This is a genomic window from Pseudoalteromonas sp. NS-SX12 (genome assembly GCF_057367955.1).
Map to the genome: position 1 here is coordinate 1747742 of NZ_CM170634.1, position 115343 is coordinate 1863084.

A 115343-nucleotide genomic window follows, 5' to 3' on the forward strand; every position below is an offset into this window, starting at 1 on the left:
CCTTGACTTATTGCTGCTTCAACATCGTTACTCATGCCCATTGAAAGCGTATCTATACTATCATATTGGGATTTCAATTGATTAAAACAAGTTTGCAGTTTGGCAAAGCTGTGTTGTTGCTCGTTTAGTGAATCGCTTTTTTTAGGAATGGCCATAACACCACGCAATACCAAGTTGTCAGATGTTGCAATGTACTGAGCTAAGGCATCCACTTCTGACAGCGAACAGCCAGACTTGCTCTGCTCATCATCAATATTAATTTGTATAAGCACATTTAATTTAGCGCGTTCAGCGGGGCGTTGTTCATTTAGGCGTCTGGCTATTTTAATGCGGTCGACACTTTGCACCCAGTCAAAATGAGCCGCTACTTGCGCGCTTTTATTTGATTGAATAGGGCCGATAAAGTGCCATTCAATGTCGTTCAAATCGGATAGTTCAGCGATTTTATCGACCGCTTCTTGCGCGTAAGATTCGCCAAATTGACGTTGGCCAGCTTGGTAGGCCTCTCGTATTAAAGTGCTAGGCTTTGTCTTGCTGACCGCCAATAAAGCCACTTTTTGCCCTAAAATGTGAGAATTTTTTATCGCTTTTGCGATTCTGTCATAGGCTATTTTAAGTCGTTCTGCTATTGTAATCATATAATTATTCAAATAAGTAACTTAGTGGAGCAATCCAATGGACATTACTGAATTACTGGCATTCAGTGTGCAACATAATGCATCAGATTTACACTTATCATCAGGTGTTTCACCTATGATCCGCGTTGATGGCGACGTTCGAAGAATCAATATCCCCGCACTTGGACCAAAAGACGTAAACGGCTTAGTGTATGATATTATGAATGATAAGCAGCGAAAAGAATACGAAGAAAACTTAGAATGTGACTTTTCTTTCGAAGTGCCAAACCTAGCGCGTTTCCGTGTTAATGCCTTTAATTCTAACCGTGGTCCAGCCGCGGTATTTCGTACCATCCCAAGCACCGTTTTAACCCTTGATGACTTAGGCTGTCCTGAAATATTCAAAGATATTTCCAATAACCCGCGTGGCTTAGTGTTGGTAACGGGACCGACAGGTTCGGGTAAATCAACAACGCTTGCAGCGATGATTGATTATATTAATTCGCATAAGCATCACCATGTTCTGACTATTGAAGACCCTATCGAATTCGTACACGACAATAAGCAAAGCTTAATTAACCAACGTGAAGTACACCGTGATACGCACAGCTTTAATAACGCACTTCGCTCGGCGCTTCGTGAAGATCCAGATGTTATTCTGGTCGGTGAATTACGTGACCTCGAAACCATTCGACTTGCAATGACCGCGGCAGAAACCGGTCACTTAGTATTTGGCACCTTGCACACCACCTCAGCACCAAAAACCATTGACCGTATTATCGACGTATTCCCGGGTGAAGAAAAAGACATGGTACGTTCAATGCTATCTGAATCATTACGTGCTGTAATTTCACAAACACTCGTGAAAAAAGTAGGTGGCGGACGAATCGCAGCACACGAAATCATGATAGGTACACCAGCAATTCGTAACCTTATTCGTGAAGATAAAATTGCGCAAATGTATTCATCGCTACAAACCGGTGCATCGCACGGCATGCAGACGATGGATCAGTGTTTAGGTAACTTGCTAAATCGCGGCTTAATTACACAGCAAGATGCATATGCAAAAGCCCACGATAAGAGCAACTTTGGCGCAGCAGGCGCACGATCTTACTAGGGGTAAATTATGCACGGCTTAGATCATTTTTTAAAACAAATGGTAGAGAGTGAAGCATCGGATTTATTCGTGTCTACATTCTTGCCTGTAAGTGTAAAAGTTAATGGCGAACTTCGTCCGATTGGTCATTCAGATTTAACTGAAGAAGAAGCGTTAGAGCTCGTTGAATCGGCAATGACCGACAAGCAGAAAACCGAATTTCATGAAACCAAAGAATGCAACTTTGCGATCGCACGTGATTCGGGTCGTTTCCGTGTTTCGGCTTTTTGGCAGCGCGACAAAGCGGGCATGGTTGTTCGTCGTATCGTAACCACCATTCCGGAAGTACACGACCTTGGCTTACCACCGGTTTTAACCGATGTGATAATGTCAAAACGTGGCTTAGTCCTGTTTGTGGGTGGTACGGGTACCGGTAAATCAACTTCACTTGCGGCACTGTTAGGGTATCGTAACCGCAACCAGCGTGGTCATATCTTAACTATTGAGGACCCGATTGAATTTGTTCACGAACATCAAAAGAGTATTGTAACGCAACGTGAAGTGGGACTGGATACTGAAAGTTTCGAATCGGCGCTAAAGAGCTCTTTACGTCAGGCGCCTGATGTAATTTTGATTGGTGAGATCCGCTCGCAAGAAACCATGGAATATGCGCTTTCATTTGCTGAAACAGGTCACTTGTGTGTGGCTACACTGCACGCAAACAACGCGAACCAAGCAATCGACCGTATTATGCACTTAGTGCCAAAAGAAAAGCACGATAAGTTAAAGTACGATTTAGCACTTAACTTACGTGCTATTGTTGCACAGCAACTTGTGCCGACCAGTGATGGTCATGGTCGTGCAGCAGCTATTGAAATATTGCTTAACTCGCCAATGGTGGCAGAACTAATTAAACGCGGTGAAGTAGGGGCTATTAAAGAAACCATGTCTAAATCGCGCGAAATGGGTATGCAAACCTTTGACCAAGCGCTCTTTGACCTTTACCAGCAGCATCGCATTAATTATGCCGACGCACTACACCATGCTGATTCACCGAACGATCTGCGCTTAATGATTAAATTACGCAACAATGAGCAACAAGGTGCAGGTTTTTTACAAGGTGTTACGGTTGATGGCCTTGATGGAGATAAAAACCAGTAGTAAGTGATACGCTTATGTTGAAGTTAAGTCGTTTTAAAATTTGTTTTTGTGTATTAGCGAGTATGTTATTTGGTTTTGCGGCGAACGCTGCGAATTCAAGTAACACCGTTGATATGTATATTCGCGATGATGTGTATGTTGATTTTCAGGCTTTTCTAGCTGGACGTGATGTACATCAGATTACCTCGTTTAGCGGTTATCGCATGCGTCGCGACGTAGTGGATATGGTGCTTGCATTGCAAGCATTAAAACTCGGTGGTTTTGATAAAACGTTTAACTATCAAGTGGGTAAAGTAACGCTGCGCAACACCAATATTTTAGAGCGTGGTAAGCAATTACTTAGCTTCGACACTTACTGGTACGCAGATGCAGAAAAAATAGCAGAGCACGCTTATATTTCTGCAGCTGTGTTTAACAAAGGTGAGTACCTAGCAGGCGTATTCGCTCATCCTGAAAACCGAAAAGTCTTTGCAATTGACAGCCTAGATGATTTTTCTCAATTCACATCGATTTCCACTCCCCGTTGGCACGCTGATTGGCAAACTCTTAAAAGCTTAAAGTTAAAAAAGCTGTACAAAGATGATGAATGGTTACAACAAATTCGTGCAGTTGATAAAAAGTGGGCGGATTTTGTTTTGTTGCCGTTTATGCCTGCTGTTAACAACCACTACAAGTTGCATTCGTTAGAGTTACTAGCTGTGCCGGGCATTGCACTTACATTTGATGATAGTCGTCATTATGTGGTGAGCAAAACCCACCCTGACGGTAAGGCGGCGTTTGACGCGTTACAAAAAGGGTTAGCAATACTCGCAGCGCAAAAACGCATTAAATCGGCATATATTGAAGCGGGTTTTATTCCTGAAAAGGGCAGTGTGAAAGTGCTAAATAGTGAGTTAATTAGTAAAGACTAAGCGAGGCGCTTAGTCTCCATACAAGCTTTCAAAATAGCTTTCTAAGATAATTTGTGCCGACATGCTATCTACTTTATCTTTCGCTAAATTTCGGTAGCCACCGTGATCAAACAAGCGTGCTTTTGCATCCGTTGTGGTAAGGCGCTCATCTTGCACTTCTACTTGATAACCGAACATGCCATGCAATCGTTTTGCAAATTTTTTGGCTTTAAAGGTTACTTCTTGGTTGGTGCCATCCATATTGAGTGGTAAGCCGACTATTAGTAAATCAGGTTGCCATTCATCGAGAATTTTTTTTACGTTGTCCCAGTTTGGAATACCGTCTTTTGCAGCGACAGCGCTAAGTGCGGTTGCCGTACCTGATATTTCCTGACCTACGGCAATGCCAATGCTTTTGGTACCAAAATCAAAACCAATTAGTGTACGTTGCCCGATAGGGTTTTTACTCATTTACGCATTTCCTGAATAGAGAGAAAGTTTATCGATATCAATACCTAAACTCTCTATTGCTTTTTGCCAACGCAAGTGCGCTGGCGTATTAAAAATAATCTCAGGGTCGGCAGGTACGGTAAGCCAAGTATTTTCAATCAGCTCTTTTTCAAGTTGACCGGGATCCCAGCCTGCGTAGCCTAAGGTAATCAGAAATTGATCTGGTGCTTCATGGCTTGTCAGCTCGTGAAGCACATCTTTTGAGGTGGTGATCATAATATCAGAACTGATATTCGAGCTTGAACTATAACCCGGCTTAGTACTGTGCAATACAAACCCGCGGTCAGTGTGAACTGGACCACCTGACATTACCGCAACACTGCTGTTACTAGCCATTTTGTTATTCTCGATATCGATTTGGTCGAGTAATTCGCCTACCGTAAGATTAGTAGGTTGATTAATAACAAGCCCCATTGCGCCTGATTCATTGTGCTCACAAATGTAAGTCACGCTGTGTTTAAAGCGTGGGTCGGGCATGTTTGGCATTGCAACTAAAAAGGTATTTTGTAATGACTGGGTTTGATTACTCATTGATTGCACCTTTTGTATTATCTTCAGCTTTAAGTATGCGCCACTTTTTGCTCAATTGCGTCGAATAACTTACCGGTAATAGAAATATCAAATGCCGCCTCAATTTCTTTTACGCACGTAGGCGCTGTGACATTAATTTCGGTGAGCTTGTCGCCAATAATATCAAGACCGACAAAAATTAAGCCTTTTTCAATTAATGTTGGCGCCACTGCTTCGGCAATTTTGCGTTCTACATCGGTAATAGGGCGCGCTTCGCCTCGACCGCCGGCGGCTAAATTACCGCGGGTTTCGCCACCTTGTGGAATACGCGCTAAGCAATAGGGAATAACTTCACCGTTAACCACTAATACGCGCTTATCGCCATCTTTGATCGCTGGAATGTAATTTTGTGCCATTGCATATTGGCTGCCGTGTGCTGTTAGTGTTTCGCAAATAACGCCAATATTTGGGTCATCTTGTTTAACGCGGAAAATTGACGCGCCGCCCATTCCATCAAGGGGTTTTAGAATAATGTCTTTGTGTTCTTCTAAAAACGCGCGGATATGTGACTGCTCACGTGTTACCAGTGTATCTGGGGTATGTTCACTAAACCACGCAGTAAATAGTTTTTCGTTAGCGTCACGTAAACTTTGCGGTTTGTTAATTACGAGTGTACCCGCTTGCTCGGCGCGCTCTAACAGATAAGTTGCGTAAATATATTCAGTATCGAATGGTGGATCTTTACGCATTAAAATCACGTCTAAATCAGCTAGAGCAATGGTTTGCTTGTCTTCAAGTTCATACCATTTTTCTGTGTTATCGAACACGGTAGCAACTGATGACGTTGCGAAACTTTGCCCACCACGTAAAAACAAGTCATTCATTTCCATGTAATGAATTTCATAGCCGCGTTTTTGCGCTTCGAGCATCATGGCGAAGCCGGTGTCTTTTTTGATATTAAATCCAGCAATAGGATCAGAAATGATGCCAAGCTTAATCGTCATGTTAGTTTCCTTTATTTTCAACTCTCTATGTTATGGGGATGCTTGTAGCTTAAATCAAGCTAAATCACCGTAGACAAGCTGCAGCGCAGAGAGAACAGTAAGTGCTGCAGTCTCAGTACGCAGTACACGTGGTCCCAACTTAATATCAACAAAGTCTGCGGCTTTTGTTGCAGCAATTTCGGCATCGGTAAATCCGCCTTCTGGGCCAACCACAAAGCGCATTGCTGTTGCATTAAAGTTCGCAAGTTTATCGATGGTTTTAATGCTGTGCTCAGCTCGCGGGTGCAGGGTTAACTTAGTTTCGTCGCTTGGCTGGGTTAGCCATTGCTCTAATTTTATTGGTGGGTGAACAACGGGTACAAAGTTACGACCTGATTGCTCTGCTGCCGCAATTGCGATTTTTTGCCATTGCTGGTGTTTCTTTTCAAGCCGTTCACCTTGTAATTTAACACCGCAGCGCTCGCTAAATAATGGGGTGATTTCAGTAATGCCAAGCTCCACTGACTTTTGAATGGTGAATTCCATTTTTTCACCGCGCGAAATACCTTGCCCTAAGTGGATTTTTAGCGGTGACTCACTGGTGACATCGTGAAATTCATCAATGCTAACGTATACATTTTTTTTATTGGCTTGTGAAATGGTGCATAAGTATTCGCCACCTTCACCGTTAAATAAGCTAACCTGTTGTCCTGGTTGCATTCTTAGAACGCGGCCTATGTGTCCTGCGGCATCATCGCCGAGTTGTAATTCTGTGCCGACTTCAATTGTGCCAGCTTGGTAGATATGGGGAATGCGCATAATGACTCTCAGCGATTAATATGCTTATATGGTATGAAAAGCGCAATGACAAAGGCAAGTAATAAAGGCAGTTATGACAACAATTCTTGAGGTTAAGCAGCTTAGTAAGCATTTCTCAGACTTTTGTGCAGTCGATAAAATTGATTTCAAAGTGACTAAAGGTTCGTGTTTTGGTTTGTTAGGACCAAATGGTGCGGGCAAAACCACTACCATTGAAATGCTTGAGGGGATTTTAACGCCCACTTCCGGTGAAATTTTATTTAATGGTCAGGGTATTACACGAGAAGATTTTCAAAAGCTAGGTATTCAGTTTCAGCATACCGCGTTGCAAGATTATTTAACGGTACGAGAAACGCTAAATTTGTTCTCGTCGTTTTATAAAAAGACGGTGCCAATCGACGACCTCATTACGCAATGTCAGTTAACTGACTTTATTAATGTTGATCACCGAAAATTGTCGGGCGGGCAAAAGCAGCGTTTGCTATTGGCGCTGGCATTAATTAATGACCCAGAGCTAATTTTTTTAGATGAGCCAACCACCGGACTCGACCCTCATAGCCGGCGCTTATTTTGGGACTTAGTGAATGATATTAAAGCGGCGGGCAAAACCATTTTATTGACGACCCACTACATGGATGAAGCCGAGTACTTATGCGACCAAATTGCAATTATGGATAAGGGTCAGATTATCGCGATGAATAGCCCTGAAAACCTATTGAGGGAGCATTTTAAAGGTTCATTAATATCGTTACCAAAACAGAATGTAGCGCCACAAATTGCGTTCGCGAATGCCCATTACAGCCAAGACAGTGTGCTTATTCATAGTGATAATACCGAGGCCACATTAGCTCAGTTGTTAACGGAGCAAATTTCATTGCAGGGGCTGCAAGTTAAGTCGGCTAATTTAGATGATTTATTCCTTAAATTAACAGGTCACGCATTACACACTAACGAGGAAAAAACAGATGTTTAAACGATTTTTTGCTGTTTTGGTGGCGCGTAACTTAGAGTTTTTCCGCGACCGTTCGGCGCTTGGTTGGAACTTAGCATTTCCTATTTTGTTAGTGGTTGGCTTCGCCTTTATCTTTAAAAATGATAATCCGACACTGTTTAAAATTGGCTACGTAGGTGATTTACAGCAACACAGTATTAGTCAGTATAAGCATTTAGAGTTTATTGAGTATCAAGATGAAAGTGTGGCAATCGAAAAACTACGCCAACACAAATTGGATTTACTGGTGAGCTTTGATGCAAAACAGTATTGGGTAAATTCAAGTTCTGCCAACGGTTATATTGCAGAAAAATTGCTACTTTCTGAAACAGCACAAGCAACCGCGCCGTTCGTAAAAGAGGCAATAGAAGGCCAAGAAATTCGCTACCTTGACTGGGTTGTGCCCGGCATTTTAGCGATGAATATGATGTTTTCTTGTTTGTATGGCGTGGGTTATGTGATTGTACGTTATCGTAAAAACGCGGTGCTAAAGCGCTTAAGTGCCACGCCATTAAAGCCGGTAGAATTCCTGGCAGCGCAAATCGTTTCGCGTTTATTGATTGTTGTGGCATTAACGTCCGCCATATTCGTAGCCTGTCATCTTATTTTTGATTTTTATTTAATCGGCAGTATGTTGTGGTTATTAGTGCTGTGCGTACTCGGTGCGTTTTCACTAATTTCGCTATCGTTACTGATCGCGTGTCGTTCTGAGTCGGAAGAATTTACCGGTGGCATTCTCAATTTAGTGTCATGGCCGATGATGATGTTGTCGGGTGTGTGGTTTTCACTTGAAGGCAGCCCTGCATTTGTACAGGCAATTTCTCAGGTATTTCCACTTACACAAATGCTGATTGGTGCGCGTGCCGTGATGTTAGAGGGGGCAGGTTTTGTTGAAATTGCACCACAGCTGTTTATTCTCATTGGGCAAAGTGTGGTGTTTCTATTGCTTGGCGCTCTATTCTTTAGCTGGAAAGGGCAAACGCGATAAACCGCGCTTGCTCAAATTCCAATTAAAGCAGATGTTACAGCGAGAACAAACGCAGTAGTAAAATTCCTATCGCAATATGAACAGCAAGCTCAATACTGGCGATGCCGATGTTGTCTTGTTGTTCCACTTCAATGTTGTTTTGTACTTTTGGTAGCGCCAGTTTTAATACCAATAGTGCGGTAATTTGGTGCAGTGCAACAAACACAACTACGTTTAATAAAATCATAATGATATTGTCGATAAAGTTACCGGCAATAAACTGAATGCTGGCAAGTGCCGCAAAAATTGCTAGCGATAATGCAATCATGCGTGACGCAAAGCGCAAGCCTATTGACGTGTTGTCGTAGGCAAAATAAGTTTGCATTGAAGCGCCTTGGTTAGTCGCGGCAAAGCGTTTTTCTTGCCAGCGAGTATGCAGCAAAATAATAAATTGAATGGCAATAAACGCGATAATATCAATCAGTAAAGTATTAAAGTTTGTCGCTTTAGACCATTTGTAAAGACCAAGCACAATGATTGAATTTGCCAGCAATACACCGGTATCGATGAGTGCTGCGCATACATTGCGCTTCTCTATTGCCCTTGCTTCATTAAAATCTCTTAGAATGAGGCGGTTATGGATCCACTTACCAAACCAAATAAACACTAATGCAAGCGCGAGTGCGAGTGCCATGTGCGGTAAACTTTCTTGCCATTGCGACAAGTCAAATTCCCTTGCAATAAAACTAACAACTAAAATAATGCTGAAAATAGAAGACGCATAACTAATGCCCATAGCAAAGTTATCTTTTTTCGCTAATTCATCCATTAAATCATGTTCGCTGCTGTCGGCTTGTAATTGCTTTTTAACCACCATTAAGACAACCAAAACCAATAGTCCAGTGATGGCGAATGCGACTAAAAGATCGTTAGATAGACTGATATAAGACATAAAAATAGCTTTCTTTTTTGCTAAGATACTGGATAGCTTTAGAATTTAGTTTAAGAGTGTAAGTAAGTTATGGGGTTAGCACAAGGTTTACAACAACTGGGGCAGCAGCGATTTAATGAGATTTTTGCTGATAAGCAAGCTGAACCAAATGTAGTGGCACTATTAGCGTTGAGCGACTTTGCTTTTCGTATATTGGCGCAGCATCCACACTTTATCGACTATTTACACAATGAGCAATGGCTTGCATCACGTGATACCAGCGCTGTTTTTGATACGCAATCACTTGCTCAGATTGCAGAAAGTGATGCATTTCAAACGCTCAGAGAATATCGCAATTTGCATTGGCTAAAGCTCGCATACCTTGATCTTGTGCTTAAAAATGATATTCGCGACAGCATTAGTTACACCTCTCAATTAAGTGAACAGTTAATAGATTCAGCGTATCGCTGGGCTTATGCGCAGGTTGCTAGCGTTTGGGGTAAGCCTACTGATGAAAAAGGGGATGCCATGCCGATGCTGATTTTAGGCATGGGCAAGCTGGGCGGTTATGAGCTTAATTACTCGTCAGATATCGACCTGATTTTTACCTATCCATACCAAGTTGAAACCCAAGGTGGACGTAAATCGTGTGAAGCACAAGTTTTCTTCACGAAAGTAGCGCAAAAAACCATTGCCGCATTGAATCAGGTCACGCCTGAAGGACAAGTTTTCCGCGTTGATATGCGTCTTCGACCGTTTGGTGACAGTGGCCCATTAGTTATGAGCTTTAATGCAATGGAGGAGTATTACCAAGAGCAAGGTCGTGATTGGGAGCGCTATGCCATGTTAAAGGCGCGGTTACTTGGTACTGAATCAAGCTACTGGCAAGAGTTTTACGATTTACTAAGGCCTTTTGTTTATCGTAAATACATAGATTTTTCGGTGATTGAATCGCTTCGAAAAATGAAAGCACTTATCGCACAAGATGTACGTCGTAAAGGGCTTACTGAAAACATTAAACTTGGTGCTGGTGGTATTCGTGAAGCCGAGTTTGTGGTGCAAGCTCTGCAAATGATCCGAGGAGGGCGCGAGCCAAGTTTACAGGTGCAATCATTTTGTAAAGCGCTTGAAGCATTAGCAACGCTTAGCGAAGTACCACAAGACGTTGCCAATACATTAACTGACGGATATTTGTTTTTACGCCGTATTGAGCAATATTTACAGCAGTTTGATGACAAACAAACACAAACATTGCCACAAGATGACCTTGGTCAAATGCGTTTAAGTGCGTTGTTAGAAACGTCAAATTATGGTGATGCAACAGCATTGATTAATCAACAAATGCGACTTATTCACGATGAGTTTAATGCCATGATAGGCGCGGAAGATGACGATGAACAAGATGTCGACTCGCGTTATGAACTGCTGTGGGAAAAGCCAAGTATCGAGGTGATTAGTTCGCATTTGTTGTTTGGGCAAAATACCGAGTTTTTTAATATCGTTTATGATTTTAAAGTGTCGGGAACCAAGCGCAAACTGGGCGGGCGCGGGCGCGATGTGCTTGATAAATTGATGCCGCTATTACTGCAGCAAGCAGATAAATGCGGTTGTGAACCGAGTATTCTTAAGCGCGTACTCGCTGTGGTAGAGAAAGTGATTTCACGTACAGCCTATTTGGAGTTATTGCTAGAAAATCCAGGGGCACTCAATCAGCTATTTAAACTCTGTGCGCATAGCAAATGGATAGGCGATCATTTAGCTTGTTATCCTATTTTGCTGGATGAGTTAATTGACCCTGCTCAACTTTATAAAACCTTGCCGTTAAGTGGCTATGAGCAGGAAATCCGTCAGTACTTTTTACGTATCGATGAAAATGACTTAGAGCTGCAAATGGAAGCATTGCGTCAGTTTAAACAAACGCATCAATTACGTATTGCCGCGGCAGATGCCACCGGTGTGCTTGATGTTATGAAAGTAAGTGACCACCTTACGGCATTATCAGAAGCGATAGTAGCTCAGTGTGTAAATCTGGCTTGGCAGCAAATGGTAACGCGTTTTGGCTATCCACCCGAGGCCAGCGATGATGAAAAAGGCTTTGCAGTTATCGCGTATGGCAAAGCGGGTGGGGTAGAACTAGGCTACGATTCTGATCTTGATTTGGTATTTGTGCATAACTGTGATGGTGTTGGACAAACTAATGGCGATAAACAAATTGATGCGCGCCAGTTTTATTTGAAGTTAGCACAGCGTTTATTGCATTTATTTAATACTCGTACCGCTTCTGGCATTCTTTATGAGCTTGATACACGCTTACGCCCGGAAGGGGCGTCTGGCTTATTGGCTATTAATATTGAGACCTTTCGTGAATATCAGTTAAAACAAGCGTGGACATGGGAGCATCAGGCACTAGTGAGAGCGCGCATGACCTATGGTCAAGCATCGTTACTCGCGCGTTTTAATGAAATTAGAAATGAAGTGCTGTCGCGTCAGCGTGATGAACAAAAATTACGTGAGGATGTCGTAAACATGCGACAAAAAATGCGCGACCATTTAATTAAAGGCAGTGGTTCTGAGTTTGATATTAAACAAGGCGTAGGGGGCATGGCGGATATTGAGTTTTTGGCGCAATATTTTGTCTTAAAAAATGCCTATGCTCAGCCAAAAATAACTCAGTATTCCGATAACATACGTATATTTGCCAGTGCAGCAGAGCATGGTTTTATTGAGCCTATTGAAATGCAGCAGCTAACATCAGCATATTGCGATTATCGTGAACTGTACCACCAAGTGAGTTTACGCCAAGAAGCGAAGCTAGTGAGCCTTGAAAGCGTGCAAAACGATGTAAACGCCGTTACGACAATTTGGCAAAAGTATTTAGCTTAGAGAGTCGCTTTAACGCAGTTATCACGCACATAGCGGGTTGGATTTTCAGTGATAACTGCGGTGCTATGTTTATAACAGAAAAAGCCGTATACCGTATTCTCGAAGTCACTGTCGATGGCTTTTGAAACTTGGTACAAGGTTGTTATAAAGGTTTCGTCTACGCGAAAATTATCTTTAATGACGTAATCTTTGTCGAGATACCACAAAAACTCAATGCCTTCTTGCTTGGCAAAATCCGACATCACTTCTTTTAATGTATCGCCTTTCGCGAAGCGGCGCGCTTTAATTTCACCACGCCAATGCGCTGGAATTTTGTTTGAGGTACGACGCTGTCTTAGTTGCTCTGCCAAAGTGGTGTCGGGTTCGCCTAACTGAATGACGTATTTCTCGCGTTCAGTCATCGAGCTTAAGGTACTGCGAAAGCTATTATAGAAGTTAGATAAGCCTTCTGCTGCTGCATTTGATTTGTTAGCTTCTAATACAGGCCCTTTGCCAAGTAGAAGGTACAGTGCGGCCGCAATTAAGATAAAACCTAACGATAAATGTTTAATCCAAAACCACACAACGATACTCACAATGATTAAATATAAAGCAAGTCAATAATAGCTGTAACCTAATACTAATTTGCATAATACTTAATTCGTATTTTTAGGTAATAAGCTAACAGTGATAACACTTTATCTGTTTTTTGACAGCGTTAAATGAAAAGCCGCTTTACAATTTGAAGTGTAAAGCGGCTATGTATTATTTTTTATAGTGCGACGTAGCGTTTGGATCTTTTTGTGTTTTAAAGCGACGGTGAAGCCATAAATATTGTTCAGGTGCTTTGGCAATAGCCTCTTCCATAGCTTTGTTGACACGTGTCACATCGTCAGCATCGTTCCCGGTTGGGAAGTTTTCAAACACTGGGCTTACGTCAAGATAGTACTTATTATCCTTACGGTAGGTAGATAGTGCGACGGTTTCACTTTTCTTGCTGCTGGCAAAAATAAGCGTGCCAGTTGTAGTACACGTTTCTTTAACCGCGAAAAACGGTACAAATTCAGAACGTTTGCGGCCATAGTCTTGATCAGGCAAGTAATAGCATAACTTTTGTTGGCTTAATGCTTTTAATAAGCTTTTTACATCGCGCTTTGTCACCAGTGCTTCACTAAAGCGTAGGCGACCATTGACAATAATGTACTCCATTAATGGGTTATTGTGAGGGCGATAAAACCCAACACCGTTGTTTTGTATTCCCATCATGCGGCCCGCAACTTCTAAGTGCATCATATGAGGAACCAGCAACAATACGCCTTTGCCATTATTAATCGCTTTTTCAATATGGTGATAACCAGTAATGCCACCAAAGTGCTTTTTTGCACGCCACTGAGGCCACCACCACGCCATACCCGATTCAAAAATCGCAATGCCGGTATTTTCTAAGTTCTCTTTTACTAATTTTGCCTGCGCTTCTTTGTCTAGTTCGGGAAAGGCTAACGCAATATTGACTTCGGCGATTTTACGGCGTTTTTTTACAAACCGATAAACGAGGCGACCTAATAACTTACCCTGCCAAATTTGTAGTCGATACGGTAACCAAGACAGAAGATACAAAATCAGCACACTTAACCAAGTAAGCCAATATTTTGGAGCAAGAAAAGAATATGAAAATGGCGCTTTAGTGATCACAATATTCGAAGGAAAAAGTAAAAATTAGCGCGAGTATAACAAAAAGAGAGGAAAACGTGGGAATTGATTTATTCCCACGTGGAATTACATCACCGAGATTAGTTTAAACCGCGGTTAATTGCTTCGATATCACTGCGCGACAGTGTACCTTCAGCAAGTTTTAAGCCTAGTGTAGAAACAACGTAACGGTAGCGTACCGCAGATAAATTACGGCTTGCGTCATATAAGTTACGTGTACTTAGCAATACGTCAACGATGGTACGTGTACCTACTTCAAAACCCGCTTCAGTTGCTTGTAATGCACTTTCTGCTGAAACAACCGCTTGCTCAAGGGCGCGGTAAGTTGCGATATCTGACACTACTTGGTTGTAAGAAGTACGTACTTGCTTATTTACATTGCGGTATGCGCTTTCGAACTCTTGGCTTGCAGCAACAAAGTACTCAGATGCTTGGTTTACAGCAGCTTGCGTACCGCCACCTTGATAAATCGGCACAGTGAAGTCTAAACCAACACTTGTTTGGTCAGCACGTGGACCTGTTTCGCCTAATTTATCACCATAAGATGCTGATAACGTAAGCTTTGGATAATGACCTGCTTTTGCTTGTTCAATTTGCTCTTTCGCAATATCTACAGAAACGCGTGATACCTGCAGTGAAATATTGTTTTCTTTTGCAGATTCAACAAACTCAGTGCTCTTACGCGCTGGTTTTACCGTTGAGAATTTGTCTGTATTAAGTGCGTTAAGCTTTTCGTGATATTTACCTGTGATTTCACCTAGTTCTTCACGTGCGGTTTCAACATCGTTAAGTGCTACAATTTCACGGGCTACTGCGTTATCGTACTGTGCTTGCGCTTCGTGTACGTCAGTAATTGCAGTTAAGCCTACTGCGTGACGCTGTTTCGTTTGCTCTAACTGACGCTCAATCGCACGCTTTTCTGCGCGCACAAACTCTAAATCATCTTGGCGTGCTAGTACGTTAAAGTAAGCATTTGACACGCGTACAATCAGGTTTTGTTGTGCTAATCGGTAGCTAGCATCAGCTTGTAGCGCTTGCTTTTCTGCAATGTTTAGTGACTTCCATGAGCCTAAGTTGAATAGGTCTTGGTCTAGTCTAACGCCGCGGCTGAACGTGTCAGAATCGCCAGCATCGCCATCAACTTTGCTATAACCCATTGATGCGCCAATTTGTGGTAATAAACGCGACATTGCAATGTCTGTGTTGTAGTCTTGCGCATCACGTGTTGCTTTTGCTTTTAGTACAACAGGATCGTTTGCAAGTGCAATTTCGTATACTTGCATAAGGTCTTCTGCATTAGCGTGTGTAACTGAAAAGCCACAGCTTAATGCAACAAGCGCAGATAGTAATTTCTTTTTCATAGTGGTTGTCATCCCCAGACAATTTTTGAAAGCATCTTAGCGTGTTTTTTTATTGATTAGAAAAACAATACAGTAAAACAAAGTATTCAAGTGTAACAGAATATGAAAAATTCGTTTTATTCACTTTATCAGCTAAAATACCGAAAATTCGATAGATTATCGAATAGATTTTAAACTAATTAATCACCTTTTATATGGCCAAAATTACAAAATTCAAGCAATCAGACGTAGAAATCGTCGCGAAAAAGCGCACTTTTAACGGTTTTTTTAAAATTGATGAATATCACTTTCGTCACGCATTATTTGCCGGTGGGCAATCCGATGTGATTGTGCGAGAAATATTTGAACGCGGCGATGCAGTAGCAGTCTTACCTTATGATCCAAAATTGGATGCGGTGCTGCTTATCGAACAAATACGCATTGGTGCATTTAACGATGATAAATCGCCATGGTTGCTTGAAGTGATTGCAGGTATGACTGATGGCAGTAAAGATTACGAAGCCGTGGTAAAAAAAGAAGCGAAAGAAGAGTCTGGCATAGCACTTAATAATATTGAGTTTATGCTGTCGTATCTTTCAAGCCCCGGCGGAACATCAGAGCGTTTATACTTATATTATGGTGAAGCGGATTTATCGCAAGCTGGTGGCATTTATGGCGTACCTGAAGAGGGGGAAGATATTAGGGTACATGTAATCCCAGTAGAACAGGCGTTTCAATTACTTGATGAAGGTGAAATGGATAATGCAGCCACCGTAATTTGCTTGCAGTGGCTTAAATTAAATATTGATGCAATAAGAGAGAAGTACCGTACGTGTTAGCACAGGCTTATCGACAAAATTTACCTAAGTACATTCGTTTATGTGAGCAAAACTATGCACGCATAAACCGCCTGATGCCAAAAGAAAATGATAGAGGGGCGGTGAATAAGGTATTGGTTGGTGGTTTTGAGTTTACACTTACCGTATTAGAAGCATCTCCTTACACAAATTTAGTCTCGCTTAAACAAACAGACCACCAAGTGATAGGATTTACGCGACCTGATTTAAACGTACGTGTCTATCACGATGCCAAAGTCGCAGAAGTAGTATGTAAATATTATCCCAAACGAGTTAAACCGGCTTATGGTTACCCAAACCCTGATATGCATCAAAAAGATGAAAAATATCAATTGAATGCATTTTTAAAAGATTGGTTAGAATACTGTATTAACCAAGGGCGTAGTACTTTCCACTGGGATACCGATCATGACATGGTTTAGCCAACGCGAACACTTTGATAAAGCGCAATTAACACTGGTTCATATCACCGATAGTCATGTTTTTGCAGAACCAAATGGTGAATATTTTTGTGTAAATACCGCCGATAATTTAGTAAAAACATTAGCGTGTATTAAATCAATTGAATGCGATGCCATTATTTTTGGCGGAGATTTAACACAAGACCACAGTGAAGCGTCATATCACTTGTTCGCTCAATTGGTACAACAAGCAGGTCTTAGTGATAAGCTGTTTTGGCTACCGGGCAATCACGACGAAATAGAAGCTTATCGCGAGATTTTTAGTCAGTATGGCATTCGCGACAGCAAAGTGTTGGAAAATGAGCACTGGCAAGTGCTATTGGCTAATTCTAAAGGGCCAATGCCTGCAGGGTGTGTAAGTGAGATGCACCTCAACGAGATAAAACATGAGTTAACGGGTAGTACCAAGCATGCTTTGCTGTTTACTCATCATCACCCAATCCCCATTCAGGGTTATCTTGATAAACATATGTTGGAAAATGGCGAAGCACTGCTTTCACAATTAACCCAATTTAAAAAGGTGAAAGGGTTAATCCATGGACATGTTCACAACGAATATAGCTGGTTGTTTAACGAGTTTGCAGTATTTGCTACGCCCGCCACCTCGATACAATTTGAAAAAAATACCAGTGATTGGCAACAAGTCGACTTAGGTCCTGCCTTTCGTATGATACGATTACAGCAAAATGGCAGTTTAAACACTCAGGTAGTATGGCTAAGCAACGCGTAATATACATTCATGGTTTTAATAGCTCACCAGAATCATTTAAAGCACAACAACTTGGTCAGTATTTAGCGAAACATCATGATGTTGAGTATTTAGTACCAAAACTAAACCATGAACCGCGTGAAATTTTGCTGACGCTCGAAGCGTTAATGACACCTAATACAAAATTGATTGGCAGTTCATTGGGCGGATACTTTGCGACTATTTTATCCGAGCGCTATCAACTGCCAGCGGTGGTTGTTAATCCGGCGGTTGCACCATTTAACCTAATGCATGATTACCTAGGTAGGCAGTACAACCCGTATCAAGATTACTATTACGATGTGGCTGAACGTCATGTTGACCAGTTAAAGCAGTTTTACATTGCCAACTTGTCACAGCCTGAGTTGATTTTACTTTTACAACAGATGGGTGATGAAGTATTAGATTTTTCACAGGCGGTCGATTATTATAAAAACTGCCGTCAGCACGTTGAATTTGCTGGCGATCACAGCTTTATAGGGTTCGAACGTTATTTTCCTGTTATTGTAGATTTCCTGAAAATATCGTAAAACAATAGTGATAAGGGAATAACCTATAAAAACGCGCTAAAACCTAGTAAAAAAATACCCAGAAAAGGGCAGCTAGGTATCAAAGATAATTAATATAAAAAGAACCGCATTTCATGACGACACAAGATTATAATGCAGAAGCCATTGAGGTTTTAAATGGACTCGAACCGGTAAAGCGCCGTCCCGGCATGTATACCGATACCACACGTCCAAACCACCTTGGCCAAGAAGTTATCGATAACAGTGTGGATGAAGCCTTAGCTGGGCATGCATCGAAAATTGATGTGATCCTGCACGAAGACAACTCGCTGGAAGTAGTCGATGATGGCCGTGGTATGCCAATCGATATTCACCCCGAAGAAGGTATTCCGGGCGTTGAGCTTATTCTTACCAAACTACACGCCGGTGGTAAGTTTTCAAACAAAAACTATCAATTCTCAGGTGGTTTACACGGGGTAGGTATTTCCGTTGTAAATGCCTTATCAACGCGTGTATTAGTTACCGTAAGACGCGATGCAAAAGTATATGAAATTGCGTTTGAAAACGGCGATAAGGTACAAGATTTAACCGAGGTCGGTACCGTGGGCAAGCGCAACACCGGTACGTCAGTACACTTTTGGCCTGATCCAAGCTACTTCGACTCGGCAAATTTCTCGCTATCAAAGCTCAAGCATTTATTAAAAGCCAAAGCGGTTCTGTGTCCTGGCTTAAAAATTCGTTTTATCAATAAGCAAACTAAAGAAACCATTGAATGGTTTTTTGAAGATGGCTTAAAAGATTACCTTGCTGATGCGTTAAAAGAATACGAAGTCTTACCGAAACAACCATTTACCGGTGAGTTTGCCGGCTCTACTGAAGGTGTTGATTGGGCGGTATTATGGTTGCCTGAAGGCGGCGAAGGGGTTTATGAAAGTTATGTAAACCTTATTCCAACAGCGCAAGGTGGTACCCATGTAAATGGTCTGCGCCAAGGTTTGCTAGAAGCAATGCGCGAATTTTGTGAATTCCGCAATTTATTACCGCGTGGGGTAAAACTAACACCTGACGATATTTGGGACCGCTGTAGCTACGTGCTTTCGGTCAAAATGCAGGACCCACAATTTGCAGGTCAAACTAAAGAAAAGTTATCGTCACGTGCAACCTCTGCATTTGTTTCGGGTGTGGTAAAAGATTCGTTTAGCTTATGGCTTAATGAGCACACAGATATTGCCGAATTGCTTGCCGAAATTTGTATTAGCAACGCGCAAAAACGTATGCGTGCGGCGAAAAAAGTAGTTCGTAAAAAAATCACCTCAGGCCCAGCGTTACCGGGTAAATTAACCGACTGTAGCACGCAAGAAAGCGAGCGCAGTGAACTCTTTTTAGTAGAGGGTGACTCGGCGGGTGGTTCAGCTAAACAAGCACGCGACCGTGAGTTCCAAGCGGTAATGCCACTGCGCGGTAAAATTCTTAATACGTGGGAAGTCGAGTCAGGGCAAATTCTTGCGTCGCAAGAAGTGCATGATATCTCTGTGGCGATTGGTATGGATCCAGATTCAAAAGATTTAACTAATCTACGCTATCACAAAATTTGTATTTTAGCGGATGCGGATTCTGATGGATTGCACATTGCAACCTTGTTGTGTGCACTGTTTGTAAAACACTTCCCTGTATTGGTAGAGCAAGGGCACGTTTATGTAGCAATGCCACCGCTTTACCGAATCGATGTGGGTAAAGAAGTATTTTATGCCCTTGATGAAGATGAAAAGACCGGCATTTTAGACCGTATTGAAGCAGAGAAAAAGCGTGGCAAAGTGAATGTGCAACGCTTTAAAGGCTTGGGTGAAATGAACCCAATGCAGCTGCGCGAGACGACAATGGATCCAAATACTCGCCGCTTAGTGCAACTGAGCTTAGAGGGCGACGAAGAAACGTTGGAAGTAATGGATATGTTACTTGCCAAGAAGCGCTCAAGCGATCGTCGCGAGTGGTTAGAAACCAGTGGCGACCAAGCGGATTCATGGAACTCATAACTAGCATTAAAAAATTTAGGTAAACGAGCATGTCAGATCTCGATACCCTCGCGATGCAAGGGATAGAAAAACAAACAATGGCGCAGTTTACGCAAAGCGCCTATTTAAATTACTCAATGTACGTAATTAAAGACCGTGCCTTGCCACACATTGGCGACGGTTTGAAACCCGTACAACGTCGTATCGTTTACGCGATGAGTGAACTAGGCCTATCGGCAGCGGCAAAATACAAAAAATCAGCCCGTACCGTGGGTGATGTACTCGGTAAATATCACCCACACGGTGATAGCGCCTGTTATGAAGCCATGGTACTGATGGCGCAGCCGTTTTCTTACCGTTATCCGCTGGTGGATGGTCAAGGTAACTGGGGTGCGGCAGATGATCCTAAGTCTTTCGCGGCAATGCGTTACACCGAAGCGCGTTTATCTAAGTTCTCTGAGGTTTTATTAAAAGAACTAGGCCAAGGCACAGTCGATTGGATCCCTAACTTCGATGGCACCATGAAGGAGCCGGAAGTACTGCCAGCACGTTTACCGCATATTTTATTGAATGGTATTACCGGTATTGCGGTAGGTATGGCAACCGATATTCCGCCGCACAACGTACGCGAAGTGGCAGATGCGTGTTGTACATTACTGGATAAACCAAAAACCGAACTTGAAGAGCTACTTGATTTAGTACAAGCACCGGATTACCCAACTGATGCGGAAATTATTACGCCTAAGGCCGAAATTCGCAAAATCTACTCAAGTGGTAAAGGCTCTATCAAAATGCGCGCGGTGTATACTGAAGAGCAAGGTGATATTGTCATTACGGCGTTACCTCATCAGTGCTCTGGCGCCAAAGTGCTTGAGCAAATTGCTACGCAAATGCGCGCTAAAAAATTACCTATGGTGGCCGATTTACGTGATGAATCTGATCATGAAAATCCAACGCGTATTGTAATTGTACCGCGCTCTAACCGCGTAAAAGCTGAGCCACTTATGGCACACTTATTTGCGACCACCGACCTTGAGAAAAACTACCGTGTTAACTTAAACATGCTGGGCCTAAACGGCCGTCCTCAAGTAAAAGACTTAAAAACAATTCTGTCTGAGTGGTTAGTGTTTAGACGCGAAACGGTTCGTCGCCGTTTACAATACCGCTTAGACAAAGTATTGGCACGTTTACATATTTTAGAAGGCTTATTGATTGCCTTTTTAAATATCGACGAAGTAATTGAAATTATCCGCAGCGAAGATGAGCCAAAGCCAGTTTTAATGGCGCGTTTTGGTATCACTGAAACGCAAGCGGAAGCAATTTTAGAACTTAAACTTCGCCATCTTGCTAAATTAGAAGAAATGAAAATTCGCGGTGAGCAAGACGAGCTTGCCAAAGAGCGCGATAAGCTTGAATTAACCCTTGGTTCAGAGCGTCGTATGTCGACGCTACTGAAAAAAGAAATTCAAGAAGCCGCTGAGCTTTATGGTGACGACCGTCGTTCGCCTGTAGTTGAGCGCGGTGAAGCTAAAGCCTTAAGTGAAAAAGACTTAATGCCATCAGAAAGCGTTACTGTTGTGCTTTCTGAAAAAGGCTGGGCACGTTTTGCTAAAGGCCATGATATTGACGCGGAAGGCCTGAGTTATAAATCAGGTGACAGCTTTAAGTCTCTTGCTAAAGGGCGCAGCAATCAGCCGAGTGTATTCTTAGATAGCTCTGGCCGAGCATTTGCAACCGATACCCATAGTTTGCCTTCTGCCCGCAGCCAAGGTGAACCAATGACAGGGCGCTTTAATGTGGCACCTGGAGCGAACCTTGAACACGTGGTTATGGGTGAAGAAAAAGCCAACTTCCTGATGGCATCAGATGCAGGTTATGGCTTTATTACCGAGTTTAACGACTTGGTGAGTAAAAATAAGAACGGTAAAGCACTGGTAACGATTCCAGAAGCTGCATTATTAATGACACCACAGCCAATTCACGACATTACGACAGATCGCTGTTTAGCAATCTCCAACGAAGGTCGCATGCTGATCTTCCCAATTCGTGATTTGCCAAAACTAGGTAAAGGTAAAGGAAATAAGATCATTTCCATTCCGAGTGCCCGTGTTAAATCGCGAGAAGAGTTTGTTAAAGTGCTGGGCATCGTGCCAGATGGCGCGTCTGTTACGTTACATGCAGGTAAGCGTAAACTAACGTTAAAACCAAGTGATTTAGAACATTACTACGGCGAGCGTGGCAGACGTGGTAATAAGTTACCGCGTGGTTTACAGCGTGTAGACTTAATGGAAGTTGAGTTTACTGCCGCACAAGAATTGATCGACGATGCTATTGATACGGAAAATAGCGAAGATTAGTGCTTCTTTGCGTCGAAAAGCGTTAAAATAACGAAAACCAGTCTCAATATGGGGCTGGTTTTTTTATAAACCGTGTTTTTTAGCTTACACATGTTAGCTAAAATTCGTATAATGGCGCGCTTAGTTATTGGAGACGTTATTTTGATATTTGCTGTTCGCTTAGTACTACTTGCGATTTTTATCTTTTTTAGTGCGATCTTTGGCTTGCTATTATGTTTAGTGATGCCGTTTAACCGCAACCATGTTCATCGTTTTGCTTCTTGGTATGGCAGCATGCAGGTGCTATTGGGCGCAAAAGTTGAAGTGAAGGGGTTAGACAAACTGGATAAAAATAAATCCTACGTCTATGTATCTAACCATCAAAATAACTATGATTTGTTTACGGTTACCAATGCGGTACCAGAAAATACCGTAAGTATTGGTAAAAAAAGCATACGCTTTATTCCATTTTTTGGCCAGCTGTACTGGTTGTCAGGCAATATTTTAATTGACCGCAATAATAAATCGAAAGCAAAAGGCACAATTGATAAGGCCGCATCAAAAATTAAAAACGATAAGATTTCTGTGTGGTTATTCCCTGAAGGTACGCGCAGTTATGGCCGCGGTTTATTACCATTTAAAACAGGCGCGTTTCACACGGCTATGCAAGCCGGTGTGGAGGTTGTGCCTGTCTGTATGAGTACAACAACAGGGCGTATTAAATTAAATCGTTGGGCTAACCCAACCATTTATGTTGAATTACTTGATCCGATTTCGTTGGAAAAGGATGTATCGGCAAGAGAGCACGCGAAGCGAATTCATGCTATGATGCAGAGTAAAATTGAACAGCTAGATGCTAAAGTAGAGAGCGATTGTGGAAAACTGGCGCGAAATAAGTGAAGACATTGTTGAGTCGTTATTAGAAGACGGTTCAAACCCAGATAAACTGTACGAAGTAGAACACCACTTTGTATGTGAAGATTTTGATAAGCTAGAAGAAGCGGCGCTTGCTGCATTCAAACTTGGTTTTGACGTGGAAGACCCAGCTGAACTTGAATTAGAAGATGGCAGCAAAATTTGGGGCTTTGACGTTGTAGTTGAATGTGAACTTGACGCAGAACTTATTCTTGAAGATGTAGATAAACTTATCGATCTTGCTGCAAAAGCTGGTGTGGAATACGATGGTTGGGGCACTTACTTTCAAGAGTAAGCTCCTGTGTTGTATTGACAAATCGAGTACAAAAAAATAGCGCTAAATGGCGCTATTTTTTTATTGTGGCTTATCTTGTGAGAGTTTGAACGGGGAGAACAATAAGACGGGCACTAAAATCAATGTGTGAATTGATAACCAAGCAAGGGTTCCTTCATATACGCCCAACGCTGTAACTGCTGTAAATAAGGCTAGTGCAGACGATACGACCGCCAGCAACCAATAAAGACCAATCGGGCTATTGCTATCAAAGCGAATACTTTCAGCGCATTGGTTACTTTTGAAATAGCACGACATTGCAATAATTACCGTAATAAATGAAAAAGCAATCAAAATAACTTCCATGGTTTTTCCCTGCTAGGTTTACATGTTGGTAAGATTATACTGCGCAGAATTGCAAGTCAATAAAAATGATAATGATTATCAATTAATTTAATCGTAAATGTATAAGCGCCAATAATCATAAAGTCTTTTGTCTTTTAAGGCGTATAGTTTAGTGAGTGTAGTGGCAACGCTGCCAAACTCTCAACACGCCACATTTTTAATGAAAATAATGATTCAATATTTGCAGGGTTAACGCGTGTATAAGGCTGCGTTTTTTAACAGGTAACAATGGCGATAGAAGTTGTACTGGCTGCGAAAGGTGTTAAATCTATACAGTCGCAATAAAAATAAAAGTTGTATTGGCTATATTTGATGACGAGAAGATACACAAAGGGGAAACTAGCAATGCTAAAAATGACTTGCGCGAATGAGCTTCAAGATCACAATAAATAGAAAACGCGCTTTAGCGCGCGCTGGTGACCTCAAACCGAGGTGATTTTAAACACATTACTTGCAGCTAACTTATGCTGCGATATTGAAACCGTCTAATCGTTTAACACCGATAAATGCTCAAGCTCACGATAAAGCTCTTCTTCATCTCCCATATTGAGTTCGATAAGGCGTTTTAAATGCGTCACACTGTCAATTTCAATTTGCTCACAGCGTAGCCCCAATTGGTCACTTTCAACATGTGCCAGCGACACCAACATCTCAATCGCAATATCACTGTTAGAAAGTTGAAACACTAGTTTGGCGTGATGCGAAAGATCGCACGCAGTAGGCCAGTTATCAGGCTTATTTAAAAGTGCACCTTTAAGCGATAAATCAAGGATTTCAGCGTTATACTCTACGCCCATAAAAGTTAATTTTGCAGGCGTGCGGTAAATAATACGAGTGAAATGTCGTCTTTCTTGCATTAGGAGCGCTCCTTATCGTCATCTTTAAAGCATAGCCGATTAACAAAAAATATTAAATATTTTCATGCTGATATGTTTAAATAGCGGGCGCCACTTATGGAATTTATTTTTAAAGGGAAAAACAATGCCAGAACACGCTGAAAAACAAAAGATTGATCACGGTGAATTGAAAAAAACCGGATTTTGGTTAAATCAGGCGTTTATGATTGTATCGACAATTGTTGGTGTATATTTAGCTGCACAAAGCGGTCTTGAACAAGCGCTAAAATTCGATACGTTAAGCAAAATGGAAGATAACTATTATCTGCGCATGTCGTTATACGATGAATTAGATGACGCGGTTAAAGAAATTGAAACGTACGCAAAAGTCCTCGCCAAAAGCCCGCCAAAAGTAGTGATTACAGAGCAGCGCCCAATGCTCGACAAATACGTTTGGCAAACCATGAAGTACAATCCCACTACCTTGGAAACGCCGAGTGAAATTCTTTCTGAAGTGCGTCGCTTTTATGGTAAGGCTGACCGCACTATTGATCAGGTAGGTCGCTGGGCCATTGGTTCACGCCATGCATCAAAATTATTGTTAGAACAAACGGAATATTTTAAAAATGGCCCGCTGTTAAAACTTAAAGACAGTGCTGATGAGCTAAAACGCTTGTTAGCGAAAGAAGATATTCAAATTGGCGTATTAAAAGGAGAATAATGAGCCATGACCAAACGTTGTCCAAAGTGCGTTAATGTAGCACTAGAAGTTACCCATTATTGCGGTGAAGAAATTGATGTTTGCCGTCAGTGCGGCGGTTTGTGGTTTGAGAAAAACCAAGTTAATCGCATGATTGAAGAGATTAATGACGGCCCGATTGGCGAATGTTATAGCCATCACTTTGGTGAGCCTCAAGGTAGCACAGAATTAAACTGCCCTGATTGCGGCAGCCATTTAGAAGCGGTGCACTTATTAAAAGATTATCAAACTGAACTGGATATTTGTCGTAAGTGTGATGGTAGCTGGATTGATAAAGACGAACTTACGTCAGTGGAGAACAGTCCTGAGTTACGCGGTGCACTTGATGAACTAAATAAAAAAGTATCTTGGAAAACTTACTTATTCCAATTTTTAACGCAAATGCCAGTGGAATATAACTTAAAAACCAAGTCAAAACCTTGGGTAAACTGGTCTTTAATTGCGATTAACATTCTGATTTTCTGTGCGTATTTCTTTAATATCGAGAGCTTTGGTTTTGTATTAGAAAACTTTGCACTAAGACCTGCAGATGTTAACAACGGCCAAGAGATTTGGACTTTATTAACGTGCGTCTTTTTACATGGCTCTGTGATGCATTTAGTGGGTAACATGTATTTCTTATACATTATTGGCGATAACTTAGAAGATGCGCTCGGCCATAAAAAATACCTTATGTATTATTTAATATGCGGCATAGGTGCATCGCTGTTTAGCTTAGTTATGTCACAAGACCCGAATATTCCATCAGTTGGCGCCAGTGGTGCAATTGCAGGATTATTTGGCATGTACTTAATGTGGTTTAGACACGCCAGCTTAACCTTTATGTTTGTTATTTATCAAAAGAAACTGAGTGCGGTTTGGTTCTTTGCGATTTGGATAGCAATTAATATTTTCGGTTTAATTGTATTACAAGATGGCGTTGATTATGGCGCGCACATCGGTGGTTTTGTTGTTGGTTTAGTGATTGGTTACTTCTTAAAAGAGAAAGTGCTTGCTGAAAACCCATTAATCAAACTGCTCAATCAGCCAGAAGCTGTGCTAAAACGTTAATAACGTTTATGCATTAAAAAGCCCGCAAAGTGCGGGCTTTTTTGTATTGTGTGAAAATCAATTAACCGATTTTCTTGTACTTAATACGCTTAGGTTGCGCAGCTTCTGCACCAAGCGTTTTCTTAAGCCATGCTTCGTATTCTGTGTAGTTACCTTCGAAGAAGTTAACTTGACCTTCATCACGGTAATCAAGAATATGCGTGGCAATACGGTCAAGGAACCAACGGTCGTGCGAGATACACATTACACAGCCTGGGAATTCTAAAATTGCATTCTCAAGGGCACGTAGTGTTTCAACGTCTAGGTCATTGGTAGGCTCATCGAGTAAGATCATGTTGCCGCCAGCTTTTAACAGCTTAGCTAGGTGAAGACGGTTACGCTCACCACCTGATAAGTCTTTCACGTATTTTTGCTGGTCGTTACCTTTGAAGTTGAAGCGCGATACATAAGCACGGCTAGCAATTTCAAAGTTACCAATTTTCAATACATCTTGGCCTTCAGATAACTCTTGGAATACGGTGTTTGAACCATCTAAATCGTCACGGAACTGATCAACTGTTGCAAGTTCAACGGTTTCACCAAGTTCAAATGAACCTGCATCTGGTGTTTCTTGACCGCCTAACATACGGAATAAGGTTGATTTACCAGCACCGTTAGCACCGATAATACCGACGATTGCACCTTTTGGTACTGAGAAGCTTAAATCATCAATTAGTACACGGTCGCCGTAGCCTTTTTTGATGTTGTTTACTTCTAGTACTTTATCACCTAGGCGAGGACCTGGTGGAATAAATAGCTCGTTGGTTTCGTTACGCTTTTGGTAATCAGAATGTTGTAGTTCTGAGAATTGGGCCATACGTGCTTTCGATTTAGCCTGGCGGCCTTTCGGGTTTGAACGTACCCACTCAAGTTCTTGCGCAATTGATTTCTGACGTGCTTTTTCCGCTTTTTCTTCTTGCTTCAAACGCGCATCTTTTTGCTCAAGCCATGACGAATAGTTACCTTCCCATGGAATACCTTCACCACGGTCAAGCTCTAAAATCCAACCTGCAACGTTATCTAGGAAATAACGGTCGTGGGTAATCGCCACAACAGTACCTTCGTAATCGTGTAAGAAACGCTCTAACCAAGCTACTGATTCAGCATCTAAGTGGTTGGTTGGTTCGTCGAGTAATAGCATGTCTGGCTTTTCAAGTAATAAACGACAAATCGCTACACGACGACGCTCACCACCTGAAAGTACTTTAATTGGCGTGTCCCACTCTGGTAAACGAAGCGCATCGGCAGCACGCTCTAGAGCATTATCTAGGTTGTGACCATCGTGCGCCTGAATAATTGCTTCAAGTTCACCTTGCTCTTTTGCCAATGCGTCAAAGTCCGCGCCGTCCATTGCGTATTCAGCGTAAACTTCGTCTAAACGTGCAAGGGCATTTGTTACTTCAGAAAGGGCTTCTTCAACTGTTTCACGTACTGTTTTGTTTTCGTCTAGTACAGGTTCCTGTGGTAGGTAACCAATTTTTGTATCAGGGAACGCGCGCGCTTCACCTTCAAACTCGGTATCAACACCCGCCATAATACGAAGCAAGGTAGATTTACCTGCACCGTTTAAACCAAGCACACCAATTTTTGCGCCAGGGAAAAATGAAAGCGAGATATCTTTTAAAATAGTACGCTTTGGCGGCACTACTTTACTTACACGATGCATCGTGTAGATAAACTTATCCGGTAAAGGCATGAATAATCCTATAGTGATTTTAATAATGTAATTGCTGCATATTGTAGTGTGATAAATGGGGGCATTCAATGTCGTAGTAGATTTAAAATGTCATTCTGTTAAGTTAAGGTAAAGTCACATAAAAATAATAGTAATTGCTTACCTATGCCTGCGCTTAATAAAACCTCTCTTTACCTTTTATTTTGTTCAATATTGATGAGTTTTGAACTGACTGCATCGAATCAGCCAAAAATAGGTTTAGTACTCGGTGGTGGCGGCGCCAAAGGCGGCGCGCACATTGGTGTGTTAAAGGTACTTGAAGCCAATAATGTAAAAATCGATTATATCGCCGGTACTAGCATTGGTGCTTATGTTGCAGGTATGTATGCCTTGGGATATTCAGCAAGTGAAATTGAAAAATTTATGCTTAATGAAGATTGGAACCAAGGTTATTCAGATGATATTCCAAGAGAAGTATTACGCTATCGCGATAAAGAGTTACGCGATAAATATAATCTACAGCTGAATTTTGGTATTCGTGACGGTGCATTGCGCTCATCTAAAGGTTTGCTTGTAGGGCAAAGTATGAGTCGTTTATTGCGAAACTCCACGCGTTCAGTGCATTTGTTTGATGATTTTGACCAGCTGGCAATCCCGTATCGCGCAATTGCTACCGATTTATCGACCAGTGAAGCCGTGGTAATTTCATCTGGTAGTATTGCTGAAGCAATGCAAGCTTCGGCTTCGGTACCGGGGGCTGTGCAGCCGACCGAAATTGATGGTCGCTTGCTGGTTGATGGTGGCATCGCCAATAATTTGCCGGTTGACGTAGTAAAAGAGATGGGCGCAGATATCGTTATAGCCGTAGATATAGGTGCATCACTTGCTCAGTCGAATGAGTTTACATCAACTATGGAAGTACTTGGCCAGCTTTCGACTATTTTGACCAATGCCTCAACACAATGGCAAAAACGTTTGCTAAGTGAAAAGGACATTTATATTCGCCCCGACATTGATGACTTAAGCACCACTGACTGGGCTGATCTAGAAGAGTCGTTAGTGCGCGGCCTTGCTGCTGCAAAAATCGCGGAACCAAAACTGCAAACCTTAGCTATTTCACCGAGTGAATTTGAGGCGTATCAAGTCGCTAAACGTGAGCGCAGCCAACTGTGGTTTCAGCCAATTTATAACCCAGTACTTGCGATTTCGTTGGATAATTTATCAGACGTTAATAATAAATTGATTCTCAAACACTTTTCGATTAACCCCGGAGACACTCCGTCAGAGCATGATGTGCAGCAGGCGGTAAATCGCGTTTATGCACTCAATGAATTTGAGCGTGTTGAAACTGAGTTTAAAGATACCGAGCAAGGGCGAGTGTTGGTATTAAAAACAATTGGTAAATCGTGGGGGCCAAATTATTTAGATTTTGGCGCTAATTATCAAAGTGACGTGACAGTAAACTCGGTGCTCTCAATTGATATGGCGTTTACGCGCGGCAATATTAATCGCTATGGAGGGCTTTGGCGCAATGAGATCTCGCTTGGTTTTGAAGAGTATATCGCGACCGAATTTTATCAACCACTAAACGCTGAAGATGACTATTATGCGAGTGCTCGCATTGCGTTTATCAAAGACAGATACAAGCTACAAACGGTAACGCAAGCGTACTTTGATTTAGAAAAGAATCACCTACGTGGTAATTTAGCGCTCGGTTACAACATTAATAATTTTTGGCGATTTGAGTTTGGCACAATACGTGATGTTGGCGAACTTGAACAAAAATCATTGATTAATGATAAATTTCCCTTTGATCAAACGGGTTTTTACAGCAGTTTGATGTATGACACCTTAGATAGCATTAGTTTTCCAACCCAAGGTAATCGACTACGTGTTTATTATGGGCGTTTTAAAGAGGCGTATGACGATCGCCTTGATCCAATCGACAGTCGCTATGCCAGTAAATACAAAATTGATTGGCGCGGCGCTTTTTCTATTCGCCACCACGGCTTAGTTGGCACAGCATCGTATACCAGTTATGAATCAGACGGTACATTTACCGTTAATACTGAGCGCTTGGGTGGCTTTTTAAATTTATCAGGTTATGGCAAAAACGTGTTAAACGGTCCTAAAAAAGCGTTTGGTGCAGTGATTTATCAATACGATTTAGGCCGCGATATGCTTAATATGACTAGCATGCCACTTTACCTTGGTGTGAGTGCTGAAGTAGGTAATGTGTGGGATATTCAACAAAGCGTCGATTTATCTGAGCTTATTTTTGCCAGCAGCTTGTTTGTTGGCACCGATACACGCTTTGGCCCAGCTGCATTTGGTTTTGGCGCAACCGACGATGGCGAATCCAGCTTTTTTGTATCATTAGGCAAACACTGGTAGTTGTATAATTAAATTTAATGAATGGTTTGTATTGTATTTTAAATATTTATATTTCGATTTAAAAATATCATTAAAAATACACTGTGAAAAATTTTCAATCCCTGTTTAAATAACTTCACATATACAAAGTAGGCAAGGGCGCTTTTTAAGCGTACAATACGCCCTTTATCCCACAACCATCTTCTATTTAGGAGTAACCATGTTAGAACGTAGCATGAATATCTCGGATTTTGATCCAGAACTATTTGGCGCAATGGAAAAAGAAAAGCAGCGTCAAGAAGAGCACATCGAACTTATCGCGTCTGAAAACTACTGTAGCCCGCGTGTACTTGAAGCACAAGGTTCTCAGTTAACTAACAAATACGCGGAAGGTTACCCTTACAAGCGTTACTACGGTGGTTGTGAGCACGTTGATGTTGTTGAGCAATTAGCAATTGATCGCGCTAACGAATTATTCGGTACAGATTACGCAAACGTGCAACCGCACGCAGGTTCACAAGCAAACGCGGCAGTATTCCAAGCGTTACTTCAGCCGGGCGACACTGTTTTAGGTATGAGCCTTGCACACGGCGGTCACCTAACTCACGGTTCACACGTAAACTTCTCAGGTAAAACGTACAACGCAGTTCAGTACGGCCTAAACGAAGAAACTGGCGAAATCGACTACGCACAAGTTGAAGCGCTAGCACTAGAGCATAAGCCTAAAATGATTATCGGTGGTTTCTCAGCATACTCAGGTATTGTTGATTGGGCTAAATTCCGTGAAATCGCAGACAAAGTAGGTGCTTACCTTCTAGTTGATATGGCACACGTTGCCGGCCTTGTTGCTGCAGGCGTTTACCCAAGCCCTGTACCATTTGCACACGTGGTTACGACAACAACACACAAAACATTAGCGGGTCCTCGTGGTGGTTTAATCGTGTCTAACTGTGGCGACGAAGAGATTTACAAAAAGTTAAACTCTGCGGTATTCCCAGGTGGTCAAGGTGGTCCTTTATGTCACGTAATCGCTGCTAAAGCGGTTGCATTTAAAGAAGCACTAGAGCCAGAGTTCAAAGCATACCAAACACAAGTTGTTAAGAATGCGCAAGCTATGGTTGAAGTATTCAAAGCACGTGGTTACGACGTTGTTTCTGGTAAAACAGACAACCACCTATTCTTACTTGATCTAATCAACAAAGATATCACAGGTAAAGATGCGGACGCAGCACTTGGTAATGCTTACATTACAGTTAACAAAAACTCAGTACCAAACGACCCACGTTCTCCGTTTGTAACGTCTGGTCTACGTATTGGTTCACCTGCTATCACGCGTCGTGGTTTTAAAGAAGCAGAAGCAAAAGAGTTAACTGGCTGGATCTGTGATGTGCTAGACAACATCGAAGACACAAAAGTACAAGATGAAGTACGTGAGAAAGTAAAAGCAATTTGTGCGAAACACCCTGTTTACGCATAATGTTTTCTCATTGTTAACATGATATGATAAGGCCGCTTTTTTGCGGCCTTTTTTCTTTCGAGAGTTGTTTATGCATTGTCCTTTTTGTACAGCCAATGACACCAAAGTTATCGATTCACGCTTAGTAGGTGGTGGTCATCAGGTTCGCCGTCGTCGCGAATGTAATGAATGTCACGAACGTTTTACTACCTTTGAAGGTGCTGAGCTTGTTATGCCACGTGTAATCAAGCAAGACGGCAGCCGAGAACCGTTTAATGAAGACAAACTTCGCAATGGTTTGCATCGTGCGCTAGAAAAGCGCCCTGTCAGTACAGAACAAGTAGAAGAAGTAGTACACCAAATTAAATCGCAATTGCGTGCAACAGGTGAGCGCGAAGTTGACAGTAAAACGGTCGGCGAATTTATTATGGAAGCGCTGAAAAAACTCGATAAAGTTGCTTACGTACGTTTTGCTTCTGTTTACCGTTCATTTGAAGACATTAAAGAATTTGGCGAAGAAATCGCACGCTTAGGTGAGTAATCAGATGCACAACAATCGCTTTTCTGAATGTGATCACAAATATATGGCGCGCGCCATCGAGCTTGCAAAACGCGGTCGATTTACCACCACGCCTAACCCCAACGTAGGTTGCGTTTTAGTTAAAGATAATCAAATCATCGGTGAAGGCTTTCATATTCAAGCGGGTGGCCCTCATGCCGAAGTGCATGCACTGAAAATGGCTGGCGATAACGCTAAAGGGGCAACCGCGTACGTCACGCTTGAGCCGTGTTCGCATTATGGCCGCACGCCGCCATGTGCTGAAGGCCTGATCAAAGCAGGCGTTAGCCGCGTTGTTGCTGCTATGGTTGATCCAAACCCAGAAGTCGCAGGTCGCGGTTTAAAAATGCTCGAAGATGCCGGAATCGAAACCGATTTTGGCTTATTAAACGATGAAGCCGAAGCACTCAATTTGGGCTTTTTAAAACGCATGCGCACCAACTTGCCTTATGTACGCTGTAAATTAGCGGCAAGCCTTGATGGCAAAACGGCACTTGAAAATGGTGAAAGTAAATGGATTACCAGTAGTGAATCGCGCCGCGCTGTGCAAGATTTACGGGCAGAAAGTTGTGCAGTACTGTCAGGGGCAGATACTGTTATTATCGATAATGCGAAATTAAATGTCCGTCCTGATGAATTGACAGATACTGATGCAAAACACAGTGCTCGCCAGCCAATCCGCGTGATTATTGATTCGCAAAACCGACTAACGCCGGATCTCGCGTTATTTCAGCAACCATCTAAAATAATTATTGCACGAACAACACTTGATAAATCGCATACTTGGCCGCATTTTGTTGAACAAGTAGTGGTTGAGCAAAACAATAGCAAAGTAGATTTACGCGCTTTATTGTCATTGTTAGCTGAGCGCGGCGTTAACTTAGTATTGTTGGAAGCGGGCGCAACCTTGGCAGGTAAAATGTTTGAACAACAGCTGGTCGATGAACTAGTGCTGTTTATGGCGCCTAAATTGATGGGGCACAGTAGTAAGAGCTTGATTAACTTGCCAACATTTACAACCATGTCTCAAGTCCCTGAACTTGAAATAAACACACTCAAGCAAGTTGGACAGGATATCTGTCTACATGCATTAGTAAAAAGAAATTAATATGTTTACAGGCATTATAGAAGCAACCGGAAACGTTGCGGCAATTGAAATGATTGCTGGCGACATGCGCGTTACCATTAACTCAGGCAAACTTGATTTGGCTGATGTTAAATTAGGCGACAGCATCGCAACCAATGGCGTATGTCTAACGGTTATTGCTTTAACAGGCCACGGCTATGTAGCCGATGTATCAAAAGAAACCCTATCGTTAACCAACTTTGAAAACTACCAAGTTGGGCAAACCGTTAACCTTGAAAAAGCGTTAATGCCACAATCGCGTTTAGGCGGTCATTTGGTTTCTGGGCATATAGACGGCATTGCAACCGTAACCCGTATTGAAGCCAATGCCCGTGCAACCGATTATTGGCTTTGTGCATCAGCGCAATTACTCAAGTATATTCCGTATAAAGGTTCGGTTTGCATTGATGGCATTAGCCTTACGGTAAACGAAATAAACGACAACGAATTTAAGCTAACTATTGTGCCGCACACCGCAGGCGAAACCACGATTAGTGGCTTTAAAGTAGGTAGCAAAGTGAATTTAGAAGTGGATCAGCTCGCACGCTATTTAGAGCGTTTAATGATGCCACAACAAGATGCAAAACCAACCAGTTCTCTCACTCATGAGCTTCTAGCGCAAGCTGGCTTTATGAATCGATAACCAGTCGCAAGCAAAGGTAACAAAATGGGCTTACACACTGCAGCAGAAATTATTGAAGATATCCGTCTAGGCAAAATGGTCATTCTGATGGATGACGAAGACCGTGAAAATGAAGGCGACTTAATTATGGCATCTGAGCACATCAGTGCCGATGCAATTAACTTTATGGCGACACATGGCCGTGGTTTGATTTGTTTAACGCTAACACAAGAGCGTTGCCAGCAACTTAACTTACCACTAATGGTAAGCAATAACGGCGCACAGTTTTCTACCAATTTTACGATGTCGATTGAAGCGGCAAAGGGTGTAACAACGGGTATTTCAGCAGCAGACCGTGCACGCACAGTACAAGCTGCTGTGGCAAAGGGTGCGGTACCTGAAGATATCGTACAGCCGGGTCACATTTTTCCAATTATGGCGCAACCGGGTGGTGTATTGACTCGAGCAGGACACACAGAAGCCGGTTGTGATTTAGCGCGTTTAGCAGGCTGCGAGCCATCTTCAGTGATCGTTGAAATACTCAATCCAGATGGCACCATGGCGCGCCGCCCAGACTTAGAAATTTTTGCTAAAGAGCACGGTTTAAAAATGGGTACCATTGCGGATTTAATTGAATACCGCAACTTAAATGAAGCGACTATTGAGCGTGTAGCAGAGTGTAAATTGCCAACTGAACACGGTGAGTTTGACCTAGTGACGTATAAAGACACAATTGACGGTCAACTTCATTACGCAATGAAAAAAGGTGACGTAAAAGAAGATGACGCAACCTTAGTACGTGTTCACTTACAAAGTACGTTTAACGATATTTTATTGTCAGATCGCGCATCCGATCGCAGTTGGACACTGTCAGGTGCGATGAAGTACATCGCTGAAAATAACGGTGTATTAGTTATTTTAGCGAAACACGAAAACCCAGAAGAACTTGAACACCTGTTTAAAGCGTTTGAAGCACAAGACAAAGGCGAAAGCCCGAGCGTGCGCAAGTTCCAAGGTACATCGCGCACCGTAGGTGTAGGTTCACAAATTTTGGCTGATTTAGGCATTCATAAAATGCGTTTAATGAGCATGCCGAAGAAGTACCATGCGATTTCAGGTTTTGGCTTAGAAGTAGTTGAATACGTTGAGCCGCAATAGGCTCAACCACAAGCCTAAAAATAAGCCTAAAAAAATTTAATTTAGTATGATAAAATCCGCGCCTTTGCGATTGCGCGATAAATGAATTAGCCAAAGAGAAGGGCATAAAATGAAAGTGATTGAAGGTAAATTAAACGCTCAAGGGAAAAAGTTTGCTATCGTTATTTCTCGCTTTAACGATTTCATTGGTAAAAGCTTACTTGATGGTGCAGTTGATACCTTAAAGCGTATTGGTGATGTAAATGACGACGATATTACCGTTGTTTATGTGCCGGGTGCTGTAGAGCTTCCTCTAGCAGCTAAGCGCATCGCAGCAAAGAAAGAATTTGATGCAATCATTTCACTTGGTGTGATTATTCGTGGTGGTACGCCGCACTTTGACTTAGTTGCTAATGAGTCAAACAAAGGCCTAGCAAGTGTATCGCTAGACTACGATATTCCTGTAGCGTTTGGTGTTTTAACAACTGAAAACATCGAGCAAGCAATTGAGCGTGCGGGCACCAAAATGGGCAACAAAGGTGGCGAAGCTGCTTTAGGTGCGCTAGAAATGGTTAACCTGTTAGAACAAATTTAAGGGTACTTAATGAAACCAGCAGCTAGACGTAAAGCCCGTAAACTGGCGTTACAAGCAATTTATTCATGGCAAGTAAGCGGTAATCCGGTTGCAGATATCGAACAACAAATGCTTGTTGAAAATGATGTAAGCAAAATTGATGTGGATTATTTTAAAGACTTAGCACGTGGTGTTGCAGTCAATCATAAGGCACTAGATGAAGCTGTTACGCCGCATTTAGATCGTCCTTTTGAAGAAATCGATTTAATCGAGAAAGCGATTTTGCGTCTGTCTTGTTATGAACTTAAGTTCCGCGAAGACGTACCTTATAAAGTTGCTATCAATGAAGGTATTGAGCTGGCAAAACTATTTGCTGCTGAAGATAGTCATAAGTTTGTGAATGGGGTGCTAGATAAGACCCAGAATCAGCTTAGAAAGAAATAATTGGAGAGCCGGCTTTAGGCCGGCTTTTTTGTGCATGCAAGAATTTGAATTAATCTCTCACTTTTTCAAAGGCCGCGGTGTCGCACGTAAAGATGTCTCATTGAGCATTGGCGATGATGCAGCACTGATAAACGTTCCTGAAAACTGTCAATTAGCCGTGACTACAGACACCCTTGTTGAAGGTGTTCACTTTTTTAAAGATATTGACCCAAAAGCACTGGGTTACAGAGCACTTGCGGTAAACTTAAGTGATTTAGCTGCAATGGGCGCAGAGCCTGCGTGGATTTCTGTGGCGCTTACGCTGCCAAACGCCGAGACAAAATGGCTTGAGCAGTTTACCCAAGGAATGCATGAAATTGCTGAGTACTATAATGTGCAAATTGTCGGTGGTGACACGACACAAGGTCCATTAACCATTAGTATTTGTGCCAAAGGTTTTGTGCCAAATGGCAGTGCGTTAACACGCAGTGGTGCAAAAAATGGTGATTGGGTGTTTGTTACGGGGTCTTTAGGTGATGCTGGGCTCGCAATTGATAGCAAGTATGGCAAAGTATCGCTTACTGAGCAGCAGTTTGCCAATGCCAATAAAGCGTTTGATTACCCAACGCCACAAGTGGCGGCAGGGCAAATGTTACGTGGCAAAGCAACCAGTTGTATTGATATTTCGGATGGTTTAATTGCCGATCTCGGCCATATTTGTCAGATGTCGGGCGTTGGCGCAAAATTGTTTGCTGAAAATATCCCACTGGCGGCAACAATAAAAGACGTATTGCCATTAGAGTCAGCGCTTAATTATGCCTTAACCTATGGTGATGAATATCAGCTCCTATTCACGTTACCGGAAGAACGTCGTACCACAGTTGAAATGACGCTCAAACAGTACGGCGTTGCTCTGTCGTGTATCGGTCAAATCAATAATAATGTTGGTAAGGTTGAATTGACGCTTGAAGGTAAACCGTTAACATTAACGCAATGTGGCTTTGAGCACTTTAATGCAGAATAATCGGAGTGTGCGTGGCACAATTTAACTTAAAAAAATTTACACATTTCTGTGCGCTGGGTTTTGGCTTAGGGCTGGCGCCTAAAGCACCTGGCACCTTTGGTACCTTAGCGGCAATTCCGTTTATTTTCCTTACCATGATGGCGCCGCTGTGGCTACAGTTGGTTGTTGCGATTACAATTTGCGCTATTGGTATTTGGTTTTGTGACGTTGCAAGTCGCGATGCTGGCGTACATGATCACCCTGCCATTGTTTGGGATGAAGTGGCGGGTTTTTATATCACCATGATTGGCGCAGCGATTTCGTGGCAAACCTTACTGGTTGGCTTTATCTTATTCCGCTTTTTCGATATTGTTAAACCTTGGCCGATCACACTGCTCGATAAACACGTAAAAGGTGGCTTTGGCATTATGGTTGACGATATTCTGGCAGGGATATTTTCACTTATATGTTTACAGCTAGTTGTTTATTACGGGCTAATTTAATAATGAGATAAACCGTGCTGTTTCGCTTAATATTGTTATTTACAGTTGTACTGCTTAGTACACTCAAACCGACATACGCTTCGCTTGATGACTATGTGGTAAAACAGTGGCATATTCAGCACGGGCTTGCATCACAGTCACTTAAAAACATTGTACAAGACCAACAAGGTTATTTGTGGATTGGCTCCCAGTTTGGCTTGAGTCGTTTCGACGGTAATCGCTTTACTAATTTTAATGTTAATAACAGTGATTTTTTGCCAAGCAATGCAATTAACAGTTTGCTTATCGATAACGACGGTTTTTTATGGATTGGCACTGATAACGGGCTAGTAAAGTTTAGCCCAAGTGAGCTGACATCAGAGCGCTTTAGTTTAAACGGCCCAGTACGTGATATCGCACAAGATAACAACGGTCGTATCTGGATTGCATCGAACAGTCTTTACCTTTACTCCAACCAAAAACTCAATACCATTTCTCAGCTGCTTGGTGTAAGTGACACTAATAATAACTTTAGCAATAAACGAAATGCCTTAGTGAAACTGATTGGTGAAGTGCGCAAAATGGCACTGTCGCCTGACGGTATTTGGCTTATTAACGATCGCTTTTTACTGCATTTACAAAGTTTAGCGAATGAAACTACCGGTAAAATTCGCTTTGAAATTACCGAACGTATTTCATTGCCACAGCGCTTAGCACAATCGGTATTATACGACTTAGCGTGGCTGGAAGGGGACTTATTTATTGCCTCTGAAGTTGGCGCTTACTTTCTCGACATTGACCAAGAATTAAGACCTTTTTCATTACCCTATGCCAATAACGCCACAGTATATAAATTTATGTACGATTCGGATGGTTCATTGTGGGTTTCGACTAAAGGGCGATTATTGTATCGCGATAGTAGTGGTATTTGGCAGTGGATTGAACAATCAGACCTTGAACAAACGGTTTGGTTTTCCGATATTTTCAGAGGGCAAGACGACATTATTTGGCTTGCAAGTTTAACCGAAGGATTGTGGCAAGCGCGCCCTAGCCAAGTAAAACGTCATCGCGATAGTAAAGGCTTAAATCAATCGGTTACTACGCTAAAGTTTGGAGAGGACCAGCGTTTATGGCTAGCCACCAAAAATGGTATTGGTTATTTAGATGAAAGCGGTTTATTTAACGTAGAAATCGCGGCGGCAAAACTCGGTGGTTTGACCGTTCATGATTTACATTTTCAGGGCTCGCGTTTATTTATCGCAACCAACCGTGGGGCCTTTGTTTACGATGGTAATGAATTACTTAAACTTGATGCCGCAACGTTACGTGCAACAGCCGTGTTTGCTATCGAAAGTGCAGAGCAAGGCGGCGTTTGGCTAGCCACAGATCGTGGTTTATATCGTTTGGCGTTTAACGGTTTACGCTCGTTTGTTTATAACTCGTTTCTTGATAGTAAATACATTACTTTTATCGATGAGCAAAATGGCAAAGGTTACTTAGGCACCTCGCGCGGCGCTTATTTTTTCAGTGAGCGTGGTATCGAGCGTTTAGCCATGGGCAGCGCATTAGCTGAATCAAATATCAGTTTTATTCTTCCCGTTGAAAATAGGCTGTTTGTTGCAACGCAAAATAATGGCTTATTTTATCGCAGTGACAAAGGCGTTTGGCGTCAGTTAGATGTATCTAATGGCTTACCTTACGGACCTATTTTAAGTTTGCATTTTGAGCAAGCGCTAAATTATTTATGGGTGAGCACTAGCAAAGGTGTCTATCGCTTGCCGCTTAAACAGTTTGAAGAAGGCATTCACTCGCTTGAAGTTGAACAAGTTATCTCGCCTTACAACAAACAGCTTGATGGCAAAACCAGTCAGTGTTGTTCGGGGAATGCGCTTGGTGCAATTGCCCGTGTTGGTTCGAGCTTATGGTATCCAAGCAAGTCTGGTTTAGTTGAAATCCCAACCAATATTCGGTTATTTAGTGAAAGTGATATTCGCCCGATTATTGAAACGGTCACGGCCGATAACGGTGGCGAGAAAAATACCTATTCAGTACCTGAGGTCGATACTCTTACACTGCAAACCGAGGAACGAAATTTAACACTGGGTTATACCGCAATTAATTTCCAAACTGCTTCTGAAATTGATTTTCGCTACCGCCTTGTAGGTCTTGATGGGGTTTGGCGTGAAGCAAATAATAGCCGAGAAGCAAACTATGCTAACTTACCGGCTGGGAAATTTGTTTTTGAACTACAAGCAAAACGACGCGGGCAAGAGTGGAGTAGTGCCGATACGATTTCACAAACCTTGATTATTCCAAAAGCCTTCGATGAAACAGTGGTGTTTCGTTTAATCGTTGTGATGTCGTTTATTCTTGCCCTGTATATTGTGTTTCTGTTCTATCGTAATCAAGAGCGTCGTAAGCAAGAAGAACTAGAACGCTTAGTTGAAACGCGCACTCAAGCGCTTATTTCTGCGAATGAGCAACTTAATAAAGCTAACGACAGGCTAAAACTGGTAAGTCACTCAGATGAGCTAACAGGCCTTCGCAGCCGTCGCTTCTTATTTGATCAACTACCGAAAGACATCGAGCATTTCCAAAGTAACCGCGAAAGCCTTGAGATTCAGGGTAAATGTATGGCACTGCTGATTTTGAACTTAGACAAGTTTAGCCGTGTAAACGATGTGTTTGGTTCGTTTGCTGGCGATAACTGTTTACAGCAAATTGCGTCCTTGCTGACAGAGCAGGTACAAGGTGCCGACTATGTGGTACGTTGGAGTGGCGACGAGTTTTTGATTTTACTAAGGGATATGCAAAAGAGCGCTGTACATCAGTTTGCGCGCAGTATTAGTCATCAGCTAGCTGGGCAAAATTTTGTTATGCCTGATGGCCGTAAAACAAAACTAACAGGCTCGGTTGGTTGGGCATTTTATCCGCTACCGTTGCTAGGCGGGCAAATTATTAGCTGGGAAACATCCATTAAAATTGCCGATATTGCACTGCAAAAAGCAAAGGCGAAAAAACCGGGCAGTGTCGCTTACTTTAGCTTTTCAGATAATATCGATGCGTTTGAATTTGAAGATAGTGAACGTGTTGCTCAGCAGTTAGAATCGTTATTAGATTCCGAGCAAGCTAAGCTGCATATTTCTGAGATATAAAATAGGTAAGTGTGAGGATTGAGAATTCAGATTTCAGAAAGTTGCTGAAACCTGAATTCTTAAGGCATGCGCTATTTGGCTAGGTACGCTTCGATACTCTTTTGAATACCGTCAGCGTCAAGGCCAAGCTCTTGATGGATCTCTTGCTGTGTACCGTGTTTAATAAACACATCAGGTAAGCCTAAGTTAAGTACCGGAATGTTTAACTTTTCTGCCATTACAAACTCGTTCACAGCAGAGCCAGCACCGCCCATAAGCGCGTTATCTTCAAGGGTAACTAAGGTGCTGTGAGAAGCTGCAAGCTGTTTAATTGCCGTTTCGTCAAGTGGCTTAACAAAACGCATATCAAGTAGCGTCGCGTTAAGCGCTTCAGCCACTTGCTTTGCTTCGTCAAGCAAGGTGCCAAAGCTTAAAATTGCTGTGTCCTTACCTTCACGAATAACCTTAGCTTTACCAATCTCAAGTGCACTCATCGCATCATTTGGCATAATGTCGCCTGCGCTGCCGCGAGGGTAACGTACCGCACTTGGTCCTTGATGCAGATGGCCGGTGTAAAGCATTTGACGACATTCGTCTAAATCACTTGGTGCCATGATCACCATATTTGGAATACAGCGCATATAGCTTAAATCGTATGCACCTTGGTGAGTTTCACCGTCTGCACCCACCACGCCAGCGCGGTCGATGGCAAACATTACTGGTAAATTTTGCAAAGCTACATCGTGGATAAGTTGATCGTAACCACGTTGTAAAAAGCTAGAGTAAATCGCCACAACTGGGGTAAGTCCTTCACAGGCTAAGCCTGCACCTAAGGTTACCGCGTGTTGTTCGGCAATTGCCGCATCATAATATTGGCTTGGGAACTCTTTTGAAAAGCGCACCATGCCTGAACCTTCACGCATCGCAGGCGTAATTGCCATAAGTTTCGGGTCTTTTGCGGCCATATCGCATAACCAATCGCCAAATACTTTTGAGAAAGTAGGTGCGCTTGGTTTTGACTTTGGTAAGCTGGTTTCGCTTGGGTCAAACTTTGGTACGCCGTGATAGCCAATTGGATCAGCTTCTGCTGGTTTATAGCCTTTACCTTTTTGTGTGCGTACGTGAAGTAATTGCGGGCCCTTTAAGTTACGCATATTACGTAAGGTATCAGTTAGCATGCCAACATCATGGCCATCAATTGGCCCAATGTAGTTAAAACCTAATTCTTCGAAAAACGTACCTGGGATCACCATACCTTTAAGGTGTTCTTCCATACGACTTGCCAGCTCTTTTACCGGTGGCATGCCAGACAGTAGTTTTTTACCGCCTTCACGAATGTTGGTATAAAAGCTACCTGACAGAATACGTGCAAAGTGGTTGTTGAGCGCGCCTACGTTTTCTGAAATCGACATTTCGTTGTCGTTTAGAATAACCAGCATATCGGGATTTAAGTCGCCGGCGTGGTTCATTGCCTCAAATGCCATACCCGCAGTAATCGCACCATCACCAATAACGGCAACAACTTTACGGTCTTGGCCTTCTTTTTCAGACGCCAGCGCCATACCAAGTGCCGCCGAGATTGAGGTACTTGAATGGCCTACGCTAAAGGTATCGTATTCACTTTCTTCACGGAAAGGGAATGGGTGCAAACCATCTTTTTGGCGAATGGTATGCATTTGCTCACGGCGACCTGTTAAGATTTTATGTGGATATGCTTGATGGCCAACATCCCAAATCAAACGGTCAAATGGTGTGTTATATACGTAATGCAACGCCACAGTTAGCTCAACGGTGCCAAGACCTGAGGCGAGGTGCCCACTACTTTGTGATACCGAGTTAAGTAAGTACTCTCTCAGTTCATCGCTTAGCTCAGCCAAGTTTTGCTGCGGTATTTCGCGCAGTTGCTCTGGCGTATTCGCTAAGCTTAATAATGGATACTTGCTACTATCAAATGTCATGATGTTTTAAATTCTATCCTAAAAATGAGTCGCCAATTTATTGTTATCGCTTATTTGGCGTACTAGGGATCAGTGATCTCTAGCAATTATATATTCTGCAATCGCTTTGAGTCGACCTGTATCGGCATCTATTTCAGACAAAGCGTTAATTGCTTGGTTCACAAGATTTCGCGCTTTATCTTTTGCGCCTTCAATGCCTAGTAAAGCGGGGTAGGTTGCTTTGTTGGCTTCGATGTCTGACCCTTGTGGTTTACCTAAAGTGTGCGTATCACCTTCAACATCAAGAATGTCGTCTTGAACTTGGAATGCAAGGCCAATTGCTTCAGCATAGCGTGCTAGTGCCGCAATTTCTAATTCGTTGGCATTACCGGCAAGAGCGCCCATCTTAATTGCCGATTTTAGCAGTGCACCGGTTTTTAATTTATGTACTTGCTCAAGTTGAGTAAGGGTAATTAGCGAATCGGTTGCCGCAATATCAAGTGCTTGTCCGCCGCACATACCTAATAATCCAGACGCATTTGCTAACGTGTTTACGATTTTTAGCTGGTTGTTAACAGTAGTGCCATTAAATTGTGATTCAGTAATGGTTTCAAATGCTAAACACTGTAGTGCATCGCCCACTAAAATAGCAGTCGCTTCATCGTAGGCAATATGGCATGTTGGTCTGCCACGGCGCAGTTCATCATCATCCATCGCTGGCAGGTCATCGTGTACTAACGAATAGCTATGAATACACTCAATTGCGCATGCAATTCGGTCTAGGTCGGCGTTGTCGGCGTTAAATAATTCACCTGTTAGGTAAACCAAAATCGGTCGTAAACGTTTTCCACCATTTAATAAACTGTAGCGACATGCGGCTACTAGTTTTTCATCCGTGTGATGTGACGCTGGGGTCAGCGCACTCAAATTTTCTTCAATGCGCGGCAAATACGCAGAGATTATAGAGTCGACAGAATTCAATTGAACGCCTATTGGTTAAAATCCACAAGTTGGGCATTGTCATTTTGCCCCATCAAGATTTGCACTTTTTGTTGTGCTTGCTCAAGCTTTTGTGATGAAGCTGAGGCGAGGGCAATACCACGCTCAAATTGCTTTAACGCTGTTTCGAGAGGCAAATCACCGTGTTCCATTTCAGTTACAATTGTTGAAAGTTCTGAAATGGCTTCTTCGAAGCTTAAATTTTCAGGCTTTTTGCTCGCCATAAGTTACCTGCCACGCAAAGTAAAAAAGAATTGGCTAATTTTATGGTTATTGCCGCGCTAATTCAATTTAACTTGCTAAATATCCTAACGAATGTGCTTTAACGCTTTGTTTTACTCTTATTTGAGCTAAATTAATTTGTTAAAGGTTGGGTTAGAGCGCATAAATTTGTCATAAATGCAGCTAAACTTTATTGCTAGCAGTATTAAGGTGATTCTGTCTGGGGCTGATATCATGTCACTGTTTTTATTGAAAGCTAAGTTGATGTATGCAAAATAAATTACTAATACTTTGCTAGCGCTTGCCGATAAATAAAAGTAAATTATTATAATAGTTACGGTATCTTGTCTTCACGCAAGCATATTGAGCCTCAAATTTAAAACCCAAACTTGGTTTATAAGTATTACAACTGGGAGTCAAAGTGGATTTAGCAACGGTTATAGGCATTGTCGGTGCAGTCGGTTTCATTGTGATGGCAATGGTCATGGGTGGTGATATTGGCATGTTTGTCGATGTGCCCTCAGTACTCATTGTATTTTGTGGTTCATTATTTGTTGTACTCTCTAACTACACTATGGGGCAATTTTTTGGCATAGGTAAAGTCGCCGGTAAGGCCTTTATGTTTAAAATTGAAGCGCCAGAAGAACTTATCGAAAAATCAGTAGAGCTGGCAGATGCTGCCCGTAAAGGCGGCTTTTTAGCACTAGAAGAAGCTGATATCCCTAACCCTTTTATGCGTAAAGGCATTGATATGCTTGTAGATGGCCATGACGCTGATGTCGTGCGTGCCACGTTGCAAAAAGATATTAGTTTAACCACAACACGTCATGAGGCTGGTGCTGGATTATTTAAAGCTCTGGGTGATGTTGCGCCTGCGATGGGCATGATTGGTACCTTGATTGGTCTGGTAGCCATGTTATCGAACATGGATGACCCCAAAGCCATCGGTCCAGCAATGGCGGTTGCCTTACTTACAACACTTTATGGTGCATTCCTTGCGAACGTAATCGCCATTCCAATTCAAGCTAAATTAGAAAACCGCAAAGACGAAGAGCAACTCAATCAGCGCTTAATTTTAGACGCTATTTTAGGTATTCAAGATGGCCAAAATCCAAAAGTGATCGAAGGTATTTTGAAAAACTATTTAGCAGAGTCTAAACGCCAAGTGGATACTGAGGGGTAGACGATGTCGGACGAAGCAGAAGAGTGTAAATGCCCGCCCCCCGGATTACCGGCGTGGATGGGCACCTTTGCTGATTTAATGTCGCTATTAATGTGCTTCTTTGTATTGTTATTAGCTTTCTCAGAAATGGATGTACTGAAGTTTAAGCAGATTGCAGGCTCGATGAAGTTTGCATTTGGTGTACAAAATAAGATTGAAGTTAAAGACATTCCAAAAGGTACTAGCGTTATTGCTATGGAGTTTCGTCCAGGCAAGCCCGACCCAACGCCGATAGAAACAATTCAGCAGCAAACCGTCGAAATGACTCAGCAAATGCTTGAATTTCAAGCCGGTGAAGAAGACAGTGCAGGTGGTAGGCAAGAGCAACGCGGTAATCGCCGAGGTGGTGAATCGGCAAGTACCTCTAAACAAACCGCCAGTGAAGCGCAGCAAGAAAAAACCAACGAGCTACTTAAAAAAATCGCGCAACAGCTGGAGCAACAAATTATTGATGGCGCAATTGAATTAGAATCGCTCGGTCAGCAAATTGTAATCCGTATTCGGGAAAATGGCTCGTTTCCATCGGGTAGTGCATTTTTACAGCCACAGTTTAAGCCAATTATTCAAGAAATAGCGGCGTTACTAAATGATGTGCCCGGCGAAATTACGGTATCGGGTCATACCGATGATTTTCAAGTGAGCAACGAGCTTTACACTAATAATTGGGATCTTTCTGCTAAGCGCGCTGTTGCGGTAGCAACGGAAATGCAAAAAGTACCGTCGTTTGATAAAGGTCGCATGGTGGTAATTGGTCGAGCAGATACCAGGCCGTTAGAGCCGAATGTTGATGAAGAGTCGCGTCGCCGTAACCGTCGGGTTGAAATATCGATTATGCAAGGTAAAGCAAAAGAATCGACACCAATTGATTTATAGTCAAATTAGACCACAAAGGTCAACGCTTTAAATAAAAAACCCCGCAACTGCGGGGTTTTTTATGGTTATTTTTTTAGAAGCGATACGTGATCGAGCCACCAAATGTACGTGGGTCAACAACCGCAGCATAACCGTCAGGGTAACGACGACCTGCTGGTTCGTAAACCGTAACCGCTTCTTCGTCAGCTAAGTTATTGATAAACGCATTGATGATCCAGTTTTCAAGCTCGTAGTTAAGCGAGACACGCGCTACCGTGTAATCGCCTGCGATGCGCTCTTCTGTATTTGATATTTCACCGTAATAATCATCAACAAATGACACGGATGCTTTGGCAGATAAGGCATCGGTAAACCAATAACTTGCGCCTAAGTTAGCTGTAATGCCCGGTGCCGAACTGAGTTCGTTACCATTAATGCTTTCGTATTGTGGGCTATCATCTTTTATTTCTGAGTTCATTAAGCCAAGACCTGCGTTTAAGCGAAGATCTTGCGTTACCATCGCGCTGATTTCGGCTTCTAAGCCGTATGTAACGACCGAGTCGATATTTGAAATACGGCGCTGTAAATTAGTTGCTTGGTAATCTGAATAGTCATTGTAGAAAAGGTTAGCGCTTACGTTAATATTGCCATTATTTAGGCTAGAGCGAATACCTGTTTCAAAGGTATTAACCGATTCAGAATCATAATAATAGTATTCACCCGCAAACCAATCGAGTGCGCCGCCTGCTGAGTTATAGCCTTTACGCGCGCTCACTGTTGCTGTTGTCGCATCTGAAATGGCATATTGCAGTACCAGTTTTGGCAGAGTAATGGTGTTGTCTTGGTCAAGTACCGATAGCTCATTCTCAAAATAGTCGCGATACTGTGATTCTTTTTCCACACGACCACCCACAATTAGAGTAAAGGCATTGGCAAACTCAAAATTAACTTCACCGTACAATGCTTTTGAGTCACTTTCATCATGGCCATGATAAATTGACCCGCCAACACTCTCATAATCTTGCTCACGCTCAAAATAAGCTAAGCCAACAAAACCATAAAACGCATCATTGTCTAACCCAAAGCGCATCTTGCCGTCGATAGTAAGGTTTTGTTCTTCGGTTGTTAGTGTTTGCTGGCGCGTAATGTCTGGGTCATAACTATCAAAGCCCCATTGGTAATCCATACCTGCAACTAATAAGTCAAATGCAATATTATTTGATGCTTTATAGTCAAACTTAGCGCTTACCGTTGTGCTGTCTGTATCCATATAACGTTGACCTGTTGGAATATAATCCCAAGGGTTGTCTGCTGTGAAATATTTACGGCCGGTATCGCCTTTTTCACGGTTATCAGAAACAGTGAAAAGTGCCGAAAAATCTTCTAATGCTGATGGTTCCCACAGTAACTTTGCTTTTAGTCGTGTTGTTTTTAATTCATCTAAGTCAAATGTTGGATTGTGGCTTTCATAAATTACACTGTTATCGTACGATTCACCGCTCAGTAATTGGCCTGTAAAACGAAACGCAAGTTGGTCGTCGATTAATGGACCAGAAGCCATAACTGACGTATCAATATATTGATCTTGGTTGCGATAGCCAACACGTGCTGCACCTTCCCAATCGTAGCTAGGATCTTTGGTTTTAATGTAAATTAAGCCACCTAAGCTGTTGCGGCCATTACTGGTAGATTGCGGACCACGAAATACTTCAATTTGTTCAACGTCCCAAATACCACTATCACCTGTTAAATCAGCCATAAAGGGCTCGGCAACGCCGTCAATTAATGTTGAAACGCGCGCACGAGCCCCGCCGGTTACGCCATTAAAGCCACTTGCTGAGCCGTTACCAGATACACCTCGAATGTCAGGCACTGCACCAGTTAATGCAACCACATTTGGAATTTCAGATACCGCCTGACTTACCGTAATGTTTTGAATTGAACGCAGCGTTTCTTCGGTAATAACAGATACACTCGATGCAGTGTCTTTTAAGGTACGATCCGCTTTTTCACCAATCACGATAATTTTTTCGATTGATTCTAATTCTTGCTCATCTTCTGCAATGGTGAAGCCGGAATATAAACTTGCTGAAATAACTAACGTAAGGGTACTAAGTTTAAAACTAGCAATTGACTTTGCTGTAGGCATTTGTGGGATTTCCTTTGTAAGATATTAATAGTATTATGAATACGTAACGAATTCTAAATGCAAATAATTATCATATCAATTTAAATTTATTTAATTTTTAAACTAGTTTAACGGGGCGTTTAATGAGTTATTTTATTGTGTTGCCTGCAACAATCATGTTGTTTGCGGTTGGCTTGTTGTATTTATCGAATAAACATCAGCTGTTACGTACTAAACCGCTTGCAAAAAAATTGCGTCCAATCGCCTACCTTATGTTGCTGCTTGCTTTTGTGCTAATGGCAGCTAAATACGCTGTTAGTGCCTCGCTATTTATCGGCCTAATGGTGATTATGCTGTGTGTGATTGCTTTGCCATTGATGGCGCTATTTTTAAAGGGGAATAAAACGTGAGTGAACAACTTAGTCGGCAGCAAAATAAGATTCAGCCTGACTGGTGGTCAAAAACACTGGCGGGCGTGGTATTGGGGCTTTTCTTAAGTTATGGGCTGGTAGCACTTTTTGCATGGTTTGGCCCTGATAATCTGACAACAACCCTATCAAACGAGCGCGCATTGTGGCGTGTGCAATTTAATATGTGGTTAATTACGCCAATTTGGTTGTGTGTTATTGCCTTTGTGTACTTATTTAAAAGTGGCAAAGTCGCTTGGCTTAAACTAGGCCTAGCGAATGTGTTTGTTTATAGCGTTTGGGTATTACTAAGGAGCACGCTATGAAAGTAAGAAGTGATATTTTAAGGGTCTATCAAAACGTTCATACATGGACGGGCATTATTGCAGGGCTGTTTTTATTTATTGGCTTTTTTGCTGGCAGCATTACCATGTTTCGAATGGCCATTGATGATTGGGCCACACCACCAAGTGTAAAGCTTGAACAAGTTGAGTTTTTAAAAATTGAGTCGGCACTGCCAAAGCTTTTAGCGCAGAACGAGCAAGCACAAAAAGAACTCACCATACGTTTTGATGAGGCTCATTCGCCATTTCAATGGTATAGCCAAGGTCAAGGCCGCGGTTTACGGCTTGATGACAAAGTGGTTAATGCCAGTATTGACCAAAACGGTGAGATAATCACACAAGATGCCAATGTAAATGAGCTTTCAGCACTGGTTGATATGCTGCATAGAACTGGCGGTATTTTAGGCGATGTAGCGGGGCATCATATCCTTGGTGAGTTTATAATGGGGTTTGCGGCATTTTTATATTTTGTTGCATTAGTGTCTGGGGTGATTTTTTTATTGCCTACATTAACTAAAAGCTTTTTCGCACTGCGCACAAAAAAAGGGGCGAGCCGCTTTTGGCTAGACACCCATAATTTAGTAGGCATCGCGAGTTTACCTTTTCATATCATTATTGCATTCACTGTGGTGGTGTTTGCGTTTCACGATTTTTTGTATGCAGGGCTTTCAAAAGTATATGGCGATAAGCCAATGTTTCCATCTGATCCGCCAAGCAAGGTTGAATATTCCTTGGCTGAATTACCGACTTTATCAGATTACATAAATAAGGCTAAGGAATATGCCCCCGGTTATTCTGTGAGTGAAATTCGTTTGTCGGGTTTAAATGGCGCACGCGCCAATGCGGCTATTTCTTTGGTTAATGAAAATCAAGTTATGCGAGGACCAAATAACGATTTTATTTTTATGCACCCGTATACACTTGAAATACAAACCAGCAGTGTCGCAAACGGCGACCAAGGTGTGTGGGGCAGCGCAGTAAGTACATTCTTTGCTCTGCATTTTGGCAGCTACGGTGGCAATTTTGGACGCTGGCTTTACTTTATTATGGGGTTAGCGGGTGCGTTGTTGTTTTATACAGGCAACTTGCTGTGGCTTGAAAAACGTCGCCAAAAGCAAGGAGGGCAAACAAAGTCGGTTCGCTTTATGGCAAACCTAACTGTTGGTGTGTGTTTGGGGTCATTACTTGGTGTAATAAGCTGTTTTGCGGCGACCAAATGGTTGAGCATTAACATTAATGCGGCGTATATGTGGGTTTACTACAGCTGCTTTATTGGTGCGCTGTGTTTAAGTTTTTACAAAGGCGCAACGAGCGCCGCAATGGTATTGATTAAATTGAGCATTGTCGTTTGCTTATGGGTGCCGCTAACGTCGATTATTGCATTAGTGATCCCCACATTGGGTTTATGGCCGGCAACTGGATTGTCGCAAATAACGCTCGAAGTATGCGCATTAATAACGGCATTTGCTTACTTTAAAGCATATCAACGTCTTGAAAAACGCGCTTACTTTGGTGACCAAGAGAGTATTTGGTCACTCGATAAATCTAAGCAACTAAACGTTGAAGGTACTGCAAGCATCGCAAAGTAAACAGTTACTTGCATGGAGACTGAATAAATAGGTGTTTGTTTTATAGGCAAACACCTCTTTGTCATAACATGAAGTACTTTTTCATGAAAAAGTACTTGTGTTTTTTAGTAATTTCAGTAATTTGAAAGATGCCTTAAGGCAAAACAACTACAAGGAGATAATTATGAAAACAGTAGATAAATTTTCTTATATGCCAGGTACCGGTGGAGCTGGTGGTGGCAATGGTTCTGACGACAAAACTGATAACACACCAAAAATGTAGTTTTAAATAGCAGCAGTTTTAATAGAAGGATTTAGTTATGAAAACAGCAGATAAATTTTCTTATATGCCAGGCACCGGTGGTAATGGTGGTGGCTCTGGTGATAAAACTGATCACACACCAAAGATGTAGTTTTAAATAGCAGCAGTTTTATTAGAAGGATTTAGTTATGAAGACAGCAGATAAATTTTCTTATATGCCAGGTACCGGTGGTAATGGTGGTGGCGGTAATGGCGGTGGCAGTGACGACAAAACTGATCACACACCAAAGATGTAGTTTTAAATAGCAGTAGTTTTAATAGAAGGATTTAGTTATGAAGACAGCAGATAAATTTTCTTATATGCCAGGTACCGGTGGTAATGGTGGTGGCGGTAATGGCGGTGGCAGTGACGACAAAACTGATCACACACCAAAGATGTAGTTTTAAATAGCAGTAGTTTTAATAGAAGGATTTAGTTATGAAGACAGCAGATAAATTTTCTTATATGCCAGGTACCGGTGGCACTGGTGGTGGTACAGATAACGAAACTGATAACTCACCAAAAATGTAACCACTCCCTAACGCCAGCACTGCTGGCGTTACTTTTTTACATTGCCCTGTATGCTAAAAAATCTATATTCCCAGTTTAAATGGTCTTTGCTTATTAGCTCGATAGCCAGTGCTGCCTGCGCAGTATTTGGTGTATTGACAATTGCAGCACTTCATCAAGTACTTGCGTTAGCAGAATTAGATAAAACTGTGTTGTTGAATGCTTTGCTTTTCGCATTTTTATTGTTTTGTACAGGTGTTGCTTCTCAGCTTATTTTTAATCGTGTCGCGCAAAATATTATGTATCAACTGCGTGCAATGCTTGTTAAACGCATTCTTGATACGTCATCAGAGGTTATTGAACAAATAGGGCGGGCAAAAATAATGTCGGCTTTAACAGCAGATGTGCCTGCGTTAAGTAACTTTTTTACGATTTTGCCATTTTGTTTTTACCACGGTTTATTACTGCTTGGTGGTTTTGCTTATCTGGTTTATTTATCTCCTCAGTTGGCAGTCAGCTGCTTTTTATTTTTGGTGTGTGGTTATGGCGCGACTTTTGTTTTACTAAAGCGAATGAATGCAATTAAACACCTTGCCCGTTATCAACAAGACCAAGTTTATGAAGGGTTTTGCGCTGCGGTTGATGGTCATAAAGAAATGACTTTAAATAGTATTCGTCGGCAACGCTTTTATCAGATGGATTTTTTAAAAAGCGCGTTAGCAGTTAAGCAATTTAATATTCGCTCGTTTGATTATTGGGTGTTGAGTGGCAATTGGGGCGTCTTTTTAGTGCTAGCAACAATATGCGCTTTATTTTATTTATCCGAATGGTTTGCAGTTGATATGAGCGAGTTGATTGGTTTTGCATTAGTGCTGTTTTTTTTACGTACCTCATTACAAGAAGCGTTTTCGCTTATCCCAACAGTTATGGATGCAAAGGTAGCATACCGTAAAATACAAAGTTTATACCTCGCTGAGTATTCGACCGAGTTTTTTGCATCTGCTAAGCAATCACCCAATCCATTTCCGATTAAATTAGAAGGTGTCACATATCATTACAAAGGAAATAATGGGGTATTTTCACTTGGCCCAATAGATTTTACCTTAAAGCAAGGTGAAGTCGTGTTTATAGTGGGTGGAAACGGCAGTGGTAAAACGACCTTTGCCAAGCTATTAACGGGTAGTTATACACCAACACAAGGGCAGATAACATGCGGAAATGATTTAATCGGTAATGACACTGAGTTGGTAGAGTATTACAAAAGTAACTTTTCAATTGTTTATTCCCAATACTTTTTGTTTGAGCGTCTCGTTGGGCCAAATGGTGCGCCAGATGAAGCTTTAGTTATTGAGCTCTTGTTTAAAATGCGCATGGATAAGTTAAGTAAAATTGAAAAGCAGCGATTTACTGAAGTTTTTCTCTCAACTGGGCAGCAAAAACGCTTGGCCTTGATTAATGCAATTGCCGAAATGCGGCCCATATTAGTGTTAGATGAATGGGCTGCCGAGCAAGACCCTGAGTTCAAGCATTATTTTTACCGCTCACTGTTACCTTATTTAAAGCAATTAGGGTTTACTTTAGTACTTATCAGCCATGATGATCACTATTTTGACTGTGCAGATCGCGTTATTAAGTTTCAAGATGGCACTGCATATGAGTTAGCCAAGAGTGATCAAACGGCGCTGTATTCCTAAATTTGGAACTTAAATCGCCAGATGTCATAAAATGAAATAATTTTTCATGAAAAAGTACTTGTGTTTTTCAATAATTTCAGTAATTTGAAAGGTGCCTTAAGGCAAAACAACTACAAGGAGATAATTATGAAAACAGTAGATAAATTTTCTTATATGCCAGGTACCGGTGGAAATGGTGGTGATCCTGATAAAACGGATAAGTAAATGGATATTGTTGAGTTGCTTGTTTATGCAGGCAACTATTTTGTTTTACTAGTAATCTTTTCTTTTATAGTTTTGCTTTTTTTAAAAGATAAGCAGGGAGCATTATTTTCAGGTGTAACCGCTTTTTTCTTTTTGTTAGGAAACTTCTATTTCAGCTTCTTGATTGAATGGGATCGAGATCATAGTTACAGATATCTTATATGGATTCTACACGATACTTTATGGATGGCTTCCATAGCTTATTTGGGCTTGAATGACAAAATTTCTTGGAAACAATCGGTTTTAGGTCAACTATTTTGCTTACCCATTATTGTATTAAACATGTTTAGAGCAATGGATAAGAACTTTATAGAGTTAGGTATTTCGACTAATATTTATAGGTTCTTGTATCCTTTCTGTGAGGCTTTGATTGTCGTGCTTTGCTGGATTCCGATTTTTGTTTATTTAAAAAACAAATTCTTTGTAAAATCGCAACCTGCATAATTCTTTATTAGCATTTAATTCATAATACGATATAGTTAACTGTAATTATATACAGTTGTTTGTTTTGATTTGAAACTTTATATCGCAGAAAAACCATCTTTAGGACGTGCTATTGCCGATGCACTGCCAAAACCTCATAAAAAAATGGATGGCCATATCATTGTGGGCAATGGTGATGTGGTGTCTTGGTGTATAGGCCATTTGCTCGAACTTGCAGAGCCTGATGACTACCATGAACGCTATAAAAAATGGAGCTTAGGCGACTTACCCATAGCGCCCGAAACATGGCAATTAAAAGCCAAAGCCAAAACCCGTAAACAGCTCACCTTGCTTAAAAAACTCATAAAGCAAGCTAGTCAACTTGTGCATGCGGGCGACCCTGACCGTGAAGGGCAATTGCTGGTGGATGAAGTAATTAGTGAAGCGAAAGTATCAAAAACAAAACTTGATAGTACAGAGCGCTTGCTGATCAGCGATCTTAACTTAAACGCCGTTAAAAAAGCGCTTGCCAACTTAAAGTCGAATCGCGATTTTATACCGCTGTCAGTTTCTGCGTTGGCGCGTTCTCGTGCCGATTGGTTAATTGGTATGAATTTAACCCGTGCTTATACCATTAAAGGTAAGCAAGGTGGTTATACCGGAGTGCTATCAGTGGGACGGGTGCAAACACCTATTTTAGGGTTAGTGGTACGTCGCGATTTAGAAATCGAAAACTTTATCAGTCGCTCATTTTTTGAAGTAATAGCCGAGAATATCACAGAGCAAGGTGAGCCATTTCAAGCCAAATGGTTGCCAAGTGAGGCGTGCTTGCCATATCAAGATGAAGATGGCCGTGTGTTGCATAAGGGCCTTTGTGAAAATGTCATTAGCCGCATTACGGGGCAACAAGGGCAGGTGTTATCTGTTGAGGAAAAAACCAAAAAGCAAGCCCCGCCATTACCTTATAATTTATCGGCACTGCAGATCGATGCGGCAAAGCTATTTAAAATGCCCGCTAAAAAAGTGTTGGATATTTGCCAAAGCTTGTATGAAAAGCACAAGCTGATTACGTACCCACGTTCAGATAATCGCTATTTACCAAATGAGCACTTTTTTGAAGCACCACAAGTGCTTAGCGCGATAGAAAATAACAAAGGGCAAACTAGAGAATTAATTGCTAACGCCGATACGACACGCAAGCATAAATGCTGGAATGATAAAAAAGTGGAAGCGCACCACGCGATTATCCCCACCAGTAAAAAGCTTAAAAGCGCGAGCTTAGGCTTTGAAGAAGAAAAAATTTACGGCCTTATTTGCCGCCAATATTTAGCATTGTTTTACCAAGATTATATTTATCATGACACAACGGTAATTGTTGAAATTGCCGGCGGTAAGTTTAAAGCGACAGCAAAGCGCGAAAGCCAGCTAGGTTTTAAAGTGCTGATGGGTAAAAGCGAATTAAAAGACGAAGTAACTTTACCCGCGCTTTCAAAAGGGCAATCATTTACCTGCCAACAAGGGCGCTTAGTTGAAAAGCAAACAGAGCCACCGCAACATTTTAACGATGCCAGTTTATTGAGTGCCATGACCGGTATTGCGCGCTATGTGGATGATGCTGAAATTAAAAAAATCCTGCGCGACACCGACGGGTTAGGCACTGAGGCCACACGCGCTGGTATTATCGAACTATTATTTAAACGCGGTTTTTTACAACGCCAAGGTAAACACATATTAGCCACCGAAACCGGCAAAGCCTTAATCAATGTATTACCTGAAAAATTAACAAAACCCGATATGACTGCGCTTTGGGAGTCGCAGCTTACTCATATTGCGGAAAAGCACGGTAGTTACAGCAGCTTTATGACGCCATTACTCAATGAGCTACAAGGTCATATTGCGTTGGCTAGTAAAACACCCGTCACTGGATTTAGTAATTTACCCCCGCCCAAACAAAAGCCGTTTAAGCGCCGCTATAAACGCAAAGCAAAAACAACTGGTTAAGTAAAAAGCCACATCCCAATTTTGGGATGTGGCTTTTTAAAATCCATCCCAAAATTGGGATGTGATAGAAGCCTTAAAATTGCGATTTTATAATAACCTATTGTTATTATTGGTTTTTATTGTTTGGCACGCTCTTTGATATAAGTTTATTACCAATGCAAACATGATTAGGCATTTAAAATGGACATTATCAAAACTAAAAAAACACCGTTTTACAAAAAGAAAGCTGCAGTATTTTCTGTGGCAGCAGCGCTTTTCGCAGGTGCCGTCTATGGCGTTGCGCAAGTGGATTTTGCAAGTGCAACGGTTAAGCGTTCTAACTTACTAACAGCAGAAGTTAAAGCAGGCGAATTTACAATTAAAGTATCGGGCCATGGTGTATTAGCACCGCGCGATGTGCGCTGGGTAGCCAGTAATGTTGAAGGTAAAGTCGAAAAAATTCTTATGAAGCCAGGGGCTGCAGTTAATCAAGGTGACTTAATTGTGGAGCTTGCTAATCCTGAATTAAAGCAAAAAGTGGAAGAACTACAGTGGGAACGCACAGCGCTTGAAGCTGAGCTAGCTGCACTAAAAGTAAGCCAACAAACTAAATTACTTGATATGCAAGCAAGTTTGCTACAAACCAAAATGGCTTACGATAAAGCCAATATGCGTTTGCAAGCAGAAGAGCAGTTAATTCAAAAAGGCAATGCAACGGTGTCTCGTCTTGATTACGAAGGTTCAAAACTGACTGTGTCACAACTAAAAGAAACCCTTGCGATTGATAAGCGCCGTGAAATGCAACTTGGCGAAAACTTAAAAGCAAACCTTACCGCGCAGCAAGCGCGTTTGGAAAAACTAAACAAAACCATTGAACGTGCCGAGTTTCAACTTGCATCACTAAAAGTAGTGGCGCCAGTTTCAGGTATTTTACAAGCAATGCCGCTTGAATTAGGTCAGCGAGTATCGCTTGGTAGTAATGTTGCAAAATTTGCTAAGCAAGATGATTTAATTGCTGAATTAAAAATCCCCGAGCTTAAAGCGTCCGCTATCGCGCTTGGCCAGAGTGTAGCGATTGATACCCGCTTTAACACCATAATGGGTAAAGTTAAACGAATCGACCCTGCAGTTGTAGAAGGTACTGTGCAAGTGGATGTTGAGCTTGAAACACCATTACCGCAAGAAGCGCGCCCCGACCTCTCTGTTGATGGCGACATCATAGTGGCTAAAAAAAGTAACACCTTATTTGTACGTCGCCCAGCATTTTCGCAAGCTGAGCGCACCCTAAGTGCTTTTAAACTGGTTGAAAATGGCCGTTACGCTGAAAAAGTAGCGGTGACCTACGGTAAAGCATCAAGCACTGAAATTGAAATTGTAACTGGATTAGATGTGGGTGATCAGGTGGTCATCTCTGAACAAAGCGAATTTTCACGTCATGCACGTGTTGCGCTGAACTAATCCAAAACCACATTAATAACGAATTTTGAAGGAATAATCACATGAATACACTAATTAAACTAACAAACTTAAAAAAAGTATTTGCTACCGATGAAGTTGAAACTCACGCACTAAGCGAGATTAATTTAGATATTAAACAAGGCGAGTACGTATCGATTTCAGGCCCTTCAGGTTGTGGTAAATCAACCTTGCTATCAATTTTAGGCTTACTGGATACTTGCTCAGGTGGCAGCTTTGAATTAAATGGTCATCAAGTAGCCGGGCTTGATCACAAACAGCGCGCATATATTCGTAACAAAGAAATCGGTTTTGTATTTCAATCGTTTAACCTGATTAGTGATTTAACGGTAGAAGAAAACGTTACTTTGCCACTGACTTACCGTAAAGACTTAACTAAAGCCGAGCGTAAGCAAATGGCAATGGCAGCGCTAGAAAGAGTTGATATGAGCCACAGAGCAAAGCATTATCCAGCGCAACTTTCAGGTGGTCAGCAGCAACGTGTTGCTGTAGCGCGTGCCATTGTTGGCAACCCTTCAATTATTCTAGCGGATGAACCAACCGGTAACCTTGATTCGAAAAATGCTGAGTTAGTGATGGCGTTATTGGACAAGTTACATGCAGAGGGCACCACTATTTGTATGGTTACTCACGACCCCCGTGGTGCAAAACGTGCTGAGCGCATTGTTGAAGTATTTGATGGCCGTATTGTTGGCGATACGCAAGCGCAAGTTGCAGTAGCATAAGGAGAAATACCATGTTAGACGATATCTTATATGCTGTGCGTGGAATGCTTAAAAACCCACGTTTTGCAGCGCTAACGACCTTTGTTATGACCATCGGTTTAAGCTTATGTATTTATATGTTCAGCTTTATTTTCAATACCCTAAGCGGCACTATTCCACTTGAAGATGGCGAGCGTTTACGCAAAGTGACGACTGTAGTAAACGGTGTTGCGTATGATGGCACGTCGGTACGTTACCAAGAGTACCTTGATATTGTTAATCAACAAACCAGCTTTGAGTTTTTAGATGCTTACGATACGTACACAGTAACCGTTTCAACAAGCGACCGCGCTATTCGCTATTCATCACACTTTGTCAGTGAAGAGTTCTTTAAAGTGTCGGAAGCAAAACCAGCGCTTGGTCGTTTATTAACAAAAGCAGATTCTACCAGCAATGAGCGTGTAGTAGTGTTAGGTGATTTTGTATGGCGTGAAATGTTTGCGTCTGACCCAACAATTGTCGGTCAAAAAATACGTATCGATGGCAAAAACCATACAGTAGTAGGGGTTACAGCGCCTGGTTATCGCTTTCCAGATTTTGCACAAATGTATATGCCGTTTAAAGTTGAAAGCCAAGGTATTGCGCGAGAAGATTCTAATTACGTAGCAGTTTACGGCTTGTTAAAAGAAGGGGTGTCTGAACAGCAGGCAAATCGCGAAATGGAGACCATTTTTGCGGAGTTTGCTCGCCAGTATCCAGAGCTAAACTCAACAAAAATTGGTTTTGTTTGGACTTTCCAACTGGAAAAAATTGGTAAAGGCGGTGATGCGCTGGTACTTGCTATGGCGTTAGCGGTGTTGTTTATTCTAGTTCTTGCGTGTGTAAACGTGGGTAACTTGTTGTTATCTCGCGCGATTGAACGCAATAAAGAAAGTGCCATTCGTACAGCGTTGGGTGCGCCACGTTCGGTACTTATTCGCCAATTAATGTGTGAGAGCTTAATTATTAGTGTGCTGTCTGGTTGTTTAGCAGTATTAATTGCAGGCTACGGGTTAGATTTAACGTTTGACTACTTTTTAAATTCGCTGCCAATTGAGCCTCCGTTTTGGTGGCAAGCAGGGCTTACGCAAGCAAGCTTAATTATTACTGTGGTAACGGTATTAAGCACCATACTAATTACAGGTGGCTTACCTGCATGGCGCGCAACTAAAACCGATATCAACGCAGTGCTGCGTGATGGCACACGTGGCGCGCAAAGCAAAACGGCAGGTCTACTTAGCAAGGTAATTGTTGGTTTAGAAGTAACTTTATCGTGCGCGCTAATTATGCTTTCAGCAGCGATGCTTAACTTAGTAAGCAAGATGAATGATGCTGATTATGGTGTTGCAATTGATAACCGCGTTGCGGCACGTATTGCACTGCCAAGTGAACGCTACGGAAAAGAAAACATTGAAAGAGCAAAACAGTACTATCAAACACTTGAAGAAAAGCTAACTGCAAACCCAGCAATTGAAAGTGTTACGTTTAGTCAGTCGTTACCGCACACATGGGGCATTTTCCAAAATATCTCGGTTGAGGGTGTCGATTACGGCAAAAACCCAAGTTACCCAGGTTCTAACGTGAACATTGTTACGAATAACTACTTTTCAGCAATGGAGATGACATTATTGGAAGGGCGCTTATTCAATAACACAGATTCAGCAGGAACAAGCCTAAATGCAGTTGTTACTAAAAACTTTGCTGAAAAACACTTAGCGGGTGAAAACCCAATTGGTAAGCGCATTAAATTAATGGAAATGGATAATGCGGTAGTGACCATTGTAGGCGTTACTAACAATGTCATATTCGGCCAACCATTTGACCACAATAGTGATAAAGCATCGATGTTTTTGGCTTACGAGCAATTCCCTCGCTTACATATGAATACGGTAATTAAAAATGCGCCTACAGCAACTGCAATGCATAATCCTGTAAGCTTATTAACTAAAGCTGCGGTTGAGTTAGATGCCGATGTTGCACCTTACAGCATCACTGACATTCAAGCGGGTATCGACAGTCGTTTATCGGGTATGAACTTTATTGCTAATATCTTTATCTTATTCGCTATCTCGTCAATGGTAATTGCATTTAGTGGAATTTACGGTGTTATGGCTAACTCTATTGTGCAAAAAACACAAGAAATCGGTGTTCGCCGAGCGCTTGGCGCAGATAACAGCAATGTGTATAACCATTACCTAATGCAAGCGACAAAACAGCTAGTAGCTGGCTTAATTTTAGGTATTCCTGCGGGTGTGCTGTTAGTAAAAATGCTAGAGCAAGGCAGTATGGCCGAGGGCTCACTGCTTGTTTATATTGGTGTACCAGTATTAATCAGCTTAGTAATTATCCTTGCGGTTGTGCTACCAGTTCGTAACGCACTTAATATGGAACCATCAAGTGCACTTAGGCACGAATAGATAAAATTAAATAAAAACCAGTGCTTGCACTGGTTTTTATTTATTGATTTAACGAAAGTTAACTTTTACCCTAAAACCACTATCCGCTTATGCTTAGTAGCCATCGTGCGCTTATAAGCAAACACGAATTAACGCAGTAAAGGATAAATTGTGTCTCATATTTTAATTGCTGATGACGATCCAAGTATTGTTGCCGCACTTCGCCTATTTTTAAAAAGCGAAGGGTTTAAAGTCACTACAGCAAGTTCACCAGCAGAAGCGCTTTTCTTTGTTAAACAAAACGACATTGATCTCGCTTTAATCGATTTAAATTATCACGCTGATACTACCTCTGGTCAGGAAGGTATTAATCTTACCGAACAGCTCGCAGCTCTTGATGAAAGCTTAGCAATCGTGTGTATGACTGGATGGGCAAGTGTTGAAATCGCCGTTGAGGTAATGAAAGCCGGAGCGGGCGATTTTGTCGAAAAGCCGTGGGAAAACGAACGCTTATTAACAGTAATCACCAATCAGCTTAAATTGCGCGAGCAAAAACTGCAAAACCAAGTGCTTAACCAAGAAAACCAAAACTTAAAAAACGAACTAGCACAAAGTGAAGGTGAGTTGATTGTTGAATCTGCACCGATGAAAGCCCTGCTTGCACAACTAGCGCAAATTGCCAAAGCTGATATCAATGTGCTGATCACTGGGCCAAATGGCACCGGTAAAAGTTTACTTGCGCAGCATATTCATACGTTGAGCAGCCGTAATAACGAACGTTTTGTTTCAGTTAATATGGGCGCAATCAGCGAAAGCTTATTTGAGTCTGAACTATTTGGCCATGTAAAAGGCGCTTTTACCGATGCCAAGGAGAATCGTATTGGCCGCGTTGAACTTGCCGAAAAGGGCACCTTGTTTATGGATGAAATTGGTAATATTCCGTTGCCACAACAAGCAAAGTTACTGCGCTTATTAGAAGAACACCAATTTGAAAAAGTTGGCTCAAGCAAAACCCAAACAGCCGATATTCGTTTAATTTCAGCAACCAATGCCAATTTAGATGCAATGGTAGAAGATGCTACGTTTCGCCAAGATTTACTTTACCGTTTAAACACGTTTGTAGTGCGTTTACCAAGTTTGGCTGAGCGTAAAGACGACATCTTGCCAATGGCAAATAACTTTATTGCTAAAGCGGCCAAACGTTTTAATAAACCAGCGCCAAGTTTATCGCCAGCTGCGTGCGATGCACTAATGGCATACGATTGGCCGGGCAATGTGCGCGAGCTATCTCACACCTTAGAACGCGCGACCTTACTTGCCGTAAGCGAAATCAGCCCAGAGCATCTAATGCTAACGCCAAGTGTAGCTCATCCCCCAGAGACTCTTGAGCAAACACCCACTAAGTACCAAGGTACCATGGATGACATTGAAAAAATGGTGATTGAACAGCGTTTAATGGAATACCAAGGCAACGCATTAGATACGGCAAAATCACTTGGCTTAAGTCGCAGTGCGTTTTATCGTCGACTCGATAAGTTTGGTATTTAATAGTGAAAAACTTTTTCAATCAGTTACAACGTTCGGTGTTGTGGGCAGCGCTTCCGGGCAATTTTATTGCGCTGGTGATGATTTGGCAGGCGGACTTCAGCATCTATTTGCAAGCGTTGGTGAGTGTGTTACTGATTTTAGTGGTGCTGGTAAATCTTTATTACTTGTTTGATAAATTAAACGAGCAGTTCTTGTCGTTAGCAAATTTAGTTGAAGCGTTAAATGTAGGTGATTACACCTTGCGAGCTAAGGGCGCTGCTGAGTCATCGGCGCTCGGCGATTTAGTTCAACAGATTAACCGACTTGCAGATAACTTATCAAACACTCGCTTTGAATATAAAGAAAGCCAGTTGTTATTAGCGAAACTAATTAAACAAATTGGTGTGATTATTTTCGCCTGTGATGAAAATCAAAAAATTACCTTGGCAAACCCTGCGGCAGAGCGCTTTTTTGAAAAATCTGAATCCAAGTTGATTAACCATACACTTGCGGATTTAAACTTAGTTGATCTTATTGATGCGCCAAATAATCAATTAGTGATGGTTGCGAATAAACAAGCATCGTCACGCTTGCATTTGTATCGTGATAATTTTAGAGAAGCCGGTAAGCAGCATAACTTATTTATTTTATCGGATTTAGAAACAGTACTGAGCCATCAAGAGCAAAAGGCATGGAAAGATTTAGTGCGTGTGTTAAGTCATGAAATTAATAATTCGCTGTCACCCATTATTAGCTTAACCGACACGATAAATAAAATATCATCGAGCTTGCCGATTGACGGCGAAGACAAAGAGGATATTCAAGGTGGTTTAACCATTATTGGCGAACGTGCAACCCGTTTAAAATCCTTTATTCAAGGTTATCGTCAACTTGCTACTTTGCCTGAGCCACAGAAAAAACAGCATGATTTAGGAAAAATAATCTCCAGCAGCTCAGAGTTACTTGGTTATTCCTGTAATTTACAGTTAGCTGACAACTGTATTGTTGAAGTGGATGCCGCTCAATTAGAACAGTGTTTAATTAATTTATTAAAAAATGCCCATGAAGCAGCACCACTGCAAACAATAGATGTTTCACTTAAGCAAGATAAGCAACAAGTAGTGATTGAAATCAGGGATTTAGGCGCAGGCATTAGTAACCCTGATAACCTTTTTGTACCTTTGTACACCACCAAAAAGCAAGGTACAGGCACAGGTCTTGCGCTGTGTCGCCAAATTGTATCAGCGCATAACGGAGTGATTTCACTTAGCAACCACCCTGAACGTGGTTGCGTTGCAAAAGTGGTGTTGCCTGTTAATTAAAACGAGCGATTGAATACGGGGTTAAGTCAATTAAGGGTTTAACTCCTTGCACATCACAAGCGATAAGCTCGGCACAAATTGCCGCCTGGGTTAGACCGAGGTGCTGGTGGCCAAAGTTGAAAAATACATTGTTGTGTTCAGGTGCTCGTCCAATCACAGGCAGAGAGTCGGGTAGCGTAGGGCGAAAGCCCATCCACTTTTTATCTTGCTCAGGGTAGTCATCCACCATATTTGGCCAAATAGATTCGCCAAGCTGCTTTAACATATCCGCTCGGCGGTAGGTTGGTGCTTTTGAAAGGCCTGCAAATTCCACTGTACCTGCCAGGCGAAGCCCTTCTTGCATTGGGGTTAAAATAAACTTTTTCTCAAATGAAACAACCGGCATAGTTGGCATGTTCTCACTACTTACCATGTAATGATAACCGCGCTCTGTATCAAGTGGCACGTTATAACCGAGTTGTTTACACAGTGATTTGCTGTGAGCACCGGTACACATTACGAGTGCATCAAACACTAGGTCATCGTAGTTGGTATTTATGGTTACAGCTGAACCGGTAGTAAATAGCGATGTGACTTCAACTTGTTTAAAGCTAACGCCCAACGATTTTGCATGCTCAAATAGCGCGAGATTTAATTGATATGGGCTACAAGTGTGCCCTACATCAGTGAAATATAAAGCATGCGTTATATTTTGATGCAAGCCCGGTTGTAACTCATCAAGCTCATTGCGTTCAAGTAGCGTGACATTAACACCTTCATTTTTATAGTGCTCTAGAGTTGCTAGTGCATTTTTTCGCGAGTCTGACTCAAAGGTGAGTAAGCTGCCATTTAAATGGAATAGTCCTTCGCTATTACTTGCTTGGGTAAGCCGCTGCCATGCGTTTATTGCCGCGCAGTTTAGTTTTTTTAACGCTTCTTTGTTTTGCTTGAAAGTGCGCGGACGCATATTTGCTAAAAATCGCATAAACCACGGTAATGCTTTAAGTAAATAACTCGGGCTAATACGCAGCGCGCCTTTCGGGTCGAGCAGCATTTTTGGCAGTTGCGGCAATATAGAGGCCTGCGCCAATGGAAATACTTGCTCTGTCGCAAAGTGCCCCGCATTACCTTTTGAACAGCCTTCGCTAATACCTTGTTTATCGAGTAATGTGACTTGATAACCACATTGCTGCAGCTGAATTGCGGTTGCAATTCCAATTACGCCTGCGCCAATTACAGCGACATTTTGATTAACCGATCGAGAGGTGTTTTTCATTAGATTAAAATAGTGCTTTACATTGTATACAATATACATTAACTTAATCGGTATACAATGTACAGTATCACTTTTCGAAGTAAAAACAAATGAAACTAAATTGGCAATATGTGCAGCCGTTTTTCACAACACAATGCAAAAACGCAATGGCACATCCAGATATGGTTTTAGCGTACGACGTATAACAATTAGGCTTTCCCCTTAGCCAAAGTGTGCATCAAGGTGCACGCCTATTTCGCATTATAAGAAGTAACAATAGATAGGAGAGCAGCAAGTGAAGAAAGGGACCTATTTTTGTATTGATGCCCATACCTGTGGCAATCCAGTGCGACTGGTAACCTCGGGACACCCTGTGCTTGATGGCAATACCATGGGTGAAAAGCGTATGCATTTTATGCGCGAATTTGACTGGATCCGCCAGTCTTTGATGTTTGAGCCTCGTGGTCACGACATGATGTCGGGCGCGTTTTTGTATCCCCCCTGTTCAGATAATGCCGATGCGTCCATTTTGTTTATTGAAACTTCTGGCTGCTTACCTATGTGCGGACATGGCACGATCGGTACGATTACAGCGGGTTTGGAAGCGGGGCTTATTCAACCCAAAGATCAGGGTAAATTAATTATTGATGTGCCAGCAGGGCAGATCAATGTTGAATATCAGATGACTAACAACAAAGTTGATTGGGTCAAAATTTATAATGTTGCGGCTTATTTAGCACATCGTGATATTGAAATAGAGGTGCCAGAACTTGGCAAAATCAAACTCGATATCGCCTATGGCGGTAACTTTTATGCCATTGTTGAGCCGCAAGAAAACTTCCCTGGTATTGATAAATGGTCACCTGGGGATATTTTGAAATTCAGTCCATTGGTACGCGAAATCGCAGGGCGTGCAGTGGAATGTATTCACCCAGAAGATAGTAAAGTAACAGGGCTATCGCATGTGTTATGGACCGGCGCACCAAAGACTGAAGGTTCAACGGTCGCCAACGCGGTGTTTTATGGTGATAAGGCGATTGACCGCAGCCCGTGTGGTACAGGCACATCGGCACGGATGGCACAACTGCATGCGAAAGGCTTATTAAAGCCAGGCGAAAAGTTCGTACATGAAAGCATTATTGGCAGTCAGTTTGTTGGCACTATTGAGTCAGTAACCGAAGTTGGCGGCATTACTGCCATAAAACCATCGATTCAAGGATGGGCAAAAATTACCGGATACAACCAAATACTAGTGGATGATGATGATCCCTATGTTAATGGTTTTCAACTTGTATAAAGGGGAAAGTAAATGTTTACAGGATTAAGTTTTATTAATAACGAATGGACTTCACAAGGTGAAGGTTCATTTAACGCAATTAACGCATTTGACCATACACCGCTTGAGCCTGCATTTAAAAACTGTAGCCTTGATCAGCTAGCACAAGCATGTGACGTGGCAGACGCTGCATTTAAGGTTTATCGTAAAACCACTAAAGCCCAGCGCGCTGCATTTTTAAATGCGATTGCAGACGAACTAGCAAGTAAAGAAGATGAACTTGTTGCACGTACTCCTCTTGAAACCGGTTTACCTGAAATGCGTATTAAAGGTGAGCTAGGTCGTACTGTTGGTCAGTTACGTTTGTTTGCAGCAAATTTAGAAAAAGACGTTGAGTTTATCGCTGAAGATGCAGCACTACCTGAGCGTCAGCCTCTGCCGCGTCCAACATTAAAAATGGCAAAAATTGCCATTGGTCCGGTAGCGGTATTTGGTGCAAGTAACTTTCCACTTGCGTTCAGCGCGGCAGGTGGTGATACAGCCTCGGCATTAGCGGCAGGGTGTCCTGTGGTTTATAAATCTCACTCAGCACACCCGGGTACCAGCGAAATTGTGGTACGTGCGATTGAAGCGGCAATTACTAAATGCGATATGCCAAAAGGTGTTTATCAGTTATTACACTCAAAAAGTTATGATATAAGCCACGAGCTAGTTAAAAATCCAAAAATCCAAGCGGTTGGTTTTACAGGCTCGTTTGGTGTAGGTATGGCACTGCAAGACAGCATTAAACAACGCAAGCAGCAAATTCCATTTTATGGTGAGCTTGGCTCAACAAATCCGCAAGTACTGCTTCCAGGTTTTGTTAAAGGTCAAGAAGATAAACTAGCAGCAACATTTATCGCGTCGCTAAATATGGGCGCAGGTCAATTCTGTACTAACCCTGGTTTGTGGTTAATTGCTGAAGAAGAAGCTGAAAGCTTCAAGCAAGCTGTAGCAAAAGAAGTGGAAGTTTCTGCACCGCAAGCCATGTTAACGCCTGCGATATTAAAAGCGTATCAATCAGGATGTGAAAATTTCGCAAATAATGCAACGCTTGTTGCAAGTGGTCAATCTGAAGAACTTCGTTGTAGTACGCAAGTATTTGCAACGACTGCAACTGAATTCAGAAACAACAAAGCCTTGCATGAAGAAGTATTCGGCCCAGCAGCGTTAATGGTAACGTATTCATCGAATAATGAATTAGTGGCACTGATTGAAGAACTCGAAGGTCAATTAACAGCAACAATTCATGGTAGCGAAGCATTAGTACAGCAACATGCTGATATTACCGAGTCGCTAAGTTATGTTGTTGGCCGTTTAATATACAACCAAATGCCAACGGGAGTGGAAGTGTGTGATGCAATGATGCACGGCGGTCCATTCCCAAGTTCAACCGATGTGAGAAGTACATCTGTCGGCAGCCAAGCAATAGAACGATTCTTGCGTCCTCTATGTATACAAAATGCCTTTTAGAGTTCGTATGAAATAATAGTGTGTTCCCGTTCTAAGGTAAAAGGCCAGCTTTGCTGGCCTTTTTTTATAATTTGTATAAACTATTGCCAAGTTTATACAAAATACAAAGAGATAAAATGGGGCTAGCATATAAAACACGTACTGAATTTGTAGTGGATGCAATTCGTGAAAAAATCTTAAAAGGCGAAGTAAAATCCGGTCAACCGTTACGCCAAGCAGCGCTTGCGGAAGAGTTGGATGTAAGCCGTATTCCTGTACGTGAAGCCCTATTACAACTTGAAGCAGAAGGCTTAGTAAAGTTCCAAGCGCACAAAGGCGCGGTAGTAACTGAACTTGATGCCGCACATGTTGATGAGCTTTTTGAATTAAGAGCAATGTTAGAAGCAGATCTCCTTGCTCGCTCTATTCCAAATATGAATGCAACTGACTTTGATCATGCTGAAGAATTATTATCTAAGTTAGATGAAGCGCTTACCCATGAAGACAGTGCCAACTTATGGGCAGATTTGAATACCAGTTTTCATACCTATTTGTATCAAGCAGCTGAGCGCCCACAGACGCTAGAAGTGGTAAATATTTTAAATAAAAACTCTGACCGCTATATTCGTATGCACTTATTACTTGCTGGTGGTATCAAAAAAGCAGGTGGTGAGCATAAGCAGTTAATCGATTATTGCCGTGCCGGTGACACGAGCAATGCCTGTCAGCTACTTAAGCAACACATTCTTGGTGCAAAAGAAGAAATTAAAGCACTGTTAATTGAAGAATAAGTGCTAAATGAATATAAAAAACCAGCCTGATGTGGCTGGTTTTTTGTTTTAAATGCTTAGCTAAAAAAGCCCAGAGAAATTACTTTTTAATTAACGGTAATTGTTTTTCACTCCAAGCGAGGTAGTCACCTTCTAAATGCTTTAACTTAAAGCCTTTCTTAGATAACGCTTCTTCAAATATACCCGCGCGACGACCTGAGCGACAATACACAACGAGCGTGTGATCTTTTAGTTCTTCTAATACCGACATGTTTTCTTCAATTTGATTATGCGGAATATTAAGTGCGCCTTTTACATGGCCATCGTTAAATTCTTCTTTTGATCGCACATCTATTATGGTGTAAGCATTAGCCGACATTTGGTTTTCAAGAAGTTGCTGCTGCGTAATAACTGGCGTATTAGCAAAACAAGTAACACTAAATAGTAGTGATGCAACAAATGCGATGTATTTCATAGTAGGTTCCTTTAGTTTTTATCAAATAGATCAACAGCGGCTTGGCTCATAGCCGTTACGCCTGTTTTGATTGTCAGTGGGTAATCTGGCGCAAATTTACTTGAATGAAGCGAGGGTAACTTAGTGCCATTTTTAATTGCGCTTTCATACTCTGTTGGGTTTACACCACCAAGCCAAAAAATGGTAATAGGCACATTTTCATCGGTGCGACCAAACAGGCCAAAATCTTCACCGGCCATTACTGGTTCCGCTTTTAATGTATTGTCTTCACCAATTGCTTTTTTAATACTGGCGGTGATACGTGTCGCAAGCTCTGGGTTATTATAAGTAGAAGGAATACTTTCCGACTCGTGTACTATTACTTCAGGGTGTTCATTTTCTGAAAGACCAGCGCTTAGTGCAATCCCCTTAGTAATACGTTTAATTGCCGCAATTTGTTGATTGCGCACGTCGGGGTTATACGAACGTAAAGTAAGCTGTAGTTTCACTTGGTTCGAAATAATATTGTGTTTTGAACCACCATGAATAGAACCGACCGTAATCACGTTTGACTCGAGTGGCGATACTTCGCGACTTGCGATGGTTTGTAATGCAAGTACAGTACGTGAGGCAAGTACCACGGGGTCAATAGTCGTATGTGGATAAGCCCCATGGCCACCGCGACCTTTTATAATTACATCGACAGAGTCAACATTTGCTAGCGCATACCCTGGAGCAATAGCGACTTTACCTGCAGGTGCTGATGCACTTACGTGTAGGCCAACAACATAGTCAGGTTTGGCAAATTTAGTATACAAACCTTCTTTTAACATGGCTTTTGCGCCGCCACCAACTTCTTCAGCAGGTTGCGCAACCATCATCAAGGTACCTTGCCAATCACTTTTGTGTTCAATTAGCTGCTGAGCTGTACCAATAAAACTGGTCATATGAATATCATGACCACAACCATGCATCACACCTACTTTATTGCCGCTTTTATCAATGACTGTTACTTTTGATGCGTAATCTTTATTTGTTTCTTCAATAATAGGTAAGCCATCAGTATCTGCTCGCAGCATAACTGTTGGTCCGTTACCATTTTTATAAATACCAACGACGCCAAAGCCACCAACATTTTCAGTAACACTAAAGCCCAATTGCGTTAACTCTTTGGCAAGTCGCTGAGACGTCGCTTTTTCTTGGTATGACAGTTCAGGGTTTTGATGGAGGTGTTTATACAATTCGTTTAAGGCGTTTTGCTGGTTTGTGTTTGGGGTAAATTGACTGGCAGCAAATGCGCTATTACTTATAAGCAGTGCTGATAGGAATGCATATTTCATTTGTTATTCTCTTTCTAAGCATTGTTTTTTAGTTATATTGCCTCCATATTGAAACTAATTGAAGTTAATAATTAATTTTATATGTCGAATATTATTGAATTAACAGCTGAAAGCTTTCAGCAAGTTATCTCAGAAACAGCACCTGAAACACTTATTGCTCTTTATTTTCATACTCAGCAAGCGCCTGAATGCGCTACTATGACGCCATTGCTTGAAGCAAAAGCAGCGCAATACGCTGAGCACTTACTGTTAGCCAAGTTAAATTGCGATGTTGAACAAGCGTTGGCATCTCAACTTGCACAACAAATTGGTCTTCAGGGCATCCCAGCCATTTTATTTTTAAAAGGTGGCGCACCTGTAGACATGTTGCCAGGTCCGCAAACGCAAGAGATGTTAGATGCTGCATTTGAAAAGCATTTACCTAATGCTGAAGATTTACTTGTTACTCAAGCACAACAATTACTGAGCCAAGGTAATTACTCTGACGCCTATACAAAAGCAAAACAAGCTTATGACATAAATGCACAAAACAGTAAGGTTAAGCTTATTCTTGCAGATATCTGCTTAAACATACAAAAAGTAGATGATGCTGAGGCGTTGTTGTCGACTATTCCAATGGTTGATCAAGATGCCTACTTTAATAACTTAAAGGCTAAAGTTGAGTTAGCGCAAGAAGCTAAGGATTCGCCAGAGATAAAACAGTTAGAAGCTGAAATTGAAAAAGACGAAACTAACTTTGACGCAAAAGTAAAACTAGCAGTGCAATACGATCAAGTTGGTCGCAAAGAAGAAGCGCTAGAAACCTTGTTTAGTGTACTGCAAAAGGATTTAGCGTTTGGTGATGCACGTAAGATGTTTTTAGATGTGATTGCGACATTGCCAGATGGTGATGAGTTAGCAGGGAAATATCGTCGCAAGCTATACAGTATTCTATACTAATACACACCATATAAAGGAGAAGGAGCCAAAAGGCTCCTTTTTTATTTCATATTGTTTTAAAAAATCTGACATATAAATTTGCAATCCTGAAAGATTGATCGATACTTAAATTCCTCTTTTTGAGTTCAAATGTTCAAAATCGTACGTTTAACGTTCGGTTTTGTAGCCTTAATGTTAAATTTAGAATTAAATCGCTATTTTTTACAAAAAACTCAAAAAAAGGGTTGCGCCCAAATCAAATCTCTCTATAATGCGCCTCCACCAACACGGGGAACGACGCAGTATAGCAGCGAATCACGAGTTGGTTGAGTCAAGTAAAACTGAGTTTTGAAACTTTCTTAAAATAAAAAAGAAAATAATCAAAATTAAGTGTTGACAAAAAATTAGGAAAGCGTAACATACGCAGCCCTAACAGCGACGAAGCGTCGCGGCAAGCACAAGGTTGTTTGCACTGTTCTTTAAAAATTTAAGCAATCATCTGTGTGGGCACTCGTACAGATTAAGTTCTAACATACGCTTTTAGCGTAACAAAATTTAGACTTAATTGAACTGAGTGACCAACGGAATAAAGAAATTTATTCAGCACAGTCAATTCGATATCGTAAGATATCAAAATCAGAATTCATTGAGTCGGACGTAAGTCCAAAAACACTTTTAATTGAAGAGTTTGATCATGGCTCAGATTGAACGCTGGCGGCAGGCCTAACACATGCAAGTCGAGCGGTAACATTTCTAGCTTGCTAGAAGATGACGAGCGGCGGACGGGTGAGTAATGCTTGGGAACATGCCTTTAGGTGGGGGACAACCATTGGAAACGATGGCTAATACCGCATAATGTCTACGGACCAAAGGGGGCTTCGGCTCTCGCCTTTAGATTGGCCCAAGTGGGATTAGCTAGTTGGTGAGGTAATGGCTCACCAAGGCGACGATCCCTAGCTGGTTTGAGAGGATGATCAGCCACACTGGAACTGAGACACGGTCCAGACTCCTACGGGAGGCAGCAGTGGGGAATATTGCACAATGGGCGCAAGCCTGATGCAGCCATGCCGCGTGTGTGAAGAAGGCCTTCGGGTTGTAAAGCACTTTCAGTTGTGAGGAAAGGTTAGTAGTTAATACCTGCTAGCTGTGACGTTAGCAACAGAAGAAGCACCGGCTAACTCCGTGCCAGCAGCCGCGGTAATACGGAGGGTGCGAGCGTTAATCGGAATTACTGGGCGTAAAGCGTACGCAGGCGGTTTGTTAAGCGAGATGTGAAAGCCCCGGGCTCAACCTGGGAACTGCATTTCGAACTGGCAAACTAGAGTGTGATAGAGGGTGGTAGAATTTCAGGTGTAGCGGTGAAATGCGTAGAGATCTGAAGGAATACCGATGGCGAAGGCAGCCACCTGGGTCAACACTGACGCTCATGTACGAAAGCGTGGGGAGCAAACGGGATTAGATACCCCGGTAGTCCACGCCGTAAACGATGTCTACTAGGAGTTCGGTTTTTCGGAACTGTCTTCCAAAGCTAACGCATTAAGTAGACCGCCTGGGGAGTACGGCCGCAAGGTTAAAACTCAAATGAATTGACGGGGGCCCGCACAAGCGGTGGAGCATGTGGTTTAATTCGATGCAACGCGAAGAACCTTACCTACACTTGACATCCAGAGAACTTACTAGAGATAGTTTGGTGCCTTCGGGAACTCTGAGACAGGTGCTGCATGGCTGTCGTCAGCTCGTGTTGTGAGATGTTGGGTTAAGTCCCGCAACGAGCGCAACCCCTATCCTTAGTTGCCAGCGATTCGGTCGGGAACTCTAAGGAGACTGCCGGTGATAAACCGGAGGAAGGTGGGGACGACGTCAAGTCATCATGGCCCTTACGTGTAGGGCTACACACGTGCTACAATGGCGCATACAGAGTGCTGCGAACTCGCGAGAGTAAGCGAATCACTTAAAGTGCGTCGTAGTCCGGATTGGAGTCTGCAACTCGACTCCATGAAGTCGGAATCGCTAGTAATCGCGAATCAGAATGTCGCGGTGAATACGTTCCCGGGCCTTGTACACACCGCCCGTCACACCATGGGAGTGGGTTGCTCCAGAAGTAGGTAGCTTAACCTTAGGGAGGGCGCTTACCACGGAGTGATTCATGACTGGGGTGAAGTCGTAACAAGGTAGCCCTAGGGGAACCTGGGGCTGGATCACCTCCTTATACGATTTAGAACTTTTTGTTCGAAGTGTCCACACAGATGATTGTTAGCTAAGCAATAGCTTAGTTAATTTGCTCTTTAAAAATTTGGAAAGCTGACAAACTTTAAATTAAGTATTTCTTAGGAAATACAATATTTAATTTAGAGTTCTCAAAATAAAGTAAAGAAAATATGCCGCAACATTAAGTTGTTGTTGGTATCTACTTTAGTATTCAATATTTAACTTCTGGCGGAGTTAAAAACTGTCTTTAGCAATACAAACCATTTTGGGTTGTATGGTTAAGTGACTAAGCGTATACGGTGGATGCCTTGGCAGTTGGAGGCGATGAAGGACGTATTAACTTGCGATAAGCCTAGTCAAGCTAGTAAAAAGCGCTTGAGACTAGGATTTCCGAATGGGGAAACCCACCACTTAGTGGTATCACTTACTGAATACATAGGTAAGTGAGGCGAACCGGGAGAACTGAAACATCTAAGTACCCCGAGGAAAAGAAATCAACCGAGATTCCGAAAGTAGCGGCGAGCGAAATCGGATTAGCCCTTAAGCTGTAATGTAGTTAGTGGAACATTCTGGAAAGTTTGACGATACAGGGTGATAGTCCCGTACACGAAAACTTATTTACAGTGAAATCGAGTAGGTCGGAGCACGTGAAACTTTGACTGAATATGGGGGGACCATCCTCCAAGGCTAAATACTCCCAACTGACCGATAGTGAACCAGTACCGTGAGGGAAAGGCGAAAAGAACCCCTGTGAGGGGAGTGAAATAGAACCTGAAACCGTATACGTACAAGCAGTAGGAGCAGATTCGTTCTGTGACTGCGTACCTTTTGTATAATGGGTCAGCGACTTATATTCAGTAGCGAGGTTAACCATTTAGGGGAGCCGTAGTGAAAGCGAGCGTTAACTGCGCGTTTAGTTGCTGGGTATAGACCCGAAACCCGGTGATCTAGCCATGGGCAGGTTGAAGGTCAGGTAACACTGACTGGAGGACCGAACCGACTATCGTTGAAAAGCTAGCGGATGACCTGTGGCTAGGAGTGAAAGGCTAATCAAACCGGGAGATAGCTGGTTCTCCCCGAAATCTATTTAGGTAGAGCCTCGGACGAATACTATTGGGGGTAGAGCACTGTTAAGGCTAGGGGGTCATCCCGACTTACCAACCCTTTGCAAACTCCGAATACCAATAAGTAATATCCGGGAGACACACGGCGGGTGCTAACGTCCGTCGTGGAGAGGGAAACAACCCAGACCGCCAGCTAAGGTCCCAAAGTGTATGTTAAGTGGGAAACGATGTGGAAAGGCCCAGACAGCCAGGAGGTTGGCTTAGAAGCAGCCATCCTTTAAAGAAAGCGTAATAGCTCACTGGTCGAGTCGGTCTGCGCGGAAGATGTAACGGGGCTAAACATACCACCGAAGCTGCGGCTGCGAATTTATTCGCGGGGTAGGGGAGCGTTCTGTAAGCTGTTGAAGGTGTACCGGGAGGTATGCTGGAGGTATCAGAAGTGCGAATGCTGACATGAGTAACGATAAAGCGGGTGAAAAACCCGCTCGCCGGAAGACCAAGGGTTCCTATCCCATGCTAATCAGGGTAGGGTGAGTCGACCCCTAAGGCGAGGCCGAAAGGCGTAGTCGATGGGAAACGGGTTAATATTCCCGTACTTGGAATAATTGCGATGGGGGGACGGAGCAGGCTAAACAAGCATGGCGTTGGTTGTCCATGTGAAAGTATGTAGGCTGGAAACTTAGGCAAATCCGGGTTTCTAAGGCTGAGATACGAGACGACACACTACGGTGTGGAAGTTGTTGATGCCATACTTCCAGGAAAAGCCTCTAAGCTTCAGATTATTTCGAATCGTACCCCAAACCGACACAGGTGGTCAGGTAGAGAATACTAAGGCGCTTGAGAGAACTCGGGTGAAGGAACTAGGCAAAATTGTACCGTAACTTCGGGAGAAGGTACGCTCCTATCTGTGATGAGACTTGCTCTCTAAGCGGACGGGAGTCGCAGTGACTAGGTGGCTGGGACTGTTTATTAAAAACACAGCACTCTGCAAATTCGAAAGAAGACGTATAGGGTGTGACACCTGCCCGGTGCCGGAAGGTTAATTGATGGGGTTAGCTTCGGCGAAGCTCTTGATCGAAGCCCCGGTAAACGGCGGCCGTAACTATAACGGTCCTAAGGTAGCGAAATTCCTTGTCGGGTAAGTTCCGACCTGCACGAATGGTGTAACCATGGCCACGCTGTCTCCACCCGAGACTCAGTGAAATTGAAATCGCAGTGAAGATGCTGTGTACCCGCGGCTAGACGGAAAGACCCCGTGAACCTTTACTACAGCTTGGCACTGAACATTGACCCTACATGTGTAGGATAGGTGGGAGGCTTTGAAGCACAGTCGCTAGATTGTGTGGAGCCGTCCTTGAAATACCACCCTTGTAGTGTTGATGTTCTAACATAGGCCCCTGAATCGGGGTTGTGGACAGTGCCTGGTGGGTAGTTTGACTGGGGCGGTCTCCTCCCAAAGAGTAACGGAGGAGCACGAAGGTTTGCTAAGTACGGTCGGACATCGTACGGTTAGTGTAATGGTAGAAGCAAGCTTAACTGCGAGACAGACACGTCGAGCAGGTACGAAAGTAGGTCATAGTGATCCGGTGGTTCTGAATGGAAGGGCCATCGCTCAACGGATAAAAGGTACTCCGGGGATAACAGGCTGATACCGCCCAAGAGTTCATATCGACGGCGGTGTTTGGCACCTCGATGTCGGCTCATCACATCCTGGGGCTGAAGTCGGTCCCAAGGGTATGGCTGTTCGCCATTTAAAGTGGTACGCGAGCTGGGTTTAGAACGTCGTGAGACAGTTCGGTCCCTATCTGCCGTGGGCGTTTGAGAATTGAGAGGGGCTGCTCCTAGTACGAGAGGACCGGAGTGGACGAACCGCTGGTGTTCGGGTTGTGATGCCAATTGCATTGCCCGGTAGCTACGTTCGGAATCGATAACCGCTGAAAGCATCTAAGCGGGAAGCGAGCCTCGAGATGAGTTCTCACTTTAACTTGAGTTAACTGAAGGGCCGTTGAAGACTACAACGTTGATAGGCAGGATGTGGAAGTGGTGCGAGCCATTAAGCTAACCTGTACTAATTACCCGTGAGGCTTAACCATACAACGCCAAAGTGGTTTATAACCCGCAGAAGTTGAATAGCTCGAAAAGAGCAAAGTACTAAAGTAGAAACTTTACGAATTGAGATAAAAAGACAGTTTTCCAGATTTAGATTTAAGACAAGCTCTTAAGTCAACCAGATTTGCTTGGTGACTATAGCGTTTTGGAACCACCTGACCCCATGCCGAACTCAGAAGTGAAACGAAACAGCGTCGATGATAGTGTGGGTTCGCCCATGTGAAAGTAGAACATCGCCAAGCTCCTAATTAAAGAAACCCGTTGCTTAAATGCAACGGGTTTTTTAAAGCCTAAAATAAATAATAAAAAGCAAATTACGAATTTGCTTGGTGACTATAGCGTTTTGGAACCACCTGACCCCATGCCGAACTCAGAAGTGAAACGAAACAGCGTCGATGATAGTGTGGGTTCGCCCATGTGAAAGTAGAACATCGCCAAGCTCCTATTTAAAAGAAAGCCTCAACATTATGTTGAGGCTTTTTTGCATTTGAACTCCAGAAAAGATAGGGCGAACGCCCACGTGACTCTCCACCGCTGTGGGCACTTGAACATCACCATGCTCCTAACTAAAAAGCCCGCTCAATGAGCGAGCTTTTTGCGTTTAAGCGCTTAATGGATTCACACCACTATAATTTATCCATGATGCTGGGTTCCATCGTGCATCCTTGCGCTCACTTCCTCAGGCTGCGAAAATCCGTTAACTACGGGCGTCCTGTCTTCCGTCCTTCGGACCAGCAGAGCTGTTCAAAAATATTCCGGATATTTTGTCGGCCCATCGTTACCCATGTAACTCTTCACCGCTGTGGGCACTTGCACATCTCCAACGCTATTGATTATGTAGGTCAAAGCCCTCTCATCGAGCGGGCTTCTTACATCTTAACTCAGTACAGAAAGGGGCTACCATCTTTATTTGGTTATTATCTGTCGTTGAAACTTTAAGGCTGGCTTTTGGATATTACTTATCAGAAGTTACTAAGTATTTACCATTGCTAACAAGTAGTAGTAACTGCGAAACGACTCTGCTTTATTATGAAATCTAAAGTCTTTAACTAACAATTTATATATCGCTACGTAAATAACCCTACTCGTAAACTAATCGCTTTGATTTATCATCGATATATAGTTTTATTTTCAAGTAATAAGTCCACTATGCAAGAGTGTTAATTAGGATTTGAGTTTATTTCCTAACCAGTTGAGTCGTAAACATAAAAAACTACTTGCTGTGGTACTATTAGTTTGTATAATGCAATTACTTTATAAAGCGTAGCCTTTGTATTGTAATTTGTGCCAGTGTGATGGAATTGGTAGACATAGGGGATTCAAAATCCCCCGCAGCAATGCGTGGCGGTTCGAGTCCGCCCACTGGTACCATTTAATGCAAAAAGCATTAAATAAAATTAGCCGACGTAAGTCGGTTTTTTTGTGCCTGAAATTAGCTTGTTTTAACTTTAATTAGCGTGTGATCTTAACTCTAGGTTAGAATAACGCATCCCATAGATTTAAGGTTTTACTACTTTTATGTCAAATATCGAACAACGAACTGGTTTTATGCGTCGTCTAGCATCATGGGTATACGATGCGTTAGCGACAATCGCGATTATTATGTTGGCGCAGATTATCTTCCTTGGCGCTCTTGAGCTGCTTCTTTCATTGGGTTTAATCAGTAAAAGTGAAGATGCAGACATCTCTCACTTTGTAACAACCCAACCATGGAACTTTATTAATCAGTTTTATTTAGTGTGTGTGGCTTGCTTCTTTTATGTTTACTTTTGGACCAAGGGCGGCCAGACAATCGGTATGCGTGCATGGCGATTAAAAGTGAGAAACTTAGACGGTACACCTATTAGTAAGCCACAAGCGCTTATCAGAGCGATTACGGCGTTATTAGGGCTAGGAAATTTGATAGTACTAATTGATTTCAAGAACAAACGTTCACTACAAGACTATCTTGCTAAGACGGAAGTTATTACGCTGTCGAAAGAAGAAAATAAAAAGGTGTATCGCGAGCTCGATTAATATTTTACGAGCTCTGGAGACATAGTTCAGAAACTAAAAGGCGCTATTATTGGCGCCTTTTTAGTAGAAAAGTCGCAATTGCGATAAAAATCAAACTAGGCATTATTGCGCCAATTGACGGATGTAATTCATACACTAATACAAACGGGCCAAAAATACGGTCTGTTAAATGAAATATAATACCTGTCACCACGCCCATAATAATTCGTGCGCCCATTGTTACACTTCTTAGTGGGCCAAATATAAATGACAGTGCCACTAATAACATCACAGCGATAGTAAGTGGTTGCATTACTTTACGCCAAAACGCTAGGTCATAGGTGCTGGTATCTTGGTCATTCTCTTTTAGGTATGAGAGGTAAGAATACAAGCCTGTGAAAGACAATGTTTCGGGTTTAACTGATACTACACCAAGCTTTTCCGGAGTAAGTTTTGACTCATAGAAATAGTTTTCTGATATAGATGTATCTGTACTATTTGCATCAATTGCTAAATGTTGCACTTTATAAAGTTGCCAACCGTTTTGTTCTGGAATCGCTTTTTCTGCACGTTTGATTGTTTGCAGTTCCAATCGCTCATTAAATTGGTACATGGTTAAACCATCTAAGCGACCCGACTCATCGACATTATTGATATTGATAAAAGTATTGCCATCTTTAGCCCAAACGCCTTTTTGTGCGTTAAAGATGCTCCCGCCGGATATTTCCATTGTACGAAGCTGCTTAGCCGTTTTTTGCGCTTCAGGTACAACCCATTCAGCGATTGCCATCATCACAACTGCTAAGACCAGTGCAGTTTTCATCACTGAACGAATAATTTGAAAACGTGATAAACCGGCTGCTTGCATAACGACAAGCTCGCTGTTTGAAGCAAGCGCGCCAAGCCCAAGCAGGCCACCAATTAATGCAGCCATAGGAAAGAATACAACGATGTCGTAGGGCATGCTGTACAAGGTGTATAAAACAGCATCTACGATATCATATGTACCGCGGCCAACCGATCTTAGTTGCTCTATAAACTTAATAAGTGTACCAATGCCTACTAATACGAGTAGGGTAAAGGCTGTGGTTTGCAATAAACTGCGACCTAAATAGCCATCTAAAATTCTCATGCTACGGCCTCCTTCTTACTAAACCAAGCTCGAATTGTGGAGCCTAAAGGCCTATCGCGAAGAATTAAAAAGGCACCTATAAACAGAGCACTTAGGTGAATCCACCAAAGGCCAATAGATGTCGGCACTTTACCTTCTTGTACTAAAAACGTGCCTGCATTCAACAGCACAAAGTAACCCAAATAAAGGGAAATCGCAGGTACTAACTTGGCGAACTTTCCTTGTCTTGGATTAACTACCGATAGCGGCACAGCAATTAGGGTTAAGAGTGGGATTGATAATGGCACCGCTAATCGCCATTGAAACTGCGCAATCGCCTCGGTTGTACCTTGCTCTAATAATTGCATGGATGGCAAGGCTTCTAATTTACGGCGTTTTTGCTCGATTGCTTGATCTTGAATTTGCACTTCGTAGTTAGTGAATTCTGTTAGCTGAAGTTGCTTACTGCCCGCAGGGTTTTCATAACGCTTACCATCACTGAGCACTAACTTTTGTTCGCCGGTATTTCTGTCTTCTTGTACTTTGCCTTTTTCGGCGTATACCACTTCCGATGTAGGACCATTTTTATCACTATCTATTTGCGCATAAAAAACACGGTCTAGCTCAGTACCATTTTGTTTAATATCGTGAATAAACACCACGGCTTTTTCGTTATCGGTTTGTTGAAAGCGTCCTGAGCGAAGCGCAGCGAGGCCTGCATCAGCTTCAATCTTTTCTTTTAGCTGATATTCATGTTCGTTTGCCCAAGGTGCAAGGGTTAGCGTTAAAAAGCCTGCCAGCACCGCCAACACAGTAGATGACACGAGTGTTAAGCGAACTACGTACCATTCGCTTACACCGCATGCCTTTAATACTGTCATTTCGCTGTCGGCATAAATGCGACTGTAGGCCAAAATAATGCCAAGGAAAATACTTAACGGTAAAATTAAAGATGCCAATTGTGGCAGCTTTAATAGCACCATTTGCAACACCAATTGGCCGGGAATAGAGCCCTCTGCAGCGTCAGCTAAAATCGAGACAAATTTCTGGCTGACGAAAATAGTCATCAAAGTGAGGAATACAGCGAGCTGTGATTTGAATACTTCTGTCGATAAATAGCGAAAGATTAACACCGCGACCTCTACAAAACTTGTCTTTTTACTGGAATAGTCTGAAATTTTAAGTAAACTTTGTATTTTTACAACTTAAATATATGCCATTAGGACTTAAATTTAAAAATTAAGTTTGTTTTGGTTTAATTTATAGTCAAAATCACTCAGGAGTCGCTATGGAATTTAGCGTTAAAAGTGGCAGCCCAGAAAAACAACGCAGTGCATGTATTGTCGTGGGTGTTTATGAACCTCGTCGTTTATCACCAATTGGCGAGCAACTCGATCGTATTAGCGATGGTTATATTTCTAATTTGCTACGCCGCGGCGATTTAGAAGGTAAGCCTGGGCAAATGTTGCTATTACACCATGTACCAAACGTGTTAAGTGAGCGCGTGCTATTAGTTGGTTGTGGTAAAGAACGTGAGCTTGATGATAAGCAATATAAGCAAATTATTTCAAAAACCATTAGTACGTTAAACGATACGGGCTCAATGGAAGCAGTATGTTTCTTAACAGAATTACATGTTAAAGGTCGCGATACCTACTGGAAAGTACGCCAAGCGGTAGAAACAACACAAGACAGCCTATACGTTTTTGATCAGCTAAAGAGTAAGAAAAGCGAAGCGCGTAGACCGCTTCGTAAAATCGTTTTCAACGTACCTACGCGCCGCGAATTAACCATTGGTGAAACGGCGATTGAGCATGGTCTTGCGATTTCACACGGCCAAAAACTGTGTAAAGACGTTGCAAACATGCCACCAAATATCTGTAACCCAGCGTACCTTGGTGAGCAAGCAAAAGAACTTGAAGCAAATTACGACAACGTAAAAGTAAACCTCGTTGGTGAAAAAGAAATGGAAGAGTTAGGTATGCACTCATACCTAGCAGTAGGCCGTGGTAGCGCGAATGAATCGATTATGTCGGTTATTCACTACACAGGCGCGCCAGAAGACAAAGCACCAATCGTGTTAGTGGGCAAAGGCCTAACTTTTGACTCAGGTGGTATTTCAATTAAGCCAGGCGAAGCCATGGACGAAATGAAATACGATATGGGTGGTGCTGCAGGGGTACTTGGTACGATGCGTGCGATTGTTGAAATGCAATTGCCAATTAACGTGATTGCAGTGCTTGCAGGCTGTGAGAACATGCCAAGCAGCAATGCATACCGCCCAGGTGATATTTTAACAACCATGTCTGGTCAAACAGTGGAAGTATTAAATACCGATGCTGAAGGCCGCTTAGTATTATGTGATGCATTAACCTATGTTGAAGCATTTGACCCTGATACCGTAATTGACGTAGCGACGTTAACAGGTGCATGTATTATCGCACTTGGTCATCAAACATCAGGCTTACTTGCAAACCACAATCCACTGGCACATGACTTATTAAAAGCGTCAGAGCTAAGTGGTGACCGAGCATGGCAATTACCGCTTTGGGATGAGTATCAAGAACAGCTAGAAAGCCCGTTTGCCGATTTCACTAACTTAGGTGGACGTGCAGCCGGTACAATTACTGCGGCATGTTTCTTATCGCGCTTCACTAAAAAGTACAATTGGGCTCACCTTGACGTTGCTGGTACTGCATGGCGCAGCGGCAAAAACAAAGGTGCAACAGGTCGCCCAGTTGCAATGTTAACTCAGTATCTATTAAACCGTGCTGATGTTAATATGGAGCAAGATGCCTAAAGTGATTCTAGAGGCAGTTTAATGAACGCAGTATTTTACGTTCTAAAACAACTAAATGAGCCGGTAAATTCCATTCCGGCTCATTTTGATCTAGCGGCAAGGCTAGCTGCAGATTGTTACCGACAGGGAAAAAAAGTATTTATTCTTGTAGATAATCAAGAGGATGCACATGTAATAGATGAGCACCTGTGGCAATTCGAAGTAGATAGCTTTGTGCCTCACAATCTGCAAGGCGAGGGACCACAAGCAGGATCACCTGTTGAAATTGGCGAGTCAGCGCCAGTGGCAAATCGCAAAGTGATAATAAATCTGGCCAAAACGGTGCCTGATTTTATTCGTCGCTTTTCAGAGGTATATGATTTTGTACCTGCTGATGAACAATTAAAAGGCGTAGCGCGTGAACGCTACAAAGTAATGCGTCAACTAGGGGCGCATTTGTCGACACAAGAGATAGAGATTTAGTATTAAGGTTCTGTGCAATGGATAAAACCTATAATCCACAAGATATTGAACAGTCGTTATATCAAGGCTGGGAAGAGAAAGGCTACTTTAAACCGTCAGGTAAAGGTGACGCGTATTCAATTATGATCCCACCGCCAAATGTCACAGGTAGCTTGCACATGGGCCACGCCTTCCAAGATACCATCATGGATACGCTGACACGTTTTAAGCGTATGCAAGGCAATAACACCCTTTGGCAGGTTGGTACTGACCACGCAGGTATCGCAACGCAAATGGTTGTAGAGCGTAAGCTTGCAGCTGAAGAAGGTAAAACACGCCACGAGCTTGGCCGTGATAATTTCATTGACCGTATTTGGCAATGGAAAAATGAATCTGGCGGTACTATTACCAAGCAGTTACGTCGTCTAGGCGCGTCTGTAGATTGGGATCGCGAACGCTTTACGATGGACGAAGGCCTTTCAGAAGCGGTTAAAGAAGTATTTGTTCGTCTTCATAAAGAAGATTTAATTTACCGTGGTAAGCGTCTTGTAAACTGGGATCCAAAATTACACACGGCAATTTCAGATTTAGAAGTTGAAAACAAAGACAAGCAAGGTCATATGTGGAACCTGCGTTATCCACTGGCTGATGGCCTAACAACACAAGATGGTAAAGATTACATCGTAGTTGCGACAACGCGTCCTGAAACCATGTTAGGTGACACGGGTGTTGCAGTAAATCCAAATGACGAGCGCTACCAAGACTTGATAGGTAAAGAAGTAATTCTGCCAATTGTAAATCGTCGCATTCCAATCGTTGCCGATGAACACGCCGATATGGAAAAAGGCACAGGCTGTGTAAAAATTACGCCTGCGCACGATTTTAACGATAACGAAGTAGGTAAACGCCAGCAACTACCGATGATCAATGTGTTTAACAAAGACGCAGCGGTATTGACTGCAGGTGAAGGTTATACATTTGATGGTAAGCCGCAAGAAATCGACGCACCAATTCCAGAGCGCTTCCATGGTCTTGACCGTTTTGATGCGCGTAAAGCGATTGTAGCTGAATTTGAAGAGCTTGGTTTACTAGAGAAAATCGAAGATCACAGCCTAACTGTTCCTTACGGCGACCGTTCAGGTGTGGTTATTGAACCACTTCTTACCGACCAATGGTATGTCCGTGTGGCACCACTGGCAGAGCCAGCAAAACAAGCAGTTGCTAATGGCGACATTAAGTTTGTGCCAGCGCAATACGAAAACATGTACAACGCCTGGATGAATGACATTCAAGATTGGTGTATTTCACGTCAGCTATGGTGGGGTCACCGTATTCCTGCATGGTACGATGCTGAGGGTAACGTATATGTAGGCCGCAGCGAAGAAGAAGTACGTAGCGAAAATAACATCGCTGCGGATGTTGCACTTACACAAGATGAAGACGTACTTGATACTTGGTTCTCATCAGCACTTTGGACGTTCTCAACACAAGGTTGGCCTGCACAAACTGAAGACTTAAAAGTATTCCACCCATCAGATGTGCTGGTAACGGGTTTTGATATTATCTTCTTCTGGGTTGCACGTATGATCATGATGACCATGCATTTCATCAAAGATGAAGACGGCAAACCACAGGTGCCATTTAAAACGGTTTACGTGACTGGCCTTATTCGCGATGAAAACGGCGATAAGATGTCTAAGTCAAAAGGTAACGTACTTGACCCAATCGATATGATTGACGGTATTGACCTTGAAAGCTTAGTAGAAAAGCGTACCGGTAACATGATGCAGCCACAACTGGCGGCAAAAATTGAGAAAAACACCCGTAAAACGTTTGAAAAAGGCATTGAAGCACACGGTACTGATGCACTGCGCTTTACGCTTGCTGCAATGGCATCAACAGGACGTGATATCAACTGGGATATGAACCGTTTAGAAGGTTACCGTAACTTCTGTAACAAGCTTTGGAACGCGAGCCGTTACGTATTAATGCACACAGAAGAAAAAGACTGTGGTTTTAATGGCGGCGAGATGACGCAGTCACTTGCAGATCGTTGGATCTTAGGTCAATTCCAAAACACGGTTAAAACATTCACCGATCATTTAGATAATTACCGTTTTGACTTAGCAGCAAGCACCATTTACGAGTTCACTTGGAACCAATTCTGTGACTGGTATCTTGAGCTAACGAAGCCGGTATTGTTTAAAGGTAATGAAGCAGAACAACGCGGGACACGTAACACGCTAGTAACGGTGCTTGAAGGCTTACTGCGCTTAATGCACCCATTAACGCCATATATCACTGAAACAATCTGGCAACGTGTTGCACCTATTGCAAACATTAACGCCGATACCATTATGCTACAGGCATTCCCTCAGTTTGATGAATCGCAGGTAGATGAATCAGCGATGGCGGATCTTGAGTGGGTTAAGCAGTTTATCGTTGCGATTCGTAACATCCGTGGTGAAATGGACATTAGCCCTAATAAGCCTCTAGACGTACTGCTTAAAAACGCAAGTGATGAAGATAAGCGTCGCCTTGAAGAAAACGCAAAGTTCTTAGCATCACTAGCTAAATTAGAATCTACAACTGTATTAGCTGAGACTGACGAAGCACCCGCATCTGCTACGGCATTAGTCGGTGGCTTAGAAGTGCTTATTCCAATGGCGGGTCTTATCGATGTTGAAGCTGAACTTGCACGTATTAGCAAGCAGCTTGAAAAAGCACAAAAAGGCCTAGAGCAAGTAGAGCGCAAGTTAGCAAATGAAAAGTTTGTTAATAATGCCCCGGAAGCAGTACTTGCTAAAGAGAAAGAAAAGCTTGCTGAATACAGTGAAGCGAAAGCCAAGTTACTAGAGCAAAAGGCTAAAATCGAAAGCCTTTAATCTATAAACTTAATAAAAGCCGCGTCTATCGCGGCTTTTTTATTTGTACGTAATCATTTACTTACCGTTACAAAATTCGTGAAGATTGCATCGCAAAATATTGACTCGCGAAGTGACTTTAAGACATAGTGATAATGTAACATTATTACAAAAAATACTGATAAAAAAGGAAACGCACAATGCGCATTAAAGCGATCGCAGCTGCACTTGCATTTAGTTTTGCAGGCTCAGCATTTGCCGACGAAGGTATGTGGCAACCACATCAATTACCTGAATTAGAAGATATTCTTAAATCAAAAGGTTTAGCAATTGACGCTAAGTCAATCTCAAAGCTTACCGAATTCCCAATGAATGCCGTAATCAGCTTAGGTGGTTGTACAGCATCATTTGTATCGCCAAAAGGTTTGGTAGTTACTAACCACCACTGTGCTTATGGTTCTATTCAGTACAATTCAACTACTGATAACAACATTTTAGAAAATGGCTTTTTAGCAAAAAAACCATCTGAAGATTTACCAGCAGCACCTGGTTCACGTGTGTATGTTACTGAAGAAGTGACGGATGTAACGGCTAACGTGAAAAAAGGCACTGAAACACTTACTGGCAAAGCGCGCTACGAAGCCATTGATGCAAACCGTAAAGCACTTGTTGCTGAATGTGAAGAAGACAAAGGCTACCGTTGTAATGTTTATACGTTCCACGGTGGATTAGAGTATTACCTAATTAAATCGCTTGAAATTAAAGACGTGCGTTTAGCTTACACGCCAGCAATGGGTGTGGGTAAATACGGCGGTGATATTGATAACTGGATGTGGCCGCGTCACACAGGTGATTTTGCATTTTATCGTGCATATGTAGGCAAAGATGGCAAACCTGCCGAGTTTTCAAAAGATAACGTACCGTTTGAATCTAACTCATTTTTAAGCGTGAGCGCTAAAGGCGTGCAAGAAGGTGACTTTGTGATGGTAACTGGCTACCCAGGCCGTACTAACCGTTACCGCGTATCACCTGAAGTGGATTATGTTTTTAACACGGCATACCCACTTGCGCGCAAGCATAACTCTAAATACGTTGAGCTAATCGAAGAAAATGCACCTGAAGGTTCGCAAGAGCGTATCGCATACGAAAGCACGATTGCTGGCTACAACAACTACATCAAGAACTATGGCTCAATGATTGAGAGCTTCAAAAAAGGTTCTATGTATACGCGTAAGCAACAATTTGAACAAGATTTACAAGCATGGATCAACAGCGATAGCGACCGCAAAGCAAAATACGGTAACGTATTAGCTGATTTAGAAGCGCTTGTTGCAGAGTCTCAAAAGCACAACCAACGCGATCGTATGTTAGGCTACGTTCACCGCTCACAAATGATTTCAACAGCACGTATGTTGTATCGTTTAGCTGTTGAAAAGCAAAAGCCAGACGCAGAGCGCGAAAGTGGTTATCAAGAACGTGACTTACCGCGCATCGAAGCGCGTCTTAAGAGCATGAGCCGTCGTTATGCCGAGCCAGTTGATAAAGCAATTCTACTTCACTTCTTAGAGCTATATGCTGCATTACCAGCAAATGAGCGTATTACTGAGGTAGATAGCGCTTTGGCACTAGAAAATGGCTTTAATAAAGCTAAGCATTCAGCCATGTTAGATGACATGTATGCAAATTCTAAACTAGCGGATGAAAAAGCCCGTTTATGGATGCTGGATTTAGACCTTGCGCAGCTTGATCAAAGTAACGACCCATTTGTGAAATACGCAAAAGCGATTTTCAGTGTAATGAAGTCAATTGAAGATCAAGATAAAGAGCTTGTAGGTAAAATGCAGGCGGCGCGTCCAGCATTAATGGAAGCGATTATTGCGTACAACAAATCACTTGATAAGCCTGTATATGCAGATGCAAACAGCACATTACGTGTAACTTACGGTACTGTGGGTGGTTACTCACCGCAAGACGGACTAGTTGCAACGCCGTTTACTTCACTTGAAGGTCTGCTTGCGAAAAATACCGATGTTGAACCATTTAACTCACCGAAAAAGCAAAACGACTTAATCAAGCAAAAGCAGTACGGTGATTACACCGGTGGTATGAACACAGTACCAGTAAACTTCTTGTCAAATGTTGATACAACAGGTGGTAACTCAGGTTCACCAACGCTTAACGGTAACGCAGAACTTGTTGGTTTACTGTTTGACGGTGTTTACGAAAGTATCATTGGTGACTGGGATTACGATGAAAACTTAAATCGTTCAATTCATGTAGATTCACGTTATATGCTTTGGGTTATGGACAAGGTTGATAACGCGCAGAATTTACTAGATGAAATGAAGATTGTGCGTTAAACAATCTTTCTACTAAATTAAAAAGGAGGCGTATGCCTCCTTTTTTATGAGGTAAACACAATGCAATTAAAATGGATTGACTCGCAACACATTGCGCTGGCGCTACTTGATGAACACCCCAACGTTGATCCACGTGAAATTAGGTTTACCGACTTACGTGATTGGGTGCTTGCATTAGAAGATTTCGATGACGATCCAAGCCATTGTGGAGAGCGAATATTAGAAGCAATTCAAATGGCTTGGATTGAGGAGTATGACTAAATAACTTAGGCTAAGCTATGAAAAAGCTCTTCCGCATCTTCTTTTATATCTTGGTAATCTTCTTCATCAAGGTCGAGCACGGTTAATACTTTTTCTTGCATATCAGGCCAATCAGGCGAATGCACAAAGCGACGATTTACGTGCACTATGTCTTCAGCCATTTTCAGTGTTGCGTAGGTGAGTTGGTCTTGGCTAAAAGTAGGTGTGTCTAAATACGCATCGTCATGATGACGTAATATAAGTTGGCAAATATTCTTTGGAAGGTTCCAACTGGTAGCCAAAAAGTAACCGATTACAGCATGATTTGTGCGGTACGCTGCTTCTTCACGTGCAACAAGAGATAGATGGTAATTGCGGTTAGACTCTTCCAGTACATCAACATAATTAGCGTAGTTCATCGCCATCGCAGGAATGCCTGCATCGTGAAATAACCCCACCATATGTAAATTTTCAGTTGGCACTTTTGCTTTAAGCTTTTTACCAATCAAGGTTGAGATAGCTGCGATTTCGCTAGCGGTATCCCAAAAACGCTCTAGTCGAATGCAGCATTTGTCTTGATCAAACGCTTTTTCAAGTAAAAAACCTGTCACTAAATTGGTTATGCCTTCCAAACCTAAAAACATAACCGCTTGTTTAATGTCGGTTATTGTTCTGGCAAGGCCGTAATAAGGGGAATTAATAACCTTTAATACCATAGCGGCAATGGCTACATCACCAGCCACAATATTGGCAATATTGTTAAGTTCTGGCGAATCACTATTTAATTCAGTTTGCAGTGATTGCAGTAATTCAGGTTTTGGGGGAATCGTAAAGCCAGATTCTAGATCAGTAAGAACCTTACTATCAATTTCGATCATTATAAGCACCTTAATCAACGAGTGGCGCCATTATACTTGGTCTTTATTTCTCATGTTAGAGCTAAATCAAAGGAATTACGTTTATCATTATCAAATATTTGAGCATAATAGAACGCTAATTTGTTCAATTATAAATTTTAGGCTTGGTTTTGCGAAAGTTACTGCTCATATTACTGATTTTCCCGATTTTTTGTTACGGTGAATGGCTATCCGATGAAAAAGCAATTATGGGCACATCAGTCAAAATAACACTTTGGCATCATGATAAAAGCCATGGTGAAGCCGCCATTAAGGCCGTTTTTGATGAAATGGAACGAATTAATCAGCTAATGAGCCCCTACATAAATAGCAGTGAGCTTTACAGTGTGAATAAAAATGCGGCAATCCAACCAGTTAAAATCAGTAATGAGTTATATCTATTAATCAAACAAGCCCAACTAATTTCAGCACAAACCAAGGGTGCATTCGATATTACCTTTGCCAGTGTCGGCTTTTTATATAATTATCGCGAGCGTATTTCACCTAGTAATCAAGTGCGAGACACCAGCCAAGCCTTAATCGATTATCGTCAAGTTGAGCTAAACGACAAAAATCAAACAGTACATTTTAAGCAGCAGGGCATGAAAATTGATTTAGGCGGCATTGCAAAAGGCTACGCTGTTGATAATGCCATTACAATTTTACAGAGTCAGGGCATCGATTCGGCGTTGGTAAGTGCGGGTGGAGATACCAAAGCACTTGGCAAACACGGAGACAGGCCGTGGTTACTCGCCATTCAAGATCCGCGTAAAAAAGGCAAACACGCCATTCAATTACCGATGGAGAATGAAGCAATTTCTACCTCGGGCGATTACGAACGTTACTTTATTCAAGATGGCATACGTCACCATCATATTATTGACCCAAAAACCGGCCATTCAGCTGCTAAAGTACAAAGTGTATCGATTATTGGTCAACGAGGTGTGATGACAGACGCGCTGTCGACCAGCGTTTTTGTGCTGGGTGTAAAGGATGGTTTGGCATTGATAAATTCAATGCCAAACTTTGAGGCGTTGATTATTGATAAAGACCGCAAGCTGCACTTTTCAAATGGTTTGTTAGCCCATTAAAGAGGCGTCGCCGAGTGCATTTGTGATTACGCAATCGGCTCAAACGCAATTAAGCTGTCCATTAATCTGGCGTTACCTAAGCCATGCATCGGGAATAAATTAGCAAAATTGCCTTGCTCACCATGTAGTGCCATGTAATTGAGAATAACGGTTTCAACCAGTAAGTTAACATTGTTTGCTGCAGGTCCCGATGCCGTTTCTACTGACGCATCGCGACGCATATAACCAATTTGTTGACGCTTAGCTTGTTGCTCGGGCGTTGCACCTAACAACTGTGGCGTGCCTTGAGGGTTATAGACCAAGAAGAACGACGCTGAGGTTGATGAGTTGTCGCCTGTCCAAACACCTTTACCGCGGCCAAATTCTGAATCATCTATCATACCGTTACTGGCAACAGAGCCATCACTGTAAACATACATCATTAGTGGCACGCCAAGTCTTGCGGCATACTCTAAGCATGCGCCCATACAACGCCCTGCACGTAAATCGCGAATTTCACCGGTCGCTCTATCGCCAGTGTGGTAATCAAAACCACCCATAGTGATAGTACCTGCGCCGGCATAACCGTTAAGCACTAACTTCATAATCGAAGCTGTTTTTCTAAACTCGCCATCTTGGTTAAGTTCTTCGGCAGTAAAAATAGCATTGTCACCGGTGATCAATGGATCTGTCATCGGATTTAAGTTGTCAGGGTTACCAAAACGGTCGGTAATATCTGCAGTTTTAACGTAACCGCAGCGTACCAAGTCTTTCAGTACATCATCGCGGCTTATTTGAGTGCTTACGCTATTTAGCTTCATATCACTAATGCGCTGAATGGACTCCATCACCGCAACGGCGTCACTTTGGTCAAGTAAACCAACTAAATCACCGGTATCGACAAGGCCTGTAACATCACTGGGCCTGTCTATTTTGGTAGGGCGTTTGGCCGCATCAAATAAACTATCGGGCGACATAGAGTTCGCACCGGAGTCGGAGTTACGAGAACCGACTAAACTCAGCAGTGAGCCATCGGCGCCAACACGGTTTATGCCAAACATCGGGTTATGCGGGTTAGTGCCGGTATCATTTTCAGAGCGTGCTGGGATCACCGCTCCATTAATATTGGCGCGATTAGTCACGGATACTTTTTCAAGTATGCCTTGTAAAAATTGACTGTCAGAGTGAAATGCCAATCCCAGTTCACTATTAACAAAATCGCTTAACCCAGTTTGCGCATTGGCGATTGGTGGGATCATATCGCCCGGTAAACCGAGTTTGCTGTAGCCTTCGGTCGATAAAAAATCCATTTGCCCATTAGGGCCACCAACCAGTACATTTGAGCCAGCGATGTTTGCGCCACCGGCCAAATCAAAGCAAATAAAGGGGATTTTTCCAGCGCCAGAGGTGGCAATACCACAACTTTGTTTAAGCGCTTCTAAATCACTGGAAAGTGTACTTTGTGCTTGTAGTGGGCTTGAGAATAAACTAAACAATGAACCACTAAAAAACGTGCCTAATCCTGCGGCAAACCCCTGCGCGATAAAATCGCGACGGCTGATTGGTTTACTGTGATCTTGGTGCAGTAATGGTGTATCTGGGTTGAGAATATGATTTTGTTTTTTCATAACATTTCCATTACTTAATTATTGTTGCTGCGCTGCCAACGATTGCTGAGCAGCTGGCTTTAGCGATAATTAAAGTACGCGCAGCATCACAGTCTTGAGGGCAGCGATTTAAGCGCTGAATAAGTGCGTTTAATTCTTGTCGCATGCTGTCGTATTGCGGTGCTGATGCGAGTTCTTGGCCAAGCAAATAATGCGATAATCCAGAGCTAAATTGCAAAGTGCGCTCAGGCGTAAATGCCACATCGGGTGTTGTATTAAGGTCGAAATCTGCAAATGCGTTTGAACGCAGAACTGGATCGTCGATAAACGCGCTACAGTACTTAATTGCTAATTGTGAAATCGCCATTTGGTTAGCTGCAACAAAACCATCAAGGGTATTTACGGTAGGTAACTGTTGTTTTAACTGTTCATAGGTTTGCGCTATTTCAGCAAGTTTTGTACTTACCCCCGTCATTTGGGCCATTGAAAAGTTAATTTCAGAAAATGCTTTTATGCCGATATCGCTGCTGAGCTCAGCTGGAAATTCAATGGGGAAAGGCGGTAATTCACCTGGCACTCTGACAAATTGGTGCTCACCCAGTACATCAAACGACAAAAAGAACTCATCGTTATTGGGGCCTTGTTCTAAGGGAATTAAACTACCCAAGCGTGAAAGCGGCTGCCCAATTTGGCTTGAATAATTACTGCCTAGGGTTGCTTTAAGGTTTGCAAAGCTTTGTCCTAATGGGCTTTCTTTGCCATTAATACCAATGCGTATGCCTTCAAGTGCAATGGCTTGCGGTGATACATTGCTATCAAGTGACAAGAAAAACGGTTCTTTAAACAAGTAGCTATAACTATCGAATTGACTCACTTCTGCAATAATGTAACTGCGCGGTAAGTCTATGAGCTCGCTTACAGAGAATAATAAAAAGAACTTTTCACCGACACCTACATCGTAGTTTTGAGCAATTTGTTCAGGTGTAATCGCGCGATTGTGAAGGGCCATCATGCGCACTTGACCATGCCATTTAAAATTACTGCTGGTTTCACTGCCAACGACAAGGGCAAAGCTTGCATCCCAATTAGACAGTACGCCTTGATTATCTTCTTGTTGCGATATCAAGTTGCCATTAACGTAAATGCGTTTGCCATTGACCGGATCAAAGGTCAGTACCACATGCTGTAAGGTAGCTTGCAGTACTTCATCATTATTAGGCGTTGACAACATTGGCTCACCATTACTGCTGGTGGTGTTATCACGTAATAAAAAGTCGTAGTTATAAAGTGTTTGGCCGAGTGTAAAGTTACGACGATCGTCACCCCCTGAATAACTAATAATCCGGGCAGGGCCTTCTTGTGTCACGTTGTCAGGTACAAGCCATGCTTCAAGGCTAAATTCACCTGTGGCTGTAAGCATTTTGTGTAGTTTCGCGCTCGCGCTAGTTGATGCTTGCGCGCGGCCTCCATTGAGTTTAATGCCCCAACCACCAACCCAAGAGACATCGCCATTAAAGGTTAAGTTAGCAGCTGGCTCAACGCCACTGGTGTCGTAGGCAGTAAACCCTTGGCCTGATTTAAATTCCCACTTTGCAATAATGTGTTGCTCAAAACGGTTACCATTGTTAGCAACAATGCCTTCGGTGAGTTTTAATGCTTTGCTGAGCACTAATGCATCATCAACTTGGTTCGTTGGAATTGCATCGGCCATTTGCGTAATGGCTTCTTGCATAAGGGCTGCATCGCTTTCGCAATCGGACCAGCAGTTATGAAATTCGCTGCCTAAACGCAGTACAAAACGTGATAATTCAGGTTGGTTTAAATCTATTTTTGCTTGTGCAACTTGATAAGCAGCGTCTGCATTGGGTTCAGCAAAGTAGGGCGCTACAGGAAATGCTGCACTGCTACTATGACAGTTTGTACAGTTTTGCTGCAAAATCGGGTGAACATACGTGGTAAATAATGCACTTGATGCAGGAAAACTTTTACTGCTACCGGGGACTTTAAGAATTGGGTCGTCAAAGTCAATGGTGGTCGCAGTGTTATCTGTTTGCGCCCATTCGCTTATCCAAGTCGTAAGGATATCGGCGCACACGCTATCGCTTTGTTGCCAACAGTTATGACCGCCCGCCACTTTTGTTACTAACAATGAGTCTTTTGGTGAGGTTAAATTGATGAACCCATTAATTGCGCCATAGGCAAGGTTTATATCGTCGCGTCTTGCAAATTGCGGGGATTGACCTTGTTCATTATGGCAAGCACCACATTTATCATTACCAACAAGGTTATCCCAAACAGCTATTTTAAATTTTTGTATGTCTGCGGTTTCTGCGGCGGGGCCTGAGTAAACAAACTCTCCCGAATCATCAATAGGGGGTTTTGGTTGTTCTTTTACTTCAGAATCTGAGCCACAGCCACTCAGTAATGCCATTAGCAAAAGCGATAAAAAAATGCGCATGTTAATCTCCTTTGCAATAGTTGGCAGTTGCAGCAAACACGGTTTTTAGTTTGTAGCCTGAGCTTTTAAAGGTATCGGTAATTGTTGCGAGTGTAGTTGCATCTTGTTGATTTTGTATTTTGCGTAAACACACTTTTTCAAACACTTTACTTACTTGGCAACTGGCAAATTGCTCACTGTAGGCGATTTCTTTACCTAAGCTTTTTGCGCCATTACCGCTTCCTGAAAGTTGTTCATCCCAACCCAAACGGCGGTTTAACCCTTGTCGCCAATAGTTGTCCCATTTATCGGATTCAGTAATAAAGCCAAACTTAAATGTTTCGCTATTGATATGGTATTTACCTTGCACGGTATTGGCTTGGTAACTCAATTGACCATTCTCGCCAGTAAGATCGTTATCGCGATCGTACTCGAAATTATAATAAGCATAGGCTTGCGCCATTGGATCCATACCTGAATGGCAACCGCTGCACGAGTTCATAAAAATGCGGCTATCGCCACCAGGACTGCGGCTAACATCTTGGCGAATACGGTTAGTTGCAATGCTGGTATCTTTAAGAGCGTCTAGGTCGGTACACATATGATTGATAAAGGTATAGCGAAACATTGCTCGGTTTGTGCCAGCAATAAAAAATGCTTTACTGGCAGCACGCGAAGTAATTACTCCGCTTGTCGCTTCAATAGGTAAATTAGTCACGCTTGATTGTGTTTGGCGCGTCAGCGTGTCTTTTAAATTAAGGGCGCTTAGCTCAAGTGCAGCGTAATGATCATTATTACTGATTGAATAATTCGGCACATTAGCACTTGCGGCGGCCGTATAAATAATGTCCTCAAATAAAATAGAGCGAAAGTCTAAGTCATCCCTTACCACGCCCATAATGGTGGCGGTGTAGTCGTTGAGCGGCTGGTGTACATCAAAGTCGCGATTGGTCCAGGGTGTCACCCAATCTTTTAAAGTCACGCGGTAAAAAGCGTCATTTTCCATAGCAAGCTTAGCGGCATCATCGCCTTTACCTGCTTCAAGCAAACTGACCATATTTTCAAGCACAGTAGCGCTTGGTGATACGCCTGTTAAACGGGTATGTATGCGATTGGCTTGCTCTTCAACACCAGCAAATGCCGAACTTGCGCTCATCGCTAAGATCAGTACTAGCGTTTTACTAAATAAATGGGGAGATGTTGTATTGTGTGGTAGTTGCATATCCATTTTGCTAGTTGACCTTGATAGAGGTACGCATGTTAACATTGTTAATGCATAAACGGTAAAGAAAAGTTATTGTAAAAATATCTTTGCGTGCAATAATATTATATTGCTAAATTTTCATTCTAAAATAATACTAAATAATGGTTTGTTTGGTGGCGCTTTAGGGTTTTGTTTTTATAGGGATAGGGAAGTGAGTAAGCTGCTAAAATTATTTGTACTGTTATTGCTAACAGGATGCGGCAGTGACGTTGTTGAGCAGCAACCACAAGTACAAGATCCAATCGCCGAAGAAGTTCCCCTTGCATTTGTTATTCGTGATAGCAGTGAAGCTGTTAGTTTTTCGTTAGCTGATCCAACACTTTTTAACCCCGGAGCTGCGCTTTATTTAAAAAAGCTTGCGGGTGTTGATGCGCCGTTAGTAAATATTTCTAGCACATTGTTCGAACAGCCTATTGATATTAAACACGTGTCGGCATCAGCCGATGGCAATAAATTAGTGTTTAGTTTACGTGCGTCAGAGCTTGAAGATGCCTCTGATGATATGCAGCCGAAGTGGAATGTTTGGCTTTATGACGTAGTAAGCGACAAGGCGACAAAACTAATTAGCGATGAATTGATTGCAGAAGAAGGCGATGACTTATTCCCCGTTTTCCTGCCAGATGGTCGCATTTTATTTAGCTCTAACCGACAGCAAGGCAACAAAGCCCGCCTGCTTGATGAAGGCAAACCTCAATATCAGGCACTAAGCGACAACTTTCGTGAAAAAGCACTCACACTGCATGTTATGGAACAAGATGGTAGTGATATTAAGCAAATATCGTATAGCCAAGGTCACGACCTTTACCCTCACGTATTACAAAGTGGTAAAATTGCGTTTGTAAGGTATGAACATCGAGGCCGCAATCGTGGCTTACATATTTATCAAATAGATTCAGATGGTAAGCAGTTAGAGCTCGTTTTTGGCGCCCATTCTGATTATCCAAATGAATTGGCGATAGCAAGTTTACAGCAAGCACCTAATGGGCAACTAGTGATTGGTTTGCGAGCTGGTGACAGTGAATTACCAAGCACAGATTTCTACTATCTCGATAGCGAACAATATATGGATAGTGGACGTTTTCATGATGGTAATGAAGCTCAGCAGTCCGCGTTTAGCTCGTCATTATTCGCATTAAGTCCGCCAGAAGGTGAACTGGCACTTACCGGTAAGTATCACTGGTTTACACCTATTTTTGATGAATCCCAACGCAGTCTTGTGGTGTGGAGTCAGTGTCAGGTTATCGACCCAAATAATAGTGATAATGTAATTCCCTGCACTGAGGCCTTGTTAAATGATGAAAACACGCAAGCCGCTCCCGATTTATTTGGCTTGTGGATTTACGATGAAACCACTAAAACACAAAAACCTGTTGTGTTAGCTGAACAAAATAAATTAATCGAAGAGGTAGTGGTACTTGAATCGAAAAACGCCCCACTTGAGACTGAATACCCGTCGGATTTAAGTTTACAAAACGAACAAATGGGCAGTATTCATATTCGTAGTGTGTACGATTTTTCCGGCGAAGATACTGCAAACCCAAATATTACAGCCATTTCAGATCCGAGCGTCAATGCCGAACGCGTTTATGCGATACGTGTAATAAAGCCAGTGTCTATTCCAGATAGAAATGAATATAACTTTTCTACCGCGTTGTTTGGTCGAAGTAGTGGTCAATCAATGCGTGATATTTTGGGTTATGCACCTGTTGCTCCGGATGGCTCTGTCTATGTCAAAGTGCCAGCCGATGTGCCGTTTTCCCTTGAATTATTAAATCGTGATGGTCAGCGTATTAGTGGTCGTCACGAGAGTTGGCTGCAACTTAAAGCCGGCGAAACGCGCACGTGTAATGGGTGCCACCAAAGTACCAATGAATTGCCACATGGTAAGGTTGCACAGCAAAACAGTGTTAATTTAGGCGCAGCTTCTACCAGCTGGGTTGGGAGTTTTGGTGATATTAACGCACAAATTGGTGAAACTATGGCGCAAAGTTTTGCCCGTGTTGTTGGCTTACCTACGCTGAGCCCCGAGCCAATTTTCCCAGATGTTTGGCGTGAAGGTATTGCCGCAGAGGCTGACTTAACAGGTAGCTTGGTAAGCCTTGAAACGGCATCACCACTTACTGATGCGTGTGCACAAAATTGGACAAACCTGTGCCGCTTATCGATTCATTTTCCCGAGCATATTGCGCCACTATTTGCATTATCACGACCTCAACTCGATGCAAATGGCGATGAAGTGGCAAATTTCCGCTGTTTAAATTGCCATATTACAAGCGATGAAAATGGCGATACGCAAATCCCTGCAGCACAGTTAGATTTAAGCTTGTCGCCTTCAAATGAGAATAACCAACACGCGATAGCCTACCGTGAACTGTTTTTTAACGACAACGAACAAGAATTGGTTGACGGTATTTTGATTGATAAATTAGTCGATAGGCTCGATGAAAATGGTAATCCAGTTTATTTAGTCGATGAAGACGGTAATTTTATTTTAGATGAAGACGGTAACCCGATTATTGAGCAGGTTACAGTCACAATTCGCCCTGCATTGAGTGTGGCTGGCGCCGCTGCGAATACGCGTTTTAATACGTTGTTCGCCACAGCAGGCAGCCATGCAAACTATTTATCAGAGGCGGAAAAGTCGCTGCTTTGGCAGTGGCTAGATATCGGTGCGCAATACGCCAACAGCCCATTTTACAGTGAGGAAGAGTAATGACGAAGTGGCTCTTACTATTGGCATTATTGTTTAGTTTTGAAACGGCTGCGCAATCACTAAAACTAGCAGTAAAAGAACCGTTTTTAAATATTCACAGCGGCGCAGGGCGCGGTTACCCGATAATTTATGTCGCAGAAAAAAACGAAACCATTACGGTTATTAAGCGCCATACATCTTGGTATTTAATTTCCCTAGAAAATGGGCAACAAGGCTGGGCAAAACAACAAGAATTGGTTGAAACCTTAACATTAGACGGTAAACCTTTTTTAGTGACAGACGCAACGCTTGATGCATTTGAAAACCAGACATTTAGCTTTGGTATTGCTCTTGGCCAGTTGGAAGGTGTAAATAGCCAGTCAGTTAATGCGAGTTGGCGTTTTACGCGTCATTTATCGAGTCAATTAGAGTACAGTTATGCACTTGGTTCAGTGGCAAAAAATCAACTAGTTGATTTATCGGTTTTCCATCACCCATTTCCCCATTGGCGCTTTTCACCTTATTTAGGTATTGGTGCAGGTCAGGTTTGGACAACGCCAAAAACACCGATTATTGGTGGTGGCGATGAAACGAGACAGTCAGACTTATTAAGCGCTACTGTGGGCTTAAACGCATATATTACCAGTCGTTTTGTCTTTAAAGCAGAATACAAACGTTTTAGCGCACTTACCGAGCGTGATGTTACAGAGGATTTAGAGTTGTGGAAATTAGGTATCACGGTATTTTTCTAACTGCGTTAGCAACCTTAGCATTGACTTTTTCAGCGCCAAGTAACGCAAATAATGAGCAACAAGTAAGCCCAGTTGTTGACCCGCAAATAACACGTACCGATATAGAAGAAGCGCAAATAGATAGCGATGATTTTGAATTTGGCGTTTATGGTGGCGTTATCTCAATTGCTGACTTTTCATCGACTTCGCTGGTGGGTGCAAAGTTGGCGTATCACATCAATGAAGACTTTCTTAGCTATTTTAAATACGGCACAGCAACTGCCGGAGAAACAAGCTACGAAAAGCTTAGCGGTGGCGCGAAATTATTGACAGATGAAGAGCGCGATTATCAGTTACTGGATTTAGGTATCGGTTATAACCTTAAGGGCGAAACCTTCGTGTCACAAAACCTCACGCTTAATAGTGCTTACTATTTTACGTTAGGCGCAGGCGCCACCGAATTTGGTGGTGACGACCGTTTTACGGTATCTGTTGGTGCGGGCTACCGCATGTTGCTGAACGATTTTGTCACGGTGCAAATCGATATGACCGACTACGTATTTGAAAGTGACATTTTAGGTGATCCTGAAACTGTTCATAACCTCGCATTTACGCTTGGCCTAAGCGTTTATTTCTAAGGTATTTGTTTAATGAAAAAAATAATAATCATCACATTATTTCTAACCAGCATGTTTGCGGGCAATGCAATATCGGCAGAGCTCAATAAAAGTGCGCCCGACTTTACATTAAAAGCGTTAAGCGGTGATAACGTGCGTTTAAAAGAGCTGAGTGGTCAGGTTGTACTGATTAACTTTTGGGCGAGCTGGTGCGGACCGTGCCGTAAAGAAATGCCATTACTTGACGAGTTACACGCTAAATACAGCGATTTAGGCTTTACCGTGCTTGGCGTTAATGTGGAACAGCAAAACCAAAAGGCAAAAGAGTTTATTAATGAACTTAATGTGTCTTTTCCAATTTTGCTTGATGAGCAAAATACCGTTAGCAAGCTTTACGATGTAGAAGCCATGCCAACAACGGTTGTGATTGACCGCAATAGCAACTTACGCTACGTCCATTATGGCTACCAGGCTGGCGATGAAAAACTCTATAAGAAAATGGTTAAGGCATTGATCCGTGAATAAATTAATTGCGATTTGTTTTACTTTATTGCTAACCGGCTGTGCTGCAACAGATGGCTTTGAGCCGTGGGTAAAACCGTATGAGCGTGAAAACCTTGCACAACCAGTTATGCAGTGGCAGCTCGATGCAGTTGAATCGGGTTACATTCACCATGTTTATCAAGCACGGGAAGGCGCAAAGGGTGCAGAAGGCACATCAGGTGGTGGCTGTGGCTGTAACTAATCTATTTAAATACCTTGTTGCGAGCTTTATGTTCGTGAGTTTAAGTATTTGCGCGGCGGTATTACCGGAAGATCGTGTTGATGCGATGTACCACAGTTATGATGGTGGCGGCATGAGCATTGACGGTCCGTCGATTTTAATTCGTAAAAAAGTCTCCAAAGCGGTATCGGTTTCGGCTAATTATTATGTGGACTCGGTAAGTTCGGCATCGATTGATGTATTGGCAACGGCCAGCCCTTATAAAGAAGAACGTGACGAGCAGTCTGTAGGCGTCGATTTTCTAAATGAAAAAACGTTGTTCTCACTTGGTTACAGCCAATCGCAAGAAAATGATTACGATGCAAAAAGCTACAAACTGGCTGTTAGTCAGAGCTTTTTTGGTGATTTATCGGTGCTTAGTTTGAGCTATGCCCAAGGCGACGATATTGTAATGCAAAACGGTAATGCGCTTTTTAGTGAAGAAGTGAAGCGCGCTAACTATGCATTGTCTTGGTCGCAAGTGGCGAGCAAAAACTGGACCTTTGATTTCAATATTGAGGCGATTACCGAGCAGGGCTATTTAAATAATCCGTACCGCTCTTACCGCTATCGTGATGACACCGCCGCACTTGGCTACAGCTACGCCACCGAAATTTACCCTGAAACTCGCACCAGCAATGCTGCAGCGCTCAGAACCCGCTATTTTTTGCCAATCAACGCCGCACTATACGGTGAAGTTCGTTATTTTAGTGATACTTGGGGTATAGCTGCCAGTAACTATAAGCTCGGTTACAGTCAGGCGTTATATGATAATTGGTTAATTGATTTTCATGTGCGCCATTACACGCAAAGTAAAGCCGACTTTTATCAAGATATGTTTGATAGAAAAGATCAGTTTAACTTTATGGCACGTGATAAAGAAATGAGTTCTTTCAATGATTTAACCATAGGGCTCAAAGCACGTTATTTACATACTTTTGATCGTTCCAGCTTGATAAAAAGTGCCAGCGTAAACTTTGCGTGGGATCATATTCGGTTTGACTATGACGATTTTAGAAACGTGCTACAAACGGATAATCCGGGGCAAGAAGATTTTTATAGTTTCTCAGCAAATGTGCTAAGAGCTTATGTGTCGCTTTGGTACTAGGGAAAAGTAACAATGAAAACCATGCTAAAAAACACCTTAATTATGTTGTGCACTGTGCTTAGCCTTAATGTGTACAGCGTTGATAATAAGCCACTTAGCGAGCAAATTGAAAACTTAAAACAGCAAGCAATTGCGCTCAATCGAGACCTATTTATTTTAGAAGAAGATTTACTTTATCCACCGGCGACGCAAATTGCATTCTATGTCGCGATGGATGCCAGTGAACTGTTCACCATTGACTCAATTAAACTCATGGTTGATGACGAGCTAGCGACTCATTATCTATATACCGAAAAGCAAGTTAACGCGCTTGCTAAAGGTGGGGTACATCGTTTGTACCAAGGTAATGTGAAACAAGGTGAGCACCAACTTACTGCTTATGTTATTGGTAAAGGGCCGCAAGGTCGTGATATTAAACGTGCAGCTACGTTAACCTTTAATAAAGATGATGAGGCAAAAGCAATTGAGCTGGTGATCAGCGCAAACAGCGCGAAAGAGCAAGCAGATTTCACTATTCGAGAAATTGAGTAAGTCATGAGAACCTTGGTCGTTACCACATTGCTCGCGCTAGCCGTCAATGCGAATGCTGAACCCAATTCCACGCAACAAGCAGCTGTAAGCGACGAGAATTATGGTGTTGCTTTGTATCAGCTCTACCAGCAAAACTACCAGCAAGCACTCACCGAATTTGCTATTGCAGATGCGAAAGGAGGTATTGAACATCAAGGTGTTGATGCTCGAATTGTAAAAGCCGGCGCTGCATTTTCATATGGTTTGCATATGACGGCAGCACGTGACTTTAATGCATTACTGAGTGAGCAAGACCAAGACTTATTGAATTACGCTAAATTGCAGTTAGCGCGGGTTTATTTTGCAAATAACGACGCGAAGCTTGCACAGCAAACGCTATCAGAAATTACGCCTCCGACAAAAGACATAGCGTGGCATAACACCTTTTACTATTTACAAGGGCGACTTGGCTTAGCACTTAGTAACCCTGCACAGGCAAATACTGCGTTATCGCAACTGCCCGTTGAAAGCCAATTACATCACTACCTTGCCCATAACATACTGGTTGGTTCACCAAGCAATCAAGATGCGGCGCTGGCATTATTAAGATTGCCAGAATTAGACCAAGAACAGCATGCATTACTTGATAGAAGCTTTCTCGCTTTAGGTTATGCCGCTTTAGAAAATAACCAAGCAACGCATGCCGAGCAGGCATTTTCGCAAGTATCACAGCAGTCGCTTTGGTTTAACGAAGCTTTATACGGATTAGCTGCGAGCCTATTAATGCAGCAGCAATACGCCAAAGCTTTGGCCGCACTGAATGTTATTATTGAATCAACAAGCGGAGATGTGTTTGCGAAGCACCAGGCATTAACCGCTAAAGCACATGTGTTTGTTAGTACTGAACGTTTTGCACTCGCTGTTGATGCAATAGATGCCGCAGAGCAGCAATTTGTCGCCTTTAATACGCGCATAGATACGGTGAATAAACAGGTCAATAATACAGCATGGCTGCGCGATACATTACAAAGCGACACTGCGCTTAAAGGTTACATGGATATACTCCATGTTGGATTATTAAGTGATGATTTTGATGCGAAACGCAATGCGCTTTTTGAGTTAACAGAATTAGCGTCGCAATTTAATGTGCAACAGCGTCAGCTCACTAATTATGCTGCGCTATTGCAAGAAAAGGCAGCCCGTCAAAATCGCATTATCCAAGCTACTAATTTACCAAACTACTTATCTGATTTGCGCCAGCAACAGCAGCAGTTGCAGTTGTTACAAGCATCATTAAATAAGGCTAAAAATACTCGCAGTGGCTTATTAAATAAAACAGAACTGCAAGCGCAAAAGCGTATTTTATCAGCCCAACATAAAATTGACTCACTCAAATCGTCTCGCAATATCGCATCGCAACAAGCGCGTTTAGAACGCTTAAAAGGTATTTTAGTATGGCAGCAAGATTATCAATTTGACGAGCGCTACCAAGTGCATAAGCAGCAACTTGCACAAGCGCAATTTATGCTAGATAAAGCACAGTCGCAATATAATAACAGCCAAGCATTAATTGAATCGCAACGGGATTTTAATGCCCTTAATGAACGGTTGGCAAAAACGCAGCAACAATTGGCATTAAACCAACAAAGTGTAAATACCCTGATTAATAAGCAAGTCGCTGAAATTCAACAGCTACTGTTGGACGACTTAAAGGCATCATCACAGTTTTTAGCAGATGACCAATTTAAGTTAAAAGTAATGCGTAGTATCGCGCTTGAAGCACTGGCAATGCAGGCAGATAGTAGCAAAGGTGAGGCATTATGAAGCGCTTAACTGCGAGTGTATTGTCATTGAGTTTGACTGCGTGCTTCTTAACGCAGCCAGAACCAGCTAAACGTAACACTTTGGGAGAACTCGACTTAGCGACAGAGTTACCACAAACCACGGTTACAGAAGCTGCACCTACACCTGAGCAACTTGCTGCTGCATATCAAGAAATTGTCGCGCTTGCACCTAAAGCAAGTGCACGACAACAAGCGAATAGCCGCTTAGCCCAGTTAAGCTTAGAACAACAGCAACTCGCGCAAGAACAAGGTGTAACGCAAGATTCTGGTTACTTTGATAATACGGTTAATCAGTATTTGGCGTTGTTGGCAAACTCTGAAGCACTAGATGGACGAGATGAGGTACTTTATCAATTAGCCAAAGCGTATTTCTTAAAAGGGGATCAGCAAGCGGCATTTGATGTGACGAGCGAACTAATTCGCGACTATCCTGACTTTGCCCATAATGAAGAGCTGATTTTCCGCCAAGGCGAATACATGTTTAACCAAAAGCAGTATGAGCAAGCGAAAAACCGTTATCTAACGCTGGTTGAAAGTTATCCCGACTCGCCACTTGTCAGTACATCGCGCTATATGCTGGCGTGGTCAGATTTCAAATTGTTTAACTATCAAGCATCGCTTAATAGCTTTACGCAAGTACTTAGTCTTGCCCTTGAGCAAGATGGTAAGACGGTAATAAATATCGAACAGCTTAATAATAGCGATCGTTATTTAGTAGCGGATACATTGCGTATTATGAGTGTGATTTTCTCGTATAGTGATTTTGAGCAAGATCCGGTTTCTCATTATCAGCAGTATGGTTGGCAAGCGTTTAGCTTTATGAATTTTGACTCGCTGGCAAATTACTATATCGAGCAAAAACGCTATCTTGATGCGGCCAAAACCTATCAGAGCTTTATTACCACATCGCCAGAGCCAAACCATAAAGTAGATTTTGCTTTGGCGCAGATGTCGGTGTTTAAAAAAGCGAACTTTAAATCATTACTAACGGATTATGAGCAGCAATTTATTCGCGAATTTGGTGTTGGCAGCACCTACTTAGCTACTGAACCAACAGATGCACATTATCTTGCGTTAAAGACTCTTGAAAAGAAATACGCAGATCGCAGTTATTATCAAGGGCAACAACTTGCTAAGCAAAATGAAAGCGCGATTACTGCGTTTAGCGCGGCCGCTATAGGTTATCAGCGTTATCTCGATATCTTGCAACTAAAGCAACAAGGCGATATCGACAGCCATTACTTGTTAGCTGAAAGTTTGTATCAAAGTCAGCAATGGCAAAAAGCGTTATCTGAGTACCAAACAATTGCCTATTCAGCCGAGCCGAACAAATACCAAAGTGATGCAGGGTTTGCAGTTGTATCAATTTACAAAACACAGCTTGCTAATAAACAAAGATCACAACGCGGTGACGCAAGACAACACGAATTTGTAGTTGAAGTCGTTGATAACTGGCTTAAGTTTGCAACTTCGTTCAGCACGCACAAATCGGCAAGTACTGTTGTATTACAAGCGTTTAATTTATTATTTGAACGTCAAATGTATGATGTTTTGCTAACAAAGTTTGCGCACGTTGCACAGTTTAGTTTATCTGAATCTGAAATGTATCAAGCGCAGCTGCTAGCGGCACATAGCCATTACAATTTACAAGATTTTGCTAGTGCCGAGAGTGCTTACAAGCAGTTGCTAGCAAAGTCATCGGAGCAAGCATCTTTAGTGCGCGAAAATCTTGCGCAAAGCATTATTAAGCAGGCTGAAGCTGTGGCAGCAACCAATCCGCAGCTCGCAGCAGATAAATACATTGCGCTGTTAACCTTGTTGCCATCCACATTGTATCGTGAGCAAGTACAATACAATTTAACGCAATACCTCATATCGTTGCAGTTATTTAACCAAGCGAGCAAGTGGGTCGACGATTTTATTACGCGTTATCCAACGTCAAAAAATATTGAGTCGCTGCAAACGCAAAAAATAGCGATTTATAAAAATACACAGCAAGGCGACAAGCTGGCTGCGCAGTACGCTTATCTTGCAACGAGCCACAGTGATGAAAATACGCGTCGTATCTCGCTCTATCAAAGTGCTGAGCATTATCGCAATATGGGCGATATTGAAAATGCGCGTCTGCAGTTTCGTACATACGCTCACAGTTACCCAACACCATTCGCGCAAAACTTGCAGGCAAAAGTGGAACTGGCAAATATTTATCAAAAACAAAATAAAGCCAGTGAACGTCGCTTTTGGTTAAACAAAATTATCGCCGCTTATAAAGTTGCCCCTGAGAGTGAACTCACTTGGGCTAAAACCGAGGCTGCCAAAGCAACCGAGGTATTTGCCAACGATGCGTTTTATGTTTACCAAAAAAGTAAATTAACCGTACCGCTAAAAACAAGTTTAGCGCGCAAGCGTAAACATATGACTGTGGCGCTTGAGCGTTATCAGCAGTTGGCAGATTACGCACTTGGCCAGTACTCCACGCAAGCGAATTTTAAGATTGCACAAATCTACCACCTGATGGCGCAAGATATTATGTCGTCAGAAAGGCCAAAGCAGCTTAAAGATCTTGCGTTAGAACAGTACGAGTTGTTACTTGAAGAGCAAGCGATACCCTTTGAAGACCAGGCAATAGAGCTGTACGCACGCAATAATCAATTACTGCATTCAGGCCTTTATGACGAATGGATCAAAAAAACGCTCACCGCGTTAGCAAAGCTAATGCCCGCGCGCTTTGCTAAAAAGGAAGTTGAGCCCGGAGAAAATCATGCAATTTATTAAGCTTTTTTCTATTAAGCGCTGTGGCGTGTTGGTCTTGCTGTTTTCGTTAGCTGCATGTCAAACAGCCCCAGAAACTATCAAACAAGCAGAACAAACTGCCGAAACAAACGAAGTGCAGGTACCCTTAAGCGAGAAAGAAAAGTTACTGCAAGCGCCTAACTATTACCTGCAAACAAGCGCATCGGATGATGCAAAAGCCGCGTTCGAAAAAGCGCTTACCTACAAAAAAGAGGGTAAATTAGCGCTAGCGAAGCAGCATTTCACGAACCTTACCTTGCAATACCCAAATCTGTCGGGGGCGTATTTGCAATTAGCGTACTTGGCAAAACAAGCAGAGCAAAGCACCTTGTATTTAGAATATTTAGAGGCGGCGGTAAACGCTAACAAATACAACTACTACGCAGCAAATGAACTGGCGTTATTGAAGCGCGAAAAGGGCGAATTTAGCGAGGCGCTTGCGCTTTATGATTCGGCAATCGCAAGTTGGCCGGGCTTTGCAGCAAGTTATATCAATAAAGGCATTTTGCTAGACCTTTACTTAGATCAAAAGGAGCAAGCAGTAGCGGTGTATAACACTTACTTAATGCTTGTTCCTGAAGAGTCTCAAAGCTATCGCCAAGTTGCGACATGGCTTGTGGATTTAGAGCACCAACTTAAACAACGCGGAGCAAACGAAAATGGCTAGATACTTAAGTGTTTTATTGCTCTTTTTTACTGTGCATTCGGTGGCAAAGGAAATACCAAAAGAGCAATCTACTCAAAACAAAAAAATTGAATTACAAACAACTATATCGGGCTCACAAGAAGAGCCGAAGTTTATGTCAATTTTACCATGGCAAGACTTGTCACGAGTGACACTACCCAAGCCAAAATTAACGATTAGGCCGCGTCATAAAATTACCGCAATCGACCCAGCAAAGTTACAGCGTCAGATTGCGTTTCATACATCACAAAATAAAAACAATAACCAATAATTAACGGTTACATTTGGAGTTTAAAATGGAAAGTTTCGATACTGTTGTCAGATTTTTTCAAGATGGTGGTAGCTTTATGTTACCGATTGCAATCGTGTTAGCGATTGGACTGGCGATTGCCCTAGAGCGCTTTTTTGTGCTGACGGGTGCTAAGTTAGCTAATCAAAAAGCCTTTAAGCAGCTTATGCCTCAGTTAGCGAAAGGCGATTATAAGCAAGTGCTTAATCAAAAGAGTAATGCAGGCGTGGCAAAAATTATTAGTTCAGGCCTTGAGCGTATTGAACATACACAGCGCCGTGAAGAAATTGAATATGCGATGGAAGAGCAGGTACTTGAATTAATGCCGCGCCTTGAAAAGCGCACGGCTTATTTAGCTACGCTTGCCAATATTGCTACCTTGCTAGGTTTATTAGGCACGATTATCGGCTTGATTGCGGCCTTTTCGGCGGTTGCTGATGCCGATCCTGCAGAAAAAGCATCATTGCTTTCGGCAAGTATCTCAGTTGCAATGAACACCACAGCGTTTGGTCTAATTGCTGCAATTCCACTGCTACTTTGTCACTCAGTATTACAAACAAAAACAACCGAAATTATTGATGGCTTGGAAATGGCTGGCGTAAAGTGTCTTAATTTATTAACCAAGCAAAATCTCGTTTCGCAAAAAACACGTCAAACAGATTAAGGGGACGACTATGTTTCGCCGCAAGTTGCCAAATAGGCAAGATGCTGAGCTGGATATTACGTCATTTATGAGTTTGATGATTGTGCTTGTGCCTGTGTTACTGATGATGATGGTGTTTTCGCACATCACCGTGATGCAGTTAAAATTGCCACCATTATTAGCAAATCAAAGTGCTGAGCAGCTCAAAGAAAAAGAACTGCAACTTGAAGTAACTAATGATGCTATCACAATTTACTACCCAGCTGGTGCACCGCTTAAACAGTTTGCCAAGCAAGATGAAACGTATCCATTTGATCAAGTTCAGCTCGCGCTTAAAGACGTAAAAAATCTATTGCTTGAAAAAGGGGTGGATAAAAAAGACATCACTTTGTTAATTGCCGAAGACGTTGATTACCAAACCTTGATTACAACGATGGAAACGGTTCGTAGTTATCAAGCCGTTGTTGTTGCGTCGGTGGTTGATGCTGAGTTGTTTCCAGATATCGCCTTAGGTGATGCGTTGGTGGAGGCGTTATGAAAAAATCAGTAAGAGCACTTCGTATGGAGCGCCATCATCGCAGAGCAAATCAGCAAGCTAAGTTGAGCCTAGTCTCTTTGATGGATATTTTTACGATTTTAGTATTTTTCTTAATCGTTAATTCATCAACGGTGCAAGTGCTTGATGCAAATAAAAATATTGATTTACCTAAAGCATCAAAACAAGCGCTCGCAGAAGAAACCTTGGTACTGATGGTGAGTAACAAAGCGCTTATCTTGCAAGGACAATTAATTGCTGACTTAAATGATTTAGATAACGCCAGCGAAGAGGTATTTTCGCCACTTGAAAATGCGCTTAAAGTGCATGCAGAATTAATCGAAGCGGTTGACAATATGCGCCCGCTAACCATTATGGCTGATGGCAAAATTGCCTATCACCGTTTAAAGAAGATTATGCAAACCTGCCAGCAAGCAGGGTTTGGTGATTTATCTTTGGCAGTAGAGCAAGTGGCAGAAAAAAGTGGTGGTGAGCAATTATGACAAGCGGCACAGTGAATACCCATTTTGAGCTTTATAACAACTCAGACAATCGCTTATTTACCCGCTTAACGTACGGCTTTTTGGTTTGCACATTAGTGTTTGCGGTGATTGTTAAAATTACCGAACTACCTGAGTTAACTAAGGCACAAAAAGCCAAAATACCACCCAGTTTAACCCGTGTGATTGAGCGCGTTAAAGTTGAGCCTAAGCCTGAAAAACCAAAGCCTGAAGTCAAGCCCATCGAGCAAAAGCCCGAGCCGGTGAAAGAGGTTAAGCCAGAAGTAAAAGCTGAAGTTAAACCTAAAACGCCGACCAAACGGGCGCTTGAAAAAGCGAAGGAAGAAGCCAGCCGTGCAGGGCTTGTTGCATTAGCAGATGATTTAGCCGCGCTGCGTGATGATTTTAAATTGACGCCATCAACGCAACCTGTGACTAACGCTCAAGCAAAGCGCAAAACGGTTAAAAGTGAAGACGTAAGCGTAAAAGCGAATGCCACACAACCACTTAATATTGCCGATGAACAGCAAGCAAAAGCGAATGTGCAAGCGCTCGCCGATAAATCGCTGGTGGCGTTAGGAGATGAAGTCGTGGCTGAAACAGGGGGTTATCAAAGTGATGTAACCGCCAGTGAAAGCATTAGTGAAGAAGCGTTAGAGCAGCGTAAAGTCGAAGCCATTCGCGCAGTACTTGATAAAAACCAAGGGGCCTTTTACACCCTTTATCGCCGTGCTTTACGTAAAAACCCAAGTTTACAGGGTAAGGTAACGGTTGAGATTGTGGTTGCTGGAAATGGCCAAGTTAAGGATTGCCAAATATTATCTAGTGACTTGAACGATGCGGAACTAGAGCGAAAACTGGTAAATCGTATTCGTATGATCAATTTTGGCTCTGAGTTGGTGTCTGAAACTAAACTCAATTATTCGTTTAATTTCTTACCATTCTAACGCATTAAGTTTCAAACTTAAGTCTTTGTAAAATCTAGCGTGTTGCTCTTTATAAATAATGTAAAGAGCAATGCGTTTTATGTTATCTGCCTACCTATTTATATTTTTCTTACAAGAAAGTGAACCAACTGACGGTCTATTACTTATATTAGGGGCTGTTTTGGTCTTTGCTAAAATAAGTAAAGGCCTTTTTGTGTTTGAACTTCCACAGTTGAAAATGTGAAAAATGCACAAATATAAACGTACACGCTAGTGCGGCTAAATGCCTAGTGTTATAATATTACAAACTATTCGTTGGAAATGTCGTGGCTGAAGTAAGAGCAAGAGTCCAGCTCAAAGTTGGCAAAGAAAGTAACATCCCTGCAGAAATCGTCTCATTTCATGGTTTGCTAGATGGTGAAGAGCATGTTGCTTTAATTTTTAACAATGCGGATAAAGAACACAACCCGTTAGTGCGTATGCACTCAGAATGTTTAACCGGTGATGTGTTTCATTCATCACGTTGTGATTGTGGCGAACAACTTGAAGAGTGCATTCATACTATGCACCAACAAGGCGGAATTATTTTATACCTTCGCCAAGAAGGTCGTGGTATTGGTTTATACAATAAAATTGATGCATACGTACTGCAATCGCAAGGTATGAATACCTATGAAGCGAATAATCATTTAGGGTTTGCCGACGATTTACGTGAATTTAGAGATGCGGCCTTAATGCTCACTGCATTGGGTGTAGATAAAGTAAAATTGATGACGAACAATCCACGCAAGATCAAAGAATTGACAGAAGCGGGTATTGAAGTTGCAGAGCAAGTAGGCACTTCTGCGCACGTAAAAGATGGAAACGAAGCCTATTTGGCTGCAAAAGTTTCACGTGGTTCACATATGCTGGATTTAACGCAAGTAAAAAAGTAGCATAGGCATATCGTGTTGATTTATTAACGCTCCATTTTATGGAGCGTTTTCATTTATAAGAAAATAAAATGGCAGTAGAAATACGTATTTTTAAGGCGAAAGCAGGACTAAATTGGTTTAAGGCAGGGTGGGAGTTATTCAAAGCTCAGCCGGGTACCTTTATTTTAATGCACTTGTTTATTGGTGTGTTGTCGTTAATTGCTTTGGTGGCGCCTATTTTTCAATTACCAGCCGCGCTTGCAATGCCATTTTTTACTGCAGGCTTTTATCGTGCCATGCTCAATCGTCAGCAAGGTAAGCAAATTGCGTTTACCGATCTGTTTGATGTATTTAGCGAAGCAGGGCGCCGTTTAATGCTATTTCGCTTAGGGTTATATCACCTGTTTGGTGGTTTTATATTAGCCCTTTTAACGACTACCCTGTTCCAAGGCCTGAGCGAACCAATTAATGCTTATTTGCAGGCAGTAGAGTCACAGAATGTTGATTTAGTGCAACTGCACGCACAGCAGGTGATTGATAGCATTCAAATATCTAATATTATTGTTTTGGTTGCGGCTTATTCGCTCTATACCATGTGTTTTGCTTTCACCATTCCATTGGTTTACTTTTCTAAAAACAACAGCATTTTAGAGTGTATTAAAGCAAGTCTATTAGTGTTTTGGCACAATATGGCAGCACTGGGTGTATTTGGTGCAATTTCAACAGGGCTTATCTTATTTGCAGCGTTTTTGTCGTTTATTCCACTGTTATTCATTTTACCTATTCTTTACGCTGGATTTTTTGTGTCTTTTCAAGCGATGTTTATGTCAGCCATGGTTGAGCAAACAAAACCGCAAAACAGTGACGACACCCCGAGTGATAATCACGATAGATTTGATGCTTAATGACCGAAAAAGAACAAGCAAAATTAAAAAATTATGTGCTTTGGTTATTGTCTCGACAAGAGTATTCCAAAGCACAAATCGCCAAAAAATTAACTAGCCGTTGTGAAGATTCAGGGTTTATTGAAGAGCTAATTGCATGGTGTGAAGAGTATGGCTTTATTGATGACGTGCGTTACGCTGAAAGCTTCGTACGACGCCAGATAAATAAAGGTTTAGGATTGATGCGTATTAAAAATGAAGCGTATCAAAAAGGGGTTAATGCAGACCTAGTACAAACTATTGTCGAAGAATTAGAAATAGACTGGTATCTGCAGGCCCAATCCGCATATAATAAGAAATTCGCTTATACAAGTAGTTCCCTCGATTTTAAAGAAAAAGCGAAGCGCATTCGCTATATGAGTTATCGAGGTTTTAATCATGAACAAATTGAATTTGCAATGCAAACAAGTCCGTCAAACGAATGAGAGGTAGCATGCAGCATATGACGACCGCGGAAATCCGCAACGCGTTTCTAAATTATTTCGCATCAGAACAACACCAAGTGGTGCCATCAAGTTCATTGGTACCAGGTAACGATCCTACTTTACTATTTACCAATGCCGGTATGGTGCAGTTTAAAGATGTATTTCTAGGCGGTGAGCGCCGTCCATACAACCGTGCAACGAGTTCACAGCGCTGTGTACGTGCCGGTGGTAAGCACAATGATTTAGAAAACGTAGGTTATACTGCACGTCACCACACCTTCTTTGAAATGCTGGGTAACTTCAGCTTTGGTAACTACTTTAAGCAAGATGCAATTAAGTTTGCATGGCAGTTCTTAACGGATGTAATCAAGTTACCAAAAGACAAGCTGTTAGTAACGGTTTATCACACCGATGATGAAGCGTTTGATATCTGGCACAAAGAGATGGGACTTGCTGAAGACAAGATTATTCGCATCGATACGGCTGATAACTTCTGGTCGATGGGTGATACAGGCCCGTGTGGTCCATGTTCTGAAATTTTCTACGATCACGGTGAAGAAATTTGGGGTGGTCCTCCGGGCAGTCCAGAAGAAGACGGTGACCGCTTTATCGAAATCTGGAACCTAGTATTTATGCAATACAACCGTCACGCTGACGGAACAATGGAACCATTACCGAGCCAATCTGTTGATACAGGTATGGGCCTTGAGCGTATCTCTGCGATTATGCAGGGCGTTCACTCAAACTACGAAATCGATATTTTCCAAAATTTAATTAAAGCTGCGGCTTCAGTGACTAATGCGCAAGATTTAGAAGATAAATCATTACGCGTTATTGCAGACCATATTCGTTCGTGTGCGTTTTTAATTGCCGATGGTGTGATGCCGTCAAACGAAGGTCGTGGTTATGTTTTACGTCGTATTATTCGTCGTGCAGTGCGTCACGGTAATAAATTAGGTGCAACTGAAACCTTCTTCCATAAGTTAGTTGCGGCACTTGCAACTGAAATGGGTGAAGCGTACCCAGAGCTAATCAAGCAACAAGCGATTATCGAAAAAGTACTTCGTATTGAAGAAGAGCAATTCGGTAAAACTCTTGACCGTGGTCTAGCAATTCTAGAAGAAAGCTTAAAAGATCTTAAAGGTGACGTGATCCCAGGTGATCTTGTATTTAAGCTTTACGATACTTATGGTTTCCCAGCTGATTTAACCGCTGACGTTGCGCGTGAACGCTTTATGACAATTGATGAGCGTGGCTTCCAAGAAGCAATGGAAGTGCAACGTAAACAAGCGCAACAAGCGGGTAAATTTGGCGCTGATTACAACGACCAATTAAAGTCAGAGAAAACCACTGAATTTAAAGGCTACGATAGCGAGCAGTATACAGGTACTGTGGTTGAGCTATTTAGCGGTGCGGATGCCGTATCTGTATTAGAAGATGGTCAACAAGGTATTGTTGTACTTGACCGCACACCTTTCTATGCTGAAAGTGGTGGTCAGGTTGGCGACACAGGTGTTTTAAAAGTTGCTAATGGCGAATTTCTTGTTGAAGACACGACTAAGCTTGGTAATGCATTTGCGCACAAAGGTAAGGTAGTTGGCCGCATTGGTATCAACGATCGCGTTGATGCGCAAGTTGATGCATCGCGTCGTGATAACACCAAGAAAAATCACACAGCAACGCACTTATTACACGAAGCGCTTCGTGTAGTGCTTGGCGATCATGTAACACAAAAAGGTTCATTAAATGATCCTGAGCGTTTACGTTTTGACTTTTCACACTTTGAAGCAGTAACAAAAGAAGAGTTACAACGCATTGAAGATATGGTGAACCTAGAGATCCGTAAAAACATCGATCTAAACACTGAATTAATGGCAATTGACGCTGCGAAAGAAAAAGGCGCAATGGCATTATTTGGTGAAAAATACGATGATGAAGTACGCGTAGTGAGCATTGGTGATTTCTCAATTGAGCTATGTGGTGGTACGCACGTTAAGCGCACTGGCGACATTGGTCTATTCAAGATTGTGTCGGAAGGTGGTATTGCAGCTGGTGTACGTCGTATTGAAGCCGTTACGGGTGAAGGTGCCGTTGCATATATTAACAAACAAGCAGAAACCCTGTCTGCAATCGCTGCGTTAGTGAAAGGCGATGGCAACAATGTGTTAGATAAAGTGTCTGCGCTAGTTGAGCGTGCGAAGGGTCTTGAAAAAGAAATTGCGCAACTTAACGATAAGCTTGCAAGTGCTGCGGGCGCGTCATTACTTGATGCGGTTGTAGACGTTAATGGTGTTAAGTTACTCGTTGCTAACGTTGAGGGCACTGAGTCTAAAGCGCTACGTGGCATGGTTGATGATCTTAAGAACAAACTCGGTTCTGGCATTATCGCGTTAGGTGTTGCAAATGGCGACAAAGTAAGCCTAATTGCGGGTGTAACAAAAGACTTAACGGGCCAGTTCAAAGCGGGTGAGCTTGTAAACCACATGGCATCGCAAGTTGGCGGTAAAGGTGGCGGTCGTCCAGATATGGCACAAGCAGGCGGTTCACAACCTGAAAACTTAAGCTCGGCACTTGAAAGTGTAAACGCTTGGGTGAGTGAGCGCGCTTAAACTTGGCGTTATTAGTTAAAAAATTTGGCGGCACTTCAGTTGGTTCTATAGAGCGTATTGAAGCTGTCGCTGACCTTGTTGTACGTTCTAAACAGCAAGGGCATCAAATTGTCGTAGTGGTGTCGGCAATGTCCGGCGAAACCAACCGCTTAATTAACCTCGCAAATCAAATTGACTCCAGTCCAAGTTCTCGCGAACTCGATGTACTGCTAACTACTGGTGAACAAGTTTCAGTGGCGCTTCTTGCCATGGCGATTATCAAACGTGGTCATTCTGCGATTAGCTTACTTGCGGATCAAGCAGGTATTATGACGGATAATCTATTTGGTAAAGCGCGTATTCAGATGATCCCGCCAAAGCGTTTGAATCAAGAGCTTGAGCAAGGTCGCATTGTGATCCTTGCGGGATTTCAAGGGCG

At 42.4% G+C, this 115343-nt stretch carries 96 protein-coding genes, 1 tRNA gene and 4 rRNA genes (2 of these 101 running past the window's edge); 76 read left to right on the forward strand and 25 right to left on the reverse strand.

Annotated features, from left to right (window positions below; all coding sequences use genetic code 11):
• Positions 1 to 638, reverse strand: the 5' portion of a protein-coding gene (locus tag AC2IOM_RS08150) for a YggS family pyridoxal phosphate-dependent enzyme (protein WP_486358076.1). The gene continues 49 nt to the left of window position 1, outside the view; only the first 638 of its 687 coding nucleotides appear in the window; its start codon is at positions 636 to 638; its stop codon lies off the left edge, out of view.
• Between the two features lie 37 nt (positions 639 to 675).
• Here AC2IOM_RS08150 and AC2IOM_RS08155 point away from each other — a divergent pair, with 37 nt between their 5' ends.
• Genes AC2IOM_RS08155 through AC2IOM_RS08165 form a run of 3 tightly spaced genes read left to right on the forward strand, consistent with a single transcriptional unit; the run spans position 676 to position 3785 of the window.
• Complete coding sequence (locus AC2IOM_RS08155) at positions 676 to 1734, forward strand: type IV pilus twitching motility protein PilT (RefSeq protein ID WP_010561719.1); 1059 nt, start codon at positions 676 to 678, stop codon at positions 1732 to 1734.
• 9 nt (positions 1735 to 1743) lie between these two features.
• Positions 1744 to 2874 carry a PilT/PilU family type 4a pilus ATPase gene (locus AC2IOM_RS08160; protein WP_054979995.1) on the forward strand — a complete coding sequence of 377 codons (1131 nt, stop codon included), beginning with the start codon at positions 1744 to 1746 and terminating at the stop codon, positions 2872 to 2874.
• Positions 2875 to 2888: 14 nt separating this feature from the next.
• Entirely contained in the window at positions 2889 to 3785 is an 897-nt protein-coding gene (locus tag AC2IOM_RS08165) for a hypothetical protein (protein ID WP_486358077.1), read from the forward strand.
• 9 nt (positions 3786 to 3794) lie between these two features.
• Here the strand turns inward: AC2IOM_RS08165 and ruvX are convergent, their stop codons facing one another.
• From ruvX to rsmE, 4 genes are read right to left on the reverse strand one after another with little or no spacing between them, the layout of a single operon-like run.
• Entirely contained in the window at positions 3795 to 4235 is a 441-nt protein-coding gene (gene ruvX, locus AC2IOM_RS08170) for a Holliday junction resolvase RuvX (protein ID WP_010561716.1), read from the reverse strand.
• Entirely contained in the window at positions 4236 to 4805 is a 570-nt protein-coding gene (locus AC2IOM_RS08175; RefSeq protein ID WP_010561715.1) for a YqgE/AlgH family protein, read from the reverse strand.
• A 29-nt stretch (positions 4806 to 4834) separates the two neighbouring features.
• A complete protein-coding gene (gene gshB, locus AC2IOM_RS08180) occupies positions 4835 to 5788 on the reverse strand; it encodes a glutathione synthase (protein ID WP_138634098.1) in 954 nt (317 codons plus the stop codon).
• A gap of 54 nt (positions 5789 to 5842) precedes the next feature.
• Positions 5843 to 6586 carry a 16S rRNA (uracil(1498)-N(3))-methyltransferase gene (rsmE, locus tag AC2IOM_RS08185; RefSeq protein ID WP_486358078.1) on the reverse strand — a complete coding sequence of 248 codons (744 nt, stop codon included), beginning with the start codon at positions 6584 to 6586 and terminating at the stop codon, positions 5843 to 5845.
• 73 nt (positions 6587 to 6659) lie between these two features.
• Here rsmE and AC2IOM_RS08190 point away from each other — a divergent pair, with 73 nt between their 5' ends.
• Both AC2IOM_RS08190 and AC2IOM_RS08195 read left to right on the forward strand, forming a co-directional pair.
• Positions 6660 to 7559, forward strand: a complete 900-nt coding sequence (locus tag AC2IOM_RS08190) for an ABC transporter ATP-binding protein (protein WP_486358079.1) — start codon at positions 6660 to 6662, stop codon at positions 7557 to 7559.
• Complete coding sequence (locus AC2IOM_RS08195; RefSeq protein WP_486358080.1) at positions 7552 to 8565, forward strand: ABC transporter permease; 1014 nt, start codon at positions 7552 to 7554, stop codon at positions 8563 to 8565. Before AC2IOM_RS08190 ends, AC2IOM_RS08195 begins: the two co-directional genes overlap by 8 nt.
• 34 nt (positions 8566 to 8599) lie before the next feature.
• Here AC2IOM_RS08195 and AC2IOM_RS08200 read toward each other — a convergent pair whose 3' ends face one another.
• Complete coding sequence (locus AC2IOM_RS08200; RefSeq protein ID WP_040641991.1) at positions 8600 to 9496, reverse strand: DUF350 domain-containing protein; 897 nt, start codon at positions 9494 to 9496, stop codon at positions 8600 to 8602.
• 69 nt (positions 9497 to 9565) lie between these two features.
• Between AC2IOM_RS08200 and glnE the strand changes: the two genes are divergently transcribed.
• Positions 9566 to 12358 carry a bifunctional [glutamate--ammonia ligase]-adenylyl-L-tyrosine phosphorylase/[glutamate--ammonia-ligase] adenylyltransferase gene (gene glnE, locus AC2IOM_RS08205; RefSeq protein ID WP_486358081.1) on the forward strand — a complete coding sequence of 931 codons (2793 nt, stop codon included), beginning with the start codon at positions 9566 to 9568 and terminating at the stop codon, positions 12356 to 12358.
• Here the strand turns inward: glnE and AC2IOM_RS08210 are convergent.
• The 3 genes from AC2IOM_RS08210 to tolC all read right to left on the reverse strand — a co-directional run bounded on the left by AC2IOM_RS08210 (position 12355) and on the right by tolC (position 15408).
• Complete coding sequence (locus AC2IOM_RS08210) at positions 12355 to 12921, reverse strand: TcpQ domain-containing protein (RefSeq protein ID WP_105170611.1); 567 nt, start codon at positions 12919 to 12921, stop codon at positions 12355 to 12357. The two genes, glnE and AC2IOM_RS08210, sit on opposite strands and share 4 nt — an antisense overlap.
• A gap of 181 nt (positions 12922 to 13102) precedes the next feature.
• Positions 13103 to 14029 carry an LpxL/LpxP family Kdo(2)-lipid IV(A) lauroyl/palmitoleoyl acyltransferase gene (gene lpxL / locus AC2IOM_RS08215; RefSeq protein ID WP_486358082.1) on the reverse strand — a complete coding sequence of 309 codons (927 nt, stop codon included), beginning with the start codon at positions 14027 to 14029 and terminating at the stop codon, positions 13103 to 13105.
• A 98-nt stretch (positions 14030 to 14127) separates the two neighbouring features.
• Positions 14128 to 15408 carry an outer membrane channel protein TolC gene (gene tolC / locus AC2IOM_RS08220; RefSeq protein WP_395388015.1) on the reverse strand — a complete coding sequence of 427 codons (1281 nt, stop codon included), beginning with the start codon at positions 15406 to 15408 and terminating at the stop codon, positions 14128 to 14130.
• 194 nt (positions 15409 to 15602) lie between these two features.
• Between tolC and nudF the strand changes: the two genes are divergently transcribed.
• From nudF to rraB, 8 genes are all read left to right on the forward strand, one after another.
• Positions 15603 to 16226: an ADP-ribose diphosphatase gene (gene nudF, locus AC2IOM_RS08225; protein WP_138634075.1), complete on the forward strand. Its 624-nt coding sequence runs from the start codon at positions 15603 to 15605 to the stop codon at positions 16224 to 16226.
• Entirely contained in the window at positions 16220 to 16666 is a 447-nt protein-coding gene (locus AC2IOM_RS08230; RefSeq protein WP_010561704.1) for a DUF1249 domain-containing protein, read from the forward strand. Before nudF ends, AC2IOM_RS08230 begins: the two co-directional genes overlap by 7 nt.
• On the forward strand, positions 16653 to 17435 hold the full coding sequence (locus tag AC2IOM_RS08235) for a metallophosphoesterase (RefSeq protein ID WP_486358083.1): 783 nt from the start codon (positions 16653 to 16655) through the stop codon (positions 17433 to 17435). Before AC2IOM_RS08230 ends, AC2IOM_RS08235 begins: the two co-directional genes overlap by 14 nt.
• Entirely contained in the window at positions 17417 to 17983 is a 567-nt protein-coding gene (locus tag AC2IOM_RS08240; RefSeq protein WP_486358084.1) for a YqiA/YcfP family alpha/beta fold hydrolase, read from the forward strand. The genes AC2IOM_RS08235 and AC2IOM_RS08240 overlap by 19 nt, the downstream gene beginning before the upstream one ends.
• A gap of 113 nt (positions 17984 to 18096) precedes the next feature.
• Complete coding sequence (parE, locus tag AC2IOM_RS08245) at positions 18097 to 19995, forward strand: DNA topoisomerase IV subunit B (protein WP_010561701.1); 1899 nt, start codon at positions 18097 to 18099, stop codon at positions 19993 to 19995.
• 29 nt (positions 19996 to 20024) lie between these two features.
• Complete coding sequence (parC, locus tag AC2IOM_RS08250; protein WP_486358085.1) at positions 20025 to 22331, forward strand: DNA topoisomerase IV subunit A; 2307 nt, start codon at positions 20025 to 20027, stop codon at positions 22329 to 22331.
• 141 nt (positions 22332 to 22472) lie between these two features.
• Positions 22473 to 23210, forward strand: a complete 738-nt coding sequence (locus AC2IOM_RS08255) for a 1-acylglycerol-3-phosphate O-acyltransferase (RefSeq protein WP_100914545.1) — start codon at positions 22473 to 22475, stop codon at positions 23208 to 23210.
• Complete coding sequence (rraB, locus tag AC2IOM_RS08260; RefSeq protein ID WP_010561698.1) at positions 23185 to 23520, forward strand: ribonuclease E inhibitor RraB; 336 nt, start codon at positions 23185 to 23187, stop codon at positions 23518 to 23520. The genes AC2IOM_RS08255 and rraB overlap by 26 nt, the downstream gene beginning before the upstream one ends.
• Before the next feature lie 60 nt (positions 23521 to 23580).
• On the opposite strand, the gene AC2IOM_RS08265 is transcribed toward rraB, so the two are convergent.
• Together AC2IOM_RS08265 and AC2IOM_RS08270 are read right to left on the reverse strand one after the other, a co-directional pair.
• Positions 23581 to 23865, reverse strand: a complete 285-nt coding sequence (locus tag AC2IOM_RS08265; protein ID WP_010561697.1) for a hypothetical protein — start codon at positions 23863 to 23865, stop codon at positions 23581 to 23583.
• A 524-nt stretch (positions 23866 to 24389) separates the two neighbouring features.
• Positions 24390 to 24761, reverse strand: a complete 372-nt coding sequence (locus AC2IOM_RS08270) for a PilZ domain-containing protein (RefSeq protein WP_010561696.1) — start codon at positions 24759 to 24761, stop codon at positions 24390 to 24392.
• Between the two features lie 124 nt (positions 24762 to 24885).
• Here AC2IOM_RS08270 and AC2IOM_RS08275 point away from each other — a divergent pair, with 124 nt between their 5' ends.
• Together AC2IOM_RS08275 and AC2IOM_RS08280 are read left to right on the forward strand one after the other, a co-directional pair.
• The gene (locus AC2IOM_RS08275; protein ID WP_010561695.1) at positions 24886 to 25461 is read left to right on the forward strand and encodes a hypothetical protein; all 576 of its coding nucleotides are present in this window, start codon (positions 24886 to 24888) and stop codon (positions 25459 to 25461) included.
• Between the two features lie 6 nt (positions 25462 to 25467).
• Positions 25468 to 26550 carry a rhomboid family intramembrane serine protease gene (locus AC2IOM_RS08280; RefSeq protein ID WP_010561694.1) on the forward strand — a complete coding sequence of 361 codons (1083 nt, stop codon included), beginning with the start codon at positions 25468 to 25470 and terminating at the stop codon, positions 26548 to 26550.
• 61 nt (positions 26551 to 26611) lie between these two features.
• Here the strand turns inward: AC2IOM_RS08280 and ettA are convergent, their stop codons facing one another.
• Positions 26612 to 28285, reverse strand: coding sequence for an energy-dependent translational throttle protein EttA (ettA, locus tag AC2IOM_RS08285; protein WP_040641993.1), 1674 nt, complete (start codon positions 28283 to 28285; stop codon positions 26612 to 26614).
• A 195-nt stretch (positions 28286 to 28480) separates the two neighbouring features.
• On the opposite strand from ettA, the gene AC2IOM_RS08290 reads away from it, so the two are divergent.
• From AC2IOM_RS08290 to AC2IOM_RS08340, 11 genes are all read left to right on the forward strand, one after another.
• On the forward strand, positions 28481 to 30658 hold the full coding sequence (locus tag AC2IOM_RS08290) for a patatin-like phospholipase family protein (protein ID WP_486358086.1): 2178 nt from the start codon (positions 28481 to 28483) through the stop codon (positions 30656 to 30658).
• Between the two features lie 199 nt (positions 30659 to 30857).
• Positions 30858 to 32114 (forward strand): serine hydroxymethyltransferase, encoded by a 1257-nt coding sequence (gene glyA / locus AC2IOM_RS08295; RefSeq protein ID WP_010561692.1) that lies wholly within the window; start codon positions 30858 to 30860, stop codon positions 32112 to 32114.
• Between the two features lie 70 nt (positions 32115 to 32184).
• Positions 32185 to 32634 (forward strand): transcriptional regulator NrdR, encoded by a 450-nt coding sequence (gene nrdR, locus AC2IOM_RS08300; protein WP_010561691.1) that lies wholly within the window; start codon positions 32185 to 32187, stop codon positions 32632 to 32634.
• 4 nt (positions 32635 to 32638) lie between these two features.
• Positions 32639 to 33760 (forward strand): bifunctional diaminohydroxyphosphoribosylaminopyrimidine deaminase/5-amino-6-(5-phosphoribosylamino)uracil reductase RibD, encoded by a 1122-nt coding sequence (ribD, locus tag AC2IOM_RS08305; protein ID WP_486358087.1) that lies wholly within the window; start codon positions 32639 to 32641, stop codon positions 33758 to 33760.
• Between the two features lies 1 nt (position 33761).
• On the forward strand, positions 33762 to 34421 hold the full coding sequence (locus tag AC2IOM_RS08310) for a riboflavin synthase (RefSeq protein WP_486358088.1): 660 nt from the start codon (positions 33762 to 33764) through the stop codon (positions 34419 to 34421).
• 24 nt (positions 34422 to 34445) lie between these two features.
• Positions 34446 to 35558 (forward strand): bifunctional 3,4-dihydroxy-2-butanone-4-phosphate synthase/GTP cyclohydrolase II, encoded by a 1113-nt coding sequence (ribBA, locus tag AC2IOM_RS08315; RefSeq protein ID WP_010561688.1) that lies wholly within the window; start codon positions 34446 to 34448, stop codon positions 35556 to 35558.
• A gap of 109 nt (positions 35559 to 35667) precedes the next feature.
• The gene (ribH, locus tag AC2IOM_RS08320) at positions 35668 to 36132 is read left to right on the forward strand and encodes a 6,7-dimethyl-8-ribityllumazine synthase (protein WP_010561687.1); all 465 of its coding nucleotides are present in this window, start codon (positions 35668 to 35670) and stop codon (positions 36130 to 36132) included.
• Positions 36133 to 36141: 9 nt separating this feature from the next.
• A complete protein-coding gene (nusB, locus tag AC2IOM_RS08325) occupies positions 36142 to 36555 on the forward strand; it encodes a transcription antitermination factor NusB (protein ID WP_010561686.1) in 414 nt (137 codons plus the stop codon).
• Positions 36556 to 36589: 34 nt separating this feature from the next.
• Entirely contained in the window at positions 36590 to 37558 is a 969-nt protein-coding gene (thiL, locus tag AC2IOM_RS08330; RefSeq protein WP_054980019.1) for a thiamine-phosphate kinase, read from the forward strand.
• 11 nt (positions 37559 to 37569) lie between these two features.
• Entirely contained in the window at positions 37570 to 38040 is a 471-nt protein-coding gene (locus AC2IOM_RS08335; RefSeq protein WP_486358089.1) for a phosphatidylglycerophosphatase A family protein, read from the forward strand.
• A gap of 14 nt (positions 38041 to 38054) precedes the next feature.
• Positions 38055 to 41174 (forward strand): diguanylate cyclase domain-containing protein, encoded by a 3120-nt coding sequence (locus AC2IOM_RS08340; RefSeq protein ID WP_486358090.1) that lies wholly within the window; start codon positions 38055 to 38057, stop codon positions 41172 to 41174.
• 71 nt (positions 41175 to 41245) lie between these two features.
• Here the strand turns inward: AC2IOM_RS08340 and dxs are convergent, their stop codons facing one another.
• The 3 genes from dxs to xseB all read right to left on the reverse strand — a co-directional run bounded on the left by dxs (position 41246) and on the right by xseB (position 44313).
• Positions 41246 to 43111: a 1-deoxy-D-xylulose-5-phosphate synthase gene (gene dxs, locus AC2IOM_RS08345; protein ID WP_486358091.1), complete on the reverse strand. Its 1866-nt coding sequence runs from the start codon at positions 43109 to 43111 to the stop codon at positions 41246 to 41248.
• 69 nt (positions 43112 to 43180) lie between these two features.
• Positions 43181 to 44038 (reverse strand): (2E,6E)-farnesyl diphosphate synthase, encoded by an 858-nt coding sequence (gene ispA, locus AC2IOM_RS08350; RefSeq protein WP_486359556.1) that lies wholly within the window; start codon positions 44036 to 44038, stop codon positions 43181 to 43183.
• 41 nt (positions 44039 to 44079) lie between these two features.
• Entirely contained in the window at positions 44080 to 44313 is a 234-nt protein-coding gene (xseB, locus tag AC2IOM_RS08355) for an exodeoxyribonuclease VII small subunit (RefSeq protein WP_010561680.1), read from the reverse strand.
• A gap of 419 nt (positions 44314 to 44732) precedes the next feature.
• Between xseB and pomA the strand changes: the two genes are divergently transcribed.
• Together pomA and AC2IOM_RS08365 are read left to right on the forward strand one after the other, a co-directional pair.
• Positions 44733 to 45494, forward strand: a complete 762-nt coding sequence (pomA, locus tag AC2IOM_RS08360; RefSeq protein WP_100913853.1) for a flagellar motor protein PomA — start codon at positions 44733 to 44735, stop codon at positions 45492 to 45494.
• 3 nt (positions 45495 to 45497) lie between these two features.
• Positions 45498 to 46406: a flagellar motor protein MotB gene (locus tag AC2IOM_RS08365; RefSeq protein ID WP_486358092.1), complete on the forward strand. Its 909-nt coding sequence runs from the start codon at positions 45498 to 45500 to the stop codon at positions 46404 to 46406.
• Between the two features lie 73 nt (positions 46407 to 46479).
• Here AC2IOM_RS08365 and AC2IOM_RS08370 read toward each other — a convergent pair whose 3' ends face one another.
• Positions 46480 to 48534: a TonB-dependent receptor gene (locus AC2IOM_RS08370; protein WP_486358093.1), complete on the reverse strand. Its 2055-nt coding sequence runs from the start codon at positions 48532 to 48534 to the stop codon at positions 46480 to 46482.
• 122 nt (positions 48535 to 48656) lie between these two features.
• Between AC2IOM_RS08370 and AC2IOM_RS08375 the strand changes: the two genes are divergently transcribed.
• The 11 genes from AC2IOM_RS08375 to AC2IOM_RS08425 all read left to right on the forward strand — a co-directional run bounded on the left by AC2IOM_RS08375 (position 48657) and on the right by AC2IOM_RS08425 (position 63448).
• On the forward strand, positions 48657 to 48923 hold the full coding sequence (locus AC2IOM_RS08375; RefSeq protein WP_486358094.1) for a hypothetical protein: 267 nt from the start codon (positions 48657 to 48659) through the stop codon (positions 48921 to 48923).
• Entirely contained in the window at positions 48920 to 49246 is a 327-nt protein-coding gene (locus AC2IOM_RS08380) for a hypothetical protein (protein WP_486358095.1), read from the forward strand. The genes AC2IOM_RS08375 and AC2IOM_RS08380 overlap by 4 nt, the downstream gene beginning before the upstream one ends.
• The gene (locus AC2IOM_RS08385; protein WP_486358096.1) at positions 49243 to 50853 is read left to right on the forward strand and encodes a PepSY-associated TM helix domain-containing protein; all 1611 of its coding nucleotides are present in this window, start codon (positions 49243 to 49245) and stop codon (positions 50851 to 50853) included. The genes AC2IOM_RS08380 and AC2IOM_RS08385 overlap by 4 nt, the downstream gene beginning before the upstream one ends.
• Before the next feature lie 862 nt (positions 50854 to 51715).
• Entirely contained in the window at positions 51716 to 53338 is a 1623-nt protein-coding gene (locus tag AC2IOM_RS08390; protein ID WP_486358097.1) for a cyclic peptide export ABC transporter, read from the forward strand.
• Positions 53339 to 53542: 204 nt separating this feature from the next.
• Entirely contained in the window at positions 53543 to 54025 is a 483-nt protein-coding gene (locus AC2IOM_RS08395) for a hypothetical protein (protein WP_486358098.1), read from the forward strand.
• 69 nt (positions 54026 to 54094) lie between these two features.
• The gene (locus AC2IOM_RS08400) at positions 54095 to 56005 is read left to right on the forward strand and encodes a DNA topoisomerase III (RefSeq protein ID WP_486358099.1); all 1911 of its coding nucleotides are present in this window, start codon (positions 54095 to 54097) and stop codon (positions 56003 to 56005) included.
• A 180-nt stretch (positions 56006 to 56185) separates the two neighbouring features.
• Positions 56186 to 57442: an efflux RND transporter periplasmic adaptor subunit gene (locus AC2IOM_RS08405; protein ID WP_486358100.1), complete on the forward strand. Its 1257-nt coding sequence runs from the start codon at positions 56186 to 56188 to the stop codon at positions 57440 to 57442.
• 41 nt (positions 57443 to 57483) lie between these two features.
• Positions 57484 to 58185 carry an ABC transporter ATP-binding protein gene (locus AC2IOM_RS08410; RefSeq protein ID WP_010561670.1) on the forward strand — a complete coding sequence of 234 codons (702 nt, stop codon included), beginning with the start codon at positions 57484 to 57486 and terminating at the stop codon, positions 58183 to 58185.
• An 11-nt stretch (positions 58186 to 58196) separates the two neighbouring features.
• Complete coding sequence (locus AC2IOM_RS08415; RefSeq protein ID WP_486358101.1) at positions 58197 to 60620, forward strand: ABC transporter permease; 2424 nt, start codon at positions 58197 to 58199, stop codon at positions 60618 to 60620.
• A 150-nt stretch (positions 60621 to 60770) separates the two neighbouring features.
• The gene (locus AC2IOM_RS08420) at positions 60771 to 62147 is read left to right on the forward strand and encodes a sigma-54-dependent transcriptional regulator (protein WP_486358102.1); all 1377 of its coding nucleotides are present in this window, start codon (positions 60771 to 60773) and stop codon (positions 62145 to 62147) included.
• A 2-nt stretch (positions 62148 to 62149) separates the two neighbouring features.
• Positions 62150 to 63448, forward strand: a complete 1299-nt coding sequence (locus AC2IOM_RS08425) for a sensor histidine kinase (protein ID WP_486358103.1) — start codon at positions 62150 to 62152, stop codon at positions 63446 to 63448.
• Here AC2IOM_RS08425 and AC2IOM_RS08430 read toward each other — a convergent pair.
• A complete protein-coding gene (locus tag AC2IOM_RS08430) occupies positions 63441 to 64703 on the reverse strand; it encodes an NAD(P)/FAD-dependent oxidoreductase (RefSeq protein WP_486358104.1) in 1263 nt (420 codons plus the stop codon). The two genes, AC2IOM_RS08425 and AC2IOM_RS08430, sit on opposite strands and share 8 nt — an antisense overlap.
• 274 nt (positions 64704 to 64977) lie before the next feature.
• Here AC2IOM_RS08430 and AC2IOM_RS08435 point away from each other — a divergent pair, with 274 nt between their 5' ends.
• The 3 genes from AC2IOM_RS08435 to AC2IOM_RS08445 all read left to right on the forward strand — a co-directional run bounded on the left by AC2IOM_RS08435 (position 64978) and on the right by AC2IOM_RS08445 (position 68240).
• The gene (locus tag AC2IOM_RS08435) at positions 64978 to 65979 is read left to right on the forward strand and encodes a 4-hydroxyproline epimerase (protein WP_486358105.1); all 1002 of its coding nucleotides are present in this window, start codon (positions 64978 to 64980) and stop codon (positions 65977 to 65979) included.
• A gap of 12 nt (positions 65980 to 65991) precedes the next feature.
• The gene (locus AC2IOM_RS08440; RefSeq protein WP_486358106.1) at positions 65992 to 67470 is read left to right on the forward strand and encodes an aldehyde dehydrogenase (NADP(+)); all 1479 of its coding nucleotides are present in this window, start codon (positions 65992 to 65994) and stop codon (positions 67468 to 67470) included.
• Between the two features lie 116 nt (positions 67471 to 67586).
• Positions 67587 to 68240 carry a GntR family transcriptional regulator gene (locus AC2IOM_RS08445; RefSeq protein ID WP_040642007.1) on the forward strand — a complete coding sequence of 218 codons (654 nt, stop codon included), beginning with the start codon at positions 67587 to 67589 and terminating at the stop codon, positions 68238 to 68240.
• A gap of 79 nt (positions 68241 to 68319) precedes the next feature.
• On the opposite strand, the gene AC2IOM_RS08450 is transcribed toward AC2IOM_RS08445, so the two are convergent.
• Both AC2IOM_RS08450 and AC2IOM_RS08455 read right to left on the reverse strand, forming a co-directional pair.
• Positions 68320 to 68694 carry a rhodanese-like domain-containing protein gene (locus AC2IOM_RS08450; protein WP_010561662.1) on the reverse strand — a complete coding sequence of 125 codons (375 nt, stop codon included), beginning with the start codon at positions 68692 to 68694 and terminating at the stop codon, positions 68320 to 68322.
• Between the two features lie 11 nt (positions 68695 to 68705).
• Positions 68706 to 70013, reverse strand: coding sequence for an amidohydrolase (locus AC2IOM_RS08455; protein ID WP_486358107.1), 1308 nt, complete (start codon positions 70011 to 70013; stop codon positions 68706 to 68708).
• Positions 70014 to 70094: 81 nt separating this feature from the next.
• Here AC2IOM_RS08455 and AC2IOM_RS08460 point away from each other — a divergent pair, with 81 nt between their 5' ends.
• From AC2IOM_RS08460 to AC2IOM_RS08490, 7 genes are all read left to right on the forward strand, one after another.
• Positions 70095 to 70952 carry a tetratricopeptide repeat protein gene (locus tag AC2IOM_RS08460; protein WP_486358108.1) on the forward strand — a complete coding sequence of 286 codons (858 nt, stop codon included), beginning with the start codon at positions 70095 to 70097 and terminating at the stop codon, positions 70950 to 70952.
• A 655-nt stretch (positions 70953 to 71607) separates the two neighbouring features.
• A 16S ribosomal RNA gene (locus tag AC2IOM_RS08465) occupies positions 71608 to 73140 on the forward strand.
• Positions 73141 to 73415: 275 nt separating this feature from the next.
• A 23S ribosomal RNA gene (locus AC2IOM_RS08470) occupies positions 73416 to 76296 on the forward strand.
• Positions 76297 to 76439: 143 nt separating this feature from the next.
• Positions 76440 to 76554: ribosomal RNA gene (gene rrf, locus AC2IOM_RS08475) — 5S ribosomal RNA — on the forward strand.
• Positions 76555 to 76637: 83 nt separating this feature from the next.
• A 5S ribosomal RNA gene (gene rrf / locus AC2IOM_RS08480) occupies positions 76638 to 76752 on the forward strand.
• Together the 16S, 23S and 5S rRNA genes form the textbook arrangement of a ribosomal RNA operon.
• An 846-nt stretch (positions 76753 to 77598) precedes the next feature.
• Positions 77599 to 77683: transfer RNA gene (locus AC2IOM_RS08485), tRNA-Leu, on the forward strand.
• 147 nt (positions 77684 to 77830) lie between these two features.
• The gene (locus tag AC2IOM_RS08490; protein ID WP_105171802.1) at positions 77831 to 78328 is read left to right on the forward strand and encodes an RDD family protein; all 498 of its coding nucleotides are present in this window, start codon (positions 77831 to 77833) and stop codon (positions 78326 to 78328) included.
• A 46-nt stretch (positions 78329 to 78374) separates the two neighbouring features.
• On the opposite strand, the gene lptG is transcribed toward AC2IOM_RS08490, so the two are convergent.
• Positions 78375 to 79439, reverse strand: coding sequence for an LPS export ABC transporter permease LptG (gene lptG, locus AC2IOM_RS08495; RefSeq protein WP_486358109.1), 1065 nt, complete (start codon positions 79437 to 79439; stop codon positions 78375 to 78377).
• On the reverse strand, positions 79436 to 80551 hold the full coding sequence (gene lptF, locus AC2IOM_RS08500) for an LPS export ABC transporter permease LptF (RefSeq protein WP_010559569.1): 1116 nt from the start codon (positions 80549 to 80551) through the stop codon (positions 79436 to 79438). Before lptF ends, lptG begins: the two co-directional genes overlap by 4 nt.
• Before the next feature lie 155 nt (positions 80552 to 80706).
• On the opposite strand from lptF, the gene pepA reads away from it, so the two are divergent.
• The 5 genes from pepA (at position 80707) to iscX (ending at position 88144) form a co-directional block, all read left to right on the forward strand.
• On the forward strand, positions 80707 to 82218 hold the full coding sequence (gene pepA, locus AC2IOM_RS08505) for a leucyl aminopeptidase (RefSeq protein ID WP_010559570.1): 1512 nt from the start codon (positions 80707 to 80709) through the stop codon (positions 82216 to 82218).
• A 21-nt stretch (positions 82219 to 82239) separates the two neighbouring features.
• Entirely contained in the window at positions 82240 to 82680 is a 441-nt protein-coding gene (locus tag AC2IOM_RS08510; RefSeq protein ID WP_010559571.1) for a DNA polymerase III subunit chi, read from the forward strand.
• Between the two features lie 17 nt (positions 82681 to 82697).
• Complete coding sequence (locus tag AC2IOM_RS08515) at positions 82698 to 85544, forward strand: valine--tRNA ligase (RefSeq protein ID WP_486358110.1); 2847 nt, start codon at positions 82698 to 82700, stop codon at positions 85542 to 85544.
• Between the two features lie 179 nt (positions 85545 to 85723).
• Complete coding sequence (locus tag AC2IOM_RS08520) at positions 85724 to 87883, forward strand: S46 family peptidase (protein ID WP_486358111.1); 2160 nt, start codon at positions 85724 to 85726, stop codon at positions 87881 to 87883.
• A gap of 60 nt (positions 87884 to 87943) precedes the next feature.
• Complete coding sequence (gene iscX / locus AC2IOM_RS08525) at positions 87944 to 88144, forward strand: Fe-S cluster assembly protein IscX (protein ID WP_138630071.1); 201 nt, start codon at positions 87944 to 87946, stop codon at positions 88142 to 88144.
• A 5-nt stretch (positions 88145 to 88149) separates the two neighbouring features.
• Here the strand turns inward: iscX and AC2IOM_RS08530 are convergent, their stop codons facing one another.
• On the reverse strand, positions 88150 to 89001 hold the full coding sequence (locus AC2IOM_RS08530) for an HDOD domain-containing protein (protein WP_138630073.1): 852 nt from the start codon (positions 88999 to 89001) through the stop codon (positions 88150 to 88152).
• A gap of 149 nt (positions 89002 to 89150) precedes the next feature.
• On the opposite strand from AC2IOM_RS08530, the gene AC2IOM_RS08535 reads away from it, so the two are divergent.
• A complete protein-coding gene (locus AC2IOM_RS08535) occupies positions 89151 to 90110 on the forward strand; it encodes an FAD:protein FMN transferase (protein ID WP_486358112.1) in 960 nt (319 codons plus the stop codon).
• Positions 90111 to 90136: 26 nt separating this feature from the next.
• Here the strand turns inward: AC2IOM_RS08535 and AC2IOM_RS08540 are convergent, their stop codons facing one another.
• From AC2IOM_RS08540 to AC2IOM_RS08550, 3 genes are read right to left on the reverse strand one after another with little or no spacing between them, the layout of a single operon-like run.
• The gene (locus AC2IOM_RS08540; RefSeq protein ID WP_100913830.1) at positions 90137 to 91717 is read right to left on the reverse strand and encodes a general secretion pathway protein GspF; all 1581 of its coding nucleotides are present in this window, start codon (positions 91715 to 91717) and stop codon (positions 90137 to 90139) included.
• A gap of 10 nt (positions 91718 to 91727) precedes the next feature.
• Positions 91728 to 94154 carry a LamG domain-containing protein gene (locus tag AC2IOM_RS08545; protein WP_486358113.1) on the reverse strand — a complete coding sequence of 809 codons (2427 nt, stop codon included), beginning with the start codon at positions 94152 to 94154 and terminating at the stop codon, positions 91728 to 91730.
• A gap of 1 nt (position 94155) precedes the next feature.
• Positions 94156 to 95355, reverse strand: coding sequence for a hypothetical protein (locus AC2IOM_RS08550; protein WP_486358114.1), 1200 nt, complete (start codon positions 95353 to 95355; stop codon positions 94156 to 94158).
• A 193-nt stretch (positions 95356 to 95548) separates the two neighbouring features.
• On the opposite strand from AC2IOM_RS08550, the gene AC2IOM_RS08555 reads away from it, so the two are divergent.
• The 20 genes from AC2IOM_RS08555 to AC2IOM_RS08650 form a co-directional block, all read left to right on the forward strand.
• Positions 95549 to 98110 (forward strand): HzsA-related protein, encoded by a 2562-nt coding sequence (locus AC2IOM_RS08555; RefSeq protein ID WP_486358115.1) that lies wholly within the window; start codon positions 95549 to 95551, stop codon positions 98108 to 98110.
• Positions 98110 to 98841, forward strand: coding sequence for an SH3 domain-containing protein (locus AC2IOM_RS08560; RefSeq protein ID WP_486358116.1), 732 nt, complete (start codon positions 98110 to 98112; stop codon positions 98839 to 98841). Before AC2IOM_RS08555 ends, AC2IOM_RS08560 begins: the two co-directional genes overlap by 1 nt.
• The gene (locus AC2IOM_RS08565; protein WP_486358117.1) at positions 98811 to 99458 is read left to right on the forward strand and encodes an outer membrane beta-barrel domain-containing protein; all 648 of its coding nucleotides are present in this window, start codon (positions 98811 to 98813) and stop codon (positions 99456 to 99458) included. The genes AC2IOM_RS08560 and AC2IOM_RS08565 overlap by 31 nt, the downstream gene beginning before the upstream one ends.
• 12 nt (positions 99459 to 99470) lie before the next feature.
• Complete coding sequence (locus AC2IOM_RS08570) at positions 99471 to 99962, forward strand: TlpA disulfide reductase family protein (protein WP_486358118.1); 492 nt, start codon at positions 99471 to 99473, stop codon at positions 99960 to 99962.
• Positions 99955 to 100182, forward strand: coding sequence for a DUF4266 domain-containing protein (locus tag AC2IOM_RS08575; RefSeq protein WP_010559584.1), 228 nt, complete (start codon positions 99955 to 99957; stop codon positions 100180 to 100182). Before AC2IOM_RS08570 ends, AC2IOM_RS08575 begins: the two co-directional genes overlap by 8 nt.
• Complete coding sequence (locus AC2IOM_RS08580) at positions 100169 to 101308, forward strand: DUF3570 domain-containing protein (RefSeq protein ID WP_171043659.1); 1140 nt, start codon at positions 100169 to 100171, stop codon at positions 101306 to 101308. The genes AC2IOM_RS08575 and AC2IOM_RS08580 overlap by 14 nt, the downstream gene beginning before the upstream one ends.
• A gap of 12 nt (positions 101309 to 101320) precedes the next feature.
• Positions 101321 to 101839 (forward strand): hypothetical protein, encoded by a 519-nt coding sequence (locus tag AC2IOM_RS08585; protein WP_010559586.1) that lies wholly within the window; start codon positions 101321 to 101323, stop codon positions 101837 to 101839.
• 3 nt (positions 101840 to 101842) lie between these two features.
• Entirely contained in the window at positions 101843 to 103642 is a 1800-nt protein-coding gene (locus AC2IOM_RS08590; RefSeq protein ID WP_486358119.1) for a tetratricopeptide repeat protein, read from the forward strand.
• Positions 103639 to 106437, forward strand: a complete 2799-nt coding sequence (locus AC2IOM_RS08595) for a tetratricopeptide repeat protein (protein WP_486358120.1) — start codon at positions 103639 to 103641, stop codon at positions 106435 to 106437. Before AC2IOM_RS08590 ends, AC2IOM_RS08595 begins: the two co-directional genes overlap by 4 nt.
• The gene (locus AC2IOM_RS08600) at positions 106424 to 107122 is read left to right on the forward strand and encodes a tetratricopeptide repeat protein (protein ID WP_486358121.1); all 699 of its coding nucleotides are present in this window, start codon (positions 106424 to 106426) and stop codon (positions 107120 to 107122) included. The genes AC2IOM_RS08595 and AC2IOM_RS08600 overlap by 14 nt, the downstream gene beginning before the upstream one ends.
• Complete coding sequence (locus AC2IOM_RS08605; protein ID WP_486358122.1) at positions 107115 to 107411, forward strand: hypothetical protein; 297 nt, start codon at positions 107115 to 107117, stop codon at positions 107409 to 107411. The genes AC2IOM_RS08600 and AC2IOM_RS08605 overlap by 8 nt, the downstream gene beginning before the upstream one ends.
• 25 nt (positions 107412 to 107436) lie before the next feature.
• Entirely contained in the window at positions 107437 to 108093 is a 657-nt protein-coding gene (locus AC2IOM_RS08610) for a MotA/TolQ/ExbB proton channel family protein (RefSeq protein ID WP_100913818.1), read from the forward strand.
• Positions 108094 to 108103: 10 nt separating this feature from the next.
• Positions 108104 to 108610, forward strand: a complete 507-nt coding sequence (locus AC2IOM_RS08615; RefSeq protein ID WP_010559592.1) for an ExbD/TolR family protein — start codon at positions 108104 to 108106, stop codon at positions 108608 to 108610.
• Entirely contained in the window at positions 108607 to 109110 is a 504-nt protein-coding gene (locus AC2IOM_RS08620; RefSeq protein ID WP_486358123.1) for an ExbD/TolR family protein, read from the forward strand. The genes AC2IOM_RS08615 and AC2IOM_RS08620 overlap by 4 nt, the downstream gene beginning before the upstream one ends.
• The gene (locus tag AC2IOM_RS08625) at positions 109107 to 110054 is read left to right on the forward strand and encodes an AgmX/PglI C-terminal domain-containing protein (RefSeq protein WP_486358124.1); all 948 of its coding nucleotides are present in this window, start codon (positions 109107 to 109109) and stop codon (positions 110052 to 110054) included. The genes AC2IOM_RS08620 and AC2IOM_RS08625 overlap by 4 nt, the downstream gene beginning before the upstream one ends.
• A gap of 305 nt (positions 110055 to 110359) precedes the next feature.
• A complete protein-coding gene (locus AC2IOM_RS08630; RefSeq protein ID WP_010559595.1) occupies positions 110360 to 110968 on the forward strand; it encodes a GTP cyclohydrolase II in 609 nt (202 codons plus the stop codon).
• A gap of 68 nt (positions 110969 to 111036) precedes the next feature.
• Positions 111037 to 111852 (forward strand): BPSS1780 family membrane protein, encoded by an 816-nt coding sequence (locus AC2IOM_RS08635; protein WP_486358125.1) that lies wholly within the window; start codon positions 111037 to 111039, stop codon positions 111850 to 111852.
• On the forward strand, positions 111852 to 112316 hold the full coding sequence (locus tag AC2IOM_RS08640) for a regulatory protein RecX (RefSeq protein ID WP_395388203.1): 465 nt from the start codon (positions 111852 to 111854) through the stop codon (positions 112314 to 112316). The genes AC2IOM_RS08635 and AC2IOM_RS08640 overlap by 1 nt, the downstream gene beginning before the upstream one ends.
• An 8-nt stretch (positions 112317 to 112324) precedes the next feature.
• Complete coding sequence (alaS, locus tag AC2IOM_RS08645) at positions 112325 to 114925, forward strand: alanine--tRNA ligase (protein WP_395388202.1); 2601 nt, start codon at positions 112325 to 112327, stop codon at positions 114923 to 114925.
• 2 nt (positions 114926 to 114927) lie between these two features.
• Positions 114928 to 115343, forward strand: the 5' portion of a protein-coding gene (locus tag AC2IOM_RS08650; protein ID WP_105171779.1) for an aspartate kinase. The gene runs 799 nt beyond the window's last position; the window shows 416 of its 1215 coding nt (coding positions 1–416); the start codon lies at positions 114928 to 114930; its stop codon lies beyond the right edge, outside the window.

Bases quoted from the DNA above. Each gene is read 5' to 3' on its own strand.
- AC2IOM_RS08370 (WP_486358093.1), bottom strand. From the start codon at position 48,534: ATGCCTACAGCAAAGTCAATTGCTAGTTTTAAACTTAGTACCCTTACG.
- parE (WP_010561701.1), top strand. From the start codon at position 18,097: ATGACGACACAAGATTATAATGCAGAAGCCATTGAGGTTTTAAATGGA.
- AC2IOM_RS08620 (WP_486358123.1), top strand. From the start codon at position 108,607: ATGAAAAAATCAGTAAGAGCACTTCGTATGGAGCGCCATCATCGCAGA.
- glnE (WP_486358081.1), top strand. From the start codon at position 9,566: ATGGGGTTAGCACAAGGTTTACAACAACTGGGGCAGCAGCGATTTAAT.
- ettA (WP_040641993.1), bottom strand. From the start codon at position 28,285: ATGCCTTTACCGGATAAGTTTATCTACACGATGCATCGTGTAAGTAAA.
- parC (WP_486358085.1), top strand. From the start codon at position 20,025: ATGTCAGATCTCGATACCCTCGCGATGCAAGGGATAGAAAAACAAACA.
- dxs (WP_486358091.1), bottom strand. From the start codon at position 43,111: ATGACATTTGATAGTAGCAAGTATCCATTATTAAGCTTAGCGAATACG.
- AC2IOM_RS08560 (WP_486358116.1), top strand. From the start codon at position 98,110: ATGACGAAGTGGCTCTTACTATTGGCATTATTGTTTAGTTTTGAAACG.
- AC2IOM_RS08155 (WP_010561719.1), top strand. From the start codon at position 676: ATGGACATTACTGAATTACTGGCATTCAGTGTGCAACATAATGCATCA.
- AC2IOM_RS08520 (WP_486358111.1), top strand. From the start codon at position 85,724: ATGCGCATTAAAGCGATCGCAGCTGCACTTGCATTTAGTTTTGCAGGC.
- AC2IOM_RS08635 (WP_486358125.1), top strand. From the start codon at position 111,037: ATGGCAGTAGAAATACGTATTTTTAAGGCGAAAGCAGGACTAAATTGG.
- AC2IOM_RS08385 (WP_486358096.1), top strand. From the start codon at position 49,243: ATGAAAGTAAGAAGTGATATTTTAAGGGTCTATCAAAACGTTCATACA.
- AC2IOM_RS08415 (WP_486358101.1), top strand. From the start codon at position 58,197: ATGTTAGACGATATCTTATATGCTGTGCGTGGAATGCTTAAAAACCCA.
- AC2IOM_RS08450 (WP_010561662.1), bottom strand. From the start codon at position 68,694: ATGAAATACATCGCATTTGTTGCATCACTACTATTTAGTGTTACTTGT.
- AC2IOM_RS08590 (WP_486358119.1), top strand. From the start codon at position 101,843: ATGAGAACCTTGGTCGTTACCACATTGCTCGCGCTAGCCGTCAATGCG.
- AC2IOM_RS08440 (WP_486358106.1), top strand. From the start codon at position 65,992: ATGTTTACAGGATTAAGTTTTATTAATAACGAATGGACTTCACAAGGT.
- ribD (WP_486358087.1), top strand. From the start codon at position 32,639: ATGCACAACAATCGCTTTTCTGAATGTGATCACAAATATATGGCGCGC.
- alaS (WP_395388202.1), top strand. From the start codon at position 112,325: ATGCAGCATATGACGACCGCGGAAATCCGCAACGCGTTTCTAAATTAT.
- AC2IOM_RS08390 (WP_486358097.1), top strand. From the start codon at position 51,716: ATGCTAAAAAATCTATATTCCCAGTTTAAATGGTCTTTGCTTATTAGC.
- AC2IOM_RS08430 (WP_486358104.1), bottom strand. From the start codon at position 64,703: ATGAAAAACACCTCTCGATCGGTTAATCAAAATGTCGCTGTAATTGGC.
- AC2IOM_RS08615 (WP_010559592.1), top strand. From the start codon at position 108,104: ATGTTTCGCCGCAAGTTGCCAAATAGGCAAGATGCTGAGCTGGATATT.
- pepA (WP_010559570.1), top strand. From the start codon at position 80,707: ATGGAATTTAGCGTTAAAAGTGGCAGCCCAGAAAAACAACGCAGTGCA.
- xseB (WP_010561680.1), bottom strand. From the start codon at position 44,313: ATGGCGAGCAAAAAGCCTGAAAATTTAAGCTTCGAAGAAGCCATTTCA.
- lptG (WP_486358109.1), bottom strand. From the start codon at position 79,439: ATGAGAATTTTAGATGGCTATTTAGGTCGCAGTTTATTGCAAACCACA.
- AC2IOM_RS08595 (WP_486358120.1), top strand. From the start codon at position 103,639: ATGAAGCGCTTAACTGCGAGTGTATTGTCATTGAGTTTGACTGCGTGC.
- AC2IOM_RS08165 (WP_486358077.1), top strand. From the start codon at position 2,889: ATGTTGAAGTTAAGTCGTTTTAAAATTTGTTTTTGTGTATTAGCGAGT.
- AC2IOM_RS08265 (WP_010561697.1), bottom strand. From the start codon at position 23,865: ATGGAAGTTATTTTGATTGCTTTTTCATTTATTACGGTAATTATTGCA.
- AC2IOM_RS08310 (WP_486358088.1), top strand. From the start codon at position 33,762: ATGTTTACAGGCATTATAGAAGCAACCGGAAACGTTGCGGCAATTGAA.
- AC2IOM_RS08490 (WP_105171802.1), top strand. From the start codon at position 77,831: ATGTCAAATATCGAACAACGAACTGGTTTTATGCGTCGTCTAGCATCA.
- nrdR (WP_010561691.1), top strand. From the start codon at position 32,185: ATGCATTGTCCTTTTTGTACAGCCAATGACACCAAAGTTATCGATTCA.
- AC2IOM_RS08410 (WP_010561670.1), top strand. From the start codon at position 57,484: ATGAATACACTAATTAAACTAACAAACTTAAAAAAAGTATTTGCTACC.
- AC2IOM_RS08275 (WP_010561695.1), top strand. From the start codon at position 24,886: ATGCCAGAACACGCTGAAAAACAAAAGATTGATCACGGTGAATTGAAA.
- tolC (WP_395388015.1), bottom strand. From the start codon at position 15,408: ATGAAAAAGAAATTACTATCTGCGCTTGTTGCATTAAGCTGTGGCTTT.
- ruvX (WP_010561716.1), bottom strand. From the start codon at position 4,235: ATGAGTAAAAACCCTATCGGGCAACGTACACTAATTGGTTTTGATTTT.
- AC2IOM_RS08545 (WP_486358113.1), bottom strand. From the start codon at position 94,154: ATGCGCATTTTTTTATCGCTTTTGCTAATGGCATTACTGAGTGGCTGT.
- AC2IOM_RS08365 (WP_486358092.1), top strand. From the start codon at position 45,498: ATGTCGGACGAAGCAGAAGAGTGTAAATGCCCGCCCCCCGGATTACCG.
- nudF (WP_138634075.1), top strand. From the start codon at position 15,603: ATGGCCAAAATTACAAAATTCAAGCAATCAGACGTAGAAATCGTCGCG.
- AC2IOM_RS08240 (WP_486358084.1), top strand. From the start codon at position 17,417: ATGGCTAAGCAACGCGTAATATACATTCATGGTTTTAATAGCTCACCA.
- AC2IOM_RS08510 (WP_010559571.1), top strand. From the start codon at position 82,240: ATGAACGCAGTATTTTACGTTCTAAAACAACTAAATGAGCCGGTAAAT.
- AC2IOM_RS08190 (WP_486358079.1), top strand. From the start codon at position 6,660: ATGACAACAATTCTTGAGGTTAAGCAGCTTAGTAAGCATTTCTCAGAC.
- AC2IOM_RS08550 (WP_486358114.1), bottom strand. From the start codon at position 95,355: ATGCAACTACCACACAATACAACATCTCCCCATTTATTTAGTAAAACG.
- AC2IOM_RS08460 (WP_486358108.1), top strand. From the start codon at position 70,095: ATGTCGAATATTATTGAATTAACAGCTGAAAGCTTTCAGCAAGTTATC.
- AC2IOM_RS08445 (WP_040642007.1), top strand. From the start codon at position 67,587: ATGGGGCTAGCATATAAAACACGTACTGAATTTGTAGTGGATGCAATT.
- AC2IOM_RS08530 (WP_138630073.1), bottom strand. From the start codon at position 89,001: ATGATCGAAATTGATAGTAAGGTTCTTACTGATCTAGAATCTGGCTTT.
- AC2IOM_RS08195 (WP_486358080.1), top strand. From the start codon at position 7,552: ATGTTTAAACGATTTTTTGCTGTTTTGGTGGCGCGTAACTTAGAGTTT.
- AC2IOM_RS08610 (WP_100913818.1), top strand. From the start codon at position 107,437: ATGGAAAGTTTCGATACTGTTGTCAGATTTTTTCAAGATGGTGGTAGC.
- ribH (WP_010561687.1), top strand. From the start codon at position 35,668: ATGAAAGTGATTGAAGGTAAATTAAACGCTCAAGGGAAAAAGTTTGCT.
- rsmE (WP_486358078.1), bottom strand. From the start codon at position 6,586: ATGCGCATTCCCCATATCTACCAAGCTGGCACAATTGAAGTCGGCACA.
- AC2IOM_RS08405 (WP_486358100.1), top strand. From the start codon at position 56,186: ATGGACATTATCAAAACTAAAAAAACACCGTTTTACAAAAAGAAAGCT.
- AC2IOM_RS08455 (WP_486358107.1), bottom strand. From the start codon at position 70,013: ATGAAATATGCATTCCTATCAGCACTGCTTATAAGTAATAGCGCATTT.
- gshB (WP_138634098.1), bottom strand. From the start codon at position 5,788: ATGACGATTAAGCTTGGCATCATTTCTGATCCTATTGCTGGATTTAAT.
- AC2IOM_RS08280 (WP_010561694.1), top strand. From the start codon at position 25,468: ATGACCAAACGTTGTCCAAAGTGCGTTAATGTAGCACTAGAAGTTACC.
- AC2IOM_RS08395 (WP_486358098.1), top strand. From the start codon at position 53,543: ATGGATATTGTTGAGTTGCTTGTTTATGCAGGCAACTATTTTGTTTTA.
- thiL (WP_054980019.1), top strand. From the start codon at position 36,590: ATGCAAGAATTTGAATTAATCTCTCACTTTTTCAAAGGCCGCGGTGTC.
- AC2IOM_RS08160 (WP_054979995.1), top strand. From the start codon at position 1,744: ATGCACGGCTTAGATCATTTTTTAAAACAAATGGTAGAGAGTGAAGCA.
- AC2IOM_RS08640 (WP_395388203.1), top strand. From the start codon at position 111,852: ATGACCGAAAAAGAACAAGCAAAATTAAAAAATTATGTGCTTTGGTTA.
- AC2IOM_RS08540 (WP_100913830.1), bottom strand. From the start codon at position 91,717: ATGAAAAAACAAAATCATATTCTCAACCCAGATACACCATTACTGCAC.
- AC2IOM_RS08200 (WP_040641991.1), bottom strand. From the start codon at position 9,496: ATGTCTTATATCAGTCTATCTAACGATCTTTTAGTCGCATTCGCCATC.
- nusB (WP_010561686.1), top strand. From the start codon at position 36,142: ATGAAACCAGCAGCTAGACGTAAAGCCCGTAAACTGGCGTTACAAGCA.
- AC2IOM_RS08570 (WP_486358118.1), top strand. From the start codon at position 99,471: ATGAAAAAAATAATAATCATCACATTATTTCTAACCAGCATGTTTGCG.
- AC2IOM_RS08515 (WP_486358110.1), top strand. From the start codon at position 82,698: ATGGATAAAACCTATAATCCACAAGATATTGAACAGTCGTTATATCAA.
- AC2IOM_RS08625 (WP_486358124.1), top strand. From the start codon at position 109,107: ATGACAAGCGGCACAGTGAATACCCATTTTGAGCTTTATAACAACTCA.
- AC2IOM_RS08585 (WP_010559586.1), top strand. From the start codon at position 101,321: ATGAAAACCATGCTAAAAAACACCTTAATTATGTTGTGCACTGTGCTT.
- AC2IOM_RS08235 (WP_486358083.1), top strand. From the start codon at position 16,653: ATGACATGGTTTAGCCAACGCGAACACTTTGATAAAGCGCAATTAACA.
- glyA (WP_010561692.1), top strand. From the start codon at position 30,858: ATGTTAGAACGTAGCATGAATATCTCGGATTTTGATCCAGAACTATTT.
- ribBA (WP_010561688.1), top strand. From the start codon at position 34,446: ATGGGCTTACACACTGCAGCAGAAATTATTGAAGATATCCGTCTAGGC.
- AC2IOM_RS08270 (WP_010561696.1), bottom strand. From the start codon at position 24,761: ATGCAAGAAAGACGACATTTCACTCGTATTATTTACCGCACGCCTGCA.
- AC2IOM_RS08600 (WP_486358121.1), top strand. From the start codon at position 106,424: ATGCAATTTATTAAGCTTTTTTCTATTAAGCGCTGTGGCGTGTTGGTC.
- iscX (WP_138630071.1), top strand. From the start codon at position 87,944: ATGCAATTAAAATGGATTGACTCGCAACACATTGCGCTGGCGCTACTT.
- AC2IOM_RS08605 (WP_486358122.1), top strand. From the start codon at position 107,115: ATGGCTAGATACTTAAGTGTTTTATTGCTCTTTTTTACTGTGCATTCG.
- AC2IOM_RS08175 (WP_010561715.1), bottom strand. From the start codon at position 4,805: ATGAGTAATCAAACCCAGTCATTACAAAATACCTTTTTAGTTGCAATG.
- AC2IOM_RS08290 (WP_486358086.1), top strand. From the start codon at position 28,481: ATGAGTTTTGAACTGACTGCATCGAATCAGCCAAAAATAGGTTTAGTA.
- AC2IOM_RS08375 (WP_486358094.1), top strand. From the start codon at position 48,657: ATGAGTTATTTTATTGTGTTGCCTGCAACAATCATGTTGTTTGCGGTT.